Genomic DNA, 113,047 nt, shown 5'->3' on the forward strand with positions numbered 1-113,047 from the left:
TCTTGGCTTCCTGGCAGAGCGCGGCATAACGGGCAAGTGCCTGGGCGTTGGCGCGAACGGAGCCGCGGCTCGGCAGGGTCCCGGAAATGGCGATGACGCCGCGCCACTTGGCAAAGCGGGCACCGGCTTCGTAATATTTGGCAAGGCGGTCTGCGAGGCCGTCGAGGCCTTCGGTGACGGTTTCACCCGGGAACTTGGCCATCGGCTTGGCGCCGGTATCGACCTTGATGCCCGGAATGCTGCCGGCGGCCTTGATGATGTCGACGAAAGGCGTGCCGTCGGCCGCCTTCTGGTACAGGGTTTCCTCATAGAGGATGACGCCGGAAATATACTTCTTCATCGCGTCTTCCGACCGGAAGAGCATCTCGCGATAGTCGCGGCGGCTGGTTTCGGTCGATTCAAGATTGATCGCATCGAAACGCTTCTTGATGGTGGAGGTCGATTCATCGGCGGCAAGCAGGCCCCGACCGCCAGCAACCATCTTCACTGCAATGTCTTCCAGTCGTTCGCTCATCTCGTTCTCTCCACAATGAAATCCGGCAGAATTGATAATATAGAACTCGGATAACAGAAGTTTATAGGCAGAAAAAAGAGCGGGCTAAGTCATTGAAACGATTGAAATGATTTCAATCGTTTGAAAGTTTGGGAATTTTTTCTCCGTTTGAGCAAAAGACCGCGGAAGCGTTCGCCTCCGCGGTCTATCCTGCTGGAATATCTGGCTAATCGACCGATCGATTAACGGGAGAGAACGGCCACTCCCGGCAGTTCCTTGCCTTCCATCCATTCAAGGAAGGCGCCGCCTGCCGTCGAGACGTAGGTAAACTCTTCGGCAACGCCGGCATGGTTCAGCGCCGAGACCGTATCACCGCCGCCTGCGACCGAGGTGAGCTTGCCGGCCTTGGTGCGTTCGGCTGCATATTTTGCGGCGGCAACGGTCGCCGCGTCGAAAGGCTCGATTTCAAAGGCGCCGAGCGGACCGTTCCAGACGAGCGTCGTGGCGCGTTCGATCCAGGCCTTGACGGAATCGACCGACTTCGGGCCGACATCGAGGACCATGGCATCGGCCGGGATGGCTTCGATGGAGACGATCTCGTTGGCGGCCCCGGCCTTGAATTCGCGCGCGACGACGCCGTCTTCCGGCAGGACGATCGCGCAGCCGGCGGTCGCGGCTTCGATCATGATCTGCTTGGCGGTATCGGCGAGGTCATGCTCGCAGAGCGACTTGCCGACATTGGTGCCGCGGGCGGCGATGAAGGTATTGGCCATGCCGCCGCCGATGACGAGAGCATCCACCTTCTTCACGAGGTTCATCAGGAGATCGATCTTGGTCGAAACCTTGGCGCCGCCGACGATTGCGACCACCGGACGGGCCGGGTTGCCGAGGCCCTTTTCCAGCGCTTCGAGCTCGGCCTGCATGGTGCGGCCGGCATAGGCCGGCAGGTGATGGGCAAGGCCTTCGGTGGAGGAATGGGCGCGGTGAGCCGCCGAGAAGGCGTCGTTCACGTAGAGATCGCCGTTGGCGGCAAGCGCCTTGGTGAATTCAGGATCGTTCTTTTCCTCTCCCTTGTGGAAGCGGGTGTTTTCCAGAAGCAGGATATCGCCGTCGTTCATCCTGGCGACGGCGGTGGCTGCTGCATCGCCGATGCAGTCGGACGCGGTCAGGACCGCGTGGTCGAGGACTGCCTCAACCGACGGAGCGATCAGCGAAAGCGAGAATTCTGCCGAAGGGCCATCCTTCGGGCGACCGAAATGGGCGAGCAGGATGACCTTGGCGCCCTTTTTCGACAGTTCAAGGATCGTCGGTGCGACGCGCTCGATGCGGGTCGTATCCGTAACCTTGCCGTCCTTGACCGGGACGTTGAGATCGACGCGGACGAGAACGCGCTTGCCGGCGATGTCGTTGAGGTCGTCGAGGGTCTTGAAAGCTGCCATGGGAAGATCCGTTCGTGGTTGGCGAAAGTTGGCCGACCATAGCAAGGATCGAGGGAGACGCAAGGCAGTCGGCCGTCGTTTTAGCGTGGGCTTTCATCACGTCCGGCAGTGCTTTCCGCCGCGGCTGCCTCGTGTTTTTTGCGCCCCTTCATACGGTCGCGCGTGCGCTGGATAATCTCGCGCAGATTGATGAAGATCGGCAGCGTGATGGCCGGTTCCACGGCCTCCAGCGACATGCCGACGGAGGTGATGTGGTCCTGGTCGTCGAGATCGCGGACGATGAGGATCAGCGAGCCGAGACGGACGCGATCGGCATAATCGGCCTTGCCGCCGAGGCGCTGTTTCATCAGTTCGGCAATCGTCAGGCCCTTCTCGGATTCGTTGAGAAGGCCCGGACCATAGGCGGCATCGAGATCGGCCGCCGGGCGGGCAGGCGACAGCGCGAAGGCGCCGAAGAATTCGGCGTCATCCTCGTCGACAGGCGCGCGGCTGGCGAAGATGCGGTCGAGCAGACGCGAATAGCTGGGCGCGATGAAGAGGTAGACGAGGTCGTTCTCCCGCAGGCGACCGGCATATTGGTAACGCATCGACTTGCCGTCGCGGATCACCAGCGAAGGGGTGGCCCAACGCGGGATGCGCTCTCCGCGAAGGATCGGACTGTCCTTTATGACGCGGTAGGAGAGCAGTTCGTGATTGGCCGCACCCGGCAGGTCGACCTCGACTTTGTCGACTGCGCCGATGCGCGGCGGGATGATGAGGCCGAGGCGCTTGGCGACCGGTTTGATCGTCCAGCCCTGCACGAGCAGCGAAACGAGCACGATGATGAAGGCGGTGTTGAAATAGATCTGGCTATGCTCCAGCCCGCCGAGGATCGGCATGATGGCGAGCAGGATCGAGACGGCACCGCGCAGGCCGACCCAGGCGACAAAGCCGATTTCCTGCTGCGTATAATCGAAAGGCAGCAGAGACAGCCAGACGGCGAGCGGCCGGGCGACGAAGATCAGGAACAGGGCGAGCAGGACCGCCGGCACGATGATGACGGGAAACTGCGAGGGCGTCGCCAGCAGGCCGAGCACGAGGAACATGATGATCTGGGCAAGCCAGGTCATGCCGTCCTGAAAACGCCTGATGGTGCCGATCGCCTGCATCTTGCGGTTCCCGGCATAGATGCCGGCGACATAGACCGCAAGGAAGCCGCTGCCGCTGACAGCGCCGGTGAAGGAGAAGACGAGAAGGGCGAGTGCCAGCACGAAAATCGGTGTGAGGCCGCGATCCGTTTCCAGCCGGCCGGCGATGAGCACGATCATCATGCCGCCGAGCAGGCCGAGGATGACGCCAAGGCCCATCTGCTGGATGAACATGGCCAGCATGCCGATATTGATGCCGGCATAACGTTCGCCGCTCGCGAGAACCTCGACCAGGGCGATGGTCAGGAAAATTGCCATCGGATCGTTGGTGCCGGATTCGACTTCCAGCGTGGAGCGCACCTTGTCCCTGATATTGATGCCGCCGATGCGCAGCAGGAAGAAGACGGCGGCGGCATCGGTGGAGGCGACGATCGAGCCGAGCAGCATGCCTTCGAGCCAGGTGAAGTCGAGCAGCCAGCGGGCGGCGAAGGCGAAGAGTGCCGCGGTCAGAAGCACACCGATCGAGGCGAGCGTCAGTGACGGTATCGCGGCGATGCGGAAGGCCTGCATCGGCGTGCCGAAACCGGAATCGAACAGGATGATCGCAAGCGCGATGGAACCCAGAATATAGGCGAGATAGTTGTTGCTGAATTCGATGCCGAGACCGTCGACGCCGGCGGCAAGCCCGATCATCAGGAAGAGCAGAAGGAGGGGAGCGCCGAAGCGGAAGGCCAGCAGGCTGGAAAAGGCTGCAAGAAGCACGAGCGCCGTCGCGACCAGCACCACGATATAAAACGCTTCCATGCCCACCCCTTTCGCTTCATCACGCCATTCCGCAGCCGCCCCGGCTGTTCCATGCCCCCACGTCCAGCGCGATCTATCAGTAAACGGCAAAATACGGCAGAAGGGTAGGCCTCGCGGCTTAACCTCGGCTGCATTGCTGCATCATGCTGCTGGACGGTCCTTGGGCTTGGGACCAGTGAAGAATGCTACGGGAAAAAGTCTGTATAAAGAATGTATAAGCAAATCAGGCGAGAGCAGGGCAGACAGAGGCCGCGCCACACTTTTTGTTGATGAGGCCGTTAGCGGCCGCTTCGATCTTCCTTGACCTGATATTGCTTCTGGATCCGGTCAACCGGCGTCCCGTCCCTGAGGGGCACTTTCTCGAGCGTGTTATAGGTGCGGAAGCCCATTTTCTCGTAATAGGCCAGTCCGCCGGTATTGTCGGCGCGGATGGTCGCGTTGATGATGTCGATCTTGCGCTTCCTGGCGGCGGCAAGTGTTGCGGCAAACAGCGCGGTGCCGACGCCGGGGATCTTCGGGTTCAGCCGCGCGAAGGTCGCGATATCGGCCCACGCCTCCGGCAGATCGCCGTAGAGGCTGAGAGACTGAAAGCCGGCAAGCCCGGAGCCTGCCTGCGCCACATGGCAGGTGAGGGCGAATTCGCCCGATATGAACCAGTCGGCCAGCAGTTCGGGGGAAAGGGGCTCCTCGATAGCAGTCGTGCCGCCGGCTTCGATGATTTCATTGATAAGCCCGCAGAGTTCCTCTGCGTCATCGACGGTCGCTTCGCGGATGGTCAATTGTGCCATGCTCTCCATCTTCCCGATCGCCGGAAACGAAAACGGCCCGGTTTCCCGAGCCGTTTTCCCGATCTCTGCGCCTTGGGCTCAGATGAGCTTTGCGAAGGCCACGGCCGTGTCGGCCATGCGGTTGGAGAAGCCCCATTCGTTGTCGTACCAGGTGAGGATACGAACGAAATTGCCTTCCATCACCTTGGTCTGGTCGATCGCGAAGATCGAGGAGTGGTTGTCGTGGTTGAAGTCACGCGAAACCAGCGGCTCCTCGGTGTAACCGAGAACACCCTTCAGCGCGCCGTTGGACGCAGCCTTGACGGCTTCGTTGATTTCGGCAACCGTCGTGGCCTTCTTGGCAACGAACTTGAAATCGACGACCGAGACGTTCGGGGTCGGAACGCGGATCGAGGTGCCGTCGAGCTTGCCCTTCAGGTGCGGCAGGACGAGGCCGACAGCCTTGGCAGCACCCGTCGACGTCGGGATCATCGAGAGAGCGGCAGCGCGGGCGCGGTACAGATCCTTGTGCATCTGGTCGAGCGACGGCTGGTCGTTGGTGTAGGAGTGGATGGTCGTCATGAAGCCGTGGTCGATGCCGACGGCGTCGTCGAGAACCTTCACGACCGGCACCAGGCAGTTGGTGGTGCAGGAAGCGTTGGAGATGACCATGTGCTCCTTGGTGAGCTGGTTATGGTTGACGCCGAAGACGACCGTCAGGTCAGCGCCGTCGGCGGGAGCCGAAACGATAACGCGCTTGGCGCCGGCCGTCAGGTGAGCGGCGGCCTTGTCGCGGGCGGTGAAGATGCCGGTGCATTCCATGGCGATATCGACACCCAGCTCCTTATGGGGAAGCGTTGCCGGATCCTTGATGGCCGTGACCTTGATCGGCTTGCCGTTGCCGACAATGATCGTGTCGCCTTCAACCTTCACGGTCGCCGGGAAGCGGCCATGGATCGAATCGTAACGGAGCAGGTGGGCGTTGGTTTCGACCGGGCCGAGGTCGTTGATGGCGACGACTTCGATGTCGGTGCGGCCGGATTCAACGATGGCGCGAAGAACGTTGCGGCCGATACGCCCGAAACCGTTGATGGCAACCTTGACTGTCATGTTCATTCACTCCCTAGAGATTGGGATTGCGGATAGTAGTTGAGGAAGTGCCCGAAGGCACTCCCCTTAGAGCTTGGCTTCCGCCGCGGCGACGACGGCGTCGGCAGTGATGCCGAAATGCTCGAAGACCTTCTTGGCCGGACCGGAGGCGCCGAAGCCCTTCATACCGATGAAAGTACCTTCCGGGCCGATGAAGGCATCCCAGCCCTCGCGAACCGCCGCTTCGACGGCGATCTTGACCGGCGAGTTGCCGATGACGTCCTTGCGATAGGCTTCCGGCTGCTCGAAGAAGAGTTCCGTGCAGGGAACGGAGACGACGCGGGTGCTGACACCCTTGCCTTCCAGCGTTGCGCGGGCGGCAACGGCGAGTTCCACTTCCGAACCGGAGGCGAAGATCGTGACCTTGGCGTCGGCATTGCCGGCCAGCGTATAGGCGCCGAGTTCGCAGAGGTTCTTCTCATTATATTCGGTGCGGACCGTCGTCAGGTTCTGGCGCGTCAGTGCCAGAGCGGACGGACGATCCTTGCTCTTCATGGCGATCTGCCAGCACTCGGCGGTTTCAACCGCATCCGCCGGGCGGAACACATACAGGTTCGGCACGGCGCGCAGGCCGGCGATCTGCTCGACCGGCTGATGGGTCGGGCCGTCTTCGCCGACGCCAATCGAATCGTGGGTAAGCACGTGGATGACGCGGATGCCCATGAGCGCGGCAAGGCGGATCGGCGGACGGCAATAGTCCGAGAAGATCAGGAAGCCGCCGCCGTAGGGGATGAGGCCACCGTGCAGCGCGATACCGTTCATGGCAGAGGCCATGCCGTGTTCGCGGATACCCCAGTGCATGTAGCGGCCGGCGAAATCCGTCGGCGTGATCGAATGCATCTGGCTGGTCTTGGTGTTGTTCGACGGCGTCAGGTCGGCAGAGCCGCCGAGCGTTTCCGGCACGAAGCCGTTGATGACTTCGAGTGCATCTTCGGATGCCTTGCGGGAGGCGATTGTCGGCTTGGTTTCGGCAAGCTTCTTCTTGTAGTCGTCGATGGCCTTGTCGAAGCCTTCCGGCAGGTCGCCGGCGAAACGACGGGTGAACTCGGCCTTGGCCGGCGACTTGGCAAGCGTTTCTTCCCAGGCCTTGACGATATTGTCAGAGCGGGTGCCGGCGGCGCGCCATGCATCGAGCACGTCGGACGGGACGACGAAGGGCTCGTAATCCCAGTTCAGCGCCTTGCGGGTAGCGGCGATTTCGTCGGCGCCGAGCGGATTGCCGTGCACCTTGTGGGTGCCCTGCTTGTTCGGAGCGCCGAAGCCGATGACGGTCTTGCAGGCGATGAAGGTCGGGCGGTCGGACTTGTGGGCGGCTTCGATCGCCTCGGCTATGGCGGCCTGGTCGTGACCGTCGATCTCGATCGTGTTCCAGTGAACGGCCTTGAAACGGGCGATCTGGTCGGTCGAGTCCGACAGCGAGACGGCGCCGTCGATGGTGATCGAGTTGTTGTCCCAGAAAAGGATCAGCTTGTTCAGCTTCAGGTGGCCGGCAAGCGCGATCGCCTCATGGCTGATGCCTTCCATCAGGCAGCCGTCGCCGTTGATGACGTAGGTATAGTGATCCTGCAGTTCCGGACCGAATTCCTCGCGCAGCTTGCGTTCCGCAATCGCCATGCCGACGGCATTGGCAATGCCCTGGCCGAGCGGGCCGGTGGTGGTTTCGATGCCGGTGGCATGACCATATTCCGGATGGCCGGCGGTCTTGGAGCCGAGCTGGCGGAATTGCTTCAGGTCCTCGATGGACATGTCCGGATAGCCGGTCAGATAGAGCAGCGAATAGAGCAGCATCGATCCGTGGCCGGCAGAGAGCACGAAGCGGTCGCGGTTCGGCCAATGCGGCTTCTTGGGGTCGAAGCGGAGATATTTGGTGAAGAGGACCGTTGCCACATCCGCCATGCCCATCGGCATGCCCGGGTGGCCGGAATTCGCCTTTTCGACAGCATCCATGGAGAGGAAACGGATCGCATTCGCCATCCGGTCGTTTTGTTCGCGTGAGGTCATGGCTTTTCCGCTGGTTCCGGGTTGGGGATGGCCTCGAGCCTGCCAAGACCATCAAAGAGAGCGGTCGAGACATAGCAGTTGGAACGGCCAAGTCAACAAAATGGAAGCCGTTTAGAGGCCGGGTGCGACGATTTTTGACATTTGACCGTCAAGTTTTACAAAAGACGAATTTTGTGTGACGGACTTATGTAAATCGCTCATCCACAGAATAGGGCGGGTGCGGGCAGGGCGGCTTTATTGACGTGTTCCAGCCTAGCTGCATATCCTTTTGAAAATACAGGATCGGCAGCAGGGGCCGATTCGCGGGTCTTGCGCGGGGAACCGGAAAGACATGACGCCCAACGGCAAAACCATCGAAGCTGCGCTTACGGAGCTCAAACAGGCAATCTCAGGCCTCGAGAACGCCGTCGACATGCGTATCGAGCGCCAGCGCGAGCAGGGCGAGATCGAGGGCGAGGTTCGTCGCGTCCATGCCGACCGTTCACGCCTTGCCCAGGAGCTCGACCAGGCCGAGTTCCGCGCAAACCGTCTGGAAGAGGTCAATCGCGAGGTTTCGCGCCGGCTCGTGACGGCGATGGAAACGATCCGCGCGGTGCTTGACCGCTAAGAGGACTTGGAAGACATGGCGCAGGTAACGGTGACGATCGACGGCAAGGCCTATCGCATGGCCTGCGAAGAAGGGCAGGAAGATCACCTGACCGACCTTGCGACCCGCTTCGACCGCTATGTCGGCCATCTCAAGGGGCAGTTCGGCGAAATCGGCGATCTCAGGATCACCGTGATGGCCGGTATCATGGTGATGGACGAGATTTCGGAGCTGACGCGGCGCGTCGCCGGGCTGGAATCCGAGCTGGAGACGCTGCGCAGCAACCGGGACACCGTGCTTGCCGCCACCGCGCGCACCGAGGAGGGCATTGCGGCGGCGCTTTCGGAAGTGACCAGCCGAATTCAGGGCATTACCGACAAGCTCAACGGCCGTACGCCCGCCGAGCTTAATTAATTTGAGACAGCACCGCTGCCCCACTGGTGCGGCGAGATAAATGCCCCTATATTCGCGGTCGCGGTCTGTGCTTCTCGACAGGAACAAATGAATCCTCGGGGCCATACCCGATCCTTAGGGAGCTGTCCCTGTCCGGGCTCGTGGGTCTGGACACACGGCGCCCACCTACTTTCGTAGGCGCCCAGGATCGAAAGTTTCCACCGGTTGTCATGGATCGCACTTCTCCCGTTTCGGCCCGGTTCTTTTCAATCGGCCGGGCACGTCTCCCCAAAAGGCTTCGTTGTCAGTCGCCCGGTGGTTCCATCCATCCGGTAAGCCTTGCCCAATCGTAGGCGCCGTCCATGATGATATCGAAGACCGGATCCTTGATGTCGTAATAGGCATCGGCATTGTCGGGAAAGAAGCCGGCGAGGCGCTGTTTGATCAGCCCGTAGGCGGCGGCAGCCGTCGCATGGGCGCGCAGGAAGTCCCGGCAGAGGAGCGCGTAGCGCTGATTGAAGCGCCCCTTTTCCCGAACGTGGATGTTCGCAGGGCGGCCGGTGCTTTTGAAGTAGTGCTTCCTCAACTCGTTTTCGGCCAGATCGAGACCGGGCGGGCAATGATCCGCCACGATCGAGCGGCTTTTGAACCCTTCGCGCTCAAACGCCGTTTCATCGACCAGGTCAAGCGTATCGACGCTGACCTGAATATCGATGATGTCCTTCGCCGCGAGGCCGGGCACTGCGGTAGAACCGATGTGGTGGATCGTTGCGCCAGTGGGCGCGGCGCGCAAGATGGCCCGCTTCAGGTCTGCGAAGTCGTCGAGCCAGCTCTGTCGTGGCGGATGAATTTCTATCGGCATGAAGCGCTCGTTATGCTTGGCCCATGACGGGGCGATGACGGCGGTTCGCTGTCCCGGCCTCTTTACCTGATGTTTCTGACCAGGAAATCGATGAAGGCGCGAATGCGGGCGGCAAGATGCTCGTGACCGGGATAGACGGCGTGGATGAGTTCGATATCCTCGGCGTTATAGGCTTCCAGCACGGGTACCAGCGTTCCGGCATCGATATCCGGCTGCACATGGAACTGGCCGACGCGGGCGAGGCCGAGACCGGCGATGCAGAGACTACGCGCGGTCGGTCCGTTGTTGGTTTCGAGATTGCCGAAGACGGGTCTCGAAAAACGGTCGCCATTCCCGGGATCACGAAACGGCCATTCTTCCGCGGTCGAGCGGAAGCTGAAGGTAAGGCAGTTGTGGCGGTCGAGATCCTCGGGGCTTTCCGGCATGCCTGCTCTTTTCAGATAGTCGGGGGAGGCGACGATGACGCGGCGGCTTTCGAGCAGCTTGCGGGCCTTCAGCGAGGAGTCGCGCAGGGCGCCAGAGCGGATGGCGATATCGGCGCGCTCGCCAACAATGTCTATGATGCCGTCGCTGAGGGCGAGTTCGAGATCGACTTCCGGATAGAGTTTGAGGAAATCCGGCACCAGCGGCACGATGTAGCGCACGCCGAAGGCGACGGAGGCGCTGACGCGCAGGCGCCCGCGCGCTGCCGTCGTGCCGCCGGTCGAAACCGCACGTTCCGTCTCCTCGATGTCGGCGAGGATGCGGCGGGAACGTTCGAGATAGATTTCCCCTTCAGGCGTCAGTTGCAGGGCGCGGGTGGTGCGCACCAGCAAACGCGTGCCAAGTCGGTCCTCCAGCCGGGTGACGAGCTTGCTGACGGCGGAGGGCGAGAGCTTGAGCTTGCGACCGGCGGCCGAAAAGCTCCTGAGCGCGGCCACCTGCACGAAAACATCCATCTCGCCGATCCGGTTGTCCATCCGTTTCCCATCTTGAATTGAATTCACAACTGTTGAGCCATTATAGGTGATTATCGAGCAAGTGCGCCACGCCCATATTCCGGTCCGAACAAGAACCACACCATCGGGTCACTCTCATGCCACTTGCTCTCTTTGCGTTGACGATCGCAGCTTATGCGATCGGCACGACGGAATTCGTCATCGTCGGCCTGCTGCCGACGGTTGCCAACGACCTCCACATCACCCTGCCGCTCGCCGGCCTCATCGTCAGCGTCTATGCGCTTGGCGTCACCTTCGGCGCGCCCATCCTGACGGCACTGACCGGACGGATCGAGCGCAAGCCGCTTCTGCTCGGGCTGATGGCGCTCTTCATCGTCGGCCATATCATCGCCGCGCTCAGCCCCGGTTATGAAGTGCTGCTGATTGCGCGCGTCGTCTCGGCTTTTTCGCATGGCGTCTTCTTCTCCGTCGGCTCGACGATCGCTGCCGATCTGGTGCCGGAAAACCGCCGCGCGTCGGCCATCGCCATGATGTTCATGGGGCTGACGGTCGCTATCGTGACCGGCGTGCCGCTCGGCACTTTCATCGGCCAGACCTTCGGCTGGCGCACAACCTTTGCCGTCGTTGCCGGCCTCGGTGTCGTTGCCTTCGCAGGCATTGCCTTGCTGCTGCCGTCCAATCTCAAGAAGGCTCCGCCTGCCGGTATCGGCGAACAGATCCGCGTGCTTGCCACGGGCCGGCTGCTGCTCGTCTATGCGATGACGGCGCTCGGATACGGCGGCACTTTCGTCGCCTTCACCTTCCTTGCGCCGATCCTCGAGCAGATCACCGGTTTTGCCTCCTCCGCCGTCGGTCTGATCCTCATGCTCTATGGCGTGGCGATCGCTGTCGGCAACGTCGTCGGCGGGCGCATCTCCAACCGCGATCCCGTCAAGGCGCTGACCTTCCTGTTCATCGCCCAGACGCTTGTGCTGGTGCTTTTCGGCTTCACCGCCGTTTCGCCGTGGCTGGCGATCCCGACGCTTGCGGTCCTCGGCTTCCTGTCCTTTGCCAATGTTCCCGGCCTGCAGCTCTACGTCGTGCAGCTGGCGCGCCAGCTGCGGCCGAATGCGGTCGATGTCGCCTCGGCGCTCAATATCGCCGCCTTCAACCTCGGCATTGCCATGGGTGCCTGGATCGGCGGTCTGGTGGTCGAATCCCGATTCGGCCTGGGCGCCACTCCGTTCGTTGCCGCGGGTCTCGTCACCGTCGCCCTTGGCCTCACCATAAGGAGCGGCGCGCTTGATCGCCGCTCCGTCCCGACCGCTGCCGTTGCCGGCAGCGCAGCCTGATTTCTCACCTTCGAAAGGAAAAAAGCATGACATTCATCAGCGCCAACGGCGTCTCCATTCCCGCCCTCGGTTTCGGCACCTTCCGCGTGCCGGGACCGGATGCCGAACGCATGGTCTCGCATGTGCTCGCCAGCGGTTATCGCCATATCGATACGGCGCAGATCTACGGCAACGAGGCCGATGTCGGCGAGGGGATACGCCGTTCGGGTGTCGCCCGCGGCGATATCTTCCTGACCACGAAGGTCTGGGTGGAAAATTACAGGCACGATGCTTTCCTCGCTTCGGTCGATGAAAGTCTTGGGAAGCTGAAGACGGATTATGTCGATCTGCTGCTGCTTCACTGGCCGAACGAAGCCGTGCCGCTTGCCGAACAGATCGGCGCGCTGAACGAAGTCGCCAAGGCGGGAAAGGTGCGCCATATCGGCGTGTCGAACTTCAACACCGACCTGATGCGGCAGGCAGTGGCGCTCAGCAGTCAGCCGATCGTCACGAACCAGGTGGAATACCATCCCTATATCGACCAGACGCCGGTTCTGCGCGCCGCAAAGCAGCTCGATATGTCGGTGACGGCCTACTACGCCATGGCGGATGGCAAGGTGTTTGACGACGCGGTGTTGACGGCGATTGCCGCCCGGCATGGCAAGTCGGTTGCGCAGGTCGTGCTGCGCTGGATCGTGCAGCAGGGCGTGATCGCGCTCTCCAAGACGGTTTCGGAAAACCGCGCGAAGGAGAATGCGGCAGTCTTCGATTTCGAGCTGTCGCCCGAGGAAATGGCGGCAATCCATGCGCTGGCGAGGCCCGATGGCCGTATCGTCAGTCCGGAAGGGCTGGCGCCGGTGTGGGACAGGGTCGCTTAGAACCGCTTCAGGAAACGGGGCCTGGCCCCGTCTCCGTATGGCGATTGCATTGTTGGAGCGGCGGCGGAGACGAATGATCCGCCGCCGTTTGGCGTTTTACTTCCGCAGGCCGGGCAGGGTGACTTGATAGACCTGGAACATGGTATCGACATCGGCGCCGCCGTCAGCCTTGTAGGCAGCGCCCACCTGGAAGCCGTCCTGGGTGAAGAAGTCGTTGTCGTTGGCGATGAAGAGGAAATAGTCGTCGGGCAGGTTCGGATCGAGGACGCTTGCAAGACCCATGGCTTCCCATTTTTCCGACAGGTCGTTCCTGTCGTTCGGTGCGCCGTTATGAAGGCCGAAGCGGGCGAGATCGGCCTTGTCGTTGATATCGATGAAGGGTGTCAGGCTGGCCGGCGTGATCGAAGCATCGATGATGCCCTTGGGCGCGACCGGCTTGTCGGAATCGAAATCCGTGCCGGCGATGTCGGTTGCACCCGACGTATCGACGATGCTGATGATGCGGTAGAGCGAAGTATCGTTTTTCAAACCCTGCCCGTTGCCGCTGTCGCGGGCCAGCATCAGGAAGCTCGTATCGGATAGCGCGACGATTTCGCTCTGGGCGGCGACCGTCGTCTTGTCCTTGGCATCCTTGAAGACCGGGAGTGGAACGACATATTCGTGCACCAGCTTCAAGTGATCGGGATCGGCAGCATCATAGACCATGGCACGGGTATTCTGGCGGGTCGCGCCGGAATCGCCACCGTCCTGACGGGCGGCCGATTGCAGCACGGCGACGATGAATTTGCCATCCGGCGTCATGGCCATGCCTTCGAGGCCCTGGTTGTTCTGGCGGCCGGTTTCGGGGTCCTTCGGATCGGGCGCGGCAGCGCCGGGGCCGGGATTGTTGGAAGCAAAGCTCAGCATGCCCTTGCGCATCGGCAGCAGTGCCTTCGGCGGCTGGGTTGCGCCGGTCAGACGGCCGTCGACCGAGAAACGGTAGATGTAGGGGCCATATTCGTCGCTGATGAACATGCTGCCGTCGGCCATGCGGATGATCGCTTCATTGTCGAGGGCGATCTTGCCGTTGGTTGCCTGCGGCAGCGCCGGAAAATCGCCCGACGGGGCGCGGACGCCGGATTCCGGGTCGAGGCCGGTCGTGTCATTGCCCTTGTCGTCGAGCAGCAGCATGGAATCGGCAAGTGTCGCCTTGACGCCGGACTGTTCCTTGCCGGCTTCAGGCGTGGCGCCCGGAGCGACCGGTGTGAACTCGATCGACAGCGTGTTCAGGCGCGGGCGATAATCGGTGGTGCCGACGGCGTTATAGCCGCGGTCCGGCAGCAGGTAGAGCGTGCCCTTGTAGGCGGCGCCATCCCTGGTCCAGGCGGCGGGGTCGATCGCCATGCCGGAGCCGGAGCCGAAGGTCTCGCCGAACTTGTCGCGCTGGTTGGCCGCGATGCGGTCGACGCCGACCAGGCCCTTGTTGACGAAGGCTGCGCCACCGACGGTGACGGAGCCGTCCGCAAAGGCGGCGGCGGGAAGGACGGCGGACGCCAGCAGCGCGGCCGTCAGCAGGCGCGTTGCAAATGAACTTGCGGTCATGATGGAAATATCCTCTCGGTCGAAAAGCGTTACCGAAACGGCGGCCGGCCGGCAGGCTGGACACCGCTTCAAATGACACCCCGGCTTTGGATTCGATTTCCGGCCGGTACGCACAGACCGCGGATTTCGCCCTTATTCCCCGCCAGACGATCTAGGGTGCGAACGTGATATTCCGATGACGGTTTCTGTGAAGAGCGCGGCTTTTCTCCGAACCGGATCAACGGTGTCGGAGGGGGTAAGGCCCATCCGTGAAAAGCTCGTCATGATAACCTTTGGAGCCGACTGCCAGAGCAAGGGGGCTCCTCCATTCCCTGCCTTCGCGAAGGCGATCGAGCACATGGGAAAAATCATATTTCGGGCTCCAGCCGAGTTCCCGTCGTGCCAGCGCATTGACATAGACGCGGTCGAACTGGGCAAACATGGTCCAGCCGCGCGCAGCGTAGAGCGCCGTCATGCCGGGAAAGAGACGTTCCACCGTCGCGGGGGCGCAGCGACGCAGGTCGGCGAGATCGGTTTCGGTGAAAGGCGTGGTCGCAGAGACGATATAGCGGCCGAAACCGATGGCCGGCGCCTTGTCCAGGGCCAGCAGGTGGGCGTCGACCACATCTTCGATATCGACACGCCGATAGAGAAGTTCGTTGGCCTGAGCGTTTTCGGTCGAGTAGCGGTTGCGGATATCGGCATCGTCGTCATCCTCCGGGAAAAAGCGCGAAGTTCTCAAGACGATGACGGGGAGGGACATGGTGCGCGCGAAGAGTTCGCAGACACTTTCCGCGGCTGTTTTCGTGACACCGTAGATATTGCGGGCAACGGGCAGCACATCCTCTGTGACCCAGGCGGCGGGTTGGCCCGGTGCCGGGCGCAGGGCCGCTCCGAAAGCACTTGTGGTGCTTGTGAAGACGAAGCTCCTGGCGCCGGCGGCAACCGCCTGTTCGAGAAGGACCAATGTGCCGGTTACGTTCGTATCGACAAAATCCTGGTTGCCGTGTGTTCCGACATGCGGCTTGTGCAATGTGGCGGCATGGATGACCGCAGTGATGCCCGTCATCGCGCGGCGGACGAAATCTGCATCGGCGATCGAGCCGGTCATATCGGTAAAGGGCGACGGCTTGATATCGATGCCGCGCGCCTGGCGGCCTCGATCCCTCAATGTCCGCATCAGCGCTTCGCCCAGATGGCCGGCGCTTCCCGTCACCAGTATCGTCATTCTGCATCTCCCGTCAGATGGAGACGGACGCTAACAAAGGCGACTTCCGCGGGACAACGCATAATTTATGCACTGGAATGCAGGAAATCTGAAGGCTCAGTCGAGGGTCGTGACCAGCCGGGCGGCGCTACCGTCGGCGAGGAGGATACGCTCCCACAATACCTGCCCTGCGACGATCGGCAGGTGCGGATTGCCGTTTGCGCCCGTTTCCAGCGTCAGCGAATTCACCTCGCCGTCGTGCCAGCCGAGGTCGACGAGGTCACGGTCTGCCGCCGCGATCTCGTCCGAGGCATAGGAGAGCAACGGTTTGCCGAGGAAGGCGGAGAGCGGCAGGCGCCATTCGCTCTGGCGGGCATGGGAGGCGGCGAGGAGCCGGTGCGTCCGGTCGCAGACAAGATGAACCTTGCGCCTGGAATCCTCGACCAGCCGTTTAAGGGCGGCATCCGCGGAAGATGAGGTGGAGGCGAAGATGTCTTCCAGGCGCCTTGCCTGCGCGGCCGTGACCGGCAGGATGCCGCGCTCCCAACGGGAGACGGTCGCCTGATTGACAGAAAGCAGTTCGGCCAGATGCTCCTGCTTCATGTTGCGCAGCCGGCGCATGCGCCGGATCGTCGATCCCTGTATCGGCATGGTTCTTTTCCCTGCCTGCCACCGTAAGGCAGCAGCGCGTATCGTGGCAAGCTAGCGCGACGAGCCCTCGAGATCGCTTTTCAGCCGGTCCAGAATGGAGAGCGCATGGCCGGCATAGGCACTGATCCAGCGGTCGTGGATCTGCTTGATCGGCAGGCTGTTCAGATGGTTCCAGCGCTCCCGTCCCTCCTTCCTGGCAATCACCAGGTCCGCCTCCTCCAGCACCTTCAGATGCTGCATGACCGTGCAGCGGTCCATCTCCGGAAAGGCGTCACAGAGCGCGCCCGTCGTGCGCGGTTCCTCCTTCAGAAGGTCGAGAATATCGCGGCGGCGGCGATGGGCCAGCGCCTTGAAAATGGGGTCGTCATCCGATTCGCTTGACATGTTATATTTTTATAACATAATTGGGCCGGATACAACGCAGAAGGGGAGGAAGTCGCATGTCCCTCAATATTCGCGTCTCGGGCCGCATCGGCCGCCCGGTGGCCGATGTTTTCGACGCGGTGGTCAATCCGAAGAAACTGTCGAGCTATTTCACCACGGTGGGCGGAGCGAGCGCGCCGCTGGTGCAGGAGACGACGGTGATCTGGTGGAAGGATGTGCCGGTCGAGGTGATCGAACTCGTGCCCGACAGCAAGATCGTGCTGCGCTGGGACGGCGCAACGGACGAGCAGAAGAAGCCGTACAAGACGCTTGTGGAGATGAATTTCAAGCCGCTCGACGACGGGGGCACCATGGTGACGATCGCCGAGGACGGTTGGCGCGAGGATGAGCCCGGGCGTCGCGGGACCTATCTGAACATGGAGGGCTGGACGCAGATGTTCTGCTGCATGAAGGCCTTTGTCGAATATGGCATCAATCTGCGCGAAGGCATGTTCCTCAGCGAGATGCGCGGTGAGCAGGCCAAGGCGCAGGAAGGCTGACGTTCGACGGCAATCCGGCGGTTCGATCGATATGAAGCAGGACGATATGGCCGCCGCGAGGCGGCTATACGTCTTTTAGAGACTTGGAATTCCGCTCCAAAGACGGCAGATTGCTGAGCGCGGAGAATGCAGCCCGTGCAAGGTGCAACAGACGCGCTCGCCTTTGTGACAGAGACTTCGCTTGCCTGTCACGGTGCCAGTGTTAGTTTCCGGAATCATATCGATTAAATCCCAGGAGATTTCATATGCAGCTTGGCATGGTTGGTTTGGGCCGTATGGGCAATTACATGGTCCAGCGCTTGATGCGGGGCGGCCACGAATGCGTGGTCTATGATACCAGGCCGGAAAGCGTCGCCGAGCTTGTCGGGCTCGGCGCCGATGGCAGCGCTTCGCTCGAGGAATTCGTGTCGAAGCTCGCCCGGCCGCGCGCGGTCTGGCTGATGCTGCCGGCTGCAATCACCGACAAGGTCATCGCCTCGATCGTTCCGTTGCTGAACGATGGCGATATCCTCATCGATGGCGGCAATTCCTACTATCACGACGATATCCGTCGTGGCGCCGAACTCATCACCAAGGGCATCCACTATGTCGATGTCGGCACCAGCGGCGGCGTCTTCGGCCTCGAACGCGGCTATTGCCTGATGATCGGCGGCGAAAAGGGCATCGTGCAGCATCTGTCGCCGATCTTCGCGACGCTGGCGCCGGGTGCGGGCACCACGGAAAACTCGCCGAACCGCACGCCGGAAGCTGCGGCCCTGAGCACCGCCGAGCAGGGTTTCCTGCATTGCGGCCCGCACGGTGCCGGCCACTTCGTCAAGATGGTCCATAACGGCATCGAATATGGCCTGATGGCCGCCTATGCCGAGGGGCTCAACATCCTCAAGCACGCCAATGTCGGCGCCCTGACGCACGAGGCCGATGCCGAGACGGCGCCGCTCTCTCATCCCGAATATTACCAGTACGATTTCAACCTGCCGGAAATTGCCGAAGTCTGGCGCCGCGGCAGCGTCATCACCTCCTGGCTTCTCGATCTGACGGCCGATGCGCTGCACAAGGACCCGGTCCTTACCAAATATGCAGGCCGCGTTTCGGACTCCGGCGAAGGGCGCTGGACGATCATGGCCGCCATCGACGAAAGTGTGCCGACGCCGGTGCTCAGTGCCGCGCTGCACGGCCGTTTCTCCTCGCGCGACCAGGACGAATTCGCCAACAAGGTGCTTTCGGCCATGCGCGCCGGCTTTGGCGGCCATGCCGAGAAGCCGCACAAGTAAGCGAAGCATATCGTTTCATGCCAGCCGCCGGTTCGCGAGGGCCGGCGGCTTTCTTTTGGCTGTCGTTGCAACTTAGACCATTTGTTCGTCTGGCTTTTCCGCTGCAGCACTTGCATAAATATATGACGTGCAAAACCGGAGGCGGGTATGGGGCGAATTTCTGCGATCGGCATCTGCAGCACCATGATGCTGCTTTTTCTTTTCGGTGCGGTCCGCGCCCAGACGACGCCGGCCGCTTCCGCTGACGTCGCGCCACCGCCTGCCCAGGTGCGGCAGATGATGGAGCTGATGCAGACGCCGGAGGTCAAGCAATGGATGGCGACGCAGATGGCCACACCTGCGGCCCCGACCGATAACGACGAAGAAATGTCGATCTTGTCCGGCCGTCTCCAGCATGCCCGCCGGCACATCGCCATGGTTTCCGGTGCGGCGATGACGCTGCCCTCCGAAATTACCCGGGCTTCATCGCTCTTCTTCGGCGAGCTGGCCGATGCCGGTCCGCTGCGCATGATCGGGCAATTTCTCGCCATCCTGCTCGCCGGCTTCGTCGTCGAAATCCTGGCGCGAAGGGCCGTGCGCGAAAGGCGCGAGCGGGCAGCGCAGATGACCGGCACGCGGCTTGTCGCGCGCATCGTTCCCGCCATCGTCTTCGGCCTGGCAACGGGGCTTGCCTTGATCAGCTTCAGCTGGCCGCCGGTCAGCGAGAATATCGCGATTGCCATTGCCATCGCTCTCGTCGTGCAGCGCTTCGCCGGTTCCATCGGCGGCGTCATCGTCGATCTCGTCACCCTGCCGCGCGGCGAGGGCGAGACGGTTGCGGTCGATCCGGCTGTCGCGCAATTCTGGTTCCGCCACTGCCTGCTGTTTGTCATCTATTTCGTGTTCGGCTGGGCCGTTCTGCAATCGATGGAACCGCTCGGCTATTCGATGGGCGCCCGGTATCTGGTCGGCTACGTGCTCGGTATCGGCCTTTTCCTGATCGCGACCGAGACGGTCTGGTCGCGGCCGGGCAATCACACACGACGCAGCTACGCCGTTACCTGGCTGCTCACTTTCTATTTTCTGCTGCTCTGGGGCATATGGGTGCTGAGCTTCGACTGGCTGCTCTGGGTCTGCATCTATGCCGTCCTGCTGCCAAGGGTGCTTGCCGTCTCGACGCTTGCGGTCAAGTCCTTCCATCACGCCGAGGCAGGTTTTCTCGCCAAGCGTCGCATCGCGACCGTGCTGCTCGATCGCGGCGTGCGGGCGCTGATCATCGCCTTTGCAGCGATCTGGCTGGGGCGCATGCTTGGGGTCGAAACCGCGACGATGATGACATCGAACGAAACGATGATCGACCGGGTGGCGCGCGGCATCATCGGCGGCATCGTCATCCTGCTCGCAGCGGACCTGCTCTGGCATCTCGTCAGGGCCTATATCGACGGCAAGCTGCTGGATTCTCCGGTCGAGGGCACGGTCAGCGACGAGGAGAAGGTCAAGCGCGCCCGCCTGCAGACGCTGCTGCCGATCTTCCGCAACATCCTTGCCGTCGTCATAGTCGTCATTGCCGTCCTGATGGTTCTCTCCGGCCTGGGCATCGAAATCGGGCCGTTGATTGCCGGCGCCGGTGTCGTCGGCGTTGCGGTCGGTTTCGGCGCACAGACCATCGTCAAGGATGTGATCAGCGGCATGTTCTATCTATGGGACGATGCCTTCCGCGTCGGCGAATATATCGAAAGCGGCAGCCACAAAGGCGTCGTCGAGGCGTTCAGTCTGCGTTCCGTCAAGCTCCGTCATCACCGCGGGCCGCTGACGACGGTACCGTTCGGCGAGCTCGGTGCGGTCAAGAACCTCAACCGCGACTGGACGATCGACAAGATCACCCTGAACGTGACCTACGATACCGACCTCGTGAAGACGAAGAAGATCATCAAGCAGATCGGCCAGCAGCTTCTCGAGAATCCGGAATGGGGTCCGAACATCATCGAGACGCTGAAAATGAAGGGCGTCGAGCAGTTTGGCGAATTCGCAATCGAGATCCGGCTGTCGATGATGACCAAGCCCGGCGAACAGTTCGTCATCCGCCGCAACGCGCTGGCGATGATCCGCAATGCCTTCAAGGAGAACGGCATCGAGTTCGCCGTTCCGACCGTGCAGGTTGCGGGCGAACGCGAGGTCGACGCCAATGCCGCTGCCGCCCGTTATGCGGCGCAGGCGCATAGCGCAGGCCAGCCGCCGGCCTGACCATCCTGCACAAGGCAGGCTTACGAAATTGCAATGCGACCGGGCTTCGGCGCTGCGCAAATTTGCCCCAATTGAGGATGAAGGAGGCGGCAAGCGCGCGGGTGTGGGTAGACGCAACTTGGTTCATAGAGCTTGCATGCTGCCCATGTTACGTCTTTCAAAAGAGATTCCCGCCAAACTCGCAATTGCGGCAGGTACGAAATGTCGGGTCACGACAAGTTGGAAGAGAATACGGGATCGGAAGAAGGCTTTTCGCCAGGCGCGCTTTTCCGGCGCTACCGTACGCCGCTGACGGCTTTCGCCACCCTGCTTATCTTCTGCCTCGTCGGCTACGCGATCATGCAGTTGACGGACGAGGTGCGCTACGACGACGTGGTGGAGGCCCTGGCCGAAACGCGGCTCAGCTCGATCCTGCTCGCGCTGTTCTTCACGGCGCTGAGCTTTCTGGCGCTCGTCTTCTACGATCTCAACGCCATTGACTATATCGGCAAGCGCCTGCCTTTCCCGCATGTCGCGCTTACGGCCTTCAGCGCCTATGCGGTCGGCAATACCGCCGGTTTCGGCGCCTTGTCGGGCGGGGCGATCCGTTACCGGGCTTACACCCGGCTTGGGATTTCGCCGGAAGATATCGGCCGCATCATTGCGTTCGTAACGCTTTCCTTCGGCCTTGGCCTTGCTGCCGTGGCGGCAATCGCGCTTCTCATCATCGCCGACGAGATCGCGCCGCTGATCAATGTCAGCAGCCTCTGGCTTCGGATCATCGCGGCTGTCATTCTGGCAATTCTCGGCTCTCTGATGATCGTCGGCCGCGAGGGCCGGGTCATCGAAATCGGGTCGATCGCGCTTCGCCTGCCGGATTCGCGCACATGGTCGCGTCAGTTCCTGGTGACGGCGTTCGATATTGCGGCTTCCGCCTCTGTCCTCTACGTGCTCCTGCCGCAGACGGCGATCGGCTGGCCGGTGTTCCTCGCGGTCTATGCGATTGCCGTCGGGCTTGGCGTGCTGAGCCATGTGCCGGCGGGCCTCGGCGTCTTTGAGACGGTCATCATCGCCTCGCTCGGCAGCGCGGTGAATATCGATGCCGTTCTCGGTTCACTGGTTCTCTATCGGCTGATCTATCACGTCCTGCCGCTGCTGATTGCCATCCTTGCGGTCTCTGCCACCGAGCTTCGCCGCTTCGTCGATCATCCGGCCGCCTCCAGCGTGCGGCGTGTCGGCGGGCGGCTGATGCCGCAACTGCTTTCGGCGCTGGCGCTGCTTCTCGGCGTCATGCTGATCTTTTCGAGTGTGACGCCGACGCCGGATCAAAATCTCGAATTCCTCTCCAATTACCTGCCGCTGCCGATCGTGGAAGGTGCGCATTTCCTCTCCAGCCTGCTCGGGCTCGCACTGGTCGTTGCGGCGCGCGGTCTCGGCCAGCGGCTCGATGGTGCGTGGTGGGTCGCGGTATTTTCGGCCGTCGCCGCTTTGACCCTGTCGCTGCTGAAGGCGATTGCGCTCGTCGAAGCGGCCTTCCTGGCCTTCCTCGTTTTCGGCCTGTTCGTCAGTCGCCGGCTTTTTACCCGCCATGCCTCGCTTCTCAACCAGGCGATGACGGCTTCCTGGCTGATGGCGATCGCGGTCATCATCGTCGGCGCGGTCGTCATCCTGCTCTTCGTCTATCGCGACGTGGAATACAGCAACGAACTCTGGTGGCAGTTCGAATTTGCGGCGGAAGCGCCGCGTGGATTGCGCGCCGTGCTCGGCATCACCATCATTTCCTCGGCCATCGCCATCTTCAGCCTGCTGCGGCCGGCGGCCTTCAAGCCGGAGCCGGCGGATGAGGAGGCCGTGCGCCGGGCCGTCGAGATCGTCGAGAAACAGGAGAGCGCGGACGCCAATCTCGTGCGCATGGGCGACAAGTCCATCATGTTCTCGGAAAAGGGCGACGCCTTCATCATGTATGGCCGGCAGGGCCGCTCGTGGATCGCGCTGTTCGATCCGATCGGCGATCATCATGCCGTGCAGGAACTGGTCTGGCGCTTTGTGGAAGCGGCGCGTGCTGCGGGCTGCCGTGCCGTCTTCTACCAGATTTCCCCGGCCCTGCTGTCGCACTGCGCCGATGCCGGCTTGCGTGCCTTCAAGCTCGGTGAACTCGCCGTGGCCGATCTGCGCACCTTCGAGATGAAGGGCGGCAAATGGGCGAACTTGCGCCAGACCGCAAGCCGTGCCCAGCGCGACGGGTTGGAATTTGCGGTTGTCGAACCTGCCGACGTGCCTGCCATCATGGACGATCTGGCCAATGTTTCCAGGGCATGGCTAGAGCATCACAATGCGAAGGAGAAGGGTTTTTCGCTCGGCGCCTTCGATCCCGACTACGTGGCGTCGCAGCCGGTCGGCGTTCTCAAGAAGGACGGCAATATCGTCGCCTTTGCCAATATCCTCGTGACCTCGGCAAAACAGGAGGGGACCATCGACCTGATGCGTTTCTCGCCCGACGCGCCGAAAGGATCCATGGACTTCCTGTTCGTGCAGATCATGGAATATCTGCGCGCCCAGGGTTTTGCGCATTTCAACCTCGGCATGGCGCCCCTCTCCGGCATGTCGAAACGCGAGGTGGCGCCCGTCTGGGACCGTATCGGCGGTACGGTCTTCGAACACGGCGAGCGCTTCTACAACTTCAAGGGGCTTCGCGCCTTCAAATCCAAGTTTCATCCGCACTGGCAACCGCGCTATCTTGCTGTTTCCGGAGGGGGCAATCCGATGATCGCATTGATGGATGCGACACTTCTGATCGGGGGCGGATTGAAAGGGGTAGTGAGAAAATGATGAAAAAGTTCCTGTTTGCCGCTGCGTGCGTCGGCATGCTCGCGGCTGTGCCGTCTTATGCTGCGGACGAAGCCACGCAGAGTTTCGAGACCGGCCTTATCCCTTCGCCGCACATCTTTCTGCCGCAAGGCGAGGTGAAGGGTGCCGTATTCCTGATTTCGGATGCCGGCGGCTGGGGAGACAATGAAAAGACCGAGGCCGATCGCCTGGTGTCCCAGGGTTCGGTCGTCGTCGGCATCGATTTTCCATCCTATATGGAAGCGCTGAACCGCTACGACGTCAGCCTTAACGACGGCTGCATCTATACCGTTTCCGATATTGAATCGCTAAGCCAGCAGGTGCAGCGCGCCGCCGGCAACAGTCCCTATCACCTGCCGATCGTTGCCGGCATCGGCGAGGGTGGCGCGCTGGCGCTTGCCATTGCTGCGCAGACGCCGGATGCGACCATCGGCCAGACATTTGCCGTCGATCCGCGCGCGGGCATTCCGCTCACCAAGGAGCTTTGCACGCCAGCCACACGGCAGGTGGTCGGAGACCGGAGCGTCTACGGGCTCACCGATGGTGCTCTTCCGGACCCGATCATCGCCACTTTCACGCCGCAGGCCGACAAGGACGGACGCGCGCACGTCGAGGATCTGAAGAAGGCGCATGACGCTATCGAGATCCGCGACTCCACTGACGATGCGCAGACCGTATTTGCCGATACGCTCGACGATCTGGTCACGGCTTCGGGCGCCTTCGACAATCCGCTCGCGCTGCCGCTTGCCGTGCTCGACGCGACACCGAACCTCGACACGATGGCGGTGATCTATTCCGGCGACGGCGGCTGGCGGGATATCGACAAGGAAGTAGGCAGCATGCTGCAGAAGGAGGGCATCCCCGTCGTCGGCATCGATTCGTTGCGCTATTTCTGGACGGAACGGAAACCGCAGGAAACGGCCGACGATCTCGCGCGCATCATCGAGTTCTACCGAAAGCAATGGAAGGTCAAGCATGTCCTGCTGATCGGCTATTCCTTCGGCGCGGATATCCTGCCCGCCACCTATCAGCGGCTGAAACCTGCCGAGAAGACGACGGTGGCGCAGATTTCGCTCCTGTCGTTGTCGCATCAGGTTGATTACGTCATTTCCGTCATGGGCTGGCTCGGCCAGAAGACGGAAGGGGCAGGGGGCGATCCGGTCAAGGACCTCAAGGGGGTCGATCCGAAACGCGTGCAGTGCATCTACGGCAAGGATGATGACGACGATGTGGCTTGCCCGGCCGTCAAGGATGTCGGCGGCGAGGTCATCGAGCTGCCGGGAGATCATCACTTCGATGAAAACTACGATCTCCTGACCAAGACGATCATCGATGGCCTGAAGGCGCGCCTCAAGGGCTGAATTTTGCTCACTGACGCGAATGCGAAGGGAAGACCGCGGCGCGTGTTCGCGGGCATATTCTAGCGCATCAGCATCTGTTCGCTCCAGCCGAGGGCGGCCATCTCGCCGCCACGGAACCTCGCGTCGTCGTCGACAATGAATTCGTCGAGTTGCGGCGGCGCGACGCTGGTGCCGGAAAGCATGGCATGCACCTGGCCGCGATGGTGCGTCTGATGCTGGAAGAGGTGGCTCAGCACATCTTCCATGCGTTCCCGCTGGATGCGGCCGTCGCGCTGAAGCTCCACGGTCGAGACAAGTTTCTTGACTGTCAGTCCTTCGCAGATTGCTACAAGGCGCCGGTCGACTTTCGCCTGTTCTGCCGACAGCGATCGGATATCGTCGAAGGGTTCTTCGACATCGAAAGCGCGAAGGCCGAGCGAGCCGCCTTCCAACCCGTCGACATAGAACCAATCGACCGTGAGGATGTGGTTCAATGTCGATTTGATCGACGGGAAGAAGCTTGTGCGCGTGGCTTCGAATTCACCGGGCCTGAGCGATGCGCAGGCGGCAAGAAGCCGGTTGTTGGCCAGGGCATTGTTATAGGCAAGCTTTCGGAACATGCGGCAGGGGTCGAAACTCGTCATCGCGTCTCCTCCTCAGAGCCTTTCCGGTTTTCACTGAAACACGAAAATGATCCATCCCTTTGTTTATCTGAGTTCCGGACGCAAAACGCCGCGCACTTGCAGGAATTGCCTCAGTCCTTGTCGTCGAGGTCGCCGTCGCGCCACACCAGATGACGCGGCGAGGCGGGGAGGTTTTCGATCTCGCTGGCGATGAAATAGGGCGGAATATCGAGCGCGCTCAGGGCCTGGAATGTCGCCGGCACCCATTTGAATTCCAGATGGTTGTCGCCATCTTCCACGCGGTGGATGATCTCATGCGTGCGGAACGGGAAATGCTCAGGTATTTCCATGAGATAATAAAAGCCGAGTTCGTGCCAGTCGCGGTCCTCGTAGTGGAAGAAGTTCTCGACGATCCAGAGCAGGCGATCGACGGTGACTTCGACGCCAAGCTCTTCCATCATCTCTCGTTTCAGCGTTTCCTCCGAGGTTTCGCCGATCTCGGCGCGGCCGCCGGGAAAGGTCCAGAAGGGTTCGTGAACGGCGCGATGGACGAGCACATGCCCGTCACGAAAGCCGAGCCCGGCGATCCGGTAGTTGAAGCGCTGACTGCCTGCATTGAGGCGAACGACGGTTCGCTTGGGCATGGTATTATCCGAGATCGATGACCAGAATTTCCGGCGGGACGCCAAAGCGAATGGGCGCGATGGAGCAGCCGAGACCGCCGGAGACGATGATATTACGGCCGTTCTCGACGATATGGCCATAGGCATAACGATCGCCATAGCGCGAGGGCACGACCGGCGAATAGCCGAAAAAGCGGATCTGCCCTCCATGCGTATGGCCGGACAGGGTCAGCGATACACGTTCGGGCACGCGCGGAAATATGTCGGGCTCGTGGGCAAGCAGGATAACGGGCGCGTCGTCGGACACTTGCGCAAGCGTTCCGCCGAGATCGTCGAGGCCCTGCATCTGGCTGCGGCCCCACTTCCTGCCCGGCAGCAGCGCCAGCTGGTCCTCCAGGCCCGCCAGCCAAAAGCCATGGCCGTCCTTTTCGAGCCGGTTCGCGCGATTGCTGTAGACGGAGATACCGACTTCCGCCAGGGCCCTGTGCGCGAAGGTGTCGCCTCCGCCGTTCGTCTGCGCGGTTCTGTCCTCCCACCAATCATGGTTGCCCATGATCGCGTGGACGCCGAGCGGCGCCTTCAGCGTAGACAGAGCCTTCGACCACTCACTGGAATGGACATAGCGCGTCACCAGGTTCATGCCGGACACGTAATCGCCAAGCAGGAGCGTGATATCGCCCCCCAATTCGTTGGCGAAAGAGCAGATCGAGGCGATGCGGGCCGCCGACATCCAGGGTTCGCAGGCGTGAAGATCGGCAAGCGCGACGAGCCGCAGCTTCAGCCCCGGCGGCCATCCCGGCGGGCTCAGCGCGTAACGGGAAACGGTCAGCCGTGCCAGCGGTTCATAGGCCAAGGCATAACCGCCAAGGGCCATGAGGCCGACGAAGCTGCTGCCCATCAGCTTGAGAAGGCCGCGCCGGCTGATCAATCAGTCGTCCTCCCGGAACAATCCGAACTGGGCAGCCTCCATATCCTTCGGCGGCTGCATGCCCAGATGTTTCCAGGCGATTGCGGTCAGAACACGGCCGCGCGGCGTGCGCTGGATAAAACCCTGCTGGATCATATAGGGCTCGATAATGTCCTCGATCGCATCGCGCGGCTCGGAGAGGCCGGCGGCGATGGTTTCGATGCCGACCGGGCCGCCGCCGAAATTGACGGCGATCATATTGAGATAACGTTTGTCGAGCTGGTCGAGGCCCATATTGTCGACCAGCAGGCGGGTGAGAGCCTCGTCGGCGATCTCGCGGGTGACGGCTTCGGCCCTTGCGACTTCGGCAAAGTCGCGCACGCGGCGCAGCAGGCGGCCGGCGATACGCGGCGTACCGCGGGCGCGCCGCGCGATCTCGCGGGCGCCGTCATCGGTCATGCCAAGACCCATCAGGCGGGCGCCGCGGCGGACGATCAGCTCCAGTTCCTCCACCGTATAGAAGGAGAGGCGGACGGGAATGCCGAAACGGTCGCGCAGCGGCGTCGTCAGCAGGCCGAGGCGGGTGGTGGCGGCGACGAGCGTGAATTTCGACAGGTCGATCTTCACCGAACGGGCGGCGGGGCCTTCGCCGATGATGAGGTCGAGCTGGAAATCTTCCATGGCCGGGTAGAGGATTTCCTCGACCGCCGGGTTGAGACGATGGATTTCGTCGATGAAGAGAACGTCGCGCTCTTCAAGATTGGTCAGCAGAGCGGCAAGATCACCGGCCTTGGCGATGACTGGGCCGGAAGTCGAGCGAAAGTTGACGCCGAGTTCCTTCGCCATGATCTGCGCCAGCGTTGTCTTGCCAAGGCCCGGCGGACCGACGAAGAGAACGTGATCGAGCGCCTCGCCGCGGTTCTTGGCCGCTTCGATGAATATCTTGAGATTGGCGCGTGCTTCCGCCTGGCCGGTAAACTCGTCCAGCGATTGCGGGCGCAGCGTCGTATCCAGGTCTTCGCCACGCTTTTCCGACGATATCAGGCGCGCATCATTCATCAGGCATTTCCGTTAAAAGCTTGATCCAGTCCATACACCAAGCTGATGCCATTGACATCCCGCCGGGCGATCAACGCGAAAGTTCCCGCAGGCCAAGGCGGATCAGCTTGGCGCTGTCTGCATCCTCACCGGCCGTCTTCATGGCGGCGGCGACGGCATTGGCGGCCTGATCGCGGGAATAGCCGAGATTGGTCAGCGCCGAAACGGCATCGGCGACAGGGGCTGCGGCGACGCCTTCGCCGATCTCCTGTTTGAGGCCGATATTGATCGCCTCGCCGGCGAAGGCGGGCGCCTTGTTCTTCAATTCGGTGACGATACGAACCGCGACCTTGGGGCCGACGCCCTGGGCGCGCGAGACGGCGGTCTTGTCCTGCAGCGCGATCGCATTGGCAAGCTCAGGCGGCGTGAGCGCCGACAGTACGGCAAGCGCCACTTTCGCACCGACGCCCTGCACGCTCTGCAGCAGATTGAACCATTCCCGCTCAAGCTGCGTCTGGAAACCGAAAAGCTTGAGCTGGTCCTCGCGCACATAGGTCTCGATGAAGAGAACGCAGGCCTCGCCGACGGAACCGAGCTTGGAAAGCGTGCGGGCCGAGCAATAGGCGACGTAGCAGACGCCATGCACATCGACGAGAACATAGTCGTCGCCGATCTCGTCTATGGTGCCTTTCAGCTTGCCGATCATGATGTTGTTCCGTCAGGGGTGGGTTTCGGGTGAAATGATATCGAGCGAAGGGAAGTAGGAGCGGTAGCGGGCCGGATCGCGGGTCAGCAGGCGGTGGCGATGCCACTCCGCGTGGGCGCCAACCAGAAAATCGGGAAGTGTCCGCTCCCGCTGGCCGCCCGCAGCCCGATAGTTGCGATGCGCCTGCCCGGCGCGGTAGGCTGCCTCGAAAGGCAAATTCTCTCGTTCGAGATTAAGCCAGGCAAAGGCAAACAGAAGCTTCTCCTCTGTCAGCGGCGCAGCGCCGAGCTCAGCCCAGACAATCGGGGTCAGCACCAGATTTCCCTCCGACGCACAACGCTTGAGAGCGTCAAGCGACCATTGGCGAAACGAGCTTTGTGGTCCCAAAATGTCGATGAGAATATCCGTATCAATGACGGTCGAGATCTTCACGCGGACCCCTTAGCCATTCCATATACTCGTCCGTCGTCATGCCGTCGAGGTCCAGCAGCCCCTCGACGCTGGCGGCCCATTCTTCGAAATTTCGAACTTGCGAGCCACTTTCGCTAACCTTCACCAAAAGGGCTGCATCGTCTTTCGCGATAAATTCCACTTCGGAACCCGGAACGATTCCCAGTCTGTCGCGAATTTCCTTAGGGATGGTCACCTGACCTTTTTCAGTCACACGCATGGTAATACCTCTGCGGTAATACCTACGTGGTTATTGAGAACAAGTCAAGAACATATCAGCCGGCAAGCGCATGCCGCATCTTGTTTCCGCCGCGATGATGAGCGTGGCAAATGGCGATCGCCAGAGCGTCGGCGGCGTCGTTGCCCTTGAACTCGGCCTTCGGCATCAGGATCTTCAGCATCATGTGGATCTGCTGCTTCTCGCCGTGGCCGACGCCGATAACGGTCTTCTTCACGGCGTTCGGGGCGTATTCGGACACCGGCAGGCCGGCGCGGGCCGGCACCAGCATGGCGATGCCGCGGGCCTGGCCGAGTTTCAGGGTCGCCACCGCGTCCTTGTTGACGAAGGTCTGCTCGACGGCCGCCTCTTCCGGCTTGTAGGAATGGACCACATCGGCGAGGCCGTCATGCAGCTGGCAAAGGCGGGAAGCCAGATCCATGTCGCCATCCGAGGTGACGGTTCCCGAGGCGACGAAGCGCAGCGAATTGCCGAGCGTATCGATAATGCCCCAGCCGGTGCGGCGAAGGCCGGGATCGATACCGATGATGCGAATCGTATTTTGCATGGTTCACCCTATAGCGGAGGGCGAATAAGTGCCATCGATATGTGAACAAAGCAAAAACATATCCGGTTTTCGGGTGGCATTTACCGCGAATTAAACCGGATGCACGAATTCTGATCCATCAAATGTGAGAGGGGCCGGCTTCTGCGGAGCTTAAGGCCTCCAATGTTCTGTTAACAGGTCAATCGGCCGGGTGATTTCCCGGCCGACGGTGCCGTTCCGGAAGGGTTCGTTTTTCATGGCTCAGAGATTCCAGTCCCTGTCCTTCAAGGTGATAGCCACCTTCATCCTGCTGACCACGCTTTCGGTCGCGGTGATCAATATCCTCGCCTATTTCGCCAGCAGCCGCGTTTCGGACGAGCAGGCGCTGAAGGCCAAGGAGAGCGTGCTGATCTTCCGCGGCGACATGCTGCAGGACCAGCTTGTGCAGCTTGAGAACCAGGCGACCTCGATTGCACGTATCGAAGCGCTGCAGATGTCGATCACCAACCTGAAGAGCGGTTGGAAGACGATGGAAAAGAGCTCCGGCGATGCACGGGGCGAGCTGAAGTCGGTCTTTATCACGAACAATCCGAACCCGGCCGACCAGCGCGAGAAGCTCGTCAAGCCGGAGGGGCCGAGCGGCTTTTATTATTCCAGCCACGAGAAGACGCAGGGCGAAGTGGCGCGCGATCTCGCCGACACCGCCTTCAGCGATCTCCTGATCGTCGATCTCGACGGCACCGTGCTCTATTCCTACAAGAAGAACGACGATTTTGCCGAGAACCTGAAGTCGGACGCCTGGAAATCGACAGGTGCGGGCATCGCCTATGCCAAGGCGATCGAAAATACCGCCAAGGCGACCGACGATTCGGCGCCCACGGCTTTCTCCGGCCTGCGCGTCGATGCCGGCAGCGGCAGGTCTGCGATCTTCTATGCGGTGCCGATCGTCAAGCTCGGTCAGGCGAAGGGCCTGATGCTGTTCAAGGTGCGCGACGATATCGTGACCGGCATTCTGGCAAAGGGCATCGTCTCCGGCAGCACGGCGAAGGCGGCAATCATTTCGGCCGATGGTTCGGCTGTCGGTCTCAATGCATCCGGCCAGCTTGCGACGCTCGATACCGCGCCGTTCTCCTTCATCAAGGATGCGCTTGCGAGTTCGGCGATGACGGTTGCCGATTTCGATCGCGCCGATGGGGCAGCACGGGCCTATGTGCGCGGCATCGATTATCGCGGCGACCGTTTCCTCGTCGTCGAAAGCGTTCTGCTCAGCGAACTGAATGCCGGCTCCATCGAGATCGCCACGCTGTTGACCTGGATCGGCATTGCCGTTCTCGTCGTCATGGCGCTCGCCACCGGGCTTATCACCAACTTCCTGTTCTCGCCGCTTGCCCGCCTTGCCGGCGTGACTCGCGAGGTCGCCGACGGCAGGCTCGAAGTCGAGATCGGCAGCCAGAATCGCAGGGACGAGATCGGCACGATGGCGAAGGCGCTTGCCCGCTTCAAGCAGTCGCTGCTCGAAGGCCGCGAACTCGAAGCTCAGAGCGAGCAAACGCGTGCGCGGGCTGAAAGCGAGCGCCAGCAAAACCTGGCCCAGCGCGAGGCGGAGGCCCGCAGCCTGCAGGATGTCGTCACGGCACTCGACGAGGGGCTTCATCATCTGGCGAGCGGCGACCTGGCCTACCAGATCGAAACCCGCTTCCCGAGCGAGCTCGAAAGCCTGCGCGTGAACTTCAACGAGGCGCTGGCAACGCTCAGCGAAACGATGACGGCGATCGGCGGCAATTCCATGGCCGTGCGGGCCGGTTCCGAAGAAATGCGCACAGGCGCAGACGAACTGGCCGGCCGCACCGAGCGGCAGGCAAGCTCGATCACCGAGACGGCCAATGCAATCAGCGCCATCACGCAGTCGGTCCGGCTGCAGATCGAACGCGCCGAGCAGGCCGAGCGTATCGCCCGCGACGCCAAGAAGGAGACGGCCCGGTCCAGCCAGATCATGCGCGAGACGATTGCCGCGATGGAAGCGATCCAGGCTTCGTCACGCCAGATCAACACCATCATCTCGGTCATCGACGATATCGCCTTCCAGACAAACCTGCTGGCGCTCAACGCCGGCGTCGAGGCGGCGCGCGCCGGCGAAAGCGGCAAGGGCTTTGCGGTCGTCGCCATGGAGGTGCGCGAGCTGGCGCAGCGCTCTTCAAGCGCCGCCAAGGAAATCTCCAGCCTCCTGCAGAAATCCACGCATGAGGTGGAAAGCGGCGTTGCGCTCGTCGAAAGGGCCGGTATCGCGCTGACCGGCATCGGTAGCCATGTCGAAGCCATCAACGGCCAGATCAACGGGATCATGGAATCCACGCGCGAAGAGGCTGACACGCTGAAGCAGATCAACAGCTCGGTCGCCGAACTCGACACCATGACGCAGCAGAATGCGGCGATGGTGGAGGAGACGACGGCTGCAATTCATCGCCTCGCGACGGAAGCGGTGGAGATGGACCGCCAGCTTGGCAACTTCAGGCTTGCGGACGGATATCAGCAGCTGTCCGGCGCCGAGGTGCATCAGCTGCGCAAGCGAGCCTGATCGCAATGCTGATCCGGCTCGAACGGCCTGAAGATGCGGATGCCATCCACGAGTTGACGTGGATGGCGTTTGAGCCGATGCCGTTCAGCAACAATACCGAAGCCCGCATTGTCCGGGACCTGCGCGCGTCGGGCGATCTGACACTGTCGCTTGTCGCGGAAGACGGCGGCGAGATCGTCGGTCATGTGGCTTTTTCGCCAATTGCCGTCGGTGACATCAAGGACGGATGGTATGGGCTGGGACCGATTTCGGTAAAGCCGGAACGGCAGCGGCAGGGCATCGGCCGGGCGCTGATCCTGAAAGGGCTCGACCTGTTGAGAGCGCGGAACGCGACCGGCTGTGCGCTGATCGGCGATCCCTCGGTCTATCGCGGCGTCGGTTTCGAGAGCGACGGGAAGCTGACCTATGGCGATCTCGACACGCGGTATGTCCAGAGGATCGTCTTCAAAGGGACGCCACCGTCCGGTGCGTTGAAATTCTCCCCGGCTTTCGACGAATGACGGTTATTTTCCGCGGCGCTTATGTGCGCTCCGCGATTTGGAATAGCGCTGCCGAGAACCTACATAGACCGCACTCCCATTCTTGCGCGGCAGGTTTCCATGGTTCCCTTTTCCATTCTTGATCTTTCCCCCGTGGCCGAAGGCACGACCATCGGCCAGTCCTTCGAAGCCTCCAAGCGCATGGCGCAGAAGGCCGAGGAATTCGGCTATACGCGTTTCTGGATGGCGGAACATCACGGCATGCCGGGTGTTGCGAGTGCGGCGACCTCGGTCATCCTCGGGCAGATCGGGGCGGTGACGAAGACGATCCGGATCGGTTCGGGCGGCGTCATGCTGCCGAACCACGCGCCGCTCGTCATCGCCGAACAGTTCGGCACGCTGGAAGCGCTGTTTCCGGGCCGCGTCGATCTCGGTCTCGGCCGTGCGCCGGGAACGGATATGCGCACGGCGCAGGCGCTGCGGCGCAACCTCGATGCCGGCGCAAACAGTTTCCCCAACGACGTGGTGGAGTTGCAGCAGCTTCTGGGTACGCCGATCGACAACCAGGCGATCCTCGCCGTGCCCGGCAACAATTCGCATATCCCGATCTGGCTGCTCGGCTCCAGCCTCTACAGCGCCCAGCTTGCGGCCATGCTCGGCCTGCCCTTCGCCTTCGCCTCGCATTTTGCGCCGGACATGCTGCTCGATGCGATCGCCATCTACCGCGACCGGTTCCAGCCGTCGGCCGAACTCGACAAGCCCTATGTGATGGTCGGTGTCATGGGCACTGTCTCCGAAACCGACGAGGAAGCGCAATATCACTTCACCTCGGCCCAGCAGCAGTTCGTCAATCTCAGGCGCAATGTGCGCGGGCCTTTCCCGCGGCCGGTCAAGGATATGGATGCTTTCTGGTCGCCGATGGAAAAGATGAATGTCGAGCATACGCTGCGCTACGCCGTCGTCGGTTCGCCGGCCACGGCCGAAGCCCAGCTCAACGAATTCCTCAAAGAGACGCAGGCGGACGAGGTCATCATCTCCATGCCGATCCACGATATCGAGGCGCGGTTGAAATCGGTGGAGCTCTTTGCCGGGCTCGGCAGTTTCATGCGGGCGGCGGCCTGATCGCGGAAGATCTCGGCAAACAAAACCCGGCGGAATGAACTGACCCCGAAGTTGGCTGTCCAACTTTCGGGGGCAGTTCAGAATGGCCGGGTTTTCGATTCCATATTTTGGGAGGGTTCAGGCCGAGAGCTTGGCCAGGACTTCCTCGGAGACTTCGAAGTTCGAATAGACGTTCTGAACGTCGTCGTCGTCTTCCAGCGAGTCGATCAGCTTCAGCAGCGACTGGGCTCTTTCTTCGTCGACCGGCACATTGTTCTGCGCGCGCCAGACCGCCTTCACCGTCTCGGCTTCACCGAGCGAAGCTTCGAGCGCCTTGGCGACTTCGCCGAGGGATTCGAAAGCGGTGGTGATGTAGTGGCCGTCCTCGTCGGTCTCGACATCGTCGGCACCAGCTTCGATCGCGGCTTCCATGACCTTGTCGGCATCGCCGGCAGAGAGCTTGTAGGTGATCTCGCCGACATGATCGAAGGAGAAGGAGACGGAACCGGTTTCGCCGAGGGCGCCGCCGGCCTTGGTGAAGATCGAGCGGACGTTGGAGGCGGTGCGGTTGCGGTTGTCGGTCAGGGCCTCGACGATGATCGCCGTGCCGCCCGGGCCGTAGCCTTCGTAACGGACTTCGTCATAGTTCTCGGTGTCGGCGCCCGAAGCCTTCTTGATGGCGCGGTCGATATTGTCTTTCGGCATCGACTGGGCCTTGGCGTTCTGGATCGCCAGGCGCAGGCGGGCGTTCATCGTCGGGTCGGGCAGTCCGGCCTTGGCGGCAACGGTGATTTCGCGCGCGAGCTTGGAGAACATTTTCGACCGCACGGCATCCTGACGGCCTTTGCGGTGCATGATGTTTTTAAACTGTGAATGGCCAGCCATGGCACCCCTGTTCACGTCTCATTGTTCGGAATGGGCCGCCTTATAAGATCGCAAGGGGCGATATTCAAGGAAAAAGCAGCTTTTCGATCTGCCCCTGGCGGTATCGGGGACGGCGGAACAAAGCGTGGGAGGCGACGTTTTCAACCGACAACACCAGCAGGAAAGGAACGGCCATGGCAAGCTTCAGCGAAGCCCGTGAACAACCGGCACGTCAGCTGTGGGACCAGATCAACGATATCCATGCCGGCATGCTCGGCCTTTCAGGCGTCGACATGCACATGCAGCCGATGGCTCCGCATGTCGATCCGACCACCAATACGATCTGGTTTTACACCAAGACGGATGCCGCACTCGTGCAGATGATCAAGCCCGGCAGCCGCGCGCATTTCTGCGTCGTCGGCAAGGACCATGATTATCATGCCTGCCTTTCCGGGGTGATCGAAGTTCGTCCGGATCCCGCCAGGATCGAGGAGTTCTGGAACTCTGTCGTAGCCGCCTGGTACGACGGGGGCAAGAAGGATCCGAAGCTGACGATGCTGTCCATGCATGTCGATGATGCCGACATTTGGGTTTCGACCGGCAGCAAGCTGAAATTCGGCTGGGAAATCGCCAAGGCCAATTTCGACAGGGAGAAGATGCCCGAGGTCGGCATCAAGCGGCATCTGCAATTCGCATGAGCCGATTGGGCCTTTTACTGCACGTCTCTCATCACATAGATCAGCGGCTTCTTCGGCAGCGTGCGCAGCGAAACGGTGATGCTGTTGTCGGGCGCATAATTGACGTCGAAGCCGCTGCCGAACATCGAGACGAAAGTGTTGACCGGCGGACCGCGGCGATGCATCGGCAGGATCAGCGACGAGCGCAGCCGCTTGATGACGCGGCTCATGCTGTCAGCGCCCATGGTCAAGCCGCCGTCGACCGGAACCATGACCACGTCGAGCCTGCCGATTTCCGTATAATGCGTATCCGTCAGCTCGTAGTGGAGGTGGCCGAGATGGCCGATGCAGAGGCCGGCGATTTCGAAGATGAAGATGGAATTGCCGTCGAGCTGCGATCCGCCCAGCCCGTAGCTGAAGCGGATATCCGTCGTGACATTGCGGATATAGGCATCGCCGACCACAAGATTGATCTTTGCCTTTTCACCGGGCACATCGCTCCAGCCGTGCAGCACATGTTTGATGCCGGGATCGGGCGTCAGTGTGAAATGCGTGGAATGCGCCTTGTTCATGGTCACGACGTCGGGTGTCACGACCGGCCGGTACCAGCCATTGTAATCGGTGGCGATGACAATGCCTCCGGGCGTGTCGATCTCGAAGGTGGAATGGCCGAGATAGGTGAATTTGACGTCCTCGCCCTCGGAGACGGCCGGAATTACCCGTGCCGGACCCGAGACGCTGGCGAAGCTTGCCTTCGGGATATTCTGGGCGATGGCCTGGCACTGGCTGACAGGTCTTCGTTCGTCCTGGGCTTCGGCAGGATTTGCTGCGGTGAATACCGCGAGGCATGCGATAGCGAGGACAAGACGATGCGGCTTCATGCCACCCCTCCGGCGCTTTCACGACGCGGCGAGGATGCGGCATGCCGTCGCAGCGGTCCAGACGGAGCATGCTCACAATTGCGTGTTGCGATGGGCTAAAGCGTGTCGCGAACCTGCAGGATTCGCTTGTCCTGCTTCAGGTCCTTGTTTTTGCGCATGTCGTCATCCGAGAACAGCTGCGCAATTTTTCGCGACAGGCTTTAGCGCCAGAAGTCGGGGATCGTTTCGGCAAGCCTTGGACCAAGGCGCAGCGGAGCGATCTTTTCCGCAAGGCCCGTCGCATCCGAAATTTCTACGCCAACACCGCAAATGGTGGCGGGGCCGGTGGCAGCTTCCATGCGGCCCTTCGGCATCTTGGAGATGAAGCGATTGAGCGGCTCTTCCTTGTCCATGCCGAGGGAGGAATCGTAATCGCCGCACATGCCGGCATCCGACATATAGGCGGTACCGCCGTTCAATATCTGCGCATCGGCAGTCGGGACATGGGTGTGCGTGCCGACGACGAAGCTGGCGCGGCCATCGACGAAATGGCCGAAGCACTGCTTCTCGCTGGTGGCTTCCGCGTGAAAATCGAAGATGATGGCATCGGCCTGCTCCTTCAGCGGGCAGGCGGCGAGGATCGTTTCGGCCGCCTTAAAGGGATCGTCGAGCTCGGGATGCATGAAGACGCGGCCCATGATGTTGGCGACGAGCACGCGCGCACCGTTGCGCGCATAAAAGAGACCGGAGCCGCGACCGGGCGTTCCCTGCGGGTAGTTTGCCGGACGCAGGAACTGATCGTGACGGCCCGCAAAGGCGACGGCATCCTTCTGATCCCAGACATGGTTGCCGGTCGTCACCACATCGGCGCCGGCATTGATCGTTTCCAGAAAGATGTCTTCGGTGATGCCGAAGCCGCCGGCGGCATTCTCGCCGTTGACGATGACGAAGTCGAGCTTCAGGTCGGAAACCAGGCCGGGCAGGCGATCCCAGACCGCCGTCCGTCCCGTCTTGCCGACCATGTCACCCAGAAATAGCAGTCGCATTCCCTATCCAATCCGCGAGGTAAAATGGCGCAGGCCGCTTTCCGTCAGGATGGCATCCAGGCTTATGTCATGCGGCTCAGCGGGTACCTCTGCCACTTCCTGGCAGTCAAATGCAATGCCGATCAGCTTCGGAGACAGCCCTTTTTGCCTGGCACGGTCGATTGCCCGATCATAATGGCCCGCACCGTAGCCGATCCGGTGGCCGCGGGAATCGAAGGCCGACAGCGGCACGAGCATGATTTCCGGGTCGAGGACGGCAGCCTCTTCGCTGGGGCCGACCGTGCCGAAACCGGTGCTGACCAATGCCGTGCCGTGGACAAGTTCGCGGAAGACGATGGTCTGCCTGCCAATGATTGCCGGTACGCAGAGACGGGCGCCGCGGCCGCGCCACCGTGCCATCAACGGCTGCAGATCGGCTTCCGAACGGATCGGCAAAAAGGCGGAAATGATCGTGCCCGGCACAAAAGCAACCGCATCGCCGGCGTGAGCCGCCATGTCGAGGCTCTTGGCTGCACGAAGATTCGCCGGGATGGCATCCCGGGCCGCCAGACGCTCGGCGCGCAATTGAGCCTTCAATTCCTTGGGTGTCATTTCAAATCCAATATCGTTGTGCGGCGAGGATAATCGCTTGCGACTGCCTGCGGTGGGCGAAAATGGTCTATTGCTCGCCCGATTGCGCCTCGTCCTCGTTATGGGCATCGGCGAGCTTTAGCATGATTTCCGACGCCTCCATCAGTGTTTTGCGTTCTTCCGGCGTCAGGCGGTCGTCCATCGCTTTTTCCAGCCAGGCGCGGCGGGAGCCGATGTCCTGCGAGAGTACCGTGCGGCCGTGAGGTGTGATCGACAGTTCGATCTCGCGGCGGTCGGTTTCGCTGCGCGCGCGGCTGATAAGCCCGTCGCGTTCAAGGGCCGCGATGATGCGCGTGACCGATTGCGGTTGCAGGTGTTCCTCAAGGGCCAGCCGCCATGCGGGCATCGGCCCCAGGCGGTGAAGGGTGGCGAGAATCGCGATCGTCGACAGGCTGTGCGGGCCATCGGGGCGCGCGGCGCGCAGCCGGCGGCCAAGCAGCAGGACGGAACGCAGGATCAGGGTCGCAGGCGCATCGCGGTTGCTAGACATATCGTACGCACTGCGTATTATTTCGATCGAGCCCAGCGTCGGGCTTGAGGGGCATCTGATGGAAAAGACACTCAATCACGTAGCCGGAGCCTTTCGCTGGTCGACTGAAAAGGAAGTGACGGCGATCGAAATCGTCGTGTCGGCGCTTGCCATGGCCGTTCCGGCACTGCTTGCGGCGAGGGGCCATCATACGGGGCTCGGCCTGATCGGCGGCATGGCGATGAGCGGGACGGTAGCGCAGGGCAGACTGCAGGCGCAAGCAATGAGCGCGGGTGCTGCCTTGCTCACCTTGATGCTTGCGGCGGGAATTGCCTGCGCATTCGGTCGTTTCGGGGGAGCCTGGCAGATCGGCCTTTTGGCGACGGCTGCGTTTGCCGGCGTCATCGGCGGTTTTGATCGCGCAACGGTCGCCGCCTCCATACGCTTCATCTTCTATCTCGTCATGGTCGGCGGCATCGTTTCGACAACGGCGGCAAGTCCGCTGCTTATTTTTGCGGTCGTCACTGGCGGGGCGCTCTTTGCCGTCGTCCTGCATATGGGGATGGCTGCCATCGTCGCCCAGGTAAGCGGCCATGCCGCAGGGGCCGCGGAGGAGGAAAGGAAGCCGACCGCCCGACAGAAATTCATGAAGCTGCGGCGCTCGCTGACGGAGCCGGCTGGCTGGCAATATCCTGTCCGGCTGGTCTCCTGCCTGGGCGCCGTCTCGCTCGTCCACCTGTTGTTTCCCGGTCATGACGTGCATTGGGCGGGGCTGGCGCTGGTGCTGCTGATCGAGCGGCGGCCGGAACGTTTGCCGCTCAAGACGACGCAAAGAGTGATCGGCGTCCTTTTCGGCGTGTGCTGCGCGGGACTGCTGTCTTTCCTTGCCTTGCCCGCCTGGATCGATGTGCTTCTTGTTGCCGTGCTCGGCGGTATCAGGCCCTTTCTGCGGGCCAGGAACTATCTCGCCTATTCGATCGTAACGACGCCGCTGCTCATGATGGCGATGGGAACAGCCGATCATGCCCTGCCGGCCTCCGCCCTGCTGGACAGGCTGTTTGCGACCGTCTTTGCGGCCTGCCTCGTCCTGCTCGTCAACCAGGTGACCATTTATCTGCTGCCGCAGACGGCAGCGCCGAGAGCCTAGGACCGATCGACATTCAAGCCATCCACATCATTGCGGCGGCGAGATGGACGAAGCCTTGGAAGTGAATGGTTCTGCGTTCGTAGCGCGTTGCGAAACGGCGAAAGTGCTTCATGCAGCCGAAGCAGCGCTCGATGCGGTTGCGGTTTATGTAGATCGCTTCATCATGGTCGATGATGATCTTTCGCGTTCGATTTGACGGGATGACCGCTTCGGCTCCCATGGTCGCGATGATCGCGCGCAAGGCGTTGCTGTCATAGGCTTTGTCGGCCAGAACGGCCTCGGCGGCTTGCCCATCCAGAAGTGCAGGTGCCTGTGTGATGTCGCCGACCTGGCCCGCCGTTATGATGAACCGCAGCGGTCGGCCCAACGCATCGGCCAGCATGTGAATCTTGGTGGTCAGTCCACCTCGGGAACGCCCCAGCGCCTGATCCTTGGCCCCCCTTTTCCGGAGGCCGCCTGCTGATGGGCACGAACGATCGTGCTGTCGATCATCAGGTATTGGTTGTTGCGATCGGCCGTCAGCGTCTCGAAGACACGCTCCCAGACACCGGCATGGCACCAGCGACTGAAGCGCTTGTGCACCGTCTTCCACTTGCCATAGCGCTCGGGCAAGTCACGCCAGTGCGCGCCTGAGCGCAACACCCAGAGGCAACCATTGATAAAAATACGGTTGTCCGCACCGGTTCGACCGGGATCACCAACCTTACCCGGAAGCAACGAGGCGATCTTCTCCCACTGTCCGTCGCTCAGTTCATACCGCTTCGCCGCCATCCACAGGTCTCCGTGATCATCACGGCAGCCTATGAATCACTCAGCAACTGATTTGATGTTGTGGAACGGCTCTGCTCCCACCCTATCCTGAATTCCAGGTGCCGAGCATGTGGTTCGGCGAAGAGCATGGAGCCTTGTTATGACTTTGATCGCAACCATCGGCCTCGACACGGCCAAGCAAGTCTTTCAGTTACACGGAGTGGATAACGAAGGAAACGCCATCCTTCGCAGGCAGCTTCGACGTTCAGAGGTTTTAAAGTTCTTCGGCAAAGTCCGGTCCTGCATTGTTGGTTTGGAGGCGTGCGGCGGCGCTCATTACTGGGCACGAGAAATCACGGCTCTCGGACATGAAGTTCGATTGATCCCACCCGCTTACGTGAAGCCGTATGTCAAAAGAGGAAAGAATGACGCGGCAGATGCTGAGGCGATATGCGAAGCTGTAGGCCGGCCGTCGATGCGTTTCGTACCGCACAAGACCATCGACCAACAAGCCACGGCTATGCTCTTGAAGGCACGTGACCTGCTGGTTCGGCAGCGCACCCAAACGATCAATGCTTTGCGCGGCCATCTTACCGAGCTGGGCATTACCATATCCAGAGGTGTGGGCAAGGTCGACGACCTCGCCGCAATCGTCCGTGATGAGGATGATGCCCGCTTGCCACCTTTGGCCCGCATCGCCCTGTTGCCGCTGACCCATCAGATAGAGGCGTACACATCAGAGATCGTTAAATTGGAGAAGCACATGGTCCGCGAAACACGACAGGATGCGACATTGAGCCGACTGACCTCAATTCCAGGCGTGGGTCCAATCACTGCCAACTCTATTGCGGCATTTGTACCCGACCCACGGGCCTTCAAGTCTGGTCGTCATTTTGCAGCTTGGATAGGCCTGACCCCGAAATCGAATTCCACAGGTGGAAAAACCAGATTGGGAAGAATCTCGAAAATGGGAAACCCGGTCTTACGATCTCTGTTGGTTGTAGGGGCGTCCGCCGTCATCCAGCATGCACGTCGAGGCGCAAAGGCATCAACTTGGCTGATCGAGTTGCTCAAGCGCAGGCCATATAAGGTCGCCGCCATTGCGCTGGCCAACAAGATGGCGCGCATTATTTGGGCTCTTTTAGTGAGAGGGGGTCAATTCCACAACACCACGACCGAAACAATGGCGGCCTAAAGATCGCTTGTCGCTGCTGACAAGCTGAAGCCAAGGTGCAAGACCAATGATGACCCCGAGGAAAGACATCCGGATTGGATCAAGACCGTGATTCCCAACGTGCTTCGAGCTCGCTGATTTGTTTAGGTCACTCCAGTCGCGAACGTCATCAAGGCCAGTAGCCAATGCTGCGCGAAAAGGCCGGACATATGGGCGCACCAGCCCTCGGAATATCAACGATTGAACACCTTGACCGCAGAGCCGTTCCACATATGGGAATCCTGAATGTCGATGGATCCTAGACCACGATACTGGAGGGAATGGTCGCCGCCGGCACCGCAGCCGAGAGGCCGGTCACGGCCGACTGCGCCGTACCGATCGCAGCGTCTGAAGCTGCATCGCGGTTCTTCTCGCGCAGGTCGCGCATCGCCTTTTCGAGAATCTGCTTCAACTCGCGGACGATAGATTTGAACTCTTCCATCGTCTTGCGGTCATCGGCGGAAATTGCCGACGACTTCGGGCCATCTTCGACGATTTCCTGATAGGCCTTGCGGGCATGGGCCGCACCATCCGTTTCCGCGGCATTCGTGCCGTCGTCGGTCGCTTCCGTCGTCGCTTCTGTATCCTGCGTCGTCTCGGTAGAAGCCGCCGCATCGCTTGCGACAACGCTGGCCGTAGCATTCGTGGCGGTATCGGTCGTTGCGGCGGCGGAAGCCGATGCGGCTGCCGTGCTGGTCGCGGCACTTGCGTCGGTGGAACCGCCAGTGGCGACGGCCGAAGCGAATTCGGAGGCGGCGGCGCCGACCTTGCGCGCGAGTTCGGCGGCAAGACGCGCAATCACTTCAGGAGGAAAGCCCGCCGTTTTCAGCGCCTGCAGCTCCTGCTTCGCTTCTTCGAGCTTGCGCTGGGCGCGGCTCTTTGCATCGTCGGCGGAGCTTGCGAGAGAATTGCGCACCTGCTCCAGCGCCAGCGATTGCCGCTGGATCTTCAATACGCCGGTGTCAGGCTCGTCCCCCGTGGACGAAACGCCGGATTGTGCCGGTTGAGTGCCACGCAGAAGGGTGGATGCCGAAACGGTTGCAATCTGCATAATATACCCCCGATTACATTTGGGGCGCACTTTGCCAGATCAGACTTGCGTGGAACTGGGCCGGGGAAGCATTTGTTTCTCGGCTAACTGCCCCATCGTCTGCTCGAAAAGAGGCATGCCGCCGGGCTTCCAGCCGAGCGCACGGATCTTGCCTGTATTCATGGCACAAAGCTTCGTCTTGTCCGCTGCCTCGGGCAGCGGGAAGGGACAGTGGGCGCGATGCTTTATCGGTGAAAGAATATCCCTTGTGTCGACGGCGATATCCGAGACGTTGAAGACTTCCCCGGAAATCCGGGCGCTTTCCGTTTCCAGCATCAGCCGCACGGCGCGGCCGAGATCGCGGCCGTGTACTTCGGTTCCGGCGCGCACGGGGACAGGTCGGCCGGTGAGATAGTCGTCGATCAGGCGATCCCATTTGTTTGGAGAACGGTCGCCATAAACGCCGGTCGAGCGCAGGCTTGCTCCCGCAAAGCCCGGGCCGGAAAGGTGGGCGAGCGTGCGTTCCGCGTCGAGCTTGACCTGGCCGTAGAGGGTTTCAGGTGCTGCGGCCATGGTTTCGAAAAGTTCGGAGCCCGATGCGTGTTCGCCATAGGCGGCGCGGCTGGACAGGAAGATGCAACGGCGCGTGCCGGCGCGCTTTGCCGCTTCGAAGAGCTTTGCCGTGCCGTCGAGATTCTGGCGGCGGAACGCCTTCGGGTCATTGCCTTCGCCGCCGCGGTATTTTCCTTCGACGTGGCTGAAGGCGGCGTGCACGAAGAAATAGGCGTCATCGAAGGCGCCGATAGCGTCCTCGTCCGGATCGAGCGAAAGCGGGGCGAAATCGACCGGACGGGAGAAGGACCGAGGGAGCGGTGCGCGCCGTCCGCCGACTATCACCTGATATCCGGCCGACAGCAGCTCTTCGACGATATAACGTCCGACGAGGCCCGTCCCGCCCGATACCAGTACTTTCATCCCGCCTCATCCGGATTGGCCAGAGATGCGATCTCCGGCACAGGGCCGCCCGTGTGGAAACTGTGCCACAAATCGATCAAGGGTTGTAGCCTTGTCGCCTTGGGATGATCTTTTTCCCAAGGTTTTTCATATTGATAGTGCAGGATGGAAATGCTCTTCCAATCCCACAGGGCCGGCATTGTGAACCAGACATATTGCAGCATGTTGTAATAGACCGGCAGGCCGTGCCAATCGGGAAAGAACGTCTCGAGGAAGGTCTGGTCGGTGCGCCGCCAGAAAATGGCGGGCTGATCCAGAAGCTCGAGCATGCGCCGGAAGGTTTCCTCCGACGGACGGGCGACGAAGACGCCGGAATTCATGCGGCGGAAGTCGGCGAGACTTTCATAGACATTCGGTGCTGCGGAGAATTCCGGGTAGTCGAAGAGTTTGTCGATGTTCTTCAGAACGATCGAGTCCGCATCGATGAAAACGCAACGCTCATATTCGACGCGCTGCCAGAGGCGGAGCTTGCAGAAGTTATCGAGCGGCGAATGAAAGGCCGGCTTGCGGCCTTTGGTGAAAGGGGCGGCTGCGTGGAGACTGCCGCGTGCATGGCGCTCGTTGAAGGCATCGGACAGCGGCAGATGCTCGACTTCGATCAGCCGGCAGCCGAGACTTTCCAGCGGGGCGAGGCTGGCCGCGACGACACCGCCGGTATGCAGGATGACGATGGCGGCCTCCGTGCCCGTGCGGCGCAGGGAGTTTGCCAACGCCGTGGCACCCAGGGCGTAATCGGCATTGGTGACAAGAGTGACGTAGGCGAAACGCGGGGCGGGGGTCATGGATGCGGAGCACTTTCCTGAACGGCCTCGCTCCCGCGGGGGCGGTACGTCGAAAGGAAAGCGCCACTCATGATACGGACTTCAGCCGCTTGCCTTCCGGGTCGTGATTGATCGTCGCGGCAATATCCTTCGTCCAGGCGGAGACGGCCGGGACACGGGAGCGGTCGACGCGGTAGGCGAATTTCCTGGCGACCTCGACGATTTCGTCCAGCAGGCCTGCCTGCAGGGTGATCGGATTGAGGCCGAGGCCCAGGAACTTGTCGTTTTTGACGACGAGATCGTTCTCGGCCGCTTCCTTGCGCGGGTTGGGCAGCCAGACGATCTCGGCGCCGCTCATCCTGGCGATCATCTCGGCGAGATCGCGCACGCGATGGGTCTCGGTCATCTGGTTGAAGATCTCGACGCGGGAGCCGCGGGCGGGCGGGTTCTTCAGCGCCAGTTCGATGCAGCGGACCGAATCCTGGATATGGATGAAGGCGCGTGTCTGGCCGCCGGTGCCATGAACCGTCAGCGGATAACCGATGGCCGCCTGAATGAGGAAACGGTTCAGGACCGTGCCGTAATCGCCATCATAGTCGAAACGGTTGATGAGCTGCGGGTGACGGCGCGTCTGTTCGGTGTGCGTGCCCCAGACGATGCCCTGATGCAGATCGGTGATCCTGAGGCTGTCATTCTTGGCATAGAACTGAAAGAGCAACTGATCCAGGCATTTGGTCATGTGGTAGATCGAGCCGGGATTGGATGGGTAGAGAATTTCCTGGGAGGCCGTTTCGCCGTCCATCGTTTCGATGCCGACGGGCAGATAACCTTCGGGGATGGCGGCTCCAACAGTCGAATAGCCATAGACGCCCATCGTGCCGAGATGGACCAGATGCGCATCGAGCTGCAGTTCGACCAGCGCGTTCAGGAGGTTATGTGTGGCGCTGACGTTGTTGTTGACGGTGTAGTTCTTGTGGCGGTCGCTCTTCATCGAATAGGGCGCGGCACGCTGTTCGGCGAAGTGGATGATCGCGTCCGGCCGGTTTTCCGCGAGCCATTTCTTCAGCAGTTCGTAGTCGCGGGCAAGGTCGATGAGATTGAAGTGGATGCGGCGGCCGGTCTCGGCGTGCCAGATACGGGTGCGCTCCTGGATGGAATCCATCGGCGTCAGCGACTGGACGCCGAGTTCGGTGTCGATCCAGCGGCGGGAGAGATTGTCGAGGATGTGGACGTCATGCCCGGCATCAGAGAGATGCAGCGAGGTTGGCCAACCGATGAATCCGTCTCCGCCCATCACTGCAATCTTCATGCCACTGGCTCCTCATGGGTTGCTTCCTAACGGGAATAATTAGGAAATATGACAATTGTTCAATGCTTGCCTGTCGAGACGCGTTGCGTCAAACAGGGCCGGAAAGTTTGGAGAAAATTATGGCGGAACACGGCTTTTCTATTTCCGGAGAACTCACCGAGGCGGGGCACCGGCTCGTGCAGCGGGTCTATTATGAAGATACGGATTTCTCCGGTCTGGTCTATCACGCACGCTATCTGCATTTCCTCGAACGCGGCCGCACGGACTATCTTCGCTGCCTTGGCGTCGAGCAGCGCGAACTCGTCAATGCCGACGAGGAAGGGCTCGTCTTCGTTGTCCATCGCATGGAGATCGACTTCAAGAGCCCGGCGCGCATGGACGATATCCTGACCGTCGTGACCCATACCGAAAAGGCCGGCGGCGCCAAGATGGTGCTCAACCAGGAGATCCGCCGCGACGAAACGCTGCTGATATCGGCAAAGGTCATCATCGCCGTCATCAACGCAAAGGGGCGGCCGCGCCGGTTGCCGGAGGCCCTGGCGCGGCAGATGCTTATTCCGGAAAGCTGAAAGGATCGGGATGGGCAGCCGTTTCCTGCGTCAAACTGGCGGAATCGAGGGCTTGTAAAAACTTGAATTTTGTGTGAAGGAATTGCCGCGCTGCAAGATGAGCGCTGTGTTCAGCAACCGGACAATTCTCCGGTCAAGTTAATCCAGGAACAAAATCTCCCGCGACATTCCCGCTGTCATAGTCCGGCACTAACGATCTATTAACCATAATGGTGTCTTACTCGCGGAGTCGGAGTTTGTGCGACGCACGCCTTCCTTTGACCAAATTTGACGGCAAGAAGGCGGAAGAAGAGCTTGGAAGCTTGACCAGGGCTTTGGGCGGCGGCCGCCAGACATTCTTGCGAGATCACTTTGTGCCGCCCGGTCAAGCGCCGGGCGTTTGGATTCGGGGATTTTGGATCTATGGAACAAGTAGGATTGGCAGCAGCCACGACCGACGTCAGCCTCTGGTCGCTTTTCATGCAGGCTGGTCTTGTCGTCAAGCTGGTCATGCTCGGCCTCATCGCCGCCTCGGTATGGACCTGGGCGATCGTCATCGACAAATATCTGGCTTACGGCCGTGCCCGCCGCCAGTTCGACAAGTTCGAGCAGGTCTTCTGGTCGGGCCAGTCGCTGGAAGAGCTCTACCGGACGCTTTCGGAGCGCAACAATACCGGCCTTGCGGCGATCTTCGTTGCAGCGATGCGCGAATGGAAGAAATCCTTCGAGCGCGGCGCGCGGTCGCCGATCGGCCTGCAGATGCGTATCGACCGCGCCATGGACGTAACGCTTGCCCGTGAATCCGAATATCTCTCGGCCCGCCTCGGCTCGCTTGCAACGATCGGCTCGGCCGGCCCGTTCATCGGCCTCTTCGGCACGGTCGTCGGTATCATGACCTCGTTCCAGGCAATCGCCGGTTCGAAGTCGACCAACCTTGCGGTCGTCGCACCCGGTATCGCGGAAGCGCTTCTGGCGACCGCCATCGGCCTCGTCGCCGCTATTCCGGCGGTTATCGCCTACAACAAGTTCTCCGCCGACGCCGGCAAGCTCTCGGCGCGCATGGAAGGCTTTGCGGACGAATTCTCCGCCATCCTTTCGCGCCAGATCGACGAGAAGCTGCAGCCGCGCCAGGCCGCGCAGTAACGGAGTAGACGACCATGGGTATGGCTGTAGGAGGCAATAGCGGAGGAGGCGGCGGACGCCGCCGCCGCGGTGGCCGCAGCAAGGGAGTAATCTCCGAAATCAACGTGACGCCGCTGGTCGACGTCATGCTCGTGCTGCTCATCATCTTCATGGTGGCGGCGCCGATGATGACGGTCGGCGTGCCGATCGACCTGCCGGAAACGCAGGCCAAGGCACTGAATTCCGAGACGCAGCCGATCACGATTTCGGTCAAGAACAGCGGCGAAGTCTATCTGCAGGAAACGCCGATCCCGGCCGAAGAGATTGCGGCAAAGCTCGAGGCGATCGCCACCACCGGCTATAACGAGCGCATCTTCGTGCGCGGCGATGCGACGGCGCCTTACGGCGTGATCGCCGACGTCATGGCCCGCATCCAGGGCGCGGGCTTCAAGAATATCGGCCTCGTGACGCAGCAGAAGAAGGACCAGTAACGCTCAAGATGAAGACCAGCGTCGTCACATCTGCGGTTCTGCACGGGCTGGTGCTTACCTGGGCGCTGGTGTCGCTGAGCGCCCCGGAATCCTTCAAGGTGGAGGATTTCGAGGCGATGCCGGTCGATCTCGTGCCGGTGGAATCCATCACGCAGATGCAGCAGGGCGACAAGAAGGCTCCGAAAAAGGAGACTTCTGCGCCGGTGCCGACGACCCGGCCGCCGATCGCGCAGCCGGCGGAAAATGCCGGTGACAACAATGTCGACCTGAAGACGCCGCCGGTTCCGAACGCCAAGCCGAGCAACAGCGAAGCGGCTGCCGCCAATTCGAGCGACAAGCCGCAGCCACAGATCGACCCCAAGCCGAACGACGTCAAGGAAATCAACAAGGAAGAGACCGAGGTCGAACAGCCGAAGGAAGTCGCTTCCATTCCCCAGACCAAGCCGGCAGAAATAACGCCGCCGCCGAAGCCCGAGGAAAAGCCGCCGGAAGAACAGGCCAAGCCTGAAGAGCCGCCGAAGCCGGATGCGGAAGCATTGCCCGACAAGGTGCCGACGCCGGTCGTCAAGCCGCAGGTCAAGCCGCCGGAGCCGAAGGCTGCCGAAAAGCCCCCGGAGAAGACCCCGGACCAGCCGAAAGCTGCGGAAACGCCGACGGACAAGAAGAAAGCTGACAAGAAGCAGGAAGTGGCGAAATCCGCGTCGTCGATGAAGAGCGACTTCAATGCGGACGAGATTTCGGCACTTTTGAACAAGACCGATCCCTCTGCCGGGGGTGCCAAGCGTTCGACGCAGGAAGCGTCGCTGGGCGCGAAGAAGGCCACCAACGGCGCTTCGAAACTGTCTCTCAGTGAAATGGATGCGCTGAAGAGCGCAATCGCCGGCAACTGGTCGGTCATTCCTGGCATGGAAGGCATGGCGGATGTGCGCATCAAGGTGCACATGAAGCTCGATCAGGACGGCAATATCATCGGTGAACCGGAAGTCGAAGCGACCGGTGGCGATAATGATTCTACCCGCCGGGCTCTGGCAGGCGGCGCTTATCGTGCCATCATGAAATCGGCGCCGTTCTCAAGCTTGCCGAAAGACAAATACGACGCCTGGAATGAAGTCGTCGTCAATTTCGATCCGAGCGATCTGGGAATCTAGATGCTGACGGACCTCTCGCACGGTACCAAGTCTCTTGCAGCCGCTATCCTGTTTGGCGCGCTGACGGGCTTTGCCTGCGAGGTATCGGCGCAGCCCTTCGGGACAGCGACGTCCGACGCGTCAGCGGAATCAATCCGTCAGGCAGTATCCACTTATTTCAATGTCCCGGCAGATTCGCTGAAGAGTGGCAAGGTTCTGATCACTGTTCACCTGAAGCTTAGCAGGACTGGCGCGATCAAGGGGTCGCCGCTGGTAACGGCGTCGGGCGGCGATGAGGCTGCGCGGCAAAGTCTGTCAGCTGCAGCTCTCCGCGCGGTGCAGCGCGCGTCCCCATTCACCACGCTTCCGAAAGACAAATACGAATCCTGGAAAGAAATCGTCCTGCGCTTCGAACCCGGCGATCCGACTCCATAGATGCTGAAAGGCTGTTTGGTATGACAAAGTGTTCCTTCTTCCGCGCCATCATGGTCGCAGCCGGCCTGATGACCGCCGCCGCCTTTGCGACGCCGGCCAACGCGCTTGTTGAGATCAACATCAACAAGGGTAACGTTCAGCCGCTGCCGATCGCAGTGACGGACTTCCTGCAGGGCAACATGGGCGCGCAGGTTTCCCAGGTCATTGCCGCCGACCTGCAGAGGTCCGGTCTGTTCGCGCCGATCAACAAGACGGCCTTCATCGAGAAGATTTCCAATCCGGACGCCTCGCCGCGCTTCGAGGACTGGAAGGTCATCAATGCCCAGGCCCTGGTCACAGGTCGCGTCACCCAGGAAGCGGATGGTCGCCTTCGCGCCGAATTCCGTCTCTGGGACACTTTTGCCGGCCAGCAGATGACCGGCCAGCAGTTCTACACGCAGCCGGAAAACTGGCGCCGCGTCGCCCACATTATCGCTGACGCGATCTACAAGCAGATCACCGGCGAAGAGGGTTATTTCGATACCCGTGTCGTCTTCGTATCCGAATCGGGCACCAAGCAGCAGCGCAAGCGGCAGCTGGCGATCATGGACCAGGACGGTTTCAACGTGCGCATGCTGACCGATGGCAGCGACCTCGTCCTGACGCCGCGCTTCTCGCCGAACCGGCAGGAAGTCACCTACATGTCCTTCGCCAACCAGCAGCCGCGCGTCTATCTGCTGCAACTCGAGACCGGGCAGCGTGAGGTCGTCGGCAACTTCCCGGGCATGACCTTCTCGCCGCGCTTTTCTCCCGATGGCCAGAAGGTCATCATGAGCCTGCAGCAGGAAGGCAACTCGAACATCTACACGATGGACCTGCGCTCGCGCACGACAACCCGCCTGACGTCGACGGCTGCGATCGACACGTCGCCCTCCTATTCGCCCGACGGCAATCGCATCGCCTTCGAAAGCGACCGCGGCGGACAGTCGCAGATCTATGTCATGAATGCCGACGGCTCGGGCCAGACCCGTATTTCCTTCGGTGACGGCCGCTATTCCACGCCGGTCTGGTCGCCGCGCGGCGATCTGATCGCCTTCACGAAGCAGTCGGGCGGCAAGTTCTCGATCGGCGTGATGAAGCCGGACGGTTCGGGCGAGCGCATTCTGACGACCGGTTTCCATAACGAAGGCCCGACCTGGGCGCCGAATGGCCGCGTCATCATGTTCTTCCGTCAGGCCGCGGGGGCGGGCGGTCCGCAGCTCTATTCGATCGACCTGACTGGTTACAACGAACAGCTCATCAAGACCCCGACCTTTGCATCCGACCCGGCCTGGTCGCCGCTTCTGGAGTAGTGGAGGGCTGAAAAATCGCCTTCATGTCGCCGCAAAGTCCTGAAAATGGGCAATGCAGGGACAAATCAGCAAATCGTTAACCATAATCTTTGATGGCCGGTTAACCGAGTGCGGTTACTGTCCGGCAACCCTGATTGAAGTCGCAAGGAGACCCGGCCATGAGCCGAATTCACACCCCGGCAATGAGCCGTCTGCAGAATTTCGCCCGCAACCCCGTCATGATCGCACTTGTCGCCGGCCTCGCTCTTGCGAGCTGCGCCAACAAGAAGAACGTGCCGAACAGCGCTGGCGATCTCGGCCTCGGTGCCGGCGCGGCAACGCCTGGCTCCGCCCAGGACTTCACGGTCAATGTCGGCGACCGTATCTTCTTCGACACCGATTCCACGACGATCCGCGCAGATGCTGCCCAGACGCTCGACCGTCAGGCCCAGTGGCTTGCCCGCTATCCGAATTACGCAATCACGGTCGAAGGCCATGCCGACGAACGCGGTACGCGCGAATACAACCTCGCTCTCGGCGCCCGTCGTGCGGCTGCTGCCAAGGATTATCTCGCTTCGCGCGGCGTTCCGGCCCAGCGTATGAAGACGATCTCCTACGGCAAGGAACGTCCGGTTGCCGTCTGCGACGATATTTCCTGCTGGTCGCAAAACCGCCGCGCCGTCACCGTCCTCGGTGGCGCAGGCATGTAATTTCCGGCAAAACCGGGATTTTGAGGAGGCGGCCCCTTGCAGGCCGCCTTTCTTTTTGACCACACTTTGGCCAGACTCCGTTGCTTTTTGACAGCAATTGGAAAAATCTCCTGTTCGTGCCATCGGGGCGCGAAGAATCACTGGGACAGGACGATACAAATGAAGAAACTAGTCGTGGCAGGCATGCTGTGCCTTGCGGCCGTGACCGGGAGCGAGCGAGCGGCTTATTCCGCTTCGTTCTTCGGCTTGCATATCGGCGGCCAATCCGCGCAACAGGGCCAGCCGACAGCGCCAATTGTCAAGGTGCAGAGCGGCGATGCGGAAATCCGCATCCAGCAGATGGAAGACCAGATGCGGCAGCTGAACGGCCGTATCGAGGAAATGAGCTATCAGCTCCTCCAGATGCAGGAGACGATCCGCAAGCAGCAGGAAGACAACGAATTCCGCTTCCAGCAGCTCGAGAAGACGGGCGGCGCAAGCGGTGGCGGCGGAGCCAAGACGCCGGTGAAGAAGAGCGAGGCCGATGTCGCGCCGCCGGCATCCGGCGGTGGTGACGATATCGCCAGGGTCATCCAAGCCCCGCAGGGAGCCGAAACGGCTCCCTCCACCGATGTGCCGGCCAATGACGGCCTCGGTCAGCCGCCGCGCGAACTCGGTTCCATCCAGTTCGACCAGAACGGCAACCCTGTCGGCAATTCCATGAACGAAAACGCGACGGTCGGTTCCGCACCGCTGCCGGATGCGGCCGGGCCACAGCAGACGGCCTCGCTCGGTAGCGAGGGCGACCAGTACAGGGCGGCCTACGGCCACGTGCTTTCCGGCGACTATGGTACGGCCGAGCAGGAATTCACCCAGTACATTTCCCGTTATCCGAACAGCGCCCGCGCCGCGGATGCCAATTTCTGGCTCGGTGAAGCGCTTTATTCGCAGGGCAAGTTCAACGAAGCGGCGAAGACCTTCCTGAACGCCCACCAGAAATACGGCACGTCCGAAAAGGCGCCCGAGATGCTGTTGAAGCTTGGCATGTCGCTTGCCGCGCTCGACAATACCGACACGGCCTGCGCCACGCTTCGCGAAGTCACCAAGCGCTATCCGAAGGCCTCCCGTGCCGTTATAAACAAGGTCGCGAGCGAACAGAAACGTCTCGCCTGCTAAGGTCTTCCGGTTTGCTTCCGGAAGACCCCATTTCTCCCGAGGCGGCAATCAGCCGTTTCCTCGCTTCGCTTAAGACGCCCGCGCGCATTCTTGTCGCGATTTCCGGCGGGAGCGATTCCAGTGGCCTGCTGCTTTTGCTGCGAGACGCGCTGAAGGCCAACCCTGATATTCCCATTTCCCTTTGTGCCGCGACTGTCGATCACGCTCTGCGCAGCGAATCCGCGAATGAGGCCGGCCGGGTCGCCGCTCTCTGCGCGTGGTCGGGCATTGTGCACCGGACGATGGTCTGGCAGGGGGAAAAACCGAAAACCGGCATCATGGCCGCCGCACGCGAGGCGCGTTACGGCCTTCTTGCCGAGGCGGCGCAAGCGCTTGATGCGAGCCTCATCGTGACCGGGCATACGCTGGACGACCAGCGCGAAACGCTGCAGATGCGTGGGATGCGCGCGGAGCAGATTTCGACCGGCATTGCGGACGGCGTGCTGTTCGACCGGCGTTTCTGGATCCTGCGGCCGCTACTTTTCTCCACGCGGGCTGATATCCGCCGCTATCTGACCGCGCGCGACGTGGCCTGGATCGACGATCCCAGCAACGAGGATGTGAAATACGAGCGCGTGCGGATGCGCCGGCAGCTTGCCGCCGAGGGGAGCGCCGGGACCGATGTTCGCGCTGCCTGGAGGGAGCGGCTGGCCCTTTCTTCCGATGGGGCCGCGTGGCTGGATCGCCATTTCCGGCTCCATGGCGGTTTGCTCGGGCAGGTGATGCCTGAAGGTTTGAGGCAGGATCGCGGAGTTCTTGACTATGCGCTCGGTCGTCTGACGGCCGTTTTCGGCGGCCAGCCGTTTGTACCGGGACGGATGCAGATGGAGCGGCTTCTGGCATTCGCCACCGCTGGCAAGTCCGGGCGCACGACTGTCGGCCGCGTCGTATTCGATCTGCGGCATGACGGGCTTTACCTGGCACGCGAGAGCCGGGGCATCCTGCCTCTGGTGCTGCGGCCGGGGGAGGTCGGGGTCTGGGATGGGAGATTTGCTGCGAGAAACAGGTCAGGGGCAACCATAGAAATCGTGGCGCGCGCCGGTGCGACGAATGACGCAACAAGGCGGAAGGGGTCTTCCGCCCCCGAGGACCAGGATTTGCCGGATCCCGGTGACGGGCGGGGCGATGACCGGGACTGGAGCCGGGATCTGCCCCGGGCGATATGGAAACGGGCAGCCGCCTCTGCGCCGGTCATTTCTGCCCGGGAGGGGCCTTTATTGCCGGAAACGGCGCGGTCGGTCGATTTGGCGCCCCATTTTGCCCCCTTCGACCGCTTTTTGACACGATTTGATTTCACCTTTGCCGACAGGCTTTCGGCAGTTTTCTCAAGGGCGCCCTATGCGGAGCCGCCTTTAAGAAGTATTGACGGAAAAACGATCTGACAGAGTGGATTGCCTTGGCAATGGCCTGGCGCAACCCTATGTTAGAGACCAAATATGACGGCCGCCATGAGGCGACCGTCCAGTGCTGGGGAGTTCGATGAACCCTAACTTACGTAATTTCGCCTTGTGGGCGATCATAGCGCTTCTGCTGATCGCCCTCTTCAGTATGTTCCAGACGGCTCCGGCGCAGACGGGTTCGCGTGAAATCCCTTATTCGCAGTTCCTGCGTGAGGTCGACGCGGGCCGGGTGAAGGATGTCGTGGTCACCGGCAACAGGCTGACCGGAACCTATCTGGAGAACAACAATACGTTCCAGACCTATTCGCCCGTGATCGACGACAGTCTGCTCGATCGCCTGCAGTCCAAGAATGTTGCCGTCACTGCGCGTCCGGAAACCGATGGTTCTTCCGGCTTCCTCAGCTATCTCGGAACGCTGCTGCCGATGCTGCTGATCCTTGGCGTCTGGCTGTTCTTCATGCGCCAGATGCAGGGCGGTTCCCGCGGAGCGATGGGTTTTGGCAAATCCAAGGCCAAGCTTCTGACCGAGGCGCATGGCCGCGTCACCTTTGACGACGTTGCCGGTGTGGACGAGGCCAAGCAGGATCTCGAAGAAATCGTCGAGTTCCTGCGCGACCCGCAGAAGTTCCAGCGCCTCGGCGGCAAGATCCCGCGCGGCGTGCTGCTCGTCGGCCCTCCCGGTACCGGCAAGACGCTCCTTGCCCGCTCGGTTGCCGGCGAAGCGAACGTGCCGTTCTTCACCATTTCCGGTTCGGACTTCGTTGAAATGTTCGTCGGCGTCGGTGCAAGCCGCGTGCGCGACATGTTCGAGCAGGCCAAGAAGAATGCGCCCTGCATCATCTTCATCGACGAAATCGACGCCGTCGGCCGCCATCGCGGCGCCGGTCTCGGCGGCGGCAACGACGAACGCGAACAGACGCTGAACCAGCTGCTGGTCGAGATGGACGGTTTCGAAGCCAACGAAGGCATCATCCTGATCGCTGCGACCAACCGTCCCGACGTTCTCGATCCGGCGCTGTTGCGTCCGGGCCGTTTCGACCGGCAGGTCGTGGTTCCCAACCCCGATATCGTCGGCCGCGAGCGCATCCTCAAGGTTCATGCCCGCAACGTTCCGCTGGCGCCGAATGTCGATCTCAAGGTCCTGGCTCGGGGCACTCCCGGTTTCTCCGGTGCCGATCTGATGAACCTCGTCAACGAAGCTGCCCTCATGGCCGCCCGCCGCAACAAGCGTGTCGTCACCATGCAGGAATTCGAAGACGCCAAGGACAAGATCATGATGGGTGCGGAGCGCCGCTCTTCGGCCATGACCGAGGCGGAGAAGAAGCTCACGGCCTATCACGAGGCCGGTCACGCCATCACCGCGCTGAACGTCGCCGTCGCCGATCCGCTGCACAAGGCAACGATCATTCCGCGCGGCCGCGCGCTCGGCATGGTCATGCAGCTCCCCGAGGGCGACCGTTACTCGATGAGCTACAAGTGGATGATCTCGCGCCTGTGCATCATGATGGGCGGCCGCGTTGCCGAAGAACTGACCTTCGGCAAGGAGAACATCACGTCGGGTGCTTCGTCCGATATCGAGCAGGCGACCAAGCTTGCCCGTGCGATGGTCACTCAATGGGGCTTCTCCGACGAGCTCGGGCAAGTTGCCTATGGCGAAAACCAGCAGGAAGTCTTCCTCGGTCATTCGGTTTCGCAGTCGAAGAACGTTTCGGAAGCCACCGCGCAGAAGATCGACAACGAGGTGCGCCGCCTGATCGACCAGGCCTATCAGCAGGCCAGGGACATCCTGACGGAAAAGCACGACGAGTTCGTCGCCCTTGCCGAGGGGCTGCTCGAATACGAGACGCTGACCGGCGAAGAGATCAAGGCGCTGATCCGTGGCGAAAAGCCTGCGCGCGACCTTGGCGATGATTCGCCTCCGAGCCGCGGCTCGGCCGTGCCGAAGGCCGGTGTACGCCCTGCTTCCAAGGGTGACGAACCCGAGGGCGGGCTGGAACCGCAGCCCCACTGAAATAAAAGGGGATTTCTCCTAAAGGGCCGGATTTCCACAGGGAATCCGGCCCTTTTAATATTAGTAACAGGATATAATCGGTTTTCTTGGTAATTTACGTGCCGGTTGCGCGGTTTTGTGGCATTCCGCTGACTGAAGACAGGTCTGAATCAAGGTTTCAGGCGCAGCACCAATCTTGACGACGGATTCCTGGTTGAGAAATGCGTAAGCTTCTACGACGCGCGGAAAGCGCAGGAGTGCATATGAAAAGACGTTATTTTGGGACGGACGGCATCCGTGGCGAGGCCAACATCTTCCCCATGACGCCGGACCTTGCCATGCGGGTCGGCATCGCTGCAGGCACGATTTTTCGCAACGGCGCCCATCGCCATCGCGTGGTGATCGGCAAGGATACGCGCCTTTCGGGATACATGCTGGAGAATGCCCTCGTGGCAGGCTTTACCGCGGCCGGGTTGGACGTCTTCCTGCTCGGGCCTATTCCGACGCCGGCCGTTGCCATGCTGACCCGTTCGCTCAGATGCGATATCGGCGTGATGATTTCGGCCTCGCACAATCCGTTCCAGGACAACGGCATCAAGCTTTTCGGCCCCGATGGTTACAAGCTCTCCGACGATATCGAGGCGCAGATCGAAGACCTGCTCGAGAAGGACCTGTCGGGACAACTTGCCAAGGCTGAGGAAATCGGACGCGCCAAGCGCGTCGACGGTGATATCTACCGTTATCTCGAGCACGTCAAACGCACCTTGCCGCGTGACGTGACCTTGCAGGGCCTGCGCGTCGCAGTCGATTGCGCCAACGGTGCAGCCTACAAAGTGGCACCCGCCGTGCTCTGGGAGCTCGGCGCCGACGTGGTGACGATCGGCAACGATCCGAACGGCACGAACATCAATCTGAATTGCGGCTCCACCAGCCCCGTCGCCCTGCAGAAGAAGGTCGATGAGGTGCGCGCCGATATCGGCATTGCGCTCGATGGCGATGCAGACCGCGTCATCATTGTCGATGAGAACGGTTCGATCGTCGATGGTGATCAGCTGATGGCCGTCATCGCCGAGAGCTGGGCCGAGAGCCAGCAGCTGCGCGGCAACGGCATCGTCGCGACCGTCATGTCCAACCTCGGCCTTGAGCGTTTCCTTGAGGACAAGGGCCTCGGCCTTGCGCGAACGAAGGTCGGCGACCGCTATGTCGTCGAGCACATGCGCCAGCACAATTACAATGTCGGTGGCGAGCAGTCCGGTCATATCGTGCTTTCGGACTATGGCACGACCGGCGACGGTCTGGTGGCGGCGCTGCAGATCCTTGCCGCCGTCAAGCGCACGGGCAAGACGGTCAGCGAAGTCTGCCGCCGCTTCGAGCCGGTGCCGCAGCTTCTGCGCAATGTCCGCATCACAGGCGGCAAGCCGCTGGAAGACCTGCAGGTGGTCAAGGCGATTGCCGATGCGGAAGCCGAGCTTTCCAAGAACGGCCGCCTCGTCATTCGCCCGTCCGGTACCGAGCCCCTGATCCGCGTCATGGCGGAGGGAGACGACCGTGCTCAGATCGAGCGTATCGTCAACGATCTGATCGGCACGATTTCGAGTGTCCGCAGCGCAGCCTGAAAGCGCCGCAAAAGAGATTGAAAAAGCCGGCCCTCGCGCCGGCTTTTTCATTGGTGGCTCTATCGGTGTTGGGCGAGCCAGACCGTGTGGTTGCCGCAGGCCGGGTCTTCGGCTTTGTGAGCGACAACTGCAAAACCGTGATCCTGCAGCAGGGCACGGTATTCGTCCGCGCCGAGGCTGCTGTGATAAAGCGGCTCGCCGACGAAGACGCCCATGGCTTCACCATGGGCCGGACCGCTGGTGAACATCAGCGCGGTTCCCGGCTTCGAATGGGCACGGAACAACGGGAACATGCGCCGCTGATCTTCCGCTGTCAGATGGAAGAAGTTGTCCCAGGCAATCAGCCCATCGAAACTTCTGCCAGACGAGAGGCGGCGCATGTCTGCGACCTGCCAGCTGGCATTCGGGAAACGCGTTCGGCACATGTCGATCAGGCTGGGTGAGGAATCGATGCCGGTCAGCGCATAGCCGCTTTCGATGAAATGGCGCGCGAGGGGCTCGCCGGACCCGCAGCCGATATCGAGAATCGCGCCGCCCTGCGGGATCAGTGCGGTGAAGCGATCCAGCCAGCTGCGCTCAAAAAGCGTCTTGCCGCGGCTGGCATCCCAGATTTTGGCATGCCGCTCGTAGAGCTCGGCAATGTTATCGGCGGCCTGGCTGCTGGTGTTCTGCATATGCTGATCCGACATTGAAAATATTGGCCTTCTTAAGCGGTCCGCGGCTCAAAGACCATGCGTGTGATGCGGTTTGCCTCTCTTTCCGCTCTCTTTGTCTGCTGTCGTGAAATTAGCGTCCCTTTTATTTGTCCGGTTGCCGATCTTGGAAGTCAAAACGGGAGGGGCGCGCGCATTTACTTTTCTGAAACATGTTCTGCCGCGAATATGCGAATTACTTCTTATGGTTAAGCAGCTTTTAACGTTTCCGATTCATTATCCATAAAAAGCGTATCCGTTTTGGCGGCCACTGCGCGCCGACGCAACCGACTGGGGTGAATCCATGAAACGAACTTTGTCCGGTATTTTCGCCGCGCTGCTGGTCGCGTCGAATGCATATTCTGCCGATCTTGCTCCGGTCGAGCCCGTGCCGGAACAGCCGCCGGAAGTCGCCGTCAGCGAAGCCACCGGTTGGTATCTGCGCGGCGATGTCGGCTATGCCTTTACCGACCTGCGCGGCGCGAAGTTCTTCCAGGGCAGCAATGCTCTCGAAGCCGATTTCGACAGTGCGGATCTGGACGATACCTGGACCCTCGGCGGCGGTGTCGGCTATCAGATCAACAGCTATCTGCGCACCGATTTGACCTTCGACTATCTCGCCAAGTCTGACTTCCACGGTTCGACAACGGGCGGCGGCGCTGCCTTCGGTGCCTGCGTTGTCGCATGTACTTCGCGCGACGTATCTTCGATGACGGCCTACACGCTTCTCGCCAACGCCTATGTCGATCTCGGCACCTATGCCTACTTCACGCCTTACGTCGGCGCCGGTATCGGTGGTTCCTACGTCAAGTGGAAGGACCTCCGCAACGTCGCCTGCGCCGATGACGGCAGCGGTTGCGATGACGAGGTCGTCCATGGCGGTCGCGGCGGCTGGCGGTTCAGCTACGCCCTCATGGCCGGCGCTTCGATCGACGTGACCTGCAACGTCAAGGCCGATGTCGGCTACCGTTACCTGCATATCGATGGCGGCAACATGTTCGGCTACAACGAAAACGGCGGTCCGGGCCGCGACCGTGGCGTCAATGTCCACGAAGCTCGCGTCGGCGCCCGCTACCTGTTCGGCGGATGCGCACAGCCGGTCGCCTACGAGCCGCCGGAAATTCCGCTGCAGCAGCCGGTCTATAAGTAAGCCCATAGTTTCAAGGATAATCGAAAGCCGCCCGTAGAGGGCGGCTTTTTGTTTTGGCGGGTGATCCTTGAGGCCACTGCCAGGATGCCCCCGCGCCGAAGAGGCGGGCGCGGATCTGCGCTGGTCCATGAACCAGCGGGGCCTGACTGAAAACGTGATCGCCGCTGCGGCAAAATAGCTTCCAGAAACGACATCACCCGCTTGACTATGACGGGCTTCGCCCATAAACACGGCGGCGGGACACTCCTCCCCAACGAGGAGCCATCTATCTGGAAGGGTAGCAATATGGCAAATACCGCAAAGCCGGACGTGCGTCCGCAAAACACCCATTTTTCTTCTGGCCCCTGCGCGAAACGTCCTGGTTGGACGCTCGAGGCTCTTTCCGATGCGGCCCTTGGCCGTTCGCACCGTGCGAAAGTCGGCAAGGCCAAGCTGAAGCAGGCGATCGATCTTACCCGCGAAATCCTGGAAGTGCCTGCGGATTACCGCATCGGCATCGTGCCGGCTTCCGATACCGGCGCTGTCGAGATGGCGCTGTGGTCGCTGCTCGGCGAGCGCGGCGTCGATATGGTCGCCTGGGAAAGCTTCGGCGCAGGCTGGGTCACTGACGTCGTCAAGCAGCTGAAGCTCAAGGACGTTCGCAAGATCGAAGCCGGCTACGGCGAGCTTCCGGACCTTTCCACCGTCGATTTCGACCGTGACGTGGTCTTCACCTGGAACGGCACGACCTCGGGCGTGCGCGTTCCCAATGCCGATTTCATCCCTGCCAACCGCAAGGGCCTGACGATCTGCGATGCAACCTCTGCCGCCTTCGCGCAGAACCTCGATTTCGCCAAGCTCGATGTCGTCACCTTCTCCTGGCAGAAGGTTCTGGGCGGCGAAGGTGCGCATGGCATCCTCATCCTGTCGCCGCGTGCCGTCGAGCGGCTGGTTTCCTACCAGCCGGCCTGGCCGCTGCCGAAGATCTTCCGCCTGACGTCGGGCGGAAAGCTGATCGAGGGCATCTTCCAGGGCGAGACGATCAACACGCCGTCGATGCTTTGCGTCGAGGACTATATCGATGCGCTTCTCTGGGCCAAGCAGCTCGGCGGGCTCAAGGCGCTGATCGGTCGCGCCGATGCCAATGCCAAGGTGATTGCCGATTTCGTCGCTGCAAACGACTGGATCGCCAACCTCGCCGTCAAGCCGGAGATCGAATCCAACACGTCGATCTGCCTGAAGATCGTCGACAAGGACGTTGCAGCTCTCGATGCCGATGGCCAGGCGAATTTTGCCAAGGGCCTCGTCGCTCTCCTCGAAAAGGAAGGCGTTGCCTTTGATATCGGCGCTTATCGCGACGCGCCGTCCGGCCTGCGCATCTGGGCAGGTGCGACGATCGAGGCCGCCGACATGCAGAAGCTGATGCCCTGGCTGTCCTGGGCCTTCGCAACGCAGAAGGCTGCGCTTTCCCAGGCTGCTGCCTGATGTGATCGCATCCGGCTCCGCCTGATGGCGGAGCCTCGCATTCCCTATTCAAGTTTATCGCTGAACTCTTTGAAGGAGGCCCGCATGGCACCTCGCGTTCTCGTATCCGACGAACTGTCGGAAACCGCCGTCCAGATCTTCCGCGATCGCGGCGTCGAAGTCGATTTCCAGCCGCAGCTCGGCAAGGACAAGGACAAGCTGTTCGAAGTCATCGGCAATTATGACGGCCTTGCCATCCGTTCTGCCACCAAGGTGACGGAAAAGATCATCGAAGCCGCCAAGAATCTCAAGGTCGTCGGCCGCGCCGGTATCGGCGTCGACAATGTCGATATCCCGGCCGCCTCGCGTCGCGGTATCATCGTCATGAACACGCCCTTCGGCAACTCGATCACGACAGCCGAACATGCGATTGCCCTGATGTTTGCCGTTGCCCGCCAGCTTCCGGCAGCCGATCTCTCCACGCAGGCCGGCAAGTGGGAAAAGTCGAAATTCATGGGTGTCGAAATCACCGGCAAGACGCTGGGCGTCATCGGCGCCGGCAATATCGGCTCCATCGTGTGCGCCCGCGCCATCGGCCTGAAGATGCATGTCGTTGCCTATGACCCGTTCCTTTCCAAGGAGCGCGCCGAGGAGATGGGCGTCACCAAGGTCGAGCTCGACGAGCTGCTCGCCCTGGCCGATTTCATCACGCTGCATGTGCCGATGACGGACAAGACGCGCGGTATCCTGAACAGGGAAGCACTTGCCAAGACCAAGCCCGGCGTTCGCATCATCAATTGCGCCCGCGGCGGTCTCGTCGATGAGGCCGCCCTTGCCGATGCCATCAAGTCCGGCCATGTTGCCGGTGCGGCTTTCGACGTGTTTGAAGTCGAGCCTGCCAAGGAAAGCCCGCTCTTCGGCCTGCCGAACGTCGTCTGCACGCCGCATCTGGGCGCATCGACCACGGAAGCGCAGGAGAACGTCGCCCTGCAGGTTGCCGAGCAGATGGCCGATTACCTCGTCAAGGGTGCGGTTTCGAACGCCATCAACATGCCGTCGATCACGGCGGAGGAAGCGCCGATCCTGAAGCCGTTCATCAAGCTCGCCGATGTTCTCGGCGCCTTCGTCGGCCAGGTCACGGAAGAGCCGATCAAGGAAATCGAAATCCTTTATGACGGCGTTACCGCCAGCATGAATACGAGGGCGCTGACCTCGGCGGTTCTTGCCGGCCTGATCCGCTCGCAGGTCGCCGACGTCAACATGGTTTCGGCACCGATCATGATCAAGGAAAAGGGCATCATCCTCTCCGAGGTCAAGCGCGACAAGTCGGGTGTCTTCGACGGTTATATCAAGCTGACGGTGACGACGGAATCCATGACGCGCTCGGTCGCCGGAACGGTCTTCTCCGACGGCAAGCCGCGTTTCATCCAGATCAAGGGCATCAACCTCGACGCCGATGTCGGCAGCCATATGATCTATATCGCCAATACCGACGTTCCCGGCATGGTCGGCTTTATCGGCACGACGCTTGGCGCGGCCGGCGTCAATATCGCCAACTTCCAGCTCGGCCGTGACAAGCAGGGCGGCGACGCCATCGCTCTGCTCTATGTGGACGCAGCCGTGGACGATGTCGTTCTGGGCAAGCTGACGGCCCATCCGGCGATCCGGCAGGCAAAGCCGCTGACCTTCAACGTCGATTGAGTTTTCCTCCCAAGGAAAGACATGAAAAACCGGCCCGGTCTCCGTGCCGGTTTTTTATTTGGTCCAGCTGCACCGTCCGTGGGCCGTGATCAGTGGCGGGTCGTATCCGTGTCGTGATGCAGGAAACTGTCTCTGCTCGCATCGAAAACCCTGAAGAATTCGTCCCAGGAGATATTCTCGACAGAGGTTTCCTGCCTGCCGAATTCGACTCCGACCAGGCCGCTTTTCATCCGGGCGGGATGGCCGCCGCGTGCTTCGATCCATTTCCGGATCTTGTCGTGGTTTGTCATTGCGGAGGTGCCCATCGTTGCCTCCCTGCAGATGGGTTGTATTTTCAGCTGGAAATAACTCTTTGGAAATGAATTGGTTCCACCTGACAATCAGCTATGTGTTCGAACCTTGGGGTGGCGGTCGGCAGAGTGTTCAACCGTGCCGCGAATTGGCTGAATTTTGAAACGTCCGCTGCTTATTTTACAGGCGGCCGCCCAAAGTTTGGGCCTCTTATGATTGTGATTTTATTTAGCTTTCTCGGCTATACCACTTTCCATATTGGTTTCAGTTCCGCGTGAATTTCTCAATGGCCTCGTTTCAGACGATATCCGGGCAGCCCGAAGCCCTTGTCGACGATTTCCGTTCGCTGTTTGCGACGCATCCTTCCCCGATGTGGGTCTACGATCCCGATACGCTACGCTTCCTGATCGTCAACGATGCGGCGCTCACGCTCTACGGCTACAGCCCGCAGGACTATCAGCGCATGACCGTGCTCGATATCCGCCCGGCTGCCGAGCGGGAGCGGATGCTCAGCGCCGTTCATGATCGTTCCGACATGGAGAAGGCCGAGCGCTGGACGCATCTGAAGGCCAATGGCGAGACCATCGAAGTTCTGACATACGGACGGGAAGTGCGTTTCGAAGGAAGGAATGCCATCCTGGCGATCGTGCAGGACCGGACCGAGGTGAATGCCGCACAGCGCCAGATCACCGATACGCGTTCCCTGCTCGACAGCATCGTCGATAACCTGCCGGTCGGCGTCTTCGTGAAGGATATGGGCGAGGATGGCCGCTATATTCTGCTGAACGAGGCCTGTGGCGAGATCATGGGCTTTGATGCCGGCGACGTGGTTGGAAGGACGGACCGGGACTTCTTCCCGCTCGAGCAGACCGCGATCTTCCGTAAACAGGATCAGGAGGCATTCGCCACCGGTGCGACGATCAGCTTCGAGGAAACGATGGAGCGGGCTGACGGCGGCAAGCGGATCCTGCGCACTGTCAAGCGTGCCCTGCCAGCGCCCGAGGGCAAGGAGCCGCGCTATCTGCTGGGTATCTCCCACGACGTAACGGAAGAGCGCGCGGTGGAGGCAAAACTTGCGCATCTTGCCATGCACGACTCGCTCACGCGCCTGCCGAACCGCGCCGCCTTTTCCAAGCATATCCGCAAGCAGGCCATCACTGCTTCCGTCGAAAAGCCGGTAGCGCTGCTCTATATCGACGTCGATCATTTCAAGACAATCAACGACAGCAAGGGCCATGCCGCCGGCGATGCGCTTCTCTGCCAGGTGGCGGAGCGTTTGCTGGCTCTTGCCGACGAGGGCGATCTCGTGGCGCGTCTCGGCGGCGATGAATTCGCCGTCGTGCTGCAGCTCGTCGAACCCGACCGGGCCGAGCGTTTTGCCGATCTGCTGCTCAAATCGCTTGCCAGGGCTTTTGATCTCGATGGCACGCGAGAGCATGTCACCTGCAGTATCGGCATTGCGCTGGCACCTGTCGATGCCGGCGAAGCGGAGGTGCTGATGCGCCATGCCGACCTTGCGCTCTATGCCGCCAAGGAAAGCGGCCGCTCGACCTACCGGTTCTACGAGCCGGCGATGCGGCTCGAGGCCGAACGCCGGCACCATCTGACCGGCGAATTGCGCGATGCGCTCGAACATGGCCAGTTCGAGCTTTATTACCAGCCGATCATCCAGCTCGATGATGATGGCATCGGCGGTTTCGAGGCGCTGATCCGCTGGCGGCATCCGCTGCGCGGTCTTGTGCCGCCGATGGAATTCATTCCGCTGGCGGAAGAAACGGGGCTGATCGTTCCGATCGGCGACTGGGTGTTGCGGGAGGCCTGCCGTGCGGCCGCTTCCTGGCCGGGCCATGTGAAGATCGCGGTCAATCTTTCCGTCAGCCAGTTCCGCCATGCGAGCCTGCTTTCCAGCGTTGTCTCGGCACTCGACGAGGCGGGTCTGCGCCCCGAGCGGCTGGAAATCGAAATCACCGAATCCGTCTTTTTGACCGATGTGGCGCAAAGCCTGCCGCTGCTGCGGGCGCTGAAGGAACTCGGGGTGCGCATTGCCATCGACGATTTTGGCACGGGCTATTCCTCGCTCAGCTATCTGCGTGCCTTCGCTTTCGACAAGATCAAGCTCGACCGCAGCTTCGTGTCCGGCATCGAGACGGACCCCGGCAACCTTGCCATCGTGCGGGCCGTGGCCGGCATCGGCTCCGGTTTCAACGCGGTGACGCTCGCCGAGGGCATCGAGACCGAGGAGCAGCTGCAGAAGCTGCGGGCGGAAGGCTTTGGCGAAGTGCAGGGATTTCTGCTCGGCAAGCCCATGCCGCAGCATGAGGCGGAAGCATTGATCTACGGTCGCCAGCAGAAGAAGGCGTCAGCCTGAAATCATCGCATCGAAAGCATCGGCTGCCTTGCTGCGATAGCGCTCCTCATGGCGCAGCAGGAAGAAGGGCCGGGGCAGGGGCGGCATATTCACCTCGGCCAAAAGACCGGTTTCCAGCTTCATGGCAATGACGCTGCGCGACATCAGCGTCGCGCCGATTCCGGCTTCGACGACGCCGACGAGCGGCTCGTTCTCCGGCAGCACCATCGCCACGTCGAGCGCTTCGATATCAAGGCCGGCCTTGTGCAGAAGGCTTTCGAAGGCAAGGCGGGTGCCGGAGCCCCGTTCGCGCAGAACCCATTGCGTCTGGGGGAAATCAGCCGGACCGCGCGCCTTGCCATCCGCCCAGGGGTGGCTGGGGGCAACGACGACGATCATCTCGTCCATTGCCACCTGCCTTGCCGAAACGCCGCGCCGGTCATTCGGCCACTCGATGAGGCCCACCTCCACCTCGCCGTTGGCAACGGCGTTCGACACTTCGGCCGTATTGCCGATGCGAACGGCGAGTTCGATCCCCGGATAGTTCCGCCGGAACGCCGCGAGCCGCGACGAGAGCCAATAACCGCCGATCGTCTGGCTTGCCATCAGCGAGAGTTCGCCATGCATGAGGCCGGAGAGATCCATCAGCGCAGCCTCAGCCGCCTTTGCGCTGGCAAGTACGGCCTGGGCTTCCTTCAGAAACAGCTGGCCGGTCCGGTTGAGCACGATCGAGCGGCCGACGCGATCGAAGAGGGTAACGCCGTGGCGGGTCTCCAGCGCGGTAATTGCCGCGCTGACGGCTGATTGGGTCATGTTCAGGTGGTCGGACGCCTTGGTAATGTGCTGCCGCGCCGCCACCTCAGCGAATATTCTCAGCTGTTCCAGTGTCATGCCGGCCTCCAGAAATCATTCGATTTTATCGAACGAAATTACAAATATAAATCGTTGGAATCGATTATTTAGCAGAGATAGGAAAACGGTCAACGAAAGGAATTCGTCATGACCGCTCTCCAATTTTCTCCCTCCGTGCCGACCGTTCGCCCGCGGGCGCGGGCTCTGCGCCATTTCACGCCGAACTGGTTTGCAACGACGATGGGAACCGGCATCCTTGCCGTCTGCCTCGGGCAGTTCCCCGCTTCGCCGGCGCTGCACGCGGCAGGCGAGGCGCTGTGGCTTGCGAATATCGGCTTGTTTGCGGTGCTGACCTGCCTGTATGCCGCAAAGTGGGTGCTGCATCCCGGCGTTGCGCTCAGGGCTTTTGACCATCCCGTCGTCTCGATGTTCTTCGGGTGCATTCCCATGGGGCTTGCCACCATCGTCAACGGCCTGCTGATCTTCGGCCCGGATTTGTTCGGCAGTGCAGCTGTTCCTGCCGCCGCGCAATTGTGGTGGCTGGATTCGGCGCTGGCGGTCGTGGCGGGGCTTGCCGTTCCGCTGGTCATGTTCACGCGACAGCAGCATGCCATCGAGCATATGAGCGCCGTGTGGCTTCTGCCGGTCGTGGCCTCCGAGGTCGCCGCTGCCAGCGGCGCGCTGCTGCTGCCGCATCTTGCCGGAGGCGCGCAGCTTCCTGTGCTCTTTGCGAGCTTCGTGTTCTGGTCCTGTTCGGTGCCGCTGGCGCTCGGTATTCTCGTCATCCTCTTCCTGCGCATGGCCTTGCACAAGCTGCCGCCGGCCAGCATGGCAGCGACGAGCTTCCTGGCGCTCGGTCCCATCGGCACTGGGGCACTGGGTCTTGTCCTGTTTTCCGTCAATGGCCGGCAGGCTCTTGCAGCCGGTGGCCTCGATGCGCTGGCCCCGGCAATTTCCGGTGCGGCTCTGCTGGGCGCGGTCCTGTTGTGGGGTTACGGTCTCTGGTGGCTTGGCCTGGCGGTCGCTATCACCGTCAACCAGTTGCGGCAGGGGCTGCCCTTCAATCTCGGCTGGTGGGGTTATACTTTCCCGATCGGCGTCTATGCCGTTGTGACGCTGCGGCTTGCCGGTATCTTCCCGCTGCCGGCGCTCACGCTATTCGGGGAGGCTCTGGTCGCCGTGCTCGCCGCAATCTGGATCGTCGTTGCCATCCGCACGAGTTGCGGCGCCTATAACGGATCGCTCTTCGTCGATCCCAGCCTGGAGAACTGAAGGACCGGCCTGCACACTGGCTTCAATCATTCGTTATTTTGATAATGCCGGTCGGTATTGCATACTTCCGGCGGGCTGGAAAAGGAGGATGCACATGAAACGCTACACGCTTTCGATGATCGGGCTGGCGATCGTGACTGCCATCATCGCCAATCCGGGCATCGCGCTTGCCTGCAACAAACTGATCGGCACCTGAGCCAGCAACATCCACCTCTTTGTTTCAAGGCGCAGCTTCGGTTGCGCCTTTTTTGGTGCTCCCTTTTCGCAGGTCGCGGCGCGGCCTGAATGTGATCGTATGGCGGCTTCCGGGTGCCTGGCGACCAAACGCACTATCGTGTTGGCGCGGCGGCCTCGCCTTCGACCGGGGTCGTGGCAATCGGCGACTGGGCATCACCTGAAGCGACGGCCGCAGGCAGGGGCACATGGCGCTTGCGCTCGCGGATCAAGGTCAACAGGCCCGAGCAGATGATGAGCACGATACCCAAGGCCATCGGCAGATCGACGCTGTCGTTGAAGAAGAGGTAGCCGAAAGCGATCGCCCAGATCATCTGGCTGTATTGCGGCGTTGCGACGAGCGTTGCCGGGGCAAGCCGCGCGGCGGTCATCAGCATCACGTTGCCCGCTGCACCGAGCAGGCCGTAGCTTGCAAGGAACAGCCATTGCTGCGGCGTCGGCGCAACCATCTGCGACAGCATGAGAAGGCCGCTGACGATCAGGGTGCCGAGCAGCGAGGCGCCATAAAGCGAAAGGCGCTTCTCGGCCGGGCCGAGCTTGCGCAGGATGACGATGGCGACGGCAGCCGCGATCGCACCGATGGTCGCCGCCAGATGGCCGACGGACAATTCGCGGAAACCGGGCCTTAAAACCACGAGCACTCCGAGGAAACCGACGATGACGGCTGCCCAGCGCTGCCAGCGCACATCCTCCTTCAGGAAGATCACCGAGAGAATGGTAACGAAGGACGGCAGCAAGAAGAGCAGGCAGAAGGCTTCCGCCATCGGCAATTTGGTGAAGGTGATGATCGAGGCGATTGCGCCGGTTGCGCCGGCCGCGAAGCGCACCAGCCAGAGCGGCCGGTTCGTCGTTCTGAAAATATCCAGCCAGGAATCGCCCGGTCCCTTGATGAACGGCAGGGCGGCAAGGCTGAGGATCGCACCCGTGAACGCGACCTGGAAGGAGGGAACCGTGCCGTGTAGGGCCTTGATGGATGCATCGCTGAAGGCAAAGACGGCATAGGCCGCAAATGCGACGAGGACGCCACGAAGCGTGGTGGAGGCGGCTGTCATTTATCCGAATCTTTTAGAAGGTGGGTTGTTTCATCTATGGGATGAAATGCGGCCTATCAAAGGTCGATTGCGAATAGCTGCAATGCGTGACCCGCGCATGACGTTGCCGGAAAGGCCGGAACGCCGGGCCTTGCGCGGAGACGCAATAGTTTCTATATCCGTCGCCCATGCAAGCTGGCGGCCGATCCCGCCGGAAATACAGGAAATCCGCCATATTTCGCGATCAGGAAGGCGGATCGAAACAGCACAGAATTTGGCAGCACTCGTGAACACACTGGATTTTGACAAGCAGCCGGAAGACACCCGTGTCGTCGTCGCCATGTCTGGCGGCGTTGACAGCTCCGTCGTGGCCGGGCTTCTCAAACGCCAGGGATATGATGTGCTCGGCATCACGCTGCAGCTTTACGATCATGGCGCGGCCGTTCATCGGGCCGGTTCCTGCTGCGCGGGCCAGGATATCGACGATGCGCGCCGTGTCTGCGAAACGCTCGGCATTCCGCATTACGTGCTCGATTACGAGAAGCGGTTCCGTGAAACCGTCATCAATCCGTTTGCGGAAAGTTATGTCGCCGGCGAGACGCCGATCCCCTGCGTTGCCTGCAACCAGACGGTCAAGTTCGCCGATCTTCTGGCGACGGCAAAGGAGCTTGGCGCCGATGCGCTGGCAACCGGCCACTATATCCGTTCGCGCCCCAATCCGTCTTCCGGCAATCCCGGCCGCCGCGCGCTCTATCGCCCGGCCGATGCCGACCGCGACCAGAGCTATTTCCTTTTTGCCACGACACAGGAGCAGATCGATTATCTGCGCTTCCCGCTCGGTGGTCTGCCGAAGTCGGAGACCCGCCGGCTGGCCGAGGAGATGGGCCTCGTCGTCGCCAAGAAGGCCGACAGCCAGGACATCTGCTTCGTGCCGCAGGGCAAATATTCCGATATCATCACCAAGCTGAAGCCGAATTCGGCTCTGGCCGGCGATATCGTGCATCTCGACGGCCGCATCCTCGGCCAGCACGAGGGCATCCTGCATTACACGATCGGCCAGCGGCGCGGCATCGGCATTGCGACCGGCGAGCCGCTTTATGTCGTCTATCTCGACGCTCGCTCGCGCCGCGTCATCGTCGGCCCCAAGGAGGCGCTGGAGACGCACCGCGTCTATCTGCGCGACGTCAACTGGCTTGGCGACGAGCCGCTTCAGGTCGCAGCCTCGGGCGAGGGTTTTGCCTGCTACGCCAAGGTCCGCTCCACCCGCGCGCCGGCGCCTGCCGTGCTGCATGCCGATGCGAGCGGCATCTATGTCGACCTGACGGTGGGCGAAGCGGGTATTGCGCCCGGCCAGGCCTGCGCGCTCTACTCGGCTCCCGGCGACGACGCCCGCGTCTTCGGCGGCGGCTTCATCGAGCGGTCCGAGCGCGAGCCGGCAGCGGAAGCCTCCCTGAAGGCGCTGCTTTCCACTCACGCCATGGCCTGAAAGGGCGAAAAACGGTGCTGCGGAAAGCCCACCGTTTTTCTCCATCATGTGCTTGACACAAAGCGGAAGCGCACCTTATAAGCCGCACATCCCACGAACCGGAAGCGCTTCGCGAACGGTGTCGTTTGACCAGTGGCGGAGTAGCTCAGTAGGTCAGAGCAGAGGAATCATAATCCTTGTGTCGGGGGTTCAAATCCCTCCTCCGCTACCATTTCTCCGAAAAGTGAATCAGTAAGTGCGCACCACCCGTGCAGGCGGTATATTTTTGCTGCAGGACGCTTTGCTATCCGGGGACCCCACGATGAAATACGCCGTTGTCGCAGCGCTTCTTCTTGCCGCCGGCTGCAGCACGACGACGCAGGACCAGCCGGTCCCGGGCAGCCTGACCTATGGCGGCAAGGTTATTCACTCGCCTTACAAGCCCGGCACGGTGATAAAGCACACTTTCCTCGGTGAATTCGGTTATCGGCAGTTCGAGCGTTATGTCGTGCAACCCGACGGAACGCTGAAGCTTGCCTCCCGCATCGAAAGCCAGGATTTCCTCTGGGATTGAGCGCGGCCCCAAGATTGACCTGCGTCAAGGCGCGGGATTACGATTGCGGCTGAATTCCTTCCATCTGAATTCAGTCAGCAGAACGGATCTCCCATGTACAATCGCATATTGCTGCCCACCGACGGTTCGGACCTTGCCGCCCGGGGTGTCGACCACGGTCTTGCGCTTGCCGGGGCGCTCAACCTTCCGGTGACGGTCGTCAGCGTCATCGTGCCGCTGACCGGCTTTGCGTTGCAGGGGGTCGTGCAGGCCGAGGCGATCGACAGCTATAACGAGGGCCGCCGCAAAGAGATCGAGGATCTGGAAAAGATCATCGGCGAGAAGGCCAGGAATGCCGGGGTTGTCGCCGACTTCGTCAGCAAGGTAAATCTTTCGCCGGCGGCAGCCATTCTGGAAACGGCTGCGGAACGGGGCTGCGGCCTGATCGTCATCTCCTCGCACGGCCGCCGCGGGATCTCGCGGCTCATGCTTGGCAGCCAGACCTCCGAGGTCCTTTCCGAGGCTGGCATCCCGGTTCTGGTGGTAAAATAACCGGCTCAGTTTTCCGCCAGCGCGGCAAGGGGCATTCCGCGCTCGGCAGCATGATCGGCCACCTTTGCCGGAGGCGCGCCATTTTCCCTTTCGACGCGGTCGGTTTCGTTGCGGCTGCTTGCCTCCGGCGTCATGTAGAAGGCAAGCATCTCCTCCAGTCGGGAGGCGGTCAGGTTGGCTGCAAAACCCTTCATGGCTTTCCTCGGCGGTGTTTCCGGTCGGGGAATTCATAACCCAGGTCCCGGCAAATCCGGAACGTGGGTGGCAAGGTTGTCACCAACTTTCGAAGATCGTCATCTAGTGGCCGATGCGTTCGAGGCAGAATTCGATGAAGGCATTGACCTTGGCCGGCACATGATGCCGGGAGGGGTGGATGGCATAGAGCGGAAAGGTCTCGCCCGGCCAATCGGGATAGAGTTCGACAAGGCGCCCCTCGGCCAGAAGATCCTTGACGCTGAGCGCGAGCACCTGGGCGATGCCGGCGCCTGCAAGGCAGGCGTCCAGCATGGTGCCGGGGTCGCTCATCAGAAGCGGCCCGCGCGCGCTAAGCGACACGATCTTCCTGCCTCTGTGCAATTCCCATTCGAACGTCCGTCCGGTCAGCGGATCCCGGAACTGGATGCAGGAGTGGCCGGCAATATCGGCAGGTGTCTTCGGCGTGCCGTGTTCGGCGAGATAGGCCGGCGCTGCGACCGTCAGGACGCGGGTTTTCATCAGCTTGCGGGCGATGCGCGAGGAACTCGGCTGCTGGCCGAAGCGGATGGCAATATCGATGCCGTCGGCGACGAGATCGCTCATCAGGTCGCGGGTTATCAATTCGAGTTCCAGCCCCGGATAGCGGATCATGAATTGCTTGAGATGCGGTGCGAGGACCATGCGGGAAAAGATCGGATCGACATCGACGCGCAGGCGGCCACGGACGGTCTGCGAAGCGCCTGACGCGAGCATCGCGGCTTCCTCGATGCCGTCGAGATGCGGTGCGACCTGCCGGTAGAAGCGGGCGCCTTCATCCGTCAGCCGCACCGAACGCGTGGTGCGGTCGAGCAGGCGTACGCCGACACGTGCCTCCAGCCGCGATACGGCCCGGCTGACGCCGGAGGCTGAAAGACCGAGCGCGTCGGCCGCCTTGACGAAGCTGCCGCTTTCGACCACGGCGGCAAGCGTGCTGACACCGGAAAGCAGGCGGCCGTCGAATGCCATGGATTACTCCTGATCTAATGTCATGGATGATGCTGACGAAATGCGACCTGGTCAAGAAAGCGGATGGTTGTCGCTTTGCGGATAGATCCGAAAAACCGCTTCAATGGAACATCTTGCCGCCAATTTTGTTTCTCCGTTACAGATTGGAGGATCAAGCGATGACCCAATATGGTGACGACAAGAACCGAATTGTGGATGAGAATACAGGCATGCCGCTCGGGCAGGCATCCTACCAGGAGGAAAAGACGCTCGCCGATGAGCGGCGCAGCGTCTCGGTCTGGGGCATGCTGGCAGCCGGCATTCTGGTCATTCTGATCGCTGCGGCAAGCTTTGCCATCTGGCCGGGCACGAGCAACGAACCGGCTTCGACCGCGTCCACGACTTCGGACCCGATCAATGCCCAGCCCTCGGGCCAGGGCACGCTCGACAACAATCCGGCAACCGGCTCGATCAAGCCGCCGGCAGCGGCAGAGCCGGCGCCTGCCGGCGGCGCCAGCGGCCCGACGGGCGCGCCCGCGCCGAGCGCACAATAACATCGTGATCCTGCATCACGGCTGGGGAAGGGCCGCGCGGCTTCCACGCGGCCCTTTTCGTTTCGTCTGCCTTCGGCTCAGGGCGCCGGCCATTTCCAGGCGCGCACTTCAGGCATGTCCTCGCCATATTCGCGGACATAGGCATGATGTTCGACGAGCTTGGCCTTCAGGCTCTCCAGCACTTCAGGCACTTTTTCCTTCAGGCCGGGAACCCGTTCGATCGCCTCGATGGCGAGGTGGAAGCGGTCGAGTTCGTTGAGCACCGTCATGTCGAAAGGCGTGGTGGTCGTGCCTTCCTCGATGAAGCCGCGCACGTGGATGTTGCGATGGTTGGTGCGCTTATAGGTCAGCCGGTGGATGAGGTAGGGATAGCCGTGATAGGCGAAAACGACCGGCCTTTCCGTGGTGAAGATCGCATCGAAATTCTCGTCCGTCAGGCCGTGCGGATGCTGGTCCTTCGATTGCAGGGCGAGCAGGTCGACCACGTTGACCGTGCGGATCTTCAGTTGCGGAATATGCCGGTGCAGAAGATCGACCGCGGCGAGCGTCTCCATGGTCGGCACGTCGCCGGCGCAGGCCATGACGATATCGGGCGCCACCGTGTCGTCCTCATGACTTGCCCAATGCCAGATGCCGATGCCGGCCTCGCAATGTCTTACCGCCTCGTCCATCGTCAGCCATTGCGGCTCCGGCTGCTTGCCGGCAACGATGACGTTGATGCGGTCATAGGTCTTCAGGCAATGGTCGCCGACCCATAGCAGCGTATTGGCATCCGGCGGCAGGTAGATGCGCACGATATCGGCCTTCTTGTTGGCGACGAGATCGACGAAACCGGGGTCCTGATGCGAGAAGCCGTTGTGATCCTGCCGCCAGACATGTGAGGTCAGCAGATAGTTCAGCGAGGAAATCGGCTTCCTCCATTCCAGTTCGCGCGTGACCTTCAGCCATTTGGCGTGCTGGTTGAACATGGAATCGATGATGTGGATGAAGGCCTCGTAGCAGGAAAACAGGCCGTGCCTGCCCGTCAGCAGGTAGCCCTCCAGCCATCCCTGGCACAGATGTTCGCTCAGCACCTCCATGACCCGCCCGTCGCCGGAGAGGCTGACGTCATAGGGTTCGATCCTTTCCATCCAGACGCGGTCGGTCACTTCGAAGACGCTGCCGAGACGGTTCGATTCCGTTTCGTCGGGGCCGAAGATGCGGAAGTTGGCGTTGGCCGCGTTGAGCGTCAGCGTGTCGCGCAGGTAGCGGCCGAGGATTTCGGTGGATTGCACCATGGCATCGCCGCGCTTCTCGATCTTCACCTCATAGGCGCGGATATCGGGTGTCATCAGTTCCTTGCGCAGCAGACCGCCATTGGCGTGCGGATTGGCACCCATGCGGCGCTTGCCTGCGGGCGCGAGTGCGCGCAGTTCCGGCTTCAGTTTGCCGGAGGCGTCGAAAAGCTCTTCGGGACCGTAGCTGCGCATCCAGTCCTCGAGGATTTTTCTGTGCCCGTCGTCATCGCGGCAATTGGAAACCGGCACCTGATGGGCGCGCCAGAAACCTTCGACCTTCTTGCCGTCCACCTCCTTCGGTCCGGTCCAGCCCTTGGGGCTGCGCAGCACGATCATCGGCCAGCGCGGGCAGGCCTGCGGCGCCTTGCCGTCGCGCGCCTCTTTCTGGATGGCGCGAATGCGGTCGAAGACCGTTTCGAAGGTCGCCGCCATCTGCTGGTGCATCTTTGCCGGTTCGTGGCCCTCGACGAAAAAGGGCTCGTAACCGTAGCCTTCGAACAGGTGCGTCAGATCTTCGTCGCTGGCACGGCCGAGGACGGTCGGATTGGCGATCTTGTAGCCGTTCAGGTGCAGGATCGGCAGAACGGCGCCGTCGCGGGCGGGGTTCAGGAACTTGTTGGAATGCCAGCTTGCGGCAAGCGGGCCGGTTTCGGCCTCGCCGTCACCGATGACGCAGGCGACGACGAGATCGGGATTGTCGAAGGCTGCGCCATAGGCATGGACAAGCGCATAGCCGAGTTCGCCGCCCTCGTGGATGGAGCCGGGCGTTTCCGGCGCGGCATGGCTCGGGATGCCGCCCGGAAAGGAGAACTGGCGGAACAGCTTGCGCATGCCCTCTTCGGTCTCGGCAATATCGGGATAGATCTCGCTGTAGATGCCTTCGAGATAGGTGTTGGCGACCATGCCGGGGCCGCCGTGACCGGGGCCGCACATATAGATGATGTCGAGATCGCGGGCGCGGATGACACGGTTCAGATGCGCATAGATGAAGTTGAGGCCCGGCGTCGTGCCCCAATGGCCAAGCAGACGGGGCTTGATATGGTCCGGCATCAGCGGCTGGCGCAGCAGCGGATTGGACAGGAGATAGATCTGGCCGACCGAAAGATAGTTGGCTGCCCGCCAGTAGCGGTCGATAAGCATAAGTTCGGCGTCGGAAAGAATTGCTGGAGTCGAGACATGCTTTTCCATGGATTTCTCCCGTTTAAACTTGTTCAACGTCAATTCTAGCTGATGGTACCGGCACGCATTTGATCTGGATCAGCCAGGGCCAAGAATAGAAAGCGCCTCCTGAGCGATGATCTGTTCCTCGTCGGTAGCAATGACATGTGCCGTTATGCGGCTTGCGGGGGTCGTGATGGTGAAGCCGTTGGCGGCATTCGCCCTTTCGTCGATCGTAAGACCGAGCCAGCTCAGGTGCTGCAGGACCGCTGCCCGGATCTGCGGCTGGTGTTCGCCGATGCCGGCCGTGAAGACGATGGCGTCGAGCCCGCCGAGCGTCACCGACATGCGGCCGATCTCGCCGGCAATGCGCAGCGTGAAGAGGTCGAGCGCCTCGCGGGCTTGCGGGCTGCCGTCCTCGAGAAGATCGCGACTGTCGGCATTGATGCCGGAAACTCCAAGCAGACCGGAGCGATGGTAGAGCATGTCTTCCACCTGATCGACGGATTGCTTCTTTTGCTGCTGCAGGTGCAGGATCACGCCCGGATCGAGCCAGCCGGGTCGCGTGGCCATCGGAATGCCGTCAAGCGTCGAAAAGCCCATGCTGCAATCGCGACTGGCGCCTTTCTCCAAAGCGCAGAGGCTTGCGCCGCTGCCGAGATGGGCAGCGACGATTTTAGGTTTGCTCGACAGTCTCCGACTGACTTCACCGGCGATGAACTTGTAGGAGAGGCCATGAAAGCCATAGCGCTTGATGCCCTCGTCATGGAGCGCGCGAGGGATGGCGAAGCGGCGCACGAGATCGGTCTGAGTGGCGTGAAAGGCGGTATCGAAGGAGGCCGTCTGGGTCAGATGCGGCTTCAGGTGCTTCAGTGCGCGGATGAAGCGGAGCGCCTGCGGCTGATGAAGGGGGGCAAGCGGCGTCAGCGCATCGATGGCATCGATTGCGGCGTCATCGAGCACTGTCGCTTCGATGAAACGGTCGCCGCCATGAACGACGCGATGGCCGGCAGCGCGGACGGCGCCGATATCGAAATGCTGCGAAAGCAACGCAAAGGTTTCGTCGATAACAGCGTGCAGATCGTCGGTGAGCTCGGCCTCGAGCGGCGTGTCGAAGGTCTTCGGGCCTTCCGTAATGCTGAAGGTGAGGGGCTCGGCGCGGAAGTCGATCATGCCCTTTCCGATACGCCGCACCTTTGCATCCTCGATTGCAAAGATGCCGATCTTCACCGTCGAGGAGCCGGTGTTGAAGGTCAGGAGAAGGTCGGTCGACGGCATTTGCTTGATGCTCCCCGGCAAGCGTGACGATGAACGAACTTAGCGTCGTCGCGCCGGGTGGAAAGCCTCTTCCGCAAACGCCGGGCAATTTTTGGTTGTCGATTTCGGCCCGTGGACGATGCGCACTCAAGGGAGGGCGCACGTGGGCCGCGTCATGAGAGCTTCACGCTAGGGATTTATTAACAAATGGCAATTTTGCAAATGGAACAAGGAACTATGCCATGGCTGACATTGCCCCAAGCCAAGGCGACGTTTCCCATCCGCTGCAGCATTCGAACTCCACCCGGCAAGTGGTTCCTGCCGGTGTTCGGGCTCGTTGTGATCTGCGGCCTTGGATATGTTGCCTATGCCCTCGCCCGTGATCTGACTGCCGCAATTGCCGTTCCCTGGATACTTCTCGGCCTTGCGCTGCTGATCGCGCTCGGCTTCGAGTTCGTCAACGGTTTCCACGATACGGCCAATGCCGTGGCAACCGTCATCTACACCCGCTCCATGCCGGCGGAATTTGCCGTCATCTGGTCGGGCTTCTTCAACTTCCTCGGCGTTTTGACGTCGACAGGCGCCGTCGCCTTCGGCATCCTGGCGCTGCTGCCGGTCGAGCTCATCCTGCAGGTCGGCTCCGGCTCCGGTCTTGCCATGGTCTTTGCACTGCTGATCGCGGCGATCATCTGGAACCTCGGCACCTGGTATCTCGGCCTGCCGTCCTCAAGTTCGCACACGCTGGTCGGCTCCATCATCGGCGTCGGTCTCGCCAACCAGTTCCTGGCGCCGGCCGGCACTGCCACCAGTGGCGTGGACTGGTCGCAGGCCACCAGCATCGGCCTGTCGCTGTTGATCTCGCCAGTCATCGGCTTCGGCCTTTCCGCCATTCTGCTGGTGGTCCTGAAATTCCTCGTGCGCAAGCCCGAACTCTATCAGGAGCCGAAGGGCAACCAGCCGCCGCCGCTGTGGATCCGCGCCATCCTGATCTTCACCTGCACCGGCGTCAGCTTCGCTCACGGCTCGAATGACGGTCAGAAGGGCATGGGTCTCATCATGCTGATCCTTATCGGTCTTGTGCCGACCGCCTTCGCGCTCAACCGCACGCCCGACGTCAACTATCTCGAAGCCTACAAGTCGGCCTCCGCGCAGGTCGAAACGGCGCTCGGCAAATATGTGAAACCGGGCGTGACCGTCACCGATTACAAGGCTGCGGTCGGCAATGCGGTCAAGAACAGGGTCTGGACGGATGCGACCACGCCGGCGCTGCAGCAATATATCCACCAGACGAGCGCCGAGGTTGCCGCCTTCCCGACGCTGGAGGCCGTTCCGACCAATCTCGTCAGCAACATCCGCAACGATATCTATCTGATCGGCGAGGCGCTGAAGCTCATCGACAAGCAGAAGCTGCTGCCGATGGATGCCAATGACCTGAAGGCGGTCACGGCCTATCACGCCTCGGTCGACAATGCGACGAAGTTCATTCCGCTCTGGGTCAAGGTTGCCGTAGCATTGGCCCTCGGCCTCGGCACCATGGTCGGCTGGAGGCGCATCGTCGTCACCGTTGGCGAGAAGATCGGCAAGACGCACCTGACCTACGGGCAGGGCGCTGCGGCGGAAGTGGTTGCCATGGTGACGATCGCCTCGGCAGACCATCTCGGCCTGCCGGTTTCAACCACGCATGTGCTGTCGTCGGGTGTCGCCGGCACGATGGCGGCGAACGGTTCGGGCCTGCAATGGTCCACCGTGCGCAACATGATCATGGCCTGGGTGCTGACGCTGCCGGCCTCGATTGCGATCGCCTTCCTGCTGTTCGTGATCCTGCGGCAGGTTTTCTGAGGTCGGTTAAGCTGTAGAGGCCAGATTGGCATTCTGGCTTTTGATGAAGGTGCCCGCTTCCGCGGCGGGCATCGCCTTGCCGAAGAGATAGCCCTGGCCGATATCGCAGCCGAGTTGCAGCAGATAGGCGAGCTGGGCATGTTCCTCCACGCCTTCCGCCGTCGTCTTGATATTGAGGCTTCTTCCGAGAGCGAGCATGGCGCGGACGATCTTTTCCTGTTTCTCGTCTTCCCGGCAGGTGGCGATGAAACTCTTGTCGATCTTGATCTTGTCGAAGCGATAGCGGGCGAGCTGGGCAAGGCTCGAATAGCCCGTGCCGAAATCGTCGAGCGCGATCTGCACGCCTGCCGCGTGCAGTTCATCGAGAATATGGGCGGCGATCACCGGATCCTGGATCAGCGCGTTTTCGGTGATTTCAACTTCCAGCCGCCAGGCTGGCAGGCGGCTTGCCGCGAGCACTTTGAGGATGCGCGAGGCAAGGAGCTTGTCTTCCATCTGCACGGGCGACACGTTGAAGGAAAGCCTGACGTCGTCTGGCCAGGCGCGCGCATCGCTGCAGGCCTGGGCGAGGAGGTCTTCAAACAGTTCGGTAATCATGCCGGTCTCTTCGGCAATGCCGATGAAGACCGGGGGCGGAATGTTCATGCCGTCTTCGTCCGTCCACCGGGCCAGCGCTTCGAAGCCGCAAAGCCTGCCGCTCCTGAGATCGATCAGCGGCTGATAATTGGTTCTGATGGCCTTGTTCTGGATGGCACCGCGCAGCTTGGTCTCCAGCGATGCGCGTTCCGTCACCCTGTCCTGCATGGATGGTTCGAAGACCAGCTGATGGTTGGGGCCGCGCGATTTCGCCTCGTACATGGCAAGGTCGGCGCGGTGGGCGGCATCGTCCAGCGGCTCTGCGCCTTCGCTCCAGCGGTCGTAGCCCACGCTGGCGCCGACCTCGACGGCGAAACCGTCGATCAGGATGGGCCGCGTAACCGCCTGGATCAGCACCTTGGCAAACCATTCCTCGCGCGCGGCTGTGAGACCAAGGGCGATGATGATGAACTCGTCCCCGCCGAAGCGGTAGACGCAATCGGCATTGCCGAGCGCGCAGATGCGCTTGGCCACTTCCACCAGCAGCACGTCGCCGCCCTTGTGACCGACGAGGTCGTTGACTTTCTTGAAGCCGTCGAGATCCACGGAAAATATCGTGACGTTGCCCTTGGCTTCGTCGGGAATAGTGCCGTCCTTGTCAGCGGGCCTCGGCAGTATCTTGCGTTCGAAGGCGTAGCGGTTCGGAAGCTTCGTCAGGTGGTCGTGGGTAGCGGTCCAGTCGGCGCGTGCCTGGGCGGCATCGCGAAGCTGCATTTCCTTGCGAAGGTCGGCGATACGCAGCACGGAATAGATGAAACTCATGGCACCGGCAATGCCGAGGGCGAGCACAAACTTGTCGGCGCCGTAATTCTCGAAGCGGCTCATGAAGGTGACGAGCCAGCTATCGACATCCAGCAGGGCGCCCGAAATCCACAGCGCCGCACCGAGCGCCACGATCGTCAGACATTGCCTTCCCGCCCTGCTTTTGAAGAACTCCAGCATCGACTTCTCCATCTCCACCCGCGGCGGAAATATCATCAAATTCTGAAATGTTTATTGAAACCTGAAGGCGAATTGTCGGGGCCATGCCAGCAGGCGGCAGCAGGTTTGGCGGGGACGGGCTTGCATTCGATACCCGGAAAAACGTTTCCCGACAGGTGACGGGGCGTTGAATTTCACCGGCGATTGGAAACCTTTCGCCGGCTCCCGCTTTATGGCTTGGCAACGGACGCAGCCAGATGTCGCACTTCTATTTCAAGACCATGGACAATGACGGCACGATCCCGGGGGATCTTCCCTTCGAATTTCCCGATCTCTTCGCCGCGGTGGAGGAGGCAAAACATGTGCTTGCCGAAATGGCGCTCGATGGTCTGCCGCAACGGCCGGGCGGAACCTTGGGCATCGAGGTGCAGAATGGTGATCGGTCCGCGATCGTGCGCCTGCGGCTGGAGCTGAAAGTGGACTACATCAATTCGTCCTGAGCGGAACCAATGCAGCGTTCAGGCCGTTTTCCGGAACCACCCACGAGAGAGGACGATCTCATGCAACTTGTCGGTACCCAGGTCATACCCGCCTATGGCGGCAAGGGCGGCTTCACGGTCGAGTTCGTGGGCGATGGCGGCGAAGTCGTCTCCGTGCAGATCAGGAACGAGCACGGTCAGCAGCTGAACCGGCTGAACGCGGTCGAAAAGGCGAGGGAAGTGATGAGCCGCTTCGCCACGGCGCAAATCCGTGACGACGAGGGCGATCATGCCGCCGCCCGGCGCAGTGCGCGGTCGGCGAGGGATGAGGAGGCGATGGAAGAACAGCTGGACGAGGGACTGGAAGGCACTTTTCCGGCCAGCGATCCGGTCTCCGTCACCAACACGGCCATACCGAAGGGCAGCAAACACTGATCCATCCTTTCATGGCCGTCATACAAGGAGGCGCCCTGCGATCATCGGCTTGATCGCAGGGCGTTTTTCGGTCACTGCTACTTCAAACCCGCTCAGAGATCGCCCTTCATGCCCTCCTCAAATGCTTCCTTCGTGCGCTCTGCGCTGATCATGCTGGCGCTCGGCGTGCTGATCCTGGTGGCGATTGTCGGGGCCTCGCTCTGGCTTGTGCGGCAAAACAGCTTCTATTCCGATGAAGTGGCGCAGATCCGGCGCGTGCGCAGCGCAGCAGCCGACCTGTTGTCGACGCTGCAGGATGCCGAAACGGGCCAGCGCGGTTTCCTGCTGACGCTCGACCGGGCATATCTCGACCCCTACAACACGGCGATCCAGAACCTGCAGCAGAGGCGTCAAAGGCTGCGGGAGGCGACAGAGGATGTTTCCCGTTACAGCGAGAGCCTGGCGCCTCTCGACAATGCGATCGATGCCAAGCTCAAGGAACTTTCGTCGACCATTACGCTCGCCTCCGAGGGGCAGATGGCGGATGCCCTCTCGATCGTCCGCAGCGATACCGGCAACGCGGCGATGGCGGTGGCGCGCTCGACGCTGATCGCCCTAATCGCCTCGACCGATGACCGGCTGCGCGTCATCGTTACCGAACAGCTGGACGCGGCCGACAATCTGCAATGGGTCACTATCGGCGGCGCGCTTGCCATTGTCATCGTCATCGGCGGCGCCATCCTCATCATCGTTCAGCATGTGCGCGAGCTCTCGCGAGCGCAGGCGGAACTCGAAATCCTCAATGCCGGTCTGGAGGAGCGCGTCAGCGAGCGTACCGAGGACCTGATGCGGGCCAACCAGGAGATCCAGCGTTTCGCCTATATCGTGACCCACGATCTTCGCGCGCCGTTGGTCAATATCATGGGCTTCCTGAGCGAGCTGGAAACCAGCCTGAAGGCCGTGACCGCCTATGTTCTGGCAGATGGCAAGCCGCTCAATGACGATGAAATCAAGGAAGCAAGGCTTGCGGTGGAGGAGGACCTGCCGGAAGCGATGGGCTTCATCCGGTCTTCTACCCGCAAGATGGATGCGCTGATCAATGCCATCCTGAAGATTTCACGCGATGGCCGGCGCAAGCTTGTTCCCGAGCGGGTCGACCTCAAGGCGGTACTCGAGACGGCTGCGGCGAGCGTCCAGCACCAGATCGCGGCCTCCGAGGGCAAGGTGGAGATCGACGTGCGCGTGCCCGTGCTCGTGACGGACCGCTTCTCGCTCGATCAGATCTTTGGCAATCTCTTCGACAATGCCGTAAAATACCGATCGTTGAACCGCCCGCTCGATCTGCATGTGACGGCGGTGCCCGCCGGCAAGGGGCGTGTCCAGATCGATATCAAGGACAATGGCCGTGGTATCGGCAAGACCGATCTGGAGCGCGTATTCGAGCTTTTCCGGCGTGCCGGCGAGCAGGATCAGCCGGGTGAAGGCATCGGGCTTGCCTATGTGCGTTCGTTAATACGAAATTTGGGAGGCGATGTTACGGTCAACTCGACCGAAGGCGTCGGCAGCACATTTTCGCTGGTGCTGCCTGCAGACCTCAGCACAATCATAAAGGCAGAGACATGAAAGCCACCGGCAAGGAAGTCACGATCGTCATGATCGAGGACGATGAGGGGCATGCCCGCCTCATCGAGAAGAACGTGCGCCGCGCCGGCGTCAATAACGAGATCGTCCCGTTCACCAACGGCGCCAGTGCGCTCGATTACATTCTCGGCGCGGATCGCAGCGGTGAAGTCAGCCGCGACCGCTATCTTCTCGTGCTTCTGGATCTGAACCTGCCGGATATGTCGGGCATCGATATCCTGGAAAAGATCAAGGGCAACGACCATACCAAGCGTCTGCCGGTCGTGATCCTGACGACGACCGATGACGAGCGCGAGATCCAGCGCTGCTACGATCTCGGCGCCAATGTCTACATCACCAAACCGGTCGATTACGACAATTTCGCTCACGCGATCCGTCAGCTCGGCCTGTTTTTCGCCGTTATCCAGATCCCGCAATAAGGCGGCAAAGAGAAAGGCGAGCGGCCACGGCACGCTCGCCTTTGACGTATTCTGACAGTTCAGGCGACGTTGATCAGCAACGGCAGGCCGATCATGACGCCGACGAGAACGGCGACGACAGTTGCGACACGCACGATGCGAATACGCCGCGTGCGCTCCCCACTCCAGTCATAGGTCATTTTTCGTCTCCTCAGGGAAGGACGTAGAGCCCGGGGTTCCGGGTTCGCTATGTATGATCGCGTTTGCTTGTGTAAGACTGGACTAATTTACGAGGCTCATTCAGAAACGCAGCGACCAGCGGCGGCCGTCATGGGTCATGCGCACCATGCCGAGCGGCGGGACGTCGATGGTCCAGAAGGCGGCGGGCGGCGCCTTCAGCACATTCAGGATCGCTGCGCGAATGACGGCTGCATGGCTGATGGCAACGATGTGGCCACCAAGCGGCATTTCCTCGTTCATCCAGCCGGCAACGCGGCTTGCAAGCTCCTGCAGGCTCTCGCCCTCATGCGGGGCTGCTTCGGGATCGGACATCCAGAGGGCGAAATTTTCAGGTTCTTCCGCGTGAAGGCTCATGAGCGGCCTGCCTGCCCAGCGGCCGTAGTCGCAATCCCTGAGAGAGGGGGCAAGGATTGCGTCGAAGCCCAGAATCTCGGCGGTCTGGCGCGCGCGCAGAGCCGGGCTGACGAACACCGTGTCCGCTCGCCCCGGTGCCGGGAGGGCGGCTTGGCGCGGCGTGCTTTCCTCCAGCGGCTCGTCGGTTGGGAAGGAGGCGGTGCGGTTGGCTGCTGTCGCGCCGTGGCAGATCCATGTGAGGCGGGTGGTCACGTTTCGCGCCCTCCGAAGATAGGGCGGGATGGCAGCCGCCCGCATATGAAGTTTCGTTGACAGTCTCTTTGAGCAGCAGATATAACCGTGACGTTGCGGGTTTGGAAGCCGGTGAAAATCCGGCGCGGTCGCGCCACTGTGACCAGCGTGTCGAAATTCTTCGCGTTGGAAGTCAGACCCTACCGTACGCAAGATCTTCGACTGAACGCGTCATTCCAGGAGGAATACATGTCTGACACCACTTTCGCGCCCGTCGCGTCACCCGCGCCAATTCCCGTAGGCCAGATTCTGCCCTGGGCGATCTTCGGCGGCCTGCTGATGCTGATCGCCATCTATTTCGTCGGCACGGAAGAAGGGGCGATGGCGCTCTTCAACGGCATGTACGTGCACGAATTCGTGCATGACGGCCGCCACCTGCTCGGCTTCCCCTGCCACTAAGGGAGTGTCTCACATGGTTGGAAATCTTCTGCTCCGCGGCATGGTCGCGGGCGTGATTGCTGGCATCCTGGTTTTTGCCTTCGCGCGCTTCTTCGGAGAGCCGCTTGTCGATGCGGCGATTGCCTTTGAGGAGGCGACGGCGCAGGCTGCCGGCGAGGCCGCCGAGCCGGAAATCGTCAGCCGCGCCACGCAGGCGGGGCTTGGGCTCTTCACGGGCGTCATGGCTTACAGTGTTGCCGTCGGCGGCCTGTTCGCACTTGTCTTCGCCTTCGTGCATGGCCGCTTCAGCAGCCTTTCGGCGCGCGGCACGTCGGCCGCCATCGCCGCAGCCGCTTTCGTTGCCGTCGTCATCGTTCCCGCCATCAAATATCCGGCCAATCCGCCGGCTGTCGGCAATCCGGATACGATCGGCGTGCGCACCGAATTGTTTTTCCTGATGATCGTCGTTTCGATTGCTTCGCTGGTCGCCGCTATCGCGATTGCCCGCCGGCTGGCTGCGAATTTCGGCACCTGGAATGCGGCGATCATCGCCGGCGTCCTCTTCGTCGTCTTCATCGGCCTCGTGGAATATCTGCTGCCGCCGATCAACGAAGTGCCGGAGAATTTCTCGGCCATGGTGCTGTGGCGGTTCCGCACGACCTCGCTCGGCATGCATGTGATCCTCTGGTCGGTTCTCGGCCTTGCCTTCGGCGCCCTGGCGGAAAAGCGCCTCGGTTTGAAGAGCGGGCTGCGCCCGGCCTATCGATAGAATGCGGAGCAGGGGCTTTTGAGCTCCTGCCTCTCCGGGCTCATGGCCGCTTCGTTTCGGATCGCCCTGTTGTGAAAAGATCATTGCTCAACATCTGGTTCGGGCTTGCCTTGCTTGTCGCAGGCAGCGCATCCGCACATATCCGCAGCGGCGAGGGCAGTCATGCCGGTCTGCCGGTGGCCGAAATCTCTCACGGCGAGATGGCGGTCATTGCCGATTATCGCGGACGCATCATGGATCTCGCCTCGCGGGCGGTCGATACGAACGAAGCTTTCCGGCGCGTGCTGAACTATGCGGAAATCCAGTATTCCTATTGCCTCTGGGGTCGAATGCCGGGGAGCGTGACGGATGAGGAAAGCCCGTTCAACGAATGCGCCCATGCTTATCTCGCGGCGACAAAGGCGGTGCTGCTGGCGATGCGGGATATGCCGCAAGAGGCAGCGGCGGCGGCAGAAATCATATCGGCCGTGGATGTCGACATGGTGCGGCGCGGGCTTTCGCTTGTGACCTGCCGCTTCAGCGGCGAAGGGTTCAATACGGCGGATATCGTGCGCCCGCACTGGGGCGAAATTCCATTGCACCCGGCGAGCATGGCTTCGCTCACGGGACTGGCGGCAATCCTTGCCGCAGGATACTTTGCCCTGAGGCGGGTTCTTCGCGTTCAATCTTCCGAATAGCGCTGCTCGCGCCACGGATCGCCGTACATGTGGTAGCCGTTCTTTTCCCAGAAGCCGGCCCTGTCCGACGGCATCAGGTCGATGCGGCGCAGCCATTTGGCGCTTTTCCAGAAATAAAGGTGCGGCACGACAAGACGCATCGGCCCGCCGTGATCGCGGGTGAGCGGCAGGCCCTCCCACGCGGTGGCGAGGATCGCATCCTCGGCTGCGAAATCCGAAAGCGGCAGATTGGTGGTGTAGCCGTCATAGCTGGTCAGCATGACGTAGCTCGCCTCCGCCTTGGGCATGGCGAGATCGAGCAGATCGCGGGTGGCAACGCCTTTCCATTTGTTGTCGTAGCGCGACCATGTCGTCACGCAATGGATATCGCTGACCATGCTGCTCTGTTCCAGGGCCTGGAAGGCCGCCCAGTTGAGGTCGAGTTCCGTCTCGACGAGACCTCGCACCTCCAATTTCCAGCTGTCGATGGCAATGACCGGCTGCTGGCCAAGATCGAGCACCGGCCAGTTCTTGACCAGATGCTGGCCCGGCGGCAGGCGCTCGGCTTCCGGGCGGCTGACGCGGCCGGTCAGGAATTTTCCCTCTGCCGCCCAGCGGCGCTTGGATGTCGTGAGCTTGCTGTCTTGCGGGATCTGCTCGTCGCTCATGGCGGTCTCCTTGCGGTGCAGCAATCAGACATGCGTGCCTGACAAGTGTCAAGTTTCGGCGCCCCTTGGAAAACTCTGCCGTGCTCATTACACTTGAGCGGTCGGGTTATGCCTCCACGGGGAGCGGAGGCGGAAAGGGAGGAGCGAGACCCTGTCTTCGCGCTATCGTGTCATTGCGGCGCTTTGCGCCGCACCCTTGCTGGTCTTCGCTTTCTTCTACTACGGGAGCGCGGTCGCGACACGTGCCTATATGGGGGAAGCGTCGGCGCAAGCGGGCACGGCGCTGCGGCTCGCTGTCTCGGCGCTCAGCGGCCACCTCAGCCGCTACGAGGCCCTGCCGGCACTGATTGCCGATCACGACGATATCAAGGAGCTGGTGAGCCGGCCGGAGGATCGCTCGCTGCGTGACACCGCCAATCTTTACCTCAAGGAAATCAACGGACTGCTGAAATCCTCCGACATTTATGTCGTGCGTCCGGACGGTGAGACGATCGCTGCCAGCAACTATGACGGTCCCGGCAGTTTCGTCGGTGAAAACTTCAGCTACCGCCCCTATTTCCAGGAGGCGATCGGCGGGCGGCAGGCACGCTTCTACGCGCTCGGCACGACGTCGCTGAAGCGCGGCTACTATTTCTCCTCGCCGATCCGGGTGGATGGGCAAATCCGCGGCGTCATCGTCTTCAAGGTCGATATCGATGTGATCGAATCCTCCTGGAGCGGCGGCGAGTACCGTATCTTCGTCTCCGATCCCGAGGGCATCATCTTCATGTCGGACAGTCCGGACTGGCTCTATGGGGCAATCCTGCCGCTGAGTTCGGATCGGATAGCGCGTACCGAGGCGTCGCGGCGTTATGCCAATGCGAAGCTTGTCGAACTGCCGGTCGTCCGCCATCACTTCGAGGATCATGACCTGATGACGCTGACCGGCGACCACGGGCAAAGCGAATATCTCGTGCTCTCTCACTATATGCCGGCCGAAGACTGGACGGTGAACGTGCTGATGGACACGGGCTCCATCCGGGCACAGGCGCGCACCGCGCTTGTCGTCGTCTTTCTCATTCTCTGCATTGCCGGCCTGACCTTTGCCATTCTTCGGCAGCGGCGCATGCGGCTTGCCGAACGCCTGCAGCTGCAGGCCGAGGCGCAGAACGAGCTGGAGCGGCGGGTCGAGGAACGCACAGCGGATCTTGCCCGCGTCAACAGCCGCATCGAGCAGGAGATTGCCGAGCGGCGCCTGACCGAGCAGCGGCTGCGCCAGACCCAGGCCGATCTCATCCAGGCGGGCAAGCTTGCGGGTCTCGGTCAGATGTCGGCGGCGCTTTCACACGAGTTCAACCAGCCGCTTGCCGCCGCCAAGACCTATACGGACAGCGCCGCCGTGCTGCTGGAGCGCGGCCGAACGGCCGAAGCGCAGGACAATATCCAGCGCATCGGCGGGCTGATCGATCGCATGGCGTCCATCAGCCGGCACCTGCGCAATTTCGCGCGCAAGCCCAATGAGAAGCTCGGTCCGGTGCCGCTGGACGAGGCGATCCGCGATACGCTGGAGATCATCGCCTGGCGGCTCAAGGCGGCTGACGCCGATCTCCGGCTGCATCTCGGGCCGCGGCCGCCGGTGGTCAAGGCCGGTTCGGTGCGCCTGCAGCAGGTGCTGGTCAACGTGATCTCGAATGCAGCCGATGCCGTCGAGGGGCTGGAGGACCGCCGCATCGAGGTTTCGGCTTCCGAGGAGGCCGGCAGGGTCATCCTGGCCGTGCGCGACCACGGGCCGGGCGTGCCGGCGGCGATTGCCGAGCGCATCTTCGATCCCTTCTTCACCACCAAAGGGGTGGGCAAGGGGCTCGGCCTCGGGCTTTCCATTTCCTATAACATCATCAAGGATTTCGGCGGCAGCCTGACCGTTTCCAACCATCCGGAGGGCGGGGCGGTGTTCCGTATCGAGCTTTCCGCGGCAGCTGGCATGATGCCGGAGGCGGCGGAATGAACGAGCAGAAAATATTGCTCGTCGATGACGAGGAGGAACTGCGCCGCTCGACCGCGCAGGCGCTGGAACTCTCCGGTTTCAGCGTCGAAACGTTTTCGAACGCCGATCATGTGCTGGAACTGATCGGCTACAGTTTTCCCGGTGTCGTCGTTACCGATATCCGCATGCCGGGCATGGACGGCATGACGCTGATGCAGAAGATCCGGGAACTCGATGCGGAAGTGCCTGTCATTCTCGTCACCGGCCATGGAGATGTGCAGCTCGCCGTCAAGGCGATGCGTGAGGGTGCCTATGATTTCATCGAGAAACCCTTCACGCCGCAGATGCTCGCCGGCGTCATCCGTCGCGCCATGGAGCGGCGCAGCCTGGTGCTGGAGAACCGGCTGCTGAAGGCCGTTGCCGGCAAGCGCGACGATATCGAGGCGCGGCTGCCCGGACGCACGCAGATCATGGTCGACCTGCGCTACCGTATCCGCGCGATCGGGGCGAGCGATGCCGATACGCTTGTCGTCGGCGATACCGGGGCGGGCAAGGAAGTGGTGGCGCGGGCGCTGCACGATATCAGCGCACGGGCAAGCCGGCCGTTCATCGCCATCAATTGCGCCGCCCTTCCGGCAAACCTGATCGAGAGCGAACTTTTCGGGCATGAGGCTGGCGCTTTTCCGGGTGCCGTGCGGCCCCGCTACGGCAAGTTCGAGCATGGCCGCGGCGGGACCATTCTGCTTGACGAGATCGGCTCCATGCCGGTCGATCTGCAGGCGAAGTTCCTGCGGGTGCTGCAGGAGCGCATGATTTCACGGCTCGGGTCGAACGAGACCGTGCCGCTCGACGTGCGGTTCATCGCCACGAGCAAGGTCGATCTGGAGGCCGAGGTCGCCAATGGCCGGTTCCGCGCCGACCTGCTTTACCGGCTCAACGTCGCGACCATTCATGTGCCGTCGCTCTCACAACGCCGGGCCGACGTTCCGCTGCTCTTCATGCAACTCGTCAGGGAGGCGGCCGCGCGCTACGGCAAGGACGATATGGCCGTGCCGCCGGATGTGATCTCCGACATTGCGCAACGCGAGTGGCCGGGCAATGTCCGCGAATTGCGCAATGCCGCCGACCGCTTCGTGCTCGGCCTTGATGGCGGCGGGCGGCAGGTCGAGGCTGCGGGGCTTGCCGAGCGCGTCGCCGAATTCGAGCGCGGCGTGATTGCGAGCGCGCTTGTCGCCCATGGCGGCAGCCTGAAGCCGGTCTATGAATCGCTCGGCATTTCGCGCAAGACGCTTTACGAGAAGATGCAGAAATACGGTCTCGACAAGAAACTGCTGGCCAACGAGATGGCCGGTGAGATGCGACGCGAGTTCTGATCCCGTTCCGAATCCCCGATGTCGTGGCCTGCTTTCAGGCCTTGTCCGCGTCAGGTCTTGACAGGCAACCATTTGGTTGCCTATAAAATGAAAACAGGCAACCAAATGGTTCCGTATCAGCATGGATGAAGACACGGTTTTTCGGGCTTTGGCGGACGGCAGCCGGCGTCGCCTGCTGGACCGCCTGCATGCGCGCAACGGCCAGACGCTCGGCGAATTGTGCGAAGGGCTGGAGATGACGCGCCAGGCGGTAACGAAACATCTCGGCATTCTGGAGGAAGCAAATCTCGTTTCCACGCGCAGGCAGGGGCGCGAGAAGCTGCATTACATCAATCCGGTTCCGATCAACGAGATCGCGGATCGCTGGATCAGCAAGTTCGAGCGCCGTGCATTGGACGCGCTCTCCGATCTCAAGAAGAGCCTCGAAGGCAGCAAGGACGAATGAATCGCCCGGCCTGCCGGCGAGGGTGTGACCCAAGCCTTGGCCAAAAGGGAGTATCATCATGGCAGGCAGCGCATTCAACTACGTCACCTATATTCGCACCACACCGGAACAGCTCTGGTCTGCGCTCACGACATCGGAATTCATGAAGAAATTCTGGCTTGGAGTGCAGTTTGAAACCGATTGGAAGGCCGGCTCTGCCTGGCGGATGCGTTATTCCGACGGCACCGTCACCGATACCGGCGAAATCCTCGAGTTCGATCCGCCCAGGCGGCTTGTCCTGAAGTGGCATAACCAGTTCAGGCCGGAGCTCAAGGCCGAAGGGTTTTCCGAGTGCGTGATAGAGCTCGAGCCGGCTGGCGAGGCGGTCAAGCTGACGCTGACGCATTCCATCCCGGTCGAGGGCTCGAAGTTCATCGGTGCCGTCTCCGGCGGGTGGCCGCAAATTCTCTCCAATCTCAAGTCCCTCCTGGAAACGGGCGAGGTCGTCCTGCCTCCGAACCGTTGAAGAACAACCGATGGGTGGATTTCCACCCATCGCTTTAACCATTTGTTTCCGAATCGACCCATGCTGCGGCGCACTGTCGCAAAATCGTCATTCCTCCCTTCGTGCCGCGATTGCGGCTGCTGCTTTCCCGCCTGCAAATGGGTCATCCGAGCCGGTGCGGAGGATGCTGCCGGCGGGACAACCTATTTTCATCAGGGAGGAAAACGATGAAAATCCTGAAGGCCATGCTCGGCGTGACCGCCGCCGCTGCCGTTTCGCTTCTTGCCCATGCCGCTTCGGCGCAGACCTATCCCGAGCGCACCATCACCATGGTCGTGCCTTTCTCGGCCGGCGGCCCGACCGATACTGTCGCGCGCCTCGTCGCGGAATCCATGTCGAAGGATCTCGGCCAGCAGATCGTCGTCGAAAATGTTGGCGGCGCGGGCGGTACCCTGGGCGCCGGCCGGGTGGCCGCTGCCGATCCGGATGGTTATACGATCCTGCTGCACCATATCGGCATGGCTACCAGCGCCACGCTTTACCGCAAGCTCGCCTATGACACGCTGAATGCTTTCGAATATGTCGGCCTCGTCACCGACGTTCCGATGACGATCGTCGCCCGCAAGGATTTCGAACCGGCCGACCTGAAGGGTCTGGTCGAATATGTGAAGGCCAACAAGGACAAGGTCACTGTCGCCAATGCCGGCATCGGCGCGGCATCCCATCTTTGCGGCATGATGTTCATGAGCGCCATCCAGACGCCGCTCACGACCGTTCCCTACAAGGGTACCGGCCCGGCCATGACCGATCTTCTCGGCGGCCAGGTCGATATCATGTGCGACCAGACGACCAATACGACGAAGCAGATCCAGGGCGGCACGATCAAGGCCTATGCCGTGACCTCGCCAGCCCGCCTCGATGTGCTCAAGGACATTCCGACCGCCGTCGAAGCCGGCCTGCCTGGCTTCGAAGTCGGCATCTGGCATGGCATCTACACGCCGAAGGGCACGCCGGCCGAAATCAACGAGCGTCTGTCGAAGGCGCTGCAGGTCGCGTTGAAGGATCCGAACGTTGCCGCCCGTTTCGCAGAGCTTGGCACGGCCCCCTCATCGGACGCCGATGCAACGCCGGCGGCGCTGAAGGCGAAGCTTGAGAGCGAAATCGCTCGCTGGAAGCCCGTTATCGAAGCTGCCGGCGAATACGCAGACTGAGCCTGACTGCGACCTTCGCACCCTCCTCCCGGCCGGGAGGAGGGTGTCTGCGCAGCCCGGCATCGGCAGCGACGCTCCATCTCCAACACCGGGAGACATTATGAAATCCCTCAGTTTCGACACAACCAACGTCATCTGCGGCGCCTTGCTCGCCGCAACCGGCGCCTTCTTTGCCTATCAGTCGCTGGAACTTGAAATCGGCACGGCGCTGCGCATGGGGCCAGGCTATTTCCCGCTCGTCCTGTCGGGCATCCTCGTTCTGCTCGGCCTCATCATCCTCGTGCAGGCGGTACGGGTTCAGGGGGAGCCGATCGAGCCGTTCGCCTGGCGCGGCATGCTCTTCATTCTCCCCGCACCCGTCTTCTTCGGGTTGACGGTGCGCGGGCTTGGCTTTGCGCCGGCCATTTTCCTGACGGCCCTCATCGCCTGCTTTGCGTCTTCCCGCATGAATGTGCTGATGGCGCTTGTCCTTTCCCTGGTACTGACGGCCTTTTCTGTCGCCGTCTTCAGCTACGGGCTCGGGCTGCCGTTCGAACGTTTCGGCCCCTGGGTCCGGTTCTAGGAGGCGGGGATGGAACTTTTCAGCAATCTCGCCCTCGGTTTCTACACGGCCGGAAGCCTGGCAAACCTGTTCTTCTGCCTCATCGGCGTGCTGCTCGGCACGTTGATCGGCGTGCTGCCCGGCATTGGCGCAACAGCCACGATCGCCATGCTGCTGCCGATCACGTTCCAGCTCGAGCCGGTTTCTTCGCTCATCATGCTCGCCGGCATTTATTACGGTGCGCAGTATGGCGGCTCGACGACGGCGATCCTCATCAATATGCCCGGCGAATCCTCCTCGGCCGTCACGGCCATCGACGGTTATCAGATGGCGCGGAAGGGCCGGGCCGGGGCGGCTCTTGCAATCGCCGCGCTCGGCTCGTTTTTCGCCGGCACGGTCTCGACCTTCCTTGTGGCGATCTTTGCGCCGCCGTTGACGGCAATCGCGCTGCAATTCGGCTCGGCGGAATATTTCTCGCTGATGATCGTCGGTCTCGTGTCTTCGATCGCACTGGCGCACGGCTCGGTCGTCAAGGCGCTGGCAATGGTGGCGCTCGGACTGCTGCTCGGCCTTGTGGGCACGGACATCTATACCGGCACGCCCCGTTTCACGCTCGGCATTCGCGAATATGCCGACGGGCTGAATTTCGTGGCGCTGGCGGTCGGCGTCTTCGGTATTGCGGAAATCCTGCGCAATCTGGAGGGCGAGAAGACGCGCACGGTGCTGATGGCGAAAGTTACGGGTCTGCTGCCGTCGAAGGAAGAGTTCAAGGAGATGATTGCGCCGGTTGTCCGCGGCACGGTCATCGGCTCGGCACTGGGCATTCTGCCGGGCGGCGGAGCAATCCTCGCGTCATTTGCCTCCTACACGGTGGAAAAGCGCGTTTCGAAGAAACCGGAAGAGTTCGGCCACGGTTCGGTTGCCGGCGTCGCGGGGCCGGAATCGGCCAATAATGCCGGGGCTCAGACTTCATTCATTCCGCTGCTGACGCTCGGCATTCCGGCAAACCCTGTCATGGCGCTGATGGTCGGCGCGATGATCATCCAGGGCATCGTGCCGGGGCCGAATGTGGCAACGGAACAGCCCGCCCTGTTCTGGGGCATTATCGCCTCCATGTGGATCGGCAATCTGATGCTCGTCATCCTCAACCTGCCGCTGATCGGGCTTTGGGTGAAGCTGCTGACGGTGCCCTATTACGTGCTTTTCCCCGTGATCATGGCTTTCTGCTCGATCGGAGTCTACAGCGTCAATTCCAACGTCTACGACCTTTATGCCATCGCCTTCTTCGGTCTCATCGGCTACGTGCTCGCCAAACTTCGCTGCGAGCCGGCGCCACTCCTGCTCGGCTTCGTGCTCGGGCCGTTGCTCGAGGAGAACCTGAGGCGCGCCATGATCCTGTCGCGCGGCGATGCAACGACTTTCCTCACCCGGCCGATCAGCGCCATCCTGCTGGCGATCGCGCTTGCCGTGCTGATCGTCGTCTTCCTGCCCAGCGTGAAGCGCAAGCGCGAAGAGGTCTTTGTCGAAGAGGCGTGAGGGCTTGCGCTCCCGGCCTGTTTGATGAAGAAAGAACGATCTGATACGGGCGCTATCGGGCGCCCGTTTTCGTTTTACAGGATATCCAGGCTCATGAGCATTCCCGCCCGGATCAGCAACGATCTGCCTTTTCTGACCTCTCTGCGTCGCGATCTGCATGCCCATCCCGAACTCGGCTTCGAGGAAGAGCGCACCAGCGGGATCGTCGCCAGGCTTCTGGAGGAGGCCGGTATCGTGGTCCATCGCGGCCTCGGCGGCACGGGCGTCGTCGGCACGCTGCAGATCGGCAACGGCACACGCGCGATCGGGCTGAGGGCAGACATGGACGCGCTCGCCATGCCCGAGACGGCAGAGCGGCCTTACAGGTCGACAGTGCCGGGCAAGATGCATGCCTGCGGTCATGACGGGCATACGGCGATGTTGCTCGGCGCGGCACGCTATCTCGCCGAAACGCGGAGTTTCTCCGGTACCGTGCATTTCATCTTCCAGCCGGCAGAAGAGGGCCGCGGCGGCGCAAAACGCATGGTGGAGGAGGGGCTGTTCAAGCTCTTTCCCTGCGATGCCGTCTATGGCCTGCACAACATGCCCGGCCTTGCCGTGGACGAGATCGCTGTCGTCGAGGGGCCGCAGCTTGCCTCGTCCGACAGCTGGCGGATCACCTTCCGCGGCATCGGTACGCATGGGGCAAAGCCCCATCTCGGGCGCGATCCGATCACGGCAGCCGCCACCTTCCTTTCGTCGCTGCAGGCGATCGTCGGGCGCGTCGTCGATCCGCTTCAGCCGGCAGTGGTCAGCGCCTGTTCGCTGCAGGCCGGCAATCCCAAGGCCCTCAACGTCATCCCCGATATCGTCGAGATCGGCGGGACGGCGCGGGCCTATTCGCCCGAGGTGCGCGATCAGCTGGAGTCCGAAATCAGCCGTCTGGCGCGGGGCACGGCCGCCATGTTCGGCATCTCGGCGGATTATGAATTCGAACGCCGCATTCCGCCGGTGGTCAACAATGCGGATGCGACGGCGCGGGCGCTGGCTGCCGCAAAGGCCGTCTTTGGCGAAAAGGCCCGCACGAGTTTTCCGCCGTCAACCGCCGGCGACGATTTCGCCTTCTTCGGTCAGAATGCTCCCGGCTGCTATGTCTGGCTTGGCAATGGCCCGGCCGTCGATGGGGCGCTGCATCACAACACGGCATATGACTTCAACGACGAGGCGCTGCAATATGGTGCGGCCTATTGGGTGTCGCTGGTGGAACGGGAGCTCAAGGCTGAGGCTTAAATCGCCTCAGAAGACCTCCAATACCGGGCTCTCAAGAACCTTACCGGTGATGACGTCGGCGATGCCGCGATCGGTCTGGTGCGGCCCGGCATTGCAGGCGAGCGTCGCGCCGAAGCAGGCCTTGAAGACCAGATAGGGTGGTTTCCAGTCGACGATCTTCTCCATCGCCTTGCGGATGCCGGCAAAGCCGTTGGCGGTTTCCTCCAGCGAGGCATCGGTCACGAGGCCGGAGAGCGGCAGGGGCAGAAGGACTTCGACGCGGCCGTCCTTTGCCACGGCCATGCCGCCGCCGACCTCGATAACCGCGTTTGCTGCAAGCGCCATGTCTCGCGCATTTCCGCCGAAGACGGTGAGATTGTGGCTGTCATGCGAGACGGTGGTGCAAAAGGCGCCGTGCCATTGGCCCCAGCCCGTCAGGAAGCCGACACGCGGCCTGCCGTCCGCCAGTCCATGACGGTGCGCGACCGCGATCATGGCGCTGCCGGCCGGGGGGACGACAAAGCCGTCGCGAACGTCTCCCTCCGCTTCGCCCCACTGGGTGAAACGCGGGCGGTCGATCGTTGCCAGGCGCACCCTGGTGCCCGCTGAGCGAATGCGGAAATCATCGTCGGCAAGCGGCGCAAGCTTGACCGATTGCATGAGCGGGCTGGTATCGAGCGGCGGGATCGGATCCCTCACCGCGCCATTTTCGGCAACCAGGCGGCCGTTGGCGATGACGGCGCGGGCCTTGAATTCGCTCATATCCGCAAACAGCACGAGATCGGCGCGGCGTCCGGGAGCGATGAGGCCGAGATCCGAGCGTTTCAGACGCTGCGCAGCGTTGAAGGTCGCAGCGCGCAAGGCCCATTCCGGGCGCATGCCATAACGCACGAGGCGGCGCACCACATCGTCGAGGCCGCCATTCTCGTGAAGTTCGTCGGGGAAGACGTCATCGGTGCAGAGTGTGACGGTCGGCGGAAGATGGCCGATGCCGTTCAATGCATCGACGAATTCCTTCAGCAGGTGATCGTGCGAGCCGCGCAGCTCGATCGTCATCCCGGCCGCGAGTTTCTGCAGCAGGTCCTGGCCGGACGTGAGTTCGTGATCGGACGTAATGCCGGCAGCCATGAAGGCATTGAGGTCGGCGCCTTCCAGCCCGCGGGCATGGCCGCAGACGAGTTTGCCGGAGGCCAGGCCGGCATTGACGATCGCCGTCATGCGAGGATCGCCATCGATGACGCCGTGCATGTTCATGACCTCAGCGACACCCCCGATCGCCGGCGCGCGCAGCAGTTCGGCGATGACGCCGGCGTCGAAATCCGCACCGGCCAGTTCAAGCCCGGGGGCGGAAGGGACGCAGGAAGGAGCCAGCAGGATCATGCGCAGCGGCAAGTTGCGCGCCGCCTCGATCGCCCATCGCACCCCGTCAAGACCATGGACATTGCCGAATTCGTGGGGATCCCAGACGACCGTCGTCACGCCGCGCGGCAGCACGGCTTCAGCATATTCGGCCGGCGTCACCATCGAGCTTTCGACATGCATGTGCGTATCGATGAGACCGGGAGAAACGATGCTGCCGGCGGCATCGATTACATCGGCCGCGTCCGTGCGGCTTGCCGGTACGTGCACGCTCGCAATCAAGGCGCCGACGAGGCCGATATCGGCTTCGCGGATCAGGCCGGTGACGCTATCGAGAATGCGGCCGCCGGTGATCAGCAGATCGAAGGGGCTGTCGCCACGGGCGGCGGCCACGGCGCGGGCGCGTAAGGCGGGCTCGTTGAGATCGCCAGGTTCCTGGCGCGGAGTGGCGGTCATTTGCGGGCCTCGTTGACCAGGGCGGCGAGAATGATGACACGCGCCATGTCGGCATCGATGTCGGCGGCGAACTGTGCATTGAACGTTGCGTGGGTGGCGCGGGTTTCAACGACCGTGCGCCCGCGCGTATGTTGCCCGTGCAATTCCACGTCGATGCGGGCAGGGCGGAAACTCACCACTTGCGGAGCAGCGAAGGCGACGGCGGCCGAAGGATCGTAGATCGCCATGGCGGGACGACCGCGGCTGGTGCCGATCGCGATATAACCAGCAAACATGTCGGCGATCAGATCGGCATTGGTGCCGCCCGCGGCGCGGACCGGATCGGCATCCTCGGGTTTTGCGAGGACCTTGCGGCAGAGATCGAGATCGACCATGCGCAGCGGCAGTTTGTGGGCGATGACGATGGCCAGCGCTTCGGGGTCTGCGAGCGCGTTGAATTCGGCCGATGCCGTGTGGTTGCCCGAGGTGACGCCGCCGCCCATCCAGACGAGTTCGGTGATGCGGGCGGCAAGATCGGGGCGGGCAAGCGCAAGGGCTGCGATGTTCGTCAGCGGTCCGAGCGCCAGGATACGGTGCGGGCCCTCCAGTTCCAGCCAGCGGCAAAGTGCGGCAAAGGCGTCGCTATCCGGCAGGATCGCGGCAGGCGGCAGGTGTCTGCCGGTCGTGGGGATGCCGCTTTCGCCGAGCACTGCCTGGGCCGTCTCGAGCTTGCCGAGGACGGGCATGTGGCGGCCGGTATGGATCGGAAATTTCCAGCCGAAGGCTTTGGCGGCACCCGCCGCATTGGTGCGCACCTGCGGCAGCGAGGCATTGCCGAACACCAGGGATACGCCGTCGATCGTGAGTTCGGCATTCGTCACCACCATGATGGCGGCGATATCGTCGAAACCCATATCCGTGTCGATCCACACACCCATGATGTCACCCGAAACGCTTGAGGCTTGCGGCGGCCGCGACCGGCAGGTCGAAGGCGATGGCGCTGCCGAGTTCGTGTTGCGGCAGGGTGGCATCAACCTCCGCCTTGATCGGCCCGAGCGTGCTGTCCAGCAGATATTCGCGGCTGTTGCCGGCAAAGGATGTGCCGCGCACGGTGCCCTGGAAAGGACCGGAACCAAGCATCACCGCGCGCGGCCGCCAGGCCAGGCCCGCCGTATCGTCAGGCGCCGGAGTTGCAAGCGCGACCGGGCCGTTTGCCGTCGCAAGCTTTCCGTCCTTCAGCGCAAAGATATTCTCGAAGCCGACGAAATCGGCGACGAAGGAGGAGACAGGCTTGTTGTAGATGTCCTCGGGCGTGCCGATCTGTTCGATTCCGCCATTCAGCATGACGATGATGCGGTCGGCAAGGGCGAGTGCCTCTGCCTGATCGTGGGTGACGAAGATCATGGTGACACCGGTCTCCTTCTGCACGCGTTGCAGTTCGGCGCGCATTTCAAGGCGCAGACGGGCGTCGAGATTGGAGAGCGGTTCGTCGAGCAGCAACACTTTCGGCTCCATGACCATGGAACGGGCAAGCGCCACACGCTGCTGCTGGCCGCCGGAGAGTTCAGCCGGTTTGCGGCCTGCGAATTTCGCCAATCCGACGGACTTCAGGCCGCCATTGACCCTGGTGTCCAGATCCTTGCCGCGAAGACCTTTCAGGCGCAGGCCGAAAGCAACGTTTTCATAGACCGTCAAATGCGGGAACAGCGCATAGGATTGGAAGACGAGACCGACAGCGCGCTTGTTGGCGGAGACACGGGTAATATCGGCGCCATCGAGATTGATGCGGCCGGAGGCTGGGGTGAGCAGGCCTGCTATGGCGCGCATGGTCGTCGTCTTGCCGCAGCCGGAGGGGCCGAGAAGCGCCACCAGTTCACCCTTGGCGATCGACAGGTCGAGGCCCTTCACCGCGACCGTATCGCCATAGGCAAGCGTCAGCTTGTCGAGTTGAAGGTAGGCATCAGACATAGCGAGAGAATCCCAGGAAGCGTTCGGCGAGGAAGACGATGCCGATCGAAAGGAAGGCGAGCAGCGCCGAGAGCGCGGCAACGGACGGGTCGTAAGTGGTCTCCATATAGCCCAGCATGTCGATCGGCAGGGTGCGCACGCCGGGGCCGGAGAGGAACAGCGAAACGGGCACCTGGTTGAAGCTGGTGACGAAGCCGAGAATGAAGGCGGCGAGAATGCCGCCGCGAATATTCGGCATAACCACGCGGAAGAAGGCGCCAAACCGCGACGAGCCAAGCAGGACCGCGGCTTCCTCGATATCCGCGCGAAGGTTCCCGAGGCTCGCAGACACCACGCGCACGGCATAGGGCAGCACCAGGGCGGTATGGGCAAAGAACAGCGCCAGCGTGATGTTGAAGCCGAAAGGAACGACGAGATAACGCAGCAGCGCCAGGCCCACGATGATGCCCGGCACGATGATCGGCAGCGAGACGACGGTTCTCATCGCCTCGGAGCCGGGCAGCCTGTAGCGCGACAGGGCATAGGCGGCGGGAATCCCGAGGACGAGCGCTGCCAGCGTGCCGAAAACCGCGAGAAACATCGACATGGCAAAGCTGTCTCGGAAGCTGTCGATGGTGAAGACCTTGGCAACCCAGCGCAGCGACAGGCCCTGCGGCGGGAAGGCCAGCGTATCGCCGGCCGAAAGGGAGGCGGCGATGATGATCAGGAAGGGACCGATCAGGAAGACCAGCAGCAGGAACAGTACGACCGGTGAGAACAGGCGGATGCTCATCGACGGTTCCTCGCAGTTGCGAGCCGTTTCAACAGAATATTGGCGGCAAAGCTCATGACGATCAGGATGAAGGCGATGACGCTCGCCGAGACGAAGTTGTTGGCGACCGATACCTGCTGGTACATCAGCGTTTCCAGCATCAGCACCTTGGAGCCGCCGAGAATGGCCGGGGTGATGTAGGCCGTCAGCGAGCCGGTGAAGACCAGCGTGCCGCCGACGACAAGCCCCTCCCTGGTGAGCGGCAGAATGACCTTCCAGAAGACCTGGAACCAGTTGGCGCCGAGCACGCGGGCGGCGGGAATGGCATCCTTCGGCATGTTCTCCAGCGCGCTGATGAGCGACAGGATCATCAGCGGCAGGAAGAGCTGCAGCAGGCCGATGAAGACAGCGGTTTCCGTGAAGAGAAGGCGCAGCGGCTCCGCGCTCAGGCCGAGGCCGGTGACGGCTTCGTTGACGATGCCGGTGCGGCCGAGAATGACGATCCAGGCATAGGTACGGGCAACAGGCGAAATCATCAGCGGCAGGGTGACGAGGCCAATCATGCGGCCCTTGCCCTTGGCGGGCAGATTGACGATTGCGAAGGCTGCGGCATAGCCGATAACGGCCGAAACGGCCGTCACTTCAAGGCCGAGCCGGAACGTGCGGAAGAAGACGGTGCGGTTCAGCGTCTGCGCGAAGAAATCCGTATAGGCCGCGAGCGTCCAGGCCCCGCTGCTGCGAAAGCCTTCGGAGAGCAGGATCGCGACGGGCAGCAGAAAGACCACGGCTGCGAAGATCGCTGCCGGCAGGGCAAGTGCCAGGGCTTCGGCGCGGTTCTGGAACATGGGACGCCTTTCGAGCGGGGGAGAGGTCGGTCCCGGCCGGCGCCGGGACCATTATCGGCGGCGGATTACTGGCCGACCTTTTCGTTCCATTCCTTCAGCCAGCCGTTGCGATTGTCGAGCGCGGCGGCAGAGGGGATGAGCTTCAGGCTCTTGGCGGTTTCCTCGCCGTAGGTGATGTTGTTGGCGACCTCGTCGGAGACCTTGACCTCCTTGTTCGCCGGGCTGTCGATCAGCTTTTCGGCGAGTTTGGTCTGAACTTCGGTCGAGAGCCAGAAATCCATGAACTGCATGGCGAGGTCCTGGTTCTTCGAGCCCTTGGTCATGACCAGCACGTTCATGCCGCCGGTCTGGCCTTCCTTCGGCGTTGCCCAGGCAACGGGAACATTAAGCTTGGTGAAGCCTGCCCAGGAGAAGCGGCCGATCGGAGCCGCCCAGATTTCTTCCTGCTGCATGAGCTGCACGAGCTGGGAGGATTTTTCATAGAAGGTGACGATCTCGTCCTTCTTCTCGCCGAGTGCTTCGATCGGCGCCTTGAGATCGGGCGTGTCCTTGCCGAGCGCGAGGCCGAGCATATAAAGCGCCGGCGGACCCTGGTTGGTCGTGACATTCGGGAAGGCGACGTGGCCGACATATTCCGGCTTCAGCAGGTCGGCCCAGGATTCGATCTTCATCTTGTCGGAGCGGTAGGCGATCGAGGTGGCGTAGAAGGTATAGCCGACGCTCATGCCGTCGCCGTTCGGATCCTTGGCGACATCATAGAGCTTGGAGAAATTTTGAAGCTTGGACGTATCGACCTTGTCGATCAGGCCGGCGCGGGCGGCGGCAAGACCGTCAGCCATGGAGACGGCGGCAAGATCGACCACCGGATTGGCCTTGTTGGCTTCCATCTTGGCGAGGCGCTCGACGCTGTTGCCGGTTTCGACGACGAGCTTGCAGCCACACTTGGCTTCGAATGGATCGTAGACGATCGTCTTGTAGTCGTCCTGCGCAAAGGCATAGACGGAAATGGTCAGCGTGCGGTCCTGTGCTGCGGCGCCGAGCGGGAAAAGTGCGGCAAGCGCCACCGATGCAATGAGGGCTTTCTTCATTCTACATGTTCTCCATCTCTGAGGTTTTTTGTGCCGGGTTCGCAGGCCCGGAGGATTGGCGGACGATCAGCTGCATGGGCACGCGTTCGGTCTCCGCCGTAACCAGCACGCCCTCTCGTATGCCGCTTTCGTTAATTCTGTCGACCAGTGCCGAAACGGCGATTTCGGCGATCGTATCCATGTCCATCCTCACCGTCGTCAGCGACGGCGTGACGACAGGCGACCAGATGAGGTCATCGAAGCCGGTGACGCTGACATCGGCAGGCACGCTGATACCCTCCTGCTGCAGCTCGGTCAGCGCGCGCAAAGCCTGCAGGTCGGAAAGCGCGGCAAAGGCGGTGAAGCCCTGACCTGCCTTTTCCGCAAGGCCCAGGCGGCAGCCGACGCCTGTCTCGGCCTCGAGCCGCTCGATCCAGAGCGTTTCGGAGCGCATGCCGGGCTGCAGGCCGGCCCTGATGCCGCCGGCCCTGTCGTTCTGGACATTGGACTCATGATTGTTGCCGATGATCAGGATCTGCCTGTGACCGAGGCCGGCGAGATGGGCGGCGATCTCCCTGCCGCCTTGCCAGTGGTCGGCGGCGACCGTATTGCCGGGCGTGGAGGCGGTGTCGATGACGGCGACCGGGCAGCTTGCGCCAGAAATGCGGGTCGCACGACGCGGCACAACCACCATGCCGTCAACGCCACGTTCCACCAGCCGGTTGATCGCCTCGGTCTGCGCCGTGATATCGCCGCGGGAGTCGGCAATCAGCACGCCGTAGCCTGCCGCGGATGCAGCATATTCGATGGCCTGGGCGATCTTGGGAAAGAGAGGGTTGGCGATATCGGGCAGGACAAGGCCGAGCACGCCGCTGCGACCGGTGCGCAGGGCCCGGCCTGCCTGGCTCGGCACATAGCCAAGTTCGGCGGCATGCGCGCGAATTCTTTCGATTAGAGCGTCGGACACCCGGCCCTTGCCGGACAGCGCATTCGAGACGGTGGCAACAGAGACGCCGAGCGACGTCGCTATCCTGCTGAGGTTGGGTCCCGGGCGTTGTGAAGCCATTGTTCCGACGTGCTTCGCTTAATCGTTTAAGCAACTGCATAGCGTAGCGATCGCGGCTTGTCGAATCCAAATTCCTCCGATGCGCAATTATCTGTCCGGTCGAATGGTCGCGCAAACAAAAAGCCCCGCGAGAGACCTGACCCGCGGGGCTTCACGATAAGATTATGCGAGGACCTCAGCTGCCCTTGGCAACTTTGACCGGTGCCGGAGCCGTGGTCTTGCCGCCGGGAGCGAAGCCGCCGCCGGTTGCGATGTTGAGCGCAGCGTAGTCCTTCGCCATCTGCTGAACAGCGGCGGCGAGGCTTGCCTGAGCGAGAGAAACCTGACGCTGGGCATCGAGAACGTCGAGCAGCGAGGAAGCACCGTCCTTGTACGATGCCGTCGAGAGTTCGAGCGTTTCCTGCGTCGTGCGGACCTGTGCGCGCAACGCATCGACCGTCTGAGCATCGCGGCGAACGGCCGACAGGGCGTTTTCGACCTGCTCGACCGCCGTCAGCACGGTCTGCTTCCAGGCGAGGTAGGCTGCGGCCGCGTCGGATTTGGAAACGTCGACATTGGCGCGCAGGCGGCCGCCATCGAGGATCGGCAGGTTCAGCGTCGGGCCGAAGGACCATGCCGACAGGCCGCCGTGCATGCCGCGCTGGTTGATGTAGCTCGGCGAGATCGAACCGGACAGCGAGATCGACGGATAGAGCTGCGCCTCGGCGACACCGATCTGGGCGGTGGCGGCAGCGAGGTTGCGCTCAGCCTGACGAATGTCGGGACGATTGCGGATCAGGTCGGCCGGAATGCCGGAATTGATGCCGCCGCGGAAAGTCGGCTGACCGGAGCCGCGCAACAGTTCGTCGACCATGGAGCCGGCCGGCTGGCCGACGAGGGTGGCGATATGGTGGGCCGAAACGCGGATATTGGTTTCGAGGCCGGGGATTTCTGCGAGCGTCGACTGGACGAGGCCTTCGGCCTGCACGACGTCGAGGCGGGAGGCCGCACCGGCATCAAGCTGGAACTTGGTGAGGTCGTAGGTTTCCTGACGAGACTTCAGGTTGGCCTTCGAAAGTGCCAGGCGCTGCTGATAGAAGCGCAGATCGATATAGGTTGAGACAAGGTCCTGGATGTAGGAGAGCTTGGCGATGTCGGCGGCCGCGTAAGCGGAGTCGAGCGAGGCGAGGGCGCTTTCCTTGCTGCGCTTGTAGAGGCCGAACATGTCGAGCAGCCAGGACAGGGAGAGCTGTCCGGCGCTGGTGTTGCGGGTGTTGAACTGGGTGCGCAGTTCGCCGGTCTGGCCGCTGACGGTGTGAGAGGCGCCGACATCGAGGGCGGGCAATGCGCCGGCGCCGGCGATGGTCACGTTGGCGGATGCGGAATTGATACGTTCAATGGCCTGCTGAACCGTCAGGTTCTGATCGAGGCCGATCTGAATAAGGCTGTTGAGCTTGCGGTCGTTATAGGCGGTCCACCAGGCCGTGGTGGCGACGTCGCCGTTGCTCTTTTTGCCGCCTTCGCTGAATTTTCCAGGGAGCGGCATTTCAGGAGGTACGTGATCAGGGCCTAAAACACAGCCCGACAGCAATAACAATAGCGCCGGTGTGGCATAACGAAGAGGTACCATGCATTTCATCCTGTAACTCGAGCAAGTCAATTCTTGTCCGAAGCGTCATGCTTCACTATCGGCCCGACGCGCCTCGTTTCTTACGCTAAACACATGCCGAAGCAGTCCGTGCGCAATGTAGCAATCCGGAAAGCTTTCTCACAGTGCATTTTTATCACACTCCCGCCTCATTTTTTTGCCGTGTGGCAAAGATGCGGCGGATGACGACGAAGAAGGACGGCACGAAGAAAATGCCGAGCATCGTCGCAGCAAGCATGCCGCCGAGGACGCCGATGCCGATCGCGTTCTGGGCGGCGGAACCCGCGCCCGTTGCGATGGCCAAAGGCGCGACGCCGAGGATGAACGCCAGAGAGGTCATGACGATCGGGCGCAAGCGCAGCCTTGCCGCTTCCAGCGTCGCTTCGAAGAGCCCCATGCCGGTCTCCATTCGGTCCTTTGCGAATTCCACGATCAGGATCGCGTTCTTCGCCGCAAGGCCGATGGTCGTGAGCAAACCCACCTTGAAATAGACATCGTTCGCCTGCCCGAACAGCGTTGCTGCCGCGAGCGCGCCGAGCACGCCGACCGGGACCGCCATGATGACCGAGAACGGGATCGACCAGCTCTCGTAGAGTGCAGCCAGGCAGAGGAAGACGACGAGAACCGAAATCGCGTAGAGCATGGGGGCTTGCGAGCCCGAGAGCCGTTCCTGATAGGAAATGCCCTGCCAGGCGACCGTATAGCCGCCGCCGAGCTGTGCCGTCAGCGCCTCCATCTCGTTCATGGCTTCGCCCGAGGAGACGCCAGGGGCGGCCGCACCGTCGAGCGGGATGGCGCTGACGGCATTGAACCGGGCAAGCGACGGCGCGCCTTCGACCCATTGGGTTGTCGTGAAGGCGGAGAAGGGCACCATTTCGCCGGCGTTGTTGCGGGCATACCAGTGGTTCAGATCGGTCGGCTGCATGCGGAAGGGGGCGTCACCCTGCACGTAAACCGGCTTGATCTCGCCGTTCAGCGTGAAGTCGTTGACGTCGCGTCCGGTGAAGATGATCGACAGCATGGAGTTGACCGACGCAAGGTCGACACCCATGGCGCCGATCTTCTCCTGATCGATCAGGATCTTCATCTGCGGCTCGACTTCCTTGTTGTTGGAGCGAAGGGCCACGACCTTGCCGGTGCCGCCGGCCATCTGGATCAGCCGCTTGGAGGCGGCCGTCAGGGCCTCATTGCCGTGGCCGCCGGTATCGACAAGATACATGGAGAAGCCGCTCGATACGCCGAGACCCTGGATCGCCGGCGGCAGCAGCGCAAAGACCTGGGCTTCGCGGATCGTAAAGAAGTTCCTGAGAGCCCGGTTGACCACCGATTGCGCGCTGAGATTGGGATCGGTGCGCAGCGAGAAGTCCTTGAGCTTTGTGAAGACGATGGCGCTGTTCTGGCCGGAACCGTTGAAGCCGAAGCCGAGCGCGCCAAAGACGGAATCCACCGCGTCCTTCTCGTTCTCACGGAAGTATTTTTCGACCTTTTCGACGACGGCCTGCGTCTGCTGGGTGGTGGAGCCCGGCGGCGTGGTGACGATGGTGAGCAGCACGCCCTGGTCTTCCTGCGGCAGGAACGAGCTCGGCAGGCGGGTGAAGAGATAGGCGCAGCCGGCGCCGACCAGCAGGAACACCAGCATGACCCGGATCGGCCGCTTCAGGAGATAGCCGATGGCGCGCACATAACCGTTGGTCGAGCGGGTGAAGTTGCGGTTGAACCAGTCGCCGATGCGGTGCTTCTTGTGCTCGTCGACCGGCTTCAGCATCGTGGCGCAGAGCGCCGGCGTCAGCACGATGGCGACGAGTGCCGAAAGCAGCATGGCCGAAACGATGGTGATGGAGAACTGGCGGTAGATGATGCCGGTCGAGCCGCCGAAAAAGGCCATCGGGATGAAGACGGCGGTCAGCACGAGAGCGATGCCGACGATGGCGCCGGTGATTTCACCCATCGACTTCTCGGTCGCCTCCAGCGGCGAGAGCTTTTCCTCCGACATGATGCGCTCGACATTTTCGACGACGACGATGGCGTCGTCGACGAGAAGGCCGATTGCCAGCACCATGGCAAACATGGTCAGCGTATTGATCGAGTAGCCAGTCGCCGCGAGGATGCCGAAAGTGCCGAGAAGCACGACGGGAACGGCGATGGTCGGAATCAGGGTCGCCCGCAGATTCTGCAGGAAGATCAACAGAACCACGAAGACGAGCACGATCGCCTCGATCAGCGTGTGCACGACCTTTTCGATCGACAGTTCGACGAAGGGCGTCGTGTCGTAGGGATAGGTGATCTCGACGCCTTCCGGCAGGCCGCGACCGATCGTTTCGAGCGCGGTGCGCACACGCGCGGCGGTGTCGATGGCGTTCGCACCGATCGCAAGGTTTACTGCAAAGCCCGACGACGGCAGGCCGTTATACCGTGAGCTGCCCCCGTAGCTTTCCTGACCGATCTCGACGCGGGCGACATCGCTGAGGCGAACGGTCGAGCCGTCCTTTTCGACCTTCAGGATGATGTGCTCGAAATCCGCAACCGTGGTGAGCTGGCTCTGGGCCGTGATCGTCACGTTGATCTGCTGGCCCGGAACGGAGGGCTGGGCACCGAGCGAACCGACCGAGACCTGCGTGTTCTGCGCCTGGATGGCGGAGGTCACGTCGCCGGGGGTGAGCTGGAATTTCTGCAGCTTGAACGGGTCAAGCCAGACGCGCATGGCGTAGCCGGAGCCGAACACGTTGATGCTGCCCACGCCTTCCAGGCGCTGGATCTGATCCTCGATCGAGGTCGACATGATGTTGCCGAGGTCGACGGAGGTGCGCTTGCCGTCGGTCGAGATCAGCGAGCCGACGAGAAGAATGCTCGAGGTGGAGCGCGTGACGCTGATACCGGCATCTATGACGTCGCCCGGCAGCTGCGACTGGACGAGCTGCAGCTTGTTCTGCACCTGGACCTGCGCAATGTCGGGATTGATGCTGGTGCCGAAGGTCAGCGAAATGCTGGCAGAGCCTGTCGACGAGGTCGAGGTCATGTAGGTCAGATCGTCGAGACCGGTCATGCCGTCTTCGATGATGGTCGTCACCGATTTTTCGACCGTTTCGGCGCTGGCGCCACGATAGGTGGCGTTGATGCGGACCGTGGTCGGCGCAATGTCAGGATATTGCGAGATCGACAGCGTGAAGATGGCGAGCAGGCCGGCGAGCATGATGGTGATCGCAATGACCCAGGCAAAGATCGGTCGTCGGATAAAAAACTTGGCCATCGGTTATTCCTGTGCGGCTGGGACGGTGACGATGCGAAAATGCCTGCGCATTATTTTGCTGCGGGCTTCTGTTCGCCTCCGGCCGCGGGCTGATCGGCAGGGACAACCACGCCGTTGTCGTTGATCTTCATCGGGACCGGCTTCACCGGCATGCCTGAAACAATCGACTGCAGGCCGCTGACGATGAGCTGGTCGCCATCTTTCACGCCCTCGGTCACAAGCCAGGAGTTGTTGGAGGGTGCGGCGTTCTGGAATACGCGAGTTTCGACCTTGCCCTCGGCGGAAACGAACTGCGCGGTCAAACGACCGTTGGCGTCGCGGGTGGTCGCAAGCTGCGGCAGGGAATATCCGGATTCTGCGCCGAGTTCGACGGTGGCGCGCACATACATGCCCGGCAGGATGACGCGGTCCGGATTCGGGAAGACCACGCGGATGATGAAGGTGCCGGTCGTTTCGCTGACGACCTGCTTCGACATGTCGAGCTTGCCCTTCTGATTATATTCACGGCCGTCCTCGAGGATCAGCCGGAACGCGACATTGCTGTCCTCGCCCTTGACTTCGCCGGCAGCGATCGCGTCGCGCAGCTTCAGCAGGTTGGTGCTCGATTCCGTCAGCGAAATGTAGATCGGATCGAGCTGACGGATTGTGGTCAGCGCAGTTGTCTGGTTGGCCGCGACGACGTTGCCGATATTGTAGGCCGTCTGGTCGATCACTCCGTCGAACGGAGCAATGATCTTCGTATGGTCGAGATCGATCTGCGCCGCGGTAAGGGCGGCCTTGGCTGCTTCGACTTCGGCATTCGCCTGAGCAAGGGCCGTGCGGGCGGTTTCGAATTCGATCTGCGTTGCGCCGCTGCCGACCAGGCGCTGGTAACGGTCGAAATTGCTCTGGGCGCTGGGCACGCTTGCCTCGGCCTTGGAAATTGCGGCCTGGGCCTGCTCGACGGCCGCGCGGTAGGCGGCGTCGTCGATCTGGTAGAGCAGGTCGCCCTTCTTGACCTCGCCGCCTTCCTTAAAGGCAATTTCGCGGATGATGCCGTTCACCTGCGGGCGGATATCGGCCACCTGGAAGGCTTCGGCGCGCCCGGGCAGGATCGTGGTGATCGGATAGGTATCCTTCTTCAGCGTGACAACACCGACGGGGGCGGCCTGCTGGGCGGCTCCGGCACCTGCATTGCCGGCGGGCTTGCTGCCGCTGTCGTTGCAGGCGGCAAGGCCCATAACCAGCAGGAGGGCCGAGGAGACGATGAGGGAACGCCGAGTCATGCTGAATTCCTGTGCGGTTGGCAGTAGCGGTTCAATCGCCGGCCCTGTGACGCGCCGCTCTATATAAGCGTGACAATTGATCCGGAAACAGATGCCGTTATCCGATATTAAGAAAAGCTTTCTGAAGTGACGTAATTCAGCAATCGTCACTTAGCAAGGGTTATTTTGCAGTGCGGCATCCACGAAACACACGATTTTTTCGGCGCGGTGCACAAGCGTGTTTTTGTCGTCCTTGGCGATGAGAATGGGGTGCAGAACGCAAGCCAGAACGTCTGCGACGGTGCGCGCGGCCGCGTCCGTATTGTCGCAGCGGTAATTGCCTTCGGCTACGCCTTCACGGATGATCTCACCAAGCTTCTGCTCTATCCGCTCGCGATAGCGATGACCGGCGTCGAGCTTGGCATCGATCGTCGAGATCACCATTTCGAAGATGTAGGGGTTCTGCTGTATGTCCTGCAGATGGCTGTCGAGCAGGCGCAGGACGAAGCTCAGCAGCTGTTCCTTCGGCGGCAGGCTGGTGTCGACGGCAGCGAAGCGCTCGGTGGCGTTGCCGAGATGGCGTTCGGCAATCGCATCGACGAGCACCGCCTTTGAATGAAAATGCTTGAAAACGTTGGCCGGCGACATGTGCAGCGAAGCGGCGATATCGGCGATGGAAACCGCGACGAAGCCGCGCTGGCGAAACAGGGTCTCCGCCATCGAGAGGATATCCTCCCGGGTTTCCTCGGCCTTGCGTCTGGGCCTGCGTGCCATCTGTCCCCCGCCGGGCTTGGCCCGGCACCTCTTTTTCACGATGCTAGCGCGATTGGCCGAAAACCTGCAAGCGGTCTCGCAGCTTGGCCTTCAACGGTTCAGGGGAAATAGGGCGCGAGATTTGCCCGGATACGCGCCGCGGGCGTTTCGCCGCTGATATCGGCGACGAAAGGTTCGCCGGTAATCCATTCATAGGCCTTGATATAGACGGCGGAGGTCTGCTCGATCAGCTCGACCGGAATTTCCGGGATCTCGTCTTTGTAGGGATCGCAGCGCTCCGCCACCCAGGCGCGGACGAAATCCTTGTCGAAGCTTTCCGGCCGTTGGCCCGCGTCGAAGGCCGCGGGATAGGTTTGCGCCACCCAGTAGCGGCTGCTGTCAGGCGTATGGATCTCGTCGGCAAGAATGATGTTGCCGTCTTCGTCCGTACCGAACTCATACTTCGTATCGACGAGGATGAGGCCGCGCTTTGCCGCCATTTCCTGGCCGCGGGCAAAAAGAGCCAGCGCATATTTCGACAGCGTTTCCCACTGCTCTTTCGTCAACAGGCCGCGGCCGACGATTTCGGCCGGTGTCAGCGGCTCGTCGTGGCCGCCGTCGAATTCCTTGCTGGTCGGCGTGATGACCGGTTCGGGCAGGATCTGATTGTCGCGCATGCCATCGGGCAGGCGGATGCCGTACATTTCCCGCTCGCCCTTCTTGTAGAGCGTCAGGATCGACGTGCCGGTCGTGCCGGCGAGATAACCGCGCACCACAATCTCGACCGGCAGAATATCGAGACGCTTGCCGATGACGACATTCGGGTCGGGATAGCCGAGAACATGGTTGGGGCAGATATCCTTCGTCGCCTCGAACCAGTAACGGGCCGTCTGCGTCAATACCTGCCCCTTGTAGGGAATGCAGGTCAGGATGCGGTCGAAGGCGCTCAGCCGGTCGGTGCTGATGATGATGCGCCGGCCGTCCGGAAGATCATAGTTCTCACGCACCTTGCCGCGATAGTAGTTCGGCAGTTCCGGGAAATGGGCTTCGGAGAGAATACGCACGGCGCCTGGCTATCCTTCTATCGGCTGAGGCTAAAGCGTGCCGCGATCTTTGGGGTTCGCTTCCGACGCTTCAGGTCTTTGTTTTACGCATGTCGTTATCGCAAAACCGCTCCACGCTTTTGCGCCGCATGCTCTGTCCCTGCTCTAGTTTCATTGCCGCGGAAGTCAAGCAAAGGCTCATTCAAAGCCAGAAGAGGGCGATGAGAACGAGTGTCAATATATAACCGGCGAGCGTCAGCGGCCAGCCGGCCCGAAGGAAATCGCCGAAGCGGTAGCTGCCGATGCTCATCGACAGCGTATTGTTGTGATGGCCGAACGGGGTCAGGAAATCCTGCGAGGCGCCGGCGGCCACCGCTATCAGGTAGGCCTGCGGTGCATGCTGTCCGGCGCGCGCAAATTCCAGAGCAATCGGCGCAAGCACGATCGCGACCGTCGCATTGTTGACGAAGGGCGTCAGCGCCATGGCGAGAAACAGGACGAGCGCAATACCCCACAACGGATCGGCAATGGGGACTACAAGGCTCAGCCAGGTCGCAATGGTTTCGGCCATGCCCGTTGTGGCGACCGCCTGGCCGATCGGGATCATCGCCGCGAGCATGATGATGATCGGCCAATTGAGATCCGCCATCGCCTGGCGGATGTTCAGATAGCCGGGCAGGGCAAGTGCGAGCAAGACGAAGGCAAGCGCGATGTCGGGACGCAGGCCGAAGGCGGAAGCGGCAACGCCGGAGGCAAAAATGGCGAAAGGCCGCCAAGAGGCCGCCGCGGCAGGGGTGGGCGCTGCCGAGGCGAGCGGCAGGCATTCGCACTCTTCGAGCGCTTCCGCGATCGCCGCTTTCGGACCTTCCAGCACCAGGATGTCGCCGATCGAAAGCTGCAGATCGGCAAAGCGCCCTTCGACGCGCGGAGAGCGCATCGACAGCGCCGAGACCGTGACCCCGCGATTGCGGAAGACCTCCAGCGATGCGACACGTGAACCGACGACGGTGCTTTCCGGCATGACGACGGCCTCGATGCTGGTGAAATCCGGCTGCAGCCCGTGCGGATGGGCCTCCGCCACCAGGGCCTGCGAGGCGGCCAGATCCGCGAAGACGGAATCGGCGCCCTGCGCCAGCAGAATGTCGCCCGACTGGATGACGGATTGTTCGAGCGGGCCGAAGACGAAAGCGCGGTCGCGGATCAACGCATGCGGCTGGATGCCGAAACGCTCGGCACATTGGGCAAGCGTTGCGCCGATCAACGGCGAATGCTCGGGAATGGTGCGCTCCGCGACGATGCGGCGGGCCGGCGGAACTGGCGTTTCCGCAGCTTCGTCCGGCTCCGGAAACAGTTGCCGCACGATCAGGGCGATGAGCAGAATGCCTGAAATGGCGACCGGAAGGCCGACATAAGCGAAGTCGAAGAAACGGAAACCCTTGCCGGTCGCGTTTTCAAGCGCGTCGCTGACGAGAAGATTGGCGGGCGTGCCGATCAGGGAGACGAGACCGCCAAGAAGAGCGGCAAAGGAGATCGGCATCACGAGCTGCCGGCGCGGAATGGCCATAAGCGTGTTCAGCCGGAGCGCCAGCGGCAGGGTAATCGCAAAGGCGCCGATACTGTTCATGAAGATCGAGATGAAGCCGGTCAGGGCGGAGACGCCTGTTATGACCCGGAAGTGCGAGAGGCCCGAGGCCACGAAGCGCTCGGCGAGACTGTCAAAGAGTTTGGTGCGGGCCAGCACCTGGACGATCAGCAGGATTTCGACCACGGTGATGACGACGGGGCTCGCGAAGCCGGCAAAGATACCGTCGGCGGGGTACAGGCCGAGCCCGTAACCTGCAAGCAATCCGCCGATCGAGATGACTTCCATGCGCAGGCGGTCGAGGGAAAACAGGAAGAGCATGGCCGTCAGCAGGATCAGGAGGGCTGCTTGCTCGAGCGTCATCGGGGTTCCTGTCTTCGATCACAGGCCGAATGTAGCCATTCGTCCGGCGCTGTATAGCCTGCTCAGACGAAAGAATGATTGCTCCTCACATGCCCTGCCAGCGGCCGTCCCGCGGGCGCTCAGGCCGGCCTGCGCCATTTCCCTTCGGCCGTCCGCTCGAGGATGGGCGTTGCAAAAACGCCTTTTGTGCGTGCCTGCCATTGCGGTCCCGCGGCGTCGAGCCGGGCGCGCCAACGGTCCGACTGCAGCATCGCCGCGCCGATGACGACCGGCTCTATGCCGCAGCTCGCGAGAAGATCGAGGCCGGCGACGATCGAGGTCCCGCTCGAGATGACGTCGTCGATCAGCGCAACGCGGCATCCTTCGAGAAGCGGCAGCATGCGCGGATCGACATAGAGCCGTTTCTGCTGTTCCGGAGTGGTGATCGAGGAGAGGGCGACCGAGAGTTCGTCGCGATACCAGAATTTGCGGGAAGTG

Annotated in this window: 104 protein-coding genes, 1 tRNA gene, 1 other RNA gene and 2 pseudogenes (2 of these 108 running past the window's edge); 53 read left to right on the forward strand and 55 right to left on the reverse strand. The window is 61.7% G+C overall.

All coding sequences use genetic code 11. From position 1 onward, the window contains the following. The 6 genes from ACU8HS_RS12930 to tkt all read right to left on the reverse strand — a co-directional run. On the reverse strand, positions 1–514 hold the 5' portion of the coding sequence (locus ACU8HS_RS12930) for a class I fructose-bisphosphate aldolase (protein WP_112563895.1). Its footprint begins 512 nt before the window's first position; the window shows 514 of its 1,026 coding nt (coding positions 1–514); the start codon lies at positions 512–514; its stop codon lies beyond the left edge, outside the window. A gap of 221 nt (positions 515–735) precedes the next feature. Beyond that, positions 736–1,932 (reverse strand): phosphoglycerate kinase, encoded by a 1,197-nt coding sequence (locus ACU8HS_RS12935; protein WP_112563897.1) that lies wholly within the window; start codon positions 1,930–1,932, stop codon positions 736–738. An 80-nt stretch (positions 1,933–2,012) separates the two neighbouring features. Further along, a complete protein-coding gene (locus ACU8HS_RS12940; RefSeq protein WP_113412946.1) occupies positions 2,013–3,863 on the reverse strand; it encodes a potassium/proton antiporter in 1,851 nt (616 codons plus the stop codon). A gap of 278 nt (positions 3,864–4,141) precedes the next feature. Beyond that, a complete protein-coding gene (locus ACU8HS_RS12945; protein WP_447015904.1) occupies positions 4,142–4,642 on the reverse strand; it encodes an N-acetyltransferase family protein in 501 nt (166 codons plus the stop codon). An 87-nt stretch (positions 4,643–4,729) separates the two neighbouring features. Next, positions 4,730–5,740, reverse strand: a complete 1,011-nt coding sequence (gene gap / locus ACU8HS_RS12950) for a type I glyceraldehyde-3-phosphate dehydrogenase (RefSeq protein WP_447014509.1) — start codon at positions 5,738–5,740, stop codon at positions 4,730–4,732. Between the two features lie 66 nt (positions 5,741–5,806). Beyond that, complete coding sequence (gene tkt, locus ACU8HS_RS12955; RefSeq protein WP_112754626.1) at positions 5,807–7,780, reverse strand: transketolase; 1,974 nt, start codon at positions 7,778–7,780, stop codon at positions 5,807–5,809. 331 nt (positions 7,781–8,111) lie between these two features. On the opposite strand from tkt, the gene ACU8HS_RS12960 reads away from it, so the two are divergent. The 3 genes from ACU8HS_RS12960 (at position 8,112) to ssrS (ending at position 9,000) form a co-directional block, all read left to right on the forward strand. Continuing rightward, positions 8,112–8,387, forward strand: coding sequence for a DUF4164 domain-containing protein (locus ACU8HS_RS12960; protein ID WP_007826550.1), 276 nt, complete (start codon positions 8,112–8,114; stop codon positions 8,385–8,387). A gap of 15 nt (positions 8,388–8,402) precedes the next feature. Further along, positions 8,403–8,780 (forward strand): cell division protein ZapA, encoded by a 378-nt coding sequence (locus tag ACU8HS_RS12965; RefSeq protein WP_112753218.1) that lies wholly within the window; start codon positions 8,403–8,405, stop codon positions 8,778–8,780. A 59-nt stretch (positions 8,781–8,839) separates the two neighbouring features. After that, positions 8,840–9,000, forward strand: a non-coding RNA gene (gene ssrS / locus ACU8HS_RS12970) — 6S RNA. Between the two features lie 63 nt (positions 9,001–9,063). Here ssrS and ACU8HS_RS12975 read toward each other — a convergent pair. After that, positions 9,064–9,621: a GrpB family protein gene (locus ACU8HS_RS12975; RefSeq protein WP_447014510.1), complete on the reverse strand. Its 558-nt coding sequence runs from the start codon at positions 9,619–9,621 to the stop codon at positions 9,064–9,066. A 62-nt stretch (positions 9,622–9,683) separates the two neighbouring features. Beyond that, entirely contained in the window at positions 9,684–10,580 is an 897-nt protein-coding gene (locus ACU8HS_RS12980) for a LysR family transcriptional regulator (protein WP_447014511.1), read from the reverse strand. Positions 10,581–10,696: 116 nt separating this feature from the next. On the opposite strand from ACU8HS_RS12980, the gene ACU8HS_RS12985 reads away from it, so the two are divergent. Both ACU8HS_RS12985 and ACU8HS_RS12990 read left to right on the forward strand, forming a co-directional pair. Then, a complete protein-coding gene (locus ACU8HS_RS12985; protein WP_447014512.1) occupies positions 10,697–11,890 on the forward strand; it encodes an MFS transporter in 1,194 nt (397 codons plus the stop codon). A gap of 26 nt (positions 11,891–11,916) precedes the next feature. Beyond that, entirely contained in the window at positions 11,917–12,747 is an 831-nt protein-coding gene (locus ACU8HS_RS12990; protein WP_447014513.1) for an aldo/keto reductase, read from the forward strand. A gap of 96 nt (positions 12,748–12,843) precedes the next feature. On the opposite strand, the gene ACU8HS_RS12995 is transcribed toward ACU8HS_RS12990, so the two are convergent. The 4 genes from ACU8HS_RS12995 to ACU8HS_RS13010 form a co-directional block, all read right to left on the reverse strand. Continuing rightward, a complete protein-coding gene (locus tag ACU8HS_RS12995) occupies positions 12,844–14,328 on the reverse strand; it encodes an esterase-like activity of phytase family protein (protein WP_447014514.1) in 1,485 nt (494 codons plus the stop codon). A 217-nt stretch (positions 14,329–14,545) separates the two neighbouring features. Further along, positions 14,546–15,535: an NAD-dependent epimerase/dehydratase family protein gene (locus tag ACU8HS_RS13000; RefSeq protein WP_447014515.1), complete on the reverse strand. Its 990-nt coding sequence runs from the start codon at positions 15,533–15,535 to the stop codon at positions 14,546–14,548. A 96-nt stretch (positions 15,536–15,631) separates the two neighbouring features. Then, positions 15,632–16,165: a helix-turn-helix domain-containing protein gene (locus ACU8HS_RS13005; RefSeq protein ID WP_112563919.1), complete on the reverse strand. Its 534-nt coding sequence runs from the start codon at positions 16,163–16,165 to the stop codon at positions 15,632–15,634. A 51-nt stretch (positions 16,166–16,216) separates the two neighbouring features. Next, entirely contained in the window at positions 16,217–16,549 is a 333-nt protein-coding gene (locus tag ACU8HS_RS13010; RefSeq protein WP_112563921.1) for a metalloregulator ArsR/SmtB family transcription factor, read from the reverse strand. A 56-nt stretch (positions 16,550–16,605) separates the two neighbouring features. Between ACU8HS_RS13010 and ACU8HS_RS13015 the strand changes: the two genes are divergently transcribed. The 5 genes from ACU8HS_RS13015 (at position 16,606) to ACU8HS_RS13035 (ending at position 24,769) form a co-directional block, all read left to right on the forward strand. Then, positions 16,606–17,088: an SRPBCC domain-containing protein gene (locus tag ACU8HS_RS13015; protein WP_447014516.1), complete on the forward strand. Its 483-nt coding sequence runs from the start codon at positions 16,606–16,608 to the stop codon at positions 17,086–17,088. A 245-nt stretch (positions 17,089–17,333) separates the two neighbouring features. Further along, positions 17,334–18,359, forward strand: coding sequence for a phosphogluconate dehydrogenase (NAD(+)-dependent, decarboxylating) (gnd, locus tag ACU8HS_RS13020; RefSeq protein WP_112756881.1), 1,026 nt, complete (start codon positions 17,334–17,336; stop codon positions 18,357–18,359). A 147-nt stretch (positions 18,360–18,506) separates the two neighbouring features. After that, entirely contained in the window at positions 18,507–20,582 is a 2,076-nt protein-coding gene (locus ACU8HS_RS13025) for a mechanosensitive ion channel family protein (protein WP_112753228.1), read from the forward strand. A gap of 201 nt (positions 20,583–20,783) precedes the next feature. Then, the gene (gene mprF / locus ACU8HS_RS13030; protein ID WP_447014517.1) at positions 20,784–23,390 is read left to right on the forward strand and encodes a bifunctional lysylphosphatidylglycerol flippase/synthetase MprF; all 2,607 of its coding nucleotides are present in this window, start codon (positions 20,784–20,786) and stop codon (positions 23,388–23,390) included. After that, positions 23,387–24,769, forward strand: coding sequence for a virulence factor family protein (locus tag ACU8HS_RS13035; protein ID WP_112753230.1), 1,383 nt, complete (start codon positions 23,387–23,389; stop codon positions 24,767–24,769). The genes mprF and ACU8HS_RS13035 overlap by 4 nt, the downstream gene beginning before the upstream one ends. A 59-nt stretch (positions 24,770–24,828) precedes the next feature. Here the strand turns inward: ACU8HS_RS13035 and ACU8HS_RS13040 are convergent, their stop codons facing one another. The 8 genes from ACU8HS_RS13040 to ruvC form a co-directional block, all read right to left on the reverse strand. Beyond that, complete coding sequence (locus ACU8HS_RS13040) at positions 24,829–25,392, reverse strand: DinB family protein (protein ID WP_447014518.1); 564 nt, start codon at positions 25,390–25,392, stop codon at positions 24,829–24,831. A gap of 110 nt (positions 25,393–25,502) precedes the next feature. After that, positions 25,503–26,015 (reverse strand): NUDIX hydrolase, encoded by a 513-nt coding sequence (locus ACU8HS_RS13045; protein ID WP_447014519.1) that lies wholly within the window; start codon positions 26,013–26,015, stop codon positions 25,503–25,505. 4 nt (positions 26,016–26,019) lie between these two features. After that, positions 26,020–26,922, reverse strand: coding sequence for a metallophosphoesterase (locus ACU8HS_RS13050; RefSeq protein ID WP_447014520.1), 903 nt, complete (start codon positions 26,920–26,922; stop codon positions 26,020–26,022). Next, positions 26,923–27,963, reverse strand: a complete 1,041-nt coding sequence (gene ruvB, locus ACU8HS_RS13055; protein WP_112703661.1) for a Holliday junction branch migration DNA helicase RuvB — start codon at positions 27,961–27,963, stop codon at positions 26,923–26,925. A gap of 67 nt (positions 27,964–28,030) precedes the next feature. Then, positions 28,031–28,645, reverse strand: a complete 615-nt coding sequence (ruvA, locus tag ACU8HS_RS13060; RefSeq protein WP_112563942.1) for a Holliday junction branch migration protein RuvA — start codon at positions 28,643–28,645, stop codon at positions 28,031–28,033. A 12-nt stretch (positions 28,646–28,657) separates the two neighbouring features. Continuing rightward, complete coding sequence (locus tag ACU8HS_RS13065; protein WP_112703660.1) at positions 28,658–29,077, reverse strand: type II toxin-antitoxin system VapC family toxin; 420 nt, start codon at positions 29,075–29,077, stop codon at positions 28,658–28,660. Beyond that, complete coding sequence (locus ACU8HS_RS13070; protein WP_112563946.1) at positions 29,055–29,315, reverse strand: AbrB/MazE/SpoVT family DNA-binding domain-containing protein; 261 nt, start codon at positions 29,313–29,315, stop codon at positions 29,055–29,057. The genes ACU8HS_RS13065 and ACU8HS_RS13070 overlap by 23 nt, the downstream gene beginning before the upstream one ends. A 55-nt stretch (positions 29,316–29,370) precedes the next feature. Further along, a complete protein-coding gene (gene ruvC, locus ACU8HS_RS13075; RefSeq protein WP_447014521.1) occupies positions 29,371–29,880 on the reverse strand; it encodes a crossover junction endodeoxyribonuclease RuvC in 510 nt (169 codons plus the stop codon). Positions 29,881–30,115: 235 nt separating this feature from the next. Between ruvC and ACU8HS_RS13080 the strand changes: the two genes are divergently transcribed. From ACU8HS_RS13080 to ACU8HS_RS13090, 3 genes are all read left to right on the forward strand, one after another. Next, positions 30,116–32,434, forward strand: coding sequence for a methyl-accepting chemotaxis protein (locus ACU8HS_RS13080; RefSeq protein ID WP_447014522.1), 2,319 nt, complete (start codon positions 30,116–30,118; stop codon positions 32,432–32,434). A 5-nt stretch (positions 32,435–32,439) separates the two neighbouring features. Then, positions 32,440–32,934, forward strand: a complete 495-nt coding sequence (locus ACU8HS_RS13085; RefSeq protein ID WP_112563951.1) for a GNAT family N-acetyltransferase — start codon at positions 32,440–32,442, stop codon at positions 32,932–32,934. 99 nt (positions 32,935–33,033) lie between these two features. Continuing rightward, complete coding sequence (locus ACU8HS_RS13090) at positions 33,034–34,035, forward strand: LLM class flavin-dependent oxidoreductase (RefSeq protein ID WP_447014523.1); 1,002 nt, start codon at positions 33,034–33,036, stop codon at positions 34,033–34,035. A 117-nt stretch (positions 34,036–34,152) separates the two neighbouring features. On the opposite strand, the gene ACU8HS_RS13095 is transcribed toward ACU8HS_RS13090, so the two are convergent. After that, positions 34,153–34,899, reverse strand: coding sequence for a YebC/PmpR family DNA-binding transcriptional regulator (locus tag ACU8HS_RS13095; RefSeq protein ID WP_112703656.1), 747 nt, complete (start codon positions 34,897–34,899; stop codon positions 34,153–34,155). 173 nt (positions 34,900–35,072) lie between these two features. Between ACU8HS_RS13095 and ACU8HS_RS13100 the strand changes: the two genes are divergently transcribed. Then, positions 35,073–35,576, forward strand: a complete 504-nt coding sequence (locus tag ACU8HS_RS13100) for a pyridoxamine 5'-phosphate oxidase family protein (RefSeq protein ID WP_447014524.1) — start codon at positions 35,073–35,075, stop codon at positions 35,574–35,576. 14 nt (positions 35,577–35,590) lie between these two features. Here the strand turns inward: ACU8HS_RS13100 and ACU8HS_RS13105 are convergent, their stop codons facing one another. The 4 genes from ACU8HS_RS13105 to ACU8HS_RS13120 all read right to left on the reverse strand — a co-directional run bounded on the left by ACU8HS_RS13105 (position 35,591) and on the right by ACU8HS_RS13120 (position 38,656). Next, the gene (locus tag ACU8HS_RS13105) at positions 35,591–36,436 is read right to left on the reverse strand and encodes an MBL fold metallo-hydrolase (RefSeq protein ID WP_447014525.1); all 846 of its coding nucleotides are present in this window, start codon (positions 36,434–36,436) and stop codon (positions 35,591–35,593) included. A gap of 200 nt (positions 36,437–36,636) precedes the next feature. Continuing rightward, positions 36,637–37,461, reverse strand: a complete 825-nt coding sequence (locus tag ACU8HS_RS13110; protein ID WP_112563956.1) for a TIGR00282 family metallophosphoesterase — start codon at positions 37,459–37,461, stop codon at positions 36,637–36,639. A gap of 3 nt (positions 37,462–37,464) precedes the next feature. Beyond that, a complete protein-coding gene (locus ACU8HS_RS13115) occupies positions 37,465–38,052 on the reverse strand; it encodes a 5-formyltetrahydrofolate cyclo-ligase (protein ID WP_447015905.1) in 588 nt (195 codons plus the stop codon). 67 nt (positions 38,053–38,119) lie between these two features. After that, positions 38,120–38,656, reverse strand: a complete 537-nt coding sequence (locus ACU8HS_RS13120; protein ID WP_447014526.1) for a MarR family winged helix-turn-helix transcriptional regulator — start codon at positions 38,654–38,656, stop codon at positions 38,120–38,122. On the opposite strand from ACU8HS_RS13120, the gene ACU8HS_RS13125 reads away from it, so the two are divergent. Then, positions 38,640–39,707 (forward strand): FUSC family protein, encoded by a 1,068-nt coding sequence (locus tag ACU8HS_RS13125; protein ID WP_447014527.1) that lies wholly within the window; start codon positions 38,640–38,642, stop codon positions 39,705–39,707. The genes ACU8HS_RS13120 and ACU8HS_RS13125 overlap by 17 nt on opposite strands. 13 nt (positions 39,708–39,720) lie before the next feature. Here ACU8HS_RS13125 and ACU8HS_RS13130 read toward each other — a convergent pair. Next, positions 39,721–40,478 (reverse strand): IS5 family transposase gene (locus tag ACU8HS_RS13130; protein ID WP_112757072.1). Its coding sequence is split into 2 segments (ribosomal slippage): positions 39,721–40,136 and positions 40,136–40,478, totalling 759 coding nucleotides; the frame shifts between segments, so codons are not numbered across the junction. Positions 40,479–40,617: 139 nt separating this feature from the next. Here ACU8HS_RS13130 and ACU8HS_RS13135 point away from each other — a divergent pair. Continuing rightward, positions 40,618–41,652 (forward strand): IS110 family transposase, encoded by a 1,035-nt coding sequence (locus ACU8HS_RS13135; protein ID WP_447014528.1) that lies wholly within the window; start codon positions 40,618–40,620, stop codon positions 41,650–41,652. Positions 41,653–41,929: 277 nt separating this feature from the next. Here the strand turns inward: ACU8HS_RS13135 and ACU8HS_RS13140 are convergent, their stop codons facing one another. From ACU8HS_RS13140 to ACU8HS_RS13155, 4 genes are all read right to left on the reverse strand, one after another. Beyond that, positions 41,930–42,721, reverse strand: coding sequence for a hypothetical protein (locus ACU8HS_RS13140; RefSeq protein WP_112753237.1), 792 nt, complete (start codon positions 42,719–42,721; stop codon positions 41,930–41,932). Positions 42,722–42,760: 39 nt separating this feature from the next. Beyond that, on the reverse strand, positions 42,761–43,675 hold the full coding sequence (locus tag ACU8HS_RS13145) for an NAD-dependent epimerase/dehydratase family protein (protein WP_113500030.1): 915 nt from the start codon (positions 43,673–43,675) through the stop codon (positions 42,761–42,763). Next, complete coding sequence (locus tag ACU8HS_RS13150; RefSeq protein WP_447014529.1) at positions 43,672–44,496, reverse strand: glycosyltransferase; 825 nt, start codon at positions 44,494–44,496, stop codon at positions 43,672–43,674. Before ACU8HS_RS13150 ends, ACU8HS_RS13145 begins: the two co-directional genes overlap by 4 nt. Before the next feature lie 67 nt (positions 44,497–44,563). Beyond that, positions 44,564–45,784 (reverse strand): NAD-dependent epimerase/dehydratase family protein, encoded by a 1,221-nt coding sequence (locus ACU8HS_RS13155; RefSeq protein ID WP_112563967.1) that lies wholly within the window; start codon positions 45,782–45,784, stop codon positions 44,564–44,566. Between the two features lie 119 nt (positions 45,785–45,903). On the opposite strand from ACU8HS_RS13155, the gene ybgC reads away from it, so the two are divergent. The 11 genes from ybgC (at position 45,904) to glmM (ending at position 57,727) form a co-directional block, all read left to right on the forward strand. Beyond that, positions 45,904–46,353 (forward strand): tol-pal system-associated acyl-CoA thioesterase, encoded by a 450-nt coding sequence (ybgC, locus tag ACU8HS_RS13160; protein WP_112703648.1) that lies wholly within the window; start codon positions 45,904–45,906, stop codon positions 46,351–46,353. Between the two features lie 402 nt (positions 46,354–46,755). After that, the gene (gene tolQ / locus ACU8HS_RS13165) at positions 46,756–47,475 is read left to right on the forward strand and encodes a protein TolQ (RefSeq protein WP_112563971.1); all 720 of its coding nucleotides are present in this window, start codon (positions 46,756–46,758) and stop codon (positions 47,473–47,475) included. 14 nt (positions 47,476–47,489) lie between these two features. Beyond that, complete coding sequence (gene tolR / locus ACU8HS_RS13170) at positions 47,490–47,945, forward strand: protein TolR (RefSeq protein WP_112563973.1); 456 nt, start codon at positions 47,490–47,492, stop codon at positions 47,943–47,945. Positions 47,946–47,953: 8 nt separating this feature from the next. Next, a complete protein-coding gene (locus tag ACU8HS_RS13175; protein ID WP_112563975.1) occupies positions 47,954–49,093 on the forward strand; it encodes a hypothetical protein in 1,140 nt (379 codons plus the stop codon). Next, a complete protein-coding gene (locus tag ACU8HS_RS13180; protein WP_113412974.1) occupies positions 49,094–49,507 on the forward strand; it encodes a TonB C-terminal domain-containing protein in 414 nt (137 codons plus the stop codon). Between the two features lie 20 nt (positions 49,508–49,527). Beyond that, a complete protein-coding gene (gene tolB, locus ACU8HS_RS13185; RefSeq protein ID WP_112563978.1) occupies positions 49,528–50,838 on the forward strand; it encodes a Tol-Pal system beta propeller repeat protein TolB in 1,311 nt (436 codons plus the stop codon). A gap of 158 nt (positions 50,839–50,996) precedes the next feature. Then, complete coding sequence (gene pal / locus ACU8HS_RS13190; protein WP_112563980.1) at positions 50,997–51,527, forward strand: peptidoglycan-associated lipoprotein Pal; 531 nt, start codon at positions 50,997–50,999, stop codon at positions 51,525–51,527. Between the two features lie 159 nt (positions 51,528–51,686). Further along, on the forward strand, positions 51,687–52,682 hold the full coding sequence (gene ybgF / locus ACU8HS_RS13195) for a tol-pal system protein YbgF (protein ID WP_113412975.1): 996 nt from the start codon (positions 51,687–51,689) through the stop codon (positions 52,680–52,682). A gap of 11 nt (positions 52,683–52,693) precedes the next feature. Next, on the forward strand, positions 52,694–54,103 hold the full coding sequence (tilS, locus tag ACU8HS_RS13200) for a tRNA lysidine(34) synthetase TilS (RefSeq protein ID WP_113412976.1): 1,410 nt from the start codon (positions 52,694–52,696) through the stop codon (positions 54,101–54,103). A gap of 97 nt (positions 54,104–54,200) precedes the next feature. Continuing rightward, positions 54,201–56,132 carry an ATP-dependent zinc metalloprotease FtsH gene (gene ftsH, locus ACU8HS_RS13205; RefSeq protein WP_112563986.1) on the forward strand — a complete coding sequence of 644 codons (1,932 nt, stop codon included), beginning with the start codon at positions 54,201–54,203 and terminating at the stop codon, positions 56,130–56,132. A gap of 242 nt (positions 56,133–56,374) precedes the next feature. Beyond that, positions 56,375–57,727 carry a phosphoglucosamine mutase gene (glmM, locus tag ACU8HS_RS13210; RefSeq protein WP_112563988.1) on the forward strand — a complete coding sequence of 451 codons (1,353 nt, stop codon included), beginning with the start codon at positions 56,375–56,377 and terminating at the stop codon, positions 57,725–57,727. Between the two features lie 59 nt (positions 57,728–57,786). On the opposite strand, the gene ACU8HS_RS13215 is transcribed toward glmM, so the two are convergent. Beyond that, a complete protein-coding gene (locus ACU8HS_RS13215; RefSeq protein WP_447014530.1) occupies positions 57,787–58,401 on the reverse strand; it encodes a class I SAM-dependent DNA methyltransferase in 615 nt (204 codons plus the stop codon). 322 nt (positions 58,402–58,723) lie between these two features. Here ACU8HS_RS13215 and ACU8HS_RS13220 point away from each other — a divergent pair, with 322 nt between their 5' ends. The 3 genes from ACU8HS_RS13220 (at position 58,724) to serA (ending at position 62,713) form a co-directional block, all read left to right on the forward strand. Then, positions 58,724–59,569, forward strand: coding sequence for an outer membrane protein (locus ACU8HS_RS13220; protein ID WP_112703644.1), 846 nt, complete (start codon positions 58,724–58,726; stop codon positions 59,567–59,569). A gap of 285 nt (positions 59,570–59,854) precedes the next feature. Beyond that, entirely contained in the window at positions 59,855–61,033 is a 1,179-nt protein-coding gene (locus ACU8HS_RS13225) for a phosphoserine transaminase (protein ID WP_113412977.1), read from the forward strand. A gap of 84 nt (positions 61,034–61,117) precedes the next feature. Further along, complete coding sequence (gene serA / locus ACU8HS_RS13230; RefSeq protein ID WP_112753241.1) at positions 61,118–62,713, forward strand: phosphoglycerate dehydrogenase; 1,596 nt, start codon at positions 61,118–61,120, stop codon at positions 62,711–62,713. An 89-nt stretch (positions 62,714–62,802) separates the two neighbouring features. On the opposite strand, the gene ACU8HS_RS13235 is transcribed toward serA, so the two are convergent. Beyond that, positions 62,803–63,018, reverse strand: a complete 216-nt coding sequence (locus tag ACU8HS_RS13235) for a hypothetical protein (protein ID WP_113412978.1) — start codon at positions 63,016–63,018, stop codon at positions 62,803–62,805. Between the two features lie 272 nt (positions 63,019–63,290). Between ACU8HS_RS13235 and ACU8HS_RS13240 the strand changes: the two genes are divergently transcribed. After that, positions 63,291–65,372 carry a putative bifunctional diguanylate cyclase/phosphodiesterase gene (locus ACU8HS_RS13240; protein WP_447014531.1) on the forward strand — a complete coding sequence of 694 codons (2,082 nt, stop codon included), beginning with the start codon at positions 63,291–63,293 and terminating at the stop codon, positions 65,370–65,372. Here the strand turns inward: ACU8HS_RS13240 and ACU8HS_RS13245 are convergent. Next, on the reverse strand, positions 65,364–66,242 hold the full coding sequence (locus ACU8HS_RS13245; RefSeq protein WP_113412980.1) for a LysR family transcriptional regulator: 879 nt from the start codon (positions 66,240–66,242) through the stop codon (positions 65,364–65,366). The two genes, ACU8HS_RS13240 and ACU8HS_RS13245, sit on opposite strands and share 9 nt — an antisense overlap. 108 nt (positions 66,243–66,350) lie before the next feature. Here ACU8HS_RS13245 and ACU8HS_RS13250 point away from each other — a divergent pair, with 108 nt between their 5' ends. Beyond that, a complete protein-coding gene (locus ACU8HS_RS13250; RefSeq protein ID WP_447014532.1) occupies positions 66,351–67,475 on the forward strand; it encodes a TDT family transporter in 1,125 nt (374 codons plus the stop codon). 329 nt (positions 67,476–67,804) lie between these two features. On the opposite strand, the gene ACU8HS_RS13255 is transcribed toward ACU8HS_RS13250, so the two are convergent. Next, positions 67,805–68,761 carry a DMT family transporter gene (locus ACU8HS_RS13255; RefSeq protein WP_112703640.1) on the reverse strand — a complete coding sequence of 319 codons (957 nt, stop codon included), beginning with the start codon at positions 68,759–68,761 and terminating at the stop codon, positions 67,805–67,807. Positions 68,762–69,026: 265 nt separating this feature from the next. Here ACU8HS_RS13255 and mnmA point away from each other — a divergent pair, with 265 nt between their 5' ends. From mnmA to ACU8HS_RS13275, 4 genes are all read left to right on the forward strand, one after another. Further along, positions 69,027–70,226, forward strand: coding sequence for a tRNA 2-thiouridine(34) synthase MnmA (gene mnmA, locus ACU8HS_RS13260; protein ID WP_112564009.1), 1,200 nt, complete (start codon positions 69,027–69,029; stop codon positions 70,224–70,226). A 134-nt stretch (positions 70,227–70,360) separates the two neighbouring features. Beyond that, positions 70,361–70,437: transfer RNA gene (locus ACU8HS_RS13265), tRNA-Met, on the forward strand. Positions 70,438–70,527: 90 nt separating this feature from the next. Next, positions 70,528–70,779, forward strand: a complete 252-nt coding sequence (locus ACU8HS_RS13270) for a hypothetical protein (RefSeq protein ID WP_112564011.1) — start codon at positions 70,528–70,530, stop codon at positions 70,777–70,779. 93 nt (positions 70,780–70,872) lie between these two features. After that, the gene (locus tag ACU8HS_RS13275) at positions 70,873–71,310 is read left to right on the forward strand and encodes a universal stress protein (RefSeq protein WP_447014533.1); all 438 of its coding nucleotides are present in this window, start codon (positions 70,873–70,875) and stop codon (positions 71,308–71,310) included. A gap of 5 nt (positions 71,311–71,315) precedes the next feature. On the opposite strand, the gene ACU8HS_RS13280 is transcribed toward ACU8HS_RS13275, so the two are convergent. Both ACU8HS_RS13280 and ACU8HS_RS13285 read right to left on the reverse strand, forming a co-directional pair. Then, a complete protein-coding gene (locus ACU8HS_RS13280) occupies positions 71,316–71,504 on the reverse strand; it encodes a hypothetical protein (RefSeq protein ID WP_377311051.1) in 189 nt (62 codons plus the stop codon). Positions 71,505–71,607: 103 nt separating this feature from the next. Then, the gene (locus ACU8HS_RS13285) at positions 71,608–72,510 is read right to left on the reverse strand and encodes a LysR family transcriptional regulator (protein WP_447014534.1); all 903 of its coding nucleotides are present in this window, start codon (positions 72,508–72,510) and stop codon (positions 71,608–71,610) included. A 158-nt stretch (positions 72,511–72,668) separates the two neighbouring features. Between ACU8HS_RS13285 and ACU8HS_RS13290 the strand changes: the two genes are divergently transcribed. Continuing rightward, positions 72,669–73,043 (forward strand): hypothetical protein, encoded by a 375-nt coding sequence (locus ACU8HS_RS13290; RefSeq protein WP_447014535.1) that lies wholly within the window; start codon positions 72,669–72,671, stop codon positions 73,041–73,043. Positions 73,044–73,120: 77 nt separating this feature from the next. Here the strand turns inward: ACU8HS_RS13290 and ACU8HS_RS13295 are convergent, their stop codons facing one another. Further along, the gene (locus ACU8HS_RS13295; RefSeq protein WP_447014536.1) at positions 73,121–75,508 is read right to left on the reverse strand and encodes a phosphoketolase family protein; all 2,388 of its coding nucleotides are present in this window, start codon (positions 75,506–75,508) and stop codon (positions 73,121–73,123) included. Positions 75,509–75,577: 69 nt separating this feature from the next. After that, positions 75,578–76,756 carry an acetate/propionate family kinase gene (locus tag ACU8HS_RS13300; protein ID WP_447014537.1) on the reverse strand — a complete coding sequence of 393 codons (1,179 nt, stop codon included), beginning with the start codon at positions 76,754–76,756 and terminating at the stop codon, positions 75,578–75,580. A 221-nt stretch (positions 76,757–76,977) separates the two neighbouring features. On the opposite strand from ACU8HS_RS13300, the pseudogene ACU8HS_RS13305 reads away from it, so the two are divergent. Next, positions 76,978–78,574, forward strand: a pseudogene (locus ACU8HS_RS13305) (inorganic phosphate transporter). A 6-nt stretch (positions 78,575–78,580) separates the two neighbouring features. Here the strand turns inward: ACU8HS_RS13305 and ACU8HS_RS13310 are convergent. Beyond that, the gene (locus ACU8HS_RS13310) at positions 78,581–80,152 is read right to left on the reverse strand and encodes a putative bifunctional diguanylate cyclase/phosphodiesterase (RefSeq protein WP_447014538.1); all 1,572 of its coding nucleotides are present in this window, start codon (positions 80,150–80,152) and stop codon (positions 78,581–78,583) included. A 236-nt stretch (positions 80,153–80,388) separates the two neighbouring features. Between ACU8HS_RS13310 and ACU8HS_RS13315 the strand changes: the two genes are divergently transcribed. The 4 genes from ACU8HS_RS13315 to ACU8HS_RS13330 all read left to right on the forward strand — a co-directional run bounded on the left by ACU8HS_RS13315 (position 80,389) and on the right by ACU8HS_RS13330 (position 83,084). Then, entirely contained in the window at positions 80,389–80,631 is a 243-nt protein-coding gene (locus tag ACU8HS_RS13315) for a DUF6894 family protein (protein WP_112703590.1), read from the forward strand. 60 nt (positions 80,632–80,691) lie between these two features. Continuing rightward, positions 80,692–81,045 (forward strand): hypothetical protein, encoded by a 354-nt coding sequence (locus ACU8HS_RS13320; RefSeq protein WP_112564027.1) that lies wholly within the window; start codon positions 80,692–80,694, stop codon positions 81,043–81,045. A 108-nt stretch (positions 81,046–81,153) separates the two neighbouring features. Then, the gene (locus ACU8HS_RS13325) at positions 81,154–82,647 is read left to right on the forward strand and encodes a sensor histidine kinase (protein WP_447014539.1); all 1,494 of its coding nucleotides are present in this window, start codon (positions 81,154–81,156) and stop codon (positions 82,645–82,647) included. After that, positions 82,644–83,084 (forward strand): response regulator, encoded by a 441-nt coding sequence (locus ACU8HS_RS13330; RefSeq protein WP_112756819.1) that lies wholly within the window; start codon positions 82,644–82,646, stop codon positions 83,082–83,084. The genes ACU8HS_RS13325 and ACU8HS_RS13330 overlap by 4 nt, the downstream gene beginning before the upstream one ends. A gap of 279 nt (positions 83,085–83,363) precedes the next feature. Here the strand turns inward: ACU8HS_RS13330 and ACU8HS_RS13335 are convergent, their stop codons facing one another. Further along, positions 83,364–83,909, reverse strand: a complete 546-nt coding sequence (locus tag ACU8HS_RS13335) for a histidine phosphatase family protein (RefSeq protein ID WP_112756893.1) — start codon at positions 83,907–83,909, stop codon at positions 83,364–83,366. Positions 83,910–84,137: 228 nt separating this feature from the next. On the opposite strand from ACU8HS_RS13335, the gene ACU8HS_RS13340 reads away from it, so the two are divergent. The 3 genes from ACU8HS_RS13340 to ACU8HS_RS13350 all read left to right on the forward strand — a co-directional run bounded on the left by ACU8HS_RS13340 (position 84,138) and on the right by ACU8HS_RS13350 (position 85,772). After that, positions 84,138–84,347, forward strand: a complete 210-nt coding sequence (locus tag ACU8HS_RS13340) for a CbtB domain-containing protein (protein WP_007826976.1) — start codon at positions 84,138–84,140, stop codon at positions 84,345–84,347. Between the two features lie 13 nt (positions 84,348–84,360). Then, positions 84,361–85,095: a CbtA family protein gene (locus tag ACU8HS_RS13345; protein WP_112756816.1), complete on the forward strand. Its 735-nt coding sequence runs from the start codon at positions 84,361–84,363 to the stop codon at positions 85,093–85,095. Positions 85,096–85,166: 71 nt separating this feature from the next. Further along, positions 85,167–85,772: a hypothetical protein gene (locus tag ACU8HS_RS13350; protein ID WP_112564036.1), complete on the forward strand. Its 606-nt coding sequence runs from the start codon at positions 85,167–85,169 to the stop codon at positions 85,770–85,772. Here the strand turns inward: ACU8HS_RS13350 and ACU8HS_RS13355 are convergent. After that, positions 85,757–86,419 carry a sulfite oxidase-like oxidoreductase gene (locus tag ACU8HS_RS13355; protein WP_447014540.1) on the reverse strand — a complete coding sequence of 221 codons (663 nt, stop codon included), beginning with the start codon at positions 86,417–86,419 and terminating at the stop codon, positions 85,757–85,759. The two genes, ACU8HS_RS13350 and ACU8HS_RS13355, sit on opposite strands and share 16 nt — an antisense overlap. A 108-nt stretch (positions 86,420–86,527) precedes the next feature. Between ACU8HS_RS13355 and ACU8HS_RS13360 the strand changes: the two are divergent. From ACU8HS_RS13360 to ACU8HS_RS13395, 8 genes and pseudogenes are all read left to right on the forward strand, one after another. Next, positions 86,528–88,403, forward strand: a pseudogene (locus ACU8HS_RS13360) (sensor histidine kinase). Beyond that, positions 88,400–89,755, forward strand: a complete 1,356-nt coding sequence (locus ACU8HS_RS13365) for a sigma-54-dependent transcriptional regulator (RefSeq protein ID WP_112564042.1) — start codon at positions 88,400–88,402, stop codon at positions 89,753–89,755. Before ACU8HS_RS13360 ends, ACU8HS_RS13365 begins: the two are co-directional and overlap by 4 nt. Positions 89,756–89,876: 121 nt before the next feature. Further along, on the forward strand, positions 89,877–90,200 hold the full coding sequence (locus tag ACU8HS_RS13370; RefSeq protein WP_112703583.1) for a metalloregulator ArsR/SmtB family transcription factor: 324 nt from the start codon (positions 89,877–89,879) through the stop codon (positions 90,198–90,200). Positions 90,201–90,258: 58 nt separating this feature from the next. Next, positions 90,259–90,705 carry an SRPBCC family protein gene (locus tag ACU8HS_RS13375; RefSeq protein WP_112753260.1) on the forward strand — a complete coding sequence of 149 codons (447 nt, stop codon included), beginning with the start codon at positions 90,259–90,261 and terminating at the stop codon, positions 90,703–90,705. Positions 90,706–90,911: 206 nt separating this feature from the next. Further along, complete coding sequence (locus ACU8HS_RS13380) at positions 90,912–91,895, forward strand: tripartite tricarboxylate transporter substrate-binding protein (protein WP_112564048.1); 984 nt, start codon at positions 90,912–90,914, stop codon at positions 91,893–91,895. A gap of 100 nt (positions 91,896–91,995) precedes the next feature. Then, complete coding sequence (locus ACU8HS_RS13385) at positions 91,996–92,457, forward strand: tripartite tricarboxylate transporter TctB family protein (protein WP_112564050.1); 462 nt, start codon at positions 91,996–91,998, stop codon at positions 92,455–92,457. A gap of 9 nt (positions 92,458–92,466) precedes the next feature. Continuing rightward, positions 92,467–93,972 carry a tripartite tricarboxylate transporter permease gene (locus ACU8HS_RS13390; RefSeq protein WP_112564052.1) on the forward strand — a complete coding sequence of 502 codons (1,506 nt, stop codon included), beginning with the start codon at positions 92,467–92,469 and terminating at the stop codon, positions 93,970–93,972. Positions 93,973–94,065: 93 nt separating this feature from the next. Continuing rightward, positions 94,066–95,241: a M20 aminoacylase family protein gene (locus ACU8HS_RS13395; protein WP_447014541.1), complete on the forward strand. Its 1,176-nt coding sequence runs from the start codon at positions 94,066–94,068 to the stop codon at positions 95,239–95,241. A gap of 6 nt (positions 95,242–95,247) precedes the next feature. Here the strand turns inward: ACU8HS_RS13395 and ACU8HS_RS13400 are convergent, their stop codons facing one another. The 14 genes from ACU8HS_RS13400 to ACU8HS_RS13465 form a co-directional block, all read right to left on the reverse strand. Next, on the reverse strand, positions 95,248–97,035 hold the full coding sequence (locus ACU8HS_RS13400; protein WP_447014542.1) for an adenine deaminase: 1,788 nt from the start codon (positions 97,033–97,035) through the stop codon (positions 95,248–95,250). Beyond that, complete coding sequence (locus tag ACU8HS_RS13405; RefSeq protein WP_447014543.1) at positions 97,032–97,952, reverse strand: nucleoside hydrolase; 921 nt, start codon at positions 97,950–97,952, stop codon at positions 97,032–97,034. The genes ACU8HS_RS13400 and ACU8HS_RS13405 overlap by 4 nt, the downstream gene beginning before the upstream one ends. Before the next feature lie 4 nt (positions 97,953–97,956). Further along, positions 97,957–98,982 (reverse strand): ABC transporter ATP-binding protein, encoded by a 1,026-nt coding sequence (locus ACU8HS_RS13410; protein ID WP_113412993.1) that lies wholly within the window; start codon positions 98,980–98,982, stop codon positions 97,957–97,959. Continuing rightward, the gene (locus ACU8HS_RS13415) at positions 98,975–99,754 is read right to left on the reverse strand and encodes an ABC transporter permease (protein WP_112703578.1); all 780 of its coding nucleotides are present in this window, start codon (positions 99,752–99,754) and stop codon (positions 98,975–98,977) included. Before ACU8HS_RS13415 ends, ACU8HS_RS13410 begins: the two co-directional genes overlap by 8 nt. Then, the gene (locus ACU8HS_RS13420) at positions 99,751–100,578 is read right to left on the reverse strand and encodes an ABC transporter permease (RefSeq protein ID WP_112703577.1); all 828 of its coding nucleotides are present in this window, start codon (positions 100,576–100,578) and stop codon (positions 99,751–99,753) included. Before ACU8HS_RS13420 ends, ACU8HS_RS13415 begins: the two co-directional genes overlap by 4 nt. A gap of 65 nt (positions 100,579–100,643) precedes the next feature. Continuing rightward, the gene (locus ACU8HS_RS13425) at positions 100,644–101,666 is read right to left on the reverse strand and encodes an ABC transporter substrate-binding protein (protein WP_112564067.1); all 1,023 of its coding nucleotides are present in this window, start codon (positions 101,664–101,666) and stop codon (positions 100,644–100,646) included. 1 nt (position 101,667) lies between these two features. Next, positions 101,668–102,711 (reverse strand): LacI family DNA-binding transcriptional regulator, encoded by a 1,044-nt coding sequence (locus ACU8HS_RS13430; protein WP_113412994.1) that lies wholly within the window; start codon positions 102,709–102,711, stop codon positions 101,668–101,670. A 175-nt stretch (positions 102,712–102,886) separates the two neighbouring features. Then, on the reverse strand, positions 102,887–104,320 hold the full coding sequence (locus ACU8HS_RS13435) for an efflux transporter outer membrane subunit (RefSeq protein WP_112564072.1): 1,434 nt from the start codon (positions 104,318–104,320) through the stop codon (positions 102,887–102,889). A gap of 154 nt (positions 104,321–104,474) precedes the next feature. Then, complete coding sequence (locus ACU8HS_RS13440; RefSeq protein ID WP_447014544.1) at positions 104,475–107,585, reverse strand: efflux RND transporter permease subunit; 3,111 nt, start codon at positions 107,583–107,585, stop codon at positions 104,475–104,477. A gap of 50 nt (positions 107,586–107,635) precedes the next feature. After that, positions 107,636–108,850: an efflux RND transporter periplasmic adaptor subunit gene (locus tag ACU8HS_RS13445; RefSeq protein WP_447014545.1), complete on the reverse strand. Its 1,215-nt coding sequence runs from the start codon at positions 108,848–108,850 to the stop codon at positions 107,636–107,638. A 150-nt stretch (positions 108,851–109,000) separates the two neighbouring features. Beyond that, a complete protein-coding gene (locus ACU8HS_RS13450) occupies positions 109,001–109,603 on the reverse strand; it encodes a TetR family transcriptional regulator (RefSeq protein WP_112564078.1) in 603 nt (200 codons plus the stop codon). Positions 109,604–109,701: 98 nt separating this feature from the next. After that, positions 109,702–110,646: a phosphoribosylaminoimidazolesuccinocarboxamide synthase gene (locus tag ACU8HS_RS13455; RefSeq protein WP_447014546.1), complete on the reverse strand. Its 945-nt coding sequence runs from the start codon at positions 110,644–110,646 to the stop codon at positions 109,702–109,704. 181 nt (positions 110,647–110,827) lie between these two features. Next, on the reverse strand, positions 110,828–112,570 hold the full coding sequence (locus ACU8HS_RS13460; RefSeq protein ID WP_447014547.1) for an SLC13 family permease: 1,743 nt from the start codon (positions 112,568–112,570) through the stop codon (positions 110,828–110,830). Positions 112,571–112,689: 119 nt separating this feature from the next. Then, positions 112,690–113,047 carry the 3' portion of a phosphoribosyltransferase gene (locus tag ACU8HS_RS13465; RefSeq protein WP_113413009.1) on the reverse strand. It continues 326 nt past the right edge of the window, so 358 of the gene's 684 nt are visible here — the last part of the coding sequence; its start codon lies beyond the right edge, outside the window — the gene reads right to left on this strand; it ends in the stop codon at positions 112,690–112,692.

It is taken from the genome of Rhizobium sp. KDH_Rht_773_N (genome assembly GCF_052946295.1).

Excerpts from the sequence above, each read along its gene's own strand:
- ACU8HS_RS12935 (WP_112563897.1), bottom strand. The coding sequence starts at position 1,932 with ATGGCAGCTTTCAAGACCCTCGACGACCTCAACGACATCGCCGGCAAG.
- ACU8HS_RS12940 (WP_113412946.1), bottom strand. The coding sequence starts at position 3,863 with ATGGAAGCGTTTTATATCGTGGTGCTGGTCGCGACGGCGCTCGTGCTT.
- gap (WP_447014509.1), bottom strand. The coding sequence starts at position 5,740 with ATGACAGTCAAGGTTGCCATCAACGGTTTCGGGCGTATCGGCCGCAAC.
- tkt (WP_112754626.1), bottom strand. The coding sequence starts at position 7,780 with ATGACCTCACGCGAACAAAACGACCGGATGGCGAATGCGATCCGTTTC.
- ACU8HS_RS12960 (WP_007826550.1), top strand. The coding sequence starts at position 8,112 with ATGACGCCCAACGGCAAAACCATCGAAGCTGCGCTTACGGAGCTCAAA.
- ACU8HS_RS12965 (WP_112753218.1), top strand. The coding sequence starts at position 8,403 with ATGGCGCAGGTAACGGTGACGATCGACGGCAAGGCCTATCGCATGGCC.
- ACU8HS_RS12975 (WP_447014510.1), bottom strand. The coding sequence starts at position 9,621 with ATGCCGATAGAAATTCATCCGCCACGACAGAGCTGGCTCGACGACTTC.
- ACU8HS_RS12980 (WP_447014511.1), bottom strand. The coding sequence starts at position 10,580 with ATGGACAACCGGATCGGCGAGATGGATGTTTTCGTGCAGGTGGCCGCG.
- ACU8HS_RS12985 (WP_447014512.1), top strand. The coding sequence starts at position 10,697 with ATGCCACTTGCTCTCTTTGCGTTGACGATCGCAGCTTATGCGATCGGC.
- ACU8HS_RS12990 (WP_447014513.1), top strand. The coding sequence starts at position 11,917 with ATGACATTCATCAGCGCCAACGGCGTCTCCATTCCCGCCCTCGGTTTC.
- ACU8HS_RS12995 (WP_447014514.1), bottom strand. The coding sequence starts at position 14,328 with ATGACCGCAAGTTCATTTGCAACGCGCCTGCTGACGGCCGCGCTGCTG.
- ACU8HS_RS13000 (WP_447014515.1), bottom strand. The coding sequence starts at position 15,535 with ATGACGATACTGGTGACGGGAAGCGCCGGCCATCTGGGCGAAGCGCTG.
- ACU8HS_RS13005 (WP_112563919.1), bottom strand. The coding sequence starts at position 16,165 with ATGCCGATACAGGGATCGACGATCCGGCGCATGCGCCGGCTGCGCAAC.
- ACU8HS_RS13010 (WP_112563921.1), bottom strand. The coding sequence starts at position 16,549 with ATGTCAAGCGAATCGGATGACGACCCCATTTTCAAGGCGCTGGCCCAT.
- ACU8HS_RS13015 (WP_447014516.1), top strand. The coding sequence starts at position 16,606 with ATGTCCCTCAATATTCGCGTCTCGGGCCGCATCGGCCGCCCGGTGGCC.
- gnd (WP_112756881.1), top strand. The coding sequence starts at position 17,334 with ATGCAGCTTGGCATGGTTGGTTTGGGCCGTATGGGCAATTACATGGTC.
- ACU8HS_RS13025 (WP_112753228.1), top strand. The coding sequence starts at position 18,507 with ATGGGGCGAATTTCTGCGATCGGCATCTGCAGCACCATGATGCTGCTT.
- mprF (WP_447014517.1), top strand. The coding sequence starts at position 20,784 with ATGTCGGGTCACGACAAGTTGGAAGAGAATACGGGATCGGAAGAAGGC.
- ACU8HS_RS13035 (WP_112753230.1), top strand. The coding sequence starts at position 23,387 with ATGATGAAAAAGTTCCTGTTTGCCGCTGCGTGCGTCGGCATGCTCGCG.
- ACU8HS_RS13040 (WP_447014518.1), bottom strand. The coding sequence starts at position 25,392 with ATGACGAGTTTCGACCCCTGCCGCATGTTCCGAAAGCTTGCCTATAAC.
- ACU8HS_RS13045 (WP_447014519.1), bottom strand. The coding sequence starts at position 26,015 with ATGCCCAAGCGAACCGTCGTTCGCCTCAATGCAGGCAGTCAGCGCTTC.
- ruvA (WP_112563942.1), bottom strand. The coding sequence starts at position 28,645 with ATGATCGGCAAGCTGAAAGGCACCATAGACGAGATCGGCGACGACTAT.
- ACU8HS_RS13070 (WP_112563946.1), bottom strand. The coding sequence starts at position 29,315 with ATGCGTGTGACTGAAAAAGGTCAGGTGACCATCCCTAAGGAAATTCGC.
- ruvC (WP_447014521.1), bottom strand. The coding sequence starts at position 29,880 with ATGCAAAATACGATTCGCATCATCGGTATCGATCCCGGCCTTCGCCGC.
- ACU8HS_RS13080 (WP_447014522.1), top strand. The coding sequence starts at position 30,116 with ATGGCTCAGAGATTCCAGTCCCTGTCCTTCAAGGTGATAGCCACCTTC.
- ACU8HS_RS13085 (WP_112563951.1), top strand. The coding sequence starts at position 32,440 with ATGCTGATCCGGCTCGAACGGCCTGAAGATGCGGATGCCATCCACGAG.
- ACU8HS_RS13090 (WP_447014523.1), top strand. The coding sequence starts at position 33,034 with ATGGTTCCCTTTTCCATTCTTGATCTTTCCCCCGTGGCCGAAGGCACG.
- ACU8HS_RS13095 (WP_112703656.1), bottom strand. The coding sequence starts at position 34,899 with ATGGCTGGCCATTCACAGTTTAAAAACATCATGCACCGCAAAGGCCGT.
- ACU8HS_RS13100 (WP_447014524.1), top strand. The coding sequence starts at position 35,073 with ATGGCAAGCTTCAGCGAAGCCCGTGAACAACCGGCACGTCAGCTGTGG.
- ACU8HS_RS13105 (WP_447014525.1), bottom strand. The coding sequence starts at position 36,436 with ATGAAGCCGCATCGTCTTGTCCTCGCTATCGCATGCCTCGCGGTATTC.
- ACU8HS_RS13110 (WP_112563956.1), bottom strand. The coding sequence starts at position 37,461 with ATGCGACTGCTATTTCTGGGTGACATGGTCGGCAAGACGGGACGGACG.
- ACU8HS_RS13115 (WP_447015905.1), bottom strand. The coding sequence starts at position 38,052 with ATGACACCCAAGGAATTGAAGGCTCAATTGCGCGCCGAGCGTCTGGCG.
- ACU8HS_RS13125 (WP_447014527.1), top strand. The coding sequence starts at position 38,640 with ATGGAAAAGACACTCAATCACGTAGCCGGAGCCTTTCGCTGGTCGACT.
- ACU8HS_RS13135 (WP_447014528.1), top strand. The coding sequence starts at position 40,618 with ATGACTTTGATCGCAACCATCGGCCTCGACACGGCCAAGCAAGTCTTT.
- ACU8HS_RS13140 (WP_112753237.1), bottom strand. The coding sequence starts at position 42,721 with ATGCAGATTGCAACCGTTTCGGCATCCACCCTTCTGCGTGGCACTCAA.
- ACU8HS_RS13145 (WP_113500030.1), bottom strand. The coding sequence starts at position 43,675 with ATGAAAGTACTGGTATCGGGCGGGACGGGCCTCGTCGGACGTTATATC.
- ACU8HS_RS13150 (WP_447014529.1), bottom strand. The coding sequence starts at position 44,496 with ATGACCCCCGCCCCGCGTTTCGCCTACGTCACTCTTGTCACCAATGCC.
- ACU8HS_RS13155 (WP_112563967.1), bottom strand. The coding sequence starts at position 45,784 with ATGAAGATTGCAGTGATGGGCGGAGACGGATTCATCGGTTGGCCAACC.
- ybgC (WP_112703648.1), top strand. The coding sequence starts at position 45,904 with ATGGCGGAACACGGCTTTTCTATTTCCGGAGAACTCACCGAGGCGGGG.
- tolQ (WP_112563971.1), top strand. The coding sequence starts at position 46,756 with ATGGAACAAGTAGGATTGGCAGCAGCCACGACCGACGTCAGCCTCTGG.
- tolR (WP_112563973.1), top strand. The coding sequence starts at position 47,490 with ATGGGTATGGCTGTAGGAGGCAATAGCGGAGGAGGCGGCGGACGCCGC.
- ACU8HS_RS13175 (WP_112563975.1), top strand. The coding sequence starts at position 47,954 with ATGAAGACCAGCGTCGTCACATCTGCGGTTCTGCACGGGCTGGTGCTT.
- ACU8HS_RS13180 (WP_113412974.1), top strand. The coding sequence starts at position 49,094 with ATGCTGACGGACCTCTCGCACGGTACCAAGTCTCTTGCAGCCGCTATC.
- tolB (WP_112563978.1), top strand. The coding sequence starts at position 49,528 with ATGACAAAGTGTTCCTTCTTCCGCGCCATCATGGTCGCAGCCGGCCTG.
- pal (WP_112563980.1), top strand. The coding sequence starts at position 50,997 with ATGAGCCGAATTCACACCCCGGCAATGAGCCGTCTGCAGAATTTCGCC.
- ybgF (WP_113412975.1), top strand. The coding sequence starts at position 51,687 with ATGAAGAAACTAGTCGTGGCAGGCATGCTGTGCCTTGCGGCCGTGACC.
- ftsH (WP_112563986.1), top strand. The coding sequence starts at position 54,201 with ATGAACCCTAACTTACGTAATTTCGCCTTGTGGGCGATCATAGCGCTT.
- glmM (WP_112563988.1), top strand. The coding sequence starts at position 56,375 with ATGAAAAGACGTTATTTTGGGACGGACGGCATCCGTGGCGAGGCCAAC.
- ACU8HS_RS13215 (WP_447014530.1), bottom strand. The coding sequence starts at position 58,401 with ATGCAGAACACCAGCAGCCAGGCCGCCGATAACATTGCCGAGCTCTAC.
- ACU8HS_RS13220 (WP_112703644.1), top strand. The coding sequence starts at position 58,724 with ATGAAACGAACTTTGTCCGGTATTTTCGCCGCGCTGCTGGTCGCGTCG.
- ACU8HS_RS13225 (WP_113412977.1), top strand. The coding sequence starts at position 59,855 with ATGGCAAATACCGCAAAGCCGGACGTGCGTCCGCAAAACACCCATTTT.
- serA (WP_112753241.1), top strand. The coding sequence starts at position 61,118 with ATGGCACCTCGCGTTCTCGTATCCGACGAACTGTCGGAAACCGCCGTC.
- ACU8HS_RS13235 (WP_113412978.1), bottom strand. The coding sequence starts at position 63,018 with ATGGGCACCTCCGCAATGACAAACCACGACAAGATCCGGAAATGGATC.
- ACU8HS_RS13240 (WP_447014531.1), top strand. The coding sequence starts at position 63,291 with ATGGCCTCGTTTCAGACGATATCCGGGCAGCCCGAAGCCCTTGTCGAC.
- ACU8HS_RS13245 (WP_113412980.1), bottom strand. The coding sequence starts at position 66,242 with ATGACACTGGAACAGCTGAGAATATTCGCTGAGGTGGCGGCGCGGCAG.
- ACU8HS_RS13250 (WP_447014532.1), top strand. The coding sequence starts at position 66,351 with ATGACCGCTCTCCAATTTTCTCCCTCCGTGCCGACCGTTCGCCCGCGG.
- ACU8HS_RS13255 (WP_112703640.1), bottom strand. The coding sequence starts at position 68,761 with ATGACAGCCGCCTCCACCACGCTTCGTGGCGTCCTCGTCGCATTTGCG.
- ACU8HS_RS13270 (WP_112564011.1), top strand. The coding sequence starts at position 70,528 with ATGAAATACGCCGTTGTCGCAGCGCTTCTTCTTGCCGCCGGCTGCAGC.
- ACU8HS_RS13275 (WP_447014533.1), top strand. The coding sequence starts at position 70,873 with ATGTACAATCGCATATTGCTGCCCACCGACGGTTCGGACCTTGCCGCC.
- ACU8HS_RS13280 (WP_377311051.1), bottom strand. The coding sequence starts at position 71,504 with ATGAAGGGTTTTGCAGCCAACCTGACCGCCTCCCGACTGGAGGAGATG.
- ACU8HS_RS13285 (WP_447014534.1), bottom strand. The coding sequence starts at position 72,510 with ATGGCATTCGACGGCCGCCTGCTTTCCGGTGTCAGCACGCTTGCCGCC.
- ACU8HS_RS13290 (WP_447014535.1), top strand. The coding sequence starts at position 72,669 with ATGACCCAATATGGTGACGACAAGAACCGAATTGTGGATGAGAATACA.
- ACU8HS_RS13295 (WP_447014536.1), bottom strand. The coding sequence starts at position 75,508 with ATGGAAAAGCATGTCTCGACTCCAGCAATTCTTTCCGACGCCGAACTT.
- ACU8HS_RS13300 (WP_447014537.1), bottom strand. The coding sequence starts at position 76,756 with ATGCCGTCGACCGACCTTCTCCTGACCTTCAACACCGGCTCCTCGACG.
- ACU8HS_RS13310 (WP_447014538.1), bottom strand. The coding sequence starts at position 80,152 with ATGCTGGAGTTCTTCAAAAGCAGGGCGGGAAGGCAATGTCTGACGATC.
- ACU8HS_RS13315 (WP_112703590.1), top strand. The coding sequence starts at position 80,389 with ATGTCGCACTTCTATTTCAAGACCATGGACAATGACGGCACGATCCCG.
- ACU8HS_RS13320 (WP_112564027.1), top strand. The coding sequence starts at position 80,692 with ATGCAACTTGTCGGTACCCAGGTCATACCCGCCTATGGCGGCAAGGGC.
- ACU8HS_RS13325 (WP_447014539.1), top strand. The coding sequence starts at position 81,154 with ATGCCCTCCTCAAATGCTTCCTTCGTGCGCTCTGCGCTGATCATGCTG.
- ACU8HS_RS13330 (WP_112756819.1), top strand. The coding sequence starts at position 82,644 with ATGAAAGCCACCGGCAAGGAAGTCACGATCGTCATGATCGAGGACGAT.
- ACU8HS_RS13340 (WP_007826976.1), top strand. The coding sequence starts at position 84,138 with ATGTCTGACACCACTTTCGCGCCCGTCGCGTCACCCGCGCCAATTCCC.
- ACU8HS_RS13345 (WP_112756816.1), top strand. The coding sequence starts at position 84,361 with ATGGTTGGAAATCTTCTGCTCCGCGGCATGGTCGCGGGCGTGATTGCT.
- ACU8HS_RS13355 (WP_447014540.1), bottom strand. The coding sequence starts at position 86,419 with ATGAGCGACGAGCAGATCCCGCAAGACAGCAAGCTCACGACATCCAAG.
- ACU8HS_RS13365 (WP_112564042.1), top strand. The coding sequence starts at position 88,400 with ATGAACGAGCAGAAAATATTGCTCGTCGATGACGAGGAGGAACTGCGC.
- ACU8HS_RS13370 (WP_112703583.1), top strand. The coding sequence starts at position 89,877 with ATGGATGAAGACACGGTTTTTCGGGCTTTGGCGGACGGCAGCCGGCGT.
- ACU8HS_RS13375 (WP_112753260.1), top strand. The coding sequence starts at position 90,259 with ATGGCAGGCAGCGCATTCAACTACGTCACCTATATTCGCACCACACCG.
- ACU8HS_RS13380 (WP_112564048.1), top strand. The coding sequence starts at position 90,912 with ATGAAAATCCTGAAGGCCATGCTCGGCGTGACCGCCGCCGCTGCCGTT.
- ACU8HS_RS13385 (WP_112564050.1), top strand. The coding sequence starts at position 91,996 with ATGAAATCCCTCAGTTTCGACACAACCAACGTCATCTGCGGCGCCTTG.
- ACU8HS_RS13390 (WP_112564052.1), top strand. The coding sequence starts at position 92,467 with ATGGAACTTTTCAGCAATCTCGCCCTCGGTTTCTACACGGCCGGAAGC.
- ACU8HS_RS13395 (WP_447014541.1), top strand. The coding sequence starts at position 94,066 with ATGAGCATTCCCGCCCGGATCAGCAACGATCTGCCTTTTCTGACCTCT.
- ACU8HS_RS13400 (WP_447014542.1), bottom strand. The coding sequence starts at position 97,035 with ATGACCGCCACTCCGCGCCAGGAACCTGGCGATCTCAACGAGCCCGCC.
- ACU8HS_RS13405 (WP_447014543.1), bottom strand. The coding sequence starts at position 97,952 with ATGGGTGTGTGGATCGACACGGATATGGGTTTCGACGATATCGCCGCC.
- ACU8HS_RS13410 (WP_113412993.1), bottom strand. The coding sequence starts at position 98,982 with ATGTCTGATGCCTACCTTCAACTCGACAAGCTGACGCTTGCCTATGGC.
- ACU8HS_RS13415 (WP_112703578.1), bottom strand. The coding sequence starts at position 99,754 with ATGAGCATCCGCCTGTTCTCACCGGTCGTACTGTTCCTGCTGCTGGTC.
- ACU8HS_RS13420 (WP_112703577.1), bottom strand. The coding sequence starts at position 100,578 with ATGTTCCAGAACCGCGCCGAAGCCCTGGCACTTGCCCTGCCGGCAGCG.
- ACU8HS_RS13425 (WP_112564067.1), bottom strand. The coding sequence starts at position 101,666 with ATGAAGAAAGCCCTCATTGCATCGGTGGCGCTTGCCGCACTTTTCCCG.
- ACU8HS_RS13430 (WP_113412994.1), bottom strand. The coding sequence starts at position 102,711 with ATGGCTTCACAACGCCCGGGACCCAACCTCAGCAGGATAGCGACGTCG.
- ACU8HS_RS13435 (WP_112564072.1), bottom strand. The coding sequence starts at position 104,320 with ATGGTACCTCTTCGTTATGCCACACCGGCGCTATTGTTATTGCTGTCG.
- ACU8HS_RS13440 (WP_447014544.1), bottom strand. The coding sequence starts at position 107,585 with ATGGCCAAGTTTTTTATCCGACGACCGATCTTTGCCTGGGTCATTGCG.
- ACU8HS_RS13445 (WP_447014545.1), bottom strand. The coding sequence starts at position 108,850 with ATGACTCGGCGTTCCCTCATCGTCTCCTCGGCCCTCCTGCTGGTTATG.
- ACU8HS_RS13450 (WP_112564078.1), bottom strand. The coding sequence starts at position 109,603 with ATGGCACGCAGGCCCAGACGCAAGGCCGAGGAAACCCGGGAGGATATC.
- ACU8HS_RS13460 (WP_447014547.1), bottom strand. The coding sequence starts at position 112,570 with ATGACGCTCGAGCAAGCAGCCCTCCTGATCCTGCTGACGGCCATGCTC.